The organism is Methanosarcina sp. DH1 (assembly GCF_020804205.1).
In the GTDB taxonomy this organism is placed as follows: Archaea; Halobacteriota; Methanosarcinia; order Methanosarcinales; family Methanosarcinaceae; genus Methanosarcina; species Methanosarcina vacuolata.
Window position 1 is genome coordinate 115343 of sequence record NZ_WJBJ01000021.1, and the last position, 96254, is coordinate 211596.

The window sequence follows — 96254 nt, forward strand, 5'->3', positions numbered from 1 at the left end:
TCAGCAAAAAATAATCCAGACGGACAAAATAATCAAAATTATTTGGGAGAATATATATCCCATTAATCAGTATAAGGAGAACGTCCAGGCGGAAAAGCTCGGGAATATAATAAATCCGTGAGGAGATCCGCAATATCAAAATTTACCTATTCATTTGCTCTATAAAAATTGCTTTTACTCAGGAAAATGTGATCTCATGGCATATAAAGTATTGAAAAAGGAAGAAATCGCTCCGTCGGTGCACAGGATGGTAATAGATGCTCCTGACGTAGCAAAGGCTGCAAAAGCCGGACAGTTCATAATCCTCAGAATTGATGAAAAGGGAGAAAGGGTACCCCTTACTATTGCCGACTTTGACAGCGAGAAAGGCACAGTATCCATAATATTTCAGGAGATGGGCAAAACTACAAAACAGCTTGCAAAGCTTTCTGCAGGCGAGTTTCTTGAGGACGTCGTCGGACCTCTTGGCACTCCTTCCGATGTAAGGAAACTTGGCACTGTTATCCTTGTAGGTGGAGGGGTAGGAGTTGCCCCGGCTTATCCCCAGGCAAAGGCTTATAGAAAAGCTGGAAACAAGGTAATTTCCATTATAGGAGCCCGAAACAAGGACCTCCTCATCCTTGAAGAGGAAATGAAGGATGCCAGTTCCGAACTGTATATCGCAACCGATGACGGATCAAAAGGACACCACGGATTTGTTACTGATATAATGAAACAGATTCTGGATAGCGGGGAAGAGGTTGCAAGAGTTGTAATTATTGGGCCCCCGATAATGATGAAAGTAGGAGCAGGGGTAGCTTCTCCCTATGATGTTGAAATCCTGGTAAGCCTTAACTCCATTATGGTAGACGGGACAGGTATGTGCGGCGGCTGCAGGGTTACAGTTGACGGAAAAACCAGATTTACCTGCGTTGATGGGCCTGAATTTGATGCACGGAAAGTTGATTTTATTCAACTCATGAACAGGCTTGCAATGTACCGCGGCGAAGAGACAAAAGCTGTGGAAAAATACGAAGAAGAATGCAGGTGTGGACTGCACTGAAAAGGAGGGGATAAAAAATGCAAGAACTAAACGGAGAAAAAACTGCAAAAGTAAAGAAAGAAAGGACCCCTATGCCAGAACAGCCTGCGGAAGAGCGCAGGAAGAACTTTAATGAGGTAGCTCTTGGCTACACAAAAGAAGACGCTCTTGCCGAAGCCTCCCGCTGTCTCTCCTGCAAGGAACCGAAATGCGTTGAAGGCTGTCCTGTGAATGTGGATATTCCAGGCTTTATCAAGCTCGTCTGCGAGGAAGACTTTGCAGGGGCAATAGAGAAGATTAAAGGCACAAATGCCCTTCCTGCCATCTGCGGCCGTGTTTGCCCCCAGGAAACTCAGTGCGAAGCTCTCTGCGTACTCGGAAAGAAGGGGCAGCCAGTTGCTATCGGAAGGCTCGAACGCTTCTGCGCTGATTATGAGCGCCAGCAGGGGGTAAAGGTCCCTGAAATTCCAGAGCCTACAGGAAAGAAAGTAGCTGTTGTAGGTTCAGGGCCTTCGGGTCTCACTGCCGCAGCAGACCTTGCAAAGCTGGGCCACAAAGTCACAGTCTTTGAATCCCTTCACAAAGCCGGCGGAGTTCTGAGTTACGGCATTCCAGAGTTCAGGCTGCCAAAGGAAATTGTTCGGCAGGAAGTCGAGTACATTGAGCAGCTTGGGGTAGAGTTCAAGCCCAACTATATCATCGGCAGGATCAAGACCTTAGACGAGCTCTGTGACGAATTCGATGCGGTTTTCCTGGGCACTGGTGCAGGTCTACCGAGCTTTATGGGAATTCCAGGCGAAAACTTCAACGGCGTTTATTCTGCAAACGAGTTCCTGACCCGTGTAAACCTCATGAAAGCTTATGACCCTGAATATGATACCAGAGTCAGGCTTGGAAAGCACGTAGTGGTTGTCGGAGGCGGAAATGTGGCAATGGATGCCGCTCGTTCAGCCCTCCGCCTGGGCGCTGAAGAAGTTAGCATAGTCTATCGCCGTGGGGAAGAAGAGATGCCAGCCCGCAGGGAAGAAATCGAGCACGCTAAAGAAGAAGGCATAACCTTCAGGCTCCTTACAAACCCTGTCCGCATCCTCGGCGACGAGAAGTTCAATGCTACTGCAGTCGAATGCATTAAAATGGAACTGGGCGAACCTGACAAGTCCGGCAGAAGAAGCCCTGTCCCTGTAGAAGGTTCGGAATTCACTATTCCTGCCGAAGTTGTTGTTATCGCCATAGGCACATCTCCGAACCCCATGATTTTCAAAGGGTCGGAAGGCCTGGATCAGAGCAAAAGGGGCACTGTCGTTGCAGACGAAGAAACCGGTGCAACCTCAAAGTGCGGAGTCTTTGCAGGCGGAGATGTTGTCACAGGCGCAGCAACCGTTATCAGCGCAATGGGCGCTGGCAAGAAAGCTGCAAAGGCAATTGATGAGTATCTGAAAGAACAGTGAAACCAGAATTTCCTGGTTTCTTTTTTAGTTTAAAGAGAGCGTTGCAAAAGTCAAAACCGTTCTACAATGGGATATATTGGAACGTTGATTTTAAATATAGCCTGATTTTGACAGTTAAATAAAAATATTGCTCTTTGTTTTGTGTTGTTGGATACAATGTAAATCACAAAAAAGGAGCCTTCCTGCAATTCCTAACAAGAATATATGTGTTCTTATCTGACCTATTCTTGTTGTCCACTACTTTTATGAAAAGCTTAATTTCTGTTATATTTTTGGCAAATATAAAAGCAAGGGTCTTGATTTCAATAGTTTACTGATCGGCTTTTTAAGCTACAAGCTTACCGAGAATTTTAGCATCAAAGAAGCTGGCAAATGGTTGAATCAGAAAGAAATTCTGGATATCGATGTTGTATCCTGAAAGAATCATTAAAGTTTAAAATTCCTGTTCAACAACTCAGGGAGATGACCCTATTTTTAGCGGATCAGCAATCACAGCACCGATTAACAGCCCCGTTGAGATCGCTACAAAGGTCAGAGCTACCTGGATCAGACTGGCAATGGAAGAAGAATAGTTCTGTCCCACTAATGCGGCTAAGCTGATAAGCCCAAGTGCTCCTGGAACCAGGACCCAGAATGCAGGTATTATAGACACATAATACGGTGTTCTAAGTTTGGATCGCTCCAGAAAAGTTCCTAGCATTGTCATAATGATGGAACCTGTGAAAGCTCCAAAAAGTCCACCCAAAAGATAATTTCCTGCTTGCTGCCCAAGAAAAGTGGCTAACAATACAATTAAAACCCCTAACATGTCCTTGTTTCTTATGCACATCAGAAGGTACATCCCAAGGGTGAAAATAAGAACTCCAATATAGGGAGCCCACCAATACAAAGGAGTTGAAGTGTTGGCTATTATGTAATCTTCGGGCAAACCTACAACCTGGAGGCCTACTATCACTCCAAATAAGAGAAGTAGCAGTATTACAACTCCCTGAACCAGACGAGATGCACCAGATACCAGATTGTTTGCTGCCAGTTCGAACATTCCCGTAGACAGAACTGCTCCGGGAATGAAGTAAGCAAGTGCAGGGACCATTATGGTTAGAGACCCGTTTATAATTCCCTGTTTAATGCCGAGAAAAAAGATCGTGGAAACAAAAAAGGCCGTTAGAACAGGCAGAATCAGAGTAAGTCTTTTTTTATCCCCGGAATAAGCCAGTATAAGCCCTGCTACGGCTCCTAATGCTCCACAAAAAAATAACCCATTAAAGGTTGGTAGAAAGAGCATTCCCAGGCCTGTGGAAAACAGTGCGTAACCTAAAATATTTTTAATATAATTATGTTGGCGTTTAACATTTATTATTTCGTTAATACGCCTTATCCCCTGTTCAGGCGTTATTTCAGCATTTTCTGCCTGGTTGATCAACTCATATAATCTTGAAACCTGGTCTAAAGGGAGTACTCCGGGTTTCTGCAGGGCGACTTCCAGAGCCTTTGAATCGCCATCTGCAATTTTTATGATTAAAAAAGTAGGTAAACTAATAACTTCCTCAGCTTTGAAACCATAAGCCTGGCATATTTTTTTCAAAATTGACTCTATGGACATTACTGCAATTCCTGCAGTAGTCAGAGCTCTGGAGAGTTCGGTGAGGAATTTCAAAAGTTGATTAGGTGACTTTTCCTCATCTGAAATATTTAAAGAGCTTATATGAGATAAATCAGTACGTGGAACCATTTTATCAATTCATGAATTTATTCACTTTGAATTTTCGGTGCGTAGCGCATTCTTCGCTTCTTCGCTGAGCCATGAGAAAGATCCGAATGGCCTCTTCTATACAGATGGTTTTGCTTGTATGCCAGTTGCCCCAGTATCACTTGAAGTGCAAATTAAACATTGGGCGTTGTGACTGAATTAGTATTTTAGACATTTAATGTTTTAATGCTACCGATTTTTAATCTAACGTGAATATATTAGATTTTTATGCAGAAGGTAAAAGCAAATGTAGAAGTATTCAGAGACCAAAAAACGACGTCATTCAATTTTAACCAAACGCCCTGGAGTAAAATTACTTGAATCTCTCCCAAAAACACTATCTGTCAAAATATTGATTTACAACAAATATTGCAGAATGTGGGATTCACTTCCATCTCATATATTATATATTTCTAATTTGGAACTTGATTTTTCATATCCACACCTGCTCATTTTTTTAAGAATATCTTTTAACCAGTAGTCTATATTTCGGGATTCAATCCTGAAATAACTATAAAACTCCGACTGAATTGGAATGAAAATAACAGGTTTTAACAGGGTTTTTTGTGATTTGGGACGAAAAGTGTTCAGATTATTCAGAGAATCTGTAAGGCAACTATCTTGGCTCTTCGTTATTTTGTGTGGATCTTCTCATAATGTACTCATAAAAACCAATGCGGTCTTGAATTGAAAATCATCTTATCCACCGGAAATTACAAAGAGCCACTATCTTTTTCAGTTGTGGACTTTTGCTTAGTTTTGGAGGGTTCAGATTAAATTATTGTGAAATGTATATAAGAAAAGTTATATCCAAGTCTCGCGTTTACGAATCCTATGAAAAAAATGTTTTCCAATAAAGTCCTCATTATTGGCTATGGATCAGTTTCACAATGCACTCTACCCCTTTTAATGGATAAACTCGATGTCCCGCTAGAAAACATTACCTTGATTGATTTTGAAGACAAATCAAAAGCCCTAAAAAAATATACAAATCAGGGATTAAGATTTGTCTGTGAAAAAATTACCCCGAAAAATTTGAATCAGGTTTTGTCACAATATATGGAGAATGAAGGCCTGATCATTGATCTTTCATGGAATATCGATGCCAATGACATCATTAAGTGGTGCCATGATCACAATGTATTGTACGTTAACACGTCTGTTGAAGTATGGGATCCTGCTGAGAAATTTTTGACTCAAAGTCTATTGGAAAAATCTCTTTATTTAAGGCAAATGAGATTGCTTGAACTTTCCCGTGATTGGAAAGATTCGCCTACTGCTGTTGTTGACCATGGCGCAAATCCTGGCCTGATAACTCACTTCGTAAAGCAAGGCTTGCTGGATATTGCCGCCCGTACCTGTGCTGATAAGAAAGTCTCTCCCGAGGATGAACAGGAAATTTCCCTCCTTGCAAAGAACAGGGACTTTGCCCGCCTGGCTCAGAAACTGGGAATTAAAGTGATCCATTGTAGCGAGCGTGATACTCAAGTCGCAAACCGGGCAAAGGAAGTTAATGAATTTGTAGGAACGTGGAGCATTGAAGGATTGAGGGAAGAAGGAACTGCTCCGGTTGAAATAGCCTGGGGAACTCATGAGAGCAAATTGCCACCCATGGCGCATATACCTCCTTACGGACCGAAAAATGTTATTCTCTTGCCTCAGATGGGCATTAATACCTGGGTCAGGTCATGGATACCGGACGAAGAAATTGTAGGTATGGCGATCCGTCATGGCGAATCATATGGCCTTTCAAAACTGTTAACTGTTTGGGAAGATGAAAAAGTGATCTATCGGCCTACCGTACATTATGCTTATATGCCCTGTCATGATACTCTTTCTTCTCTCTGCGAATTGAGAGGCCGGAATTATGAGCTTCAACCGAAACTTCGGATTATGACAAATGAAATCACATCTGGAGAGGATATCATGGGTGCACTCCTGATGGGCCATTCTTATAATTCCTGGTGGACTGGAAGCGCATTGAGCATTGAAGAGACCAGATCTCTTGCTCCCGGTCAGAATGCTACTACTCTTCAGGTAGCAGCAGGTATTGTTGCAGCTATACTCTGGATGCTTGAAAATCCGCGAGAAGGCATTAAAACACCTGAGGACTTGCCTCATGACTTTGTCCTGGATATTGCCAGACCGTACCTTGGAAATTTTATTTCCACACCATCGGATTGGACACCGCTTAAAAATCGCAAAATATTTTTCAAAGAAAGTCCAGCAGTAAAACCCAACCCCGATACATGGCAATTTGAAAATTTTCAATTTGTAAATTAATCATTCTTACTTCTTTATCGAAAATTATTGGTACCTTTCGAAACTTGCTTTGGAAAAGTACAATTAATTTTTTAATTTTCTTTCTTTTTTATGGTTTGCATATTAATTAGATATTAAGTTATTTGTTTCCAGATATCTGTTTTACTTATTCTAAACTATATGGTATGTCGATAAAAAATGTATATTTTTTCATGGGTCTAGGTTAAGGAGTTTTCTTACCTGAAAACTATCGATTTTGCATTCGAAGCCATCCTTAAACTTTGGCCTTTTTGTATGAAATCGATACCATGTTCCAGCTCACAACTCATTGGAATATATTACAAACGTCGAGATTTCAAGTTTGAACAGCGTTGAATTTCTTATCAAATTCGAAGAAATTATGTTTGTATTAGAAACTGAATCAAGGGAAGCATAAAATATTATCTGAGCATATTGAGGTTATTTAATATTAATTTATATACATATTAACTCAGAGTCTATCCGGAAAGTCATTAACGCGTGTTGAAAAGTCACAATAAGTCTATAATATCAGAGTATCCGTTCCGGTTTTGCATATTACATATTGTAAAAGTTATAGCAGGTAACCACTTTTCGGATGGCTCTAAGTTCACATAATCCAAATCAAATTAACTGTAAGATAGCATGTTTATTTAAGTCTAGATCTGAGTGGTTGAAATGGACAATATAGAAAAAAAAGATCTTCAAGGAGCTAATTTTATAAAGACTAAGCTTGAAGGAGCCGACTTTATAGAAGCTAATCTTGAAAAGGCAAATTTTATAGGTTCTAATCTACAAGGAGCTAACTTTAAAGGAGCTAATCTTAAAGAGGCTAATCTTCAGGCAACGGAACTTCAAGGAGTTAATTTTCAAGAGGCTAATCTTCATAGAGCTAAACTTCAAGTGGCTACACTTTATGGAGCTGACCTGCAAAGGGCTAACCTTCAAGAAGCCAATCTTCAAGGAGCTAACCTCCAAAGAGCTGACCTCCAGGATGTTAACCTTCAAGAAGCAAACCTTCAGAGAACAGATCTTGTAGAAGCAAATCTTGAAAGGGCTAAAGTTCAGGGGGCTATATTTTGTGAAGCTGATCTTCAAGAAGCTAATCTTCAGGGAGCTGACCTGCAAGGAACTGACCTTCAGGGGGCTGACCTTGAAAAAGCTAATCTTCAAGGAGCCAACCTTAAAGAAACTAATCTTATAAGAGCTGATCTTGAAAAAGCTAACCTCCAGGAAGCTGACCTGCAAAAAGCGGACCTTGAAGAGGCTAACCTTCAAAGAACTAACCTTCAAGGGGCTAATCTTCAAGAAGCTAATCTCCAAAGAACTGACCTCAGAAAAGCTAATCTTCAAAGGGCTCATCTTGGAAAGGCTAACTTTGAAAAAGCTAAACTTAAAGGGGCTAACCTTAAAAAGGCTGAATGTGAAGAAACAAATCTGGAAGACGCAAAACTTAAAGAAGCTATCCTTCAAGGAGCTAACTTTGTAAAAGCTAAACTTATAAGTGCTAAACTACAAAAAGCTAACCTTAAAGGGACTAACTTCCAGGGAGCTAATCTTATAAATGCTAAACTTGGGGGCGCTAACCTTCAAAGAGCTAACCTGAAGGGGGCTAATTTTACTGGAGCTGACCTCCAAAGAGTTAATTTCAGAAAAGCTAATCTTCAGGGGGCTAAATTTAAGGAGGCAAATCTAGAAGGGGCTCAGCATTTATTAGTTGACCAGCTTTCTAATGTAAAAACACTTTATAATGCAAAATTAGATGAAAAACTTTTCATACAATTAAAAGAGAAATATCCTGCCCTGTTTGAAAAATCTGATTAAGAGCTTGTCCAGAAAGTGTTATGGCGTACTGCAATTCTTACAATATGAATATTAAGAACTGGGAAGATACTTGATGCCATATATCTTTTGTACTTATCAAATATCATCTTGATTTTTTATACCGTTTCTTATTTTTTTATGCAGTTTCTTATTTTTCGCATAGTTTGTTATACCTGACTTCCACTTTTTTACCTAACCTTCACGTTTTTACCCAACTTCTGCTTTTTTACCTAACTTCTGCTTTTTTACCTAACCTTCATGTTTTTACCTAACTCCGCATTTTTAGGCGCATATATGCTTTTCTATATCTCCGAGAGATCAGATGATTGCGATTTAGAAATATTTACATTGCATGTGATGTGCTTAAGTTTAAGTACGTGTATCGATGTCAAGCGACATTTATGTGCTTAAAAATGTGGAACTAAGGTGACAAGGACTCTAAATGGCAATCTTTACCAAAAATTTTACTTTTCAAAAGTTTCTCAAAATATAAACTATCACTGGATAGCTACATTGATCAGGATTCAGAGCAATTCAAGTTTAAAGGAGGGGGGTTTATAGCACATTTTGAATACATTAGAACAGTGAAGCCAGGTGATACTTTTAGAGACTGGCTTATAGAGATCCTTAGGGATAGAATTCATAATAAGGGTTGTGAAGTTCGAATATTTAAACTCAGTCATGCATCGCATAGGATCTGTAAATATGAATTCAAAGGGGAAAAACTCACTGTTATAGCCAAATTTTTTGCAATACCTACGGGCGTGATCAAAAAATACGATAGTTGCAGTTTAATGAAGAAAGAGTATAAGGATCTTAAAAAAGCCCGAAAAATAATTGGTGTCCCGGAACCTATTGCAATAAATAAAGATTTTAATTGCGTTCTGGTCAGTAAATATGTATCTGGAAAAACTTTATTCTGGTACTTCAAGCACAGGAGAGAGCTTAAGGAAAAGTTAGAACTTATAGCAGATATGCTTCTAAAGCTTCACGAAAATACGCAGACATATTATGATAAAGAAAATGAATTTTCAAAATTTCATTATGTTTTGAATCACCTCAAAATCAACCGGCGTATGAAAAAAGAATATAGACTCTTGCTTGGAAAATGGTGGCACAGTTCTTTCCTGGACATAAAAAACGGTTGTATGATTCATAATGATTCCACTCCTGTAAACTTTATATTCCGGGAGGGAAAGTCATTTTTACTGGACTTCGAGCTTTCATCCCGACACGGACATTTCGCATGTGATCTAGGGATACTTTGTGCTGAACTTAAGTATTATTTTGTGCAGAAGGGATCGAGCCAGGGGGCAGAGCCTTACATTCACCATTTTCTGAGACGTTACAGCAAAAATGAAAAGGAATTCTACAAAATAACTAAAATTATTCCATTTTATATGGCTTATGGCTTGTTGAGAATTGCAATGTTTAAGTCTAATACGAGCTACAGAGATTATCCTCTGAGGGAAGCAAAGAAATGTCTGGAAGCAATAGAGAAAATTTGAGGGTATATCTCCAGGTTCTTTACCCTTAGTCCACTGTCTCTTGATGTCTGTCTTTGTTTGTATCAGAGACACATCTAAACGAGTTGCTAGAAATCCCATCGTTTTAACAAGAATGTAACCAGGCATTCAAACCAAAGAATACGGGCAGTCAATAAACTTATTTTGTGACATGCACTGATCAGTAAAAAAGAGATTAAATGCAAAAATGCATCTGCAAGTGAATGTATAATTACTTATTCAAACTATGCAATTACTTATTCAAATTATATGATTACTTATTCAAACTACACAATTACTTATTCAAACTATTCAATTATTCAAAGTATACAATTACTTATTCAAAGTATGCAATTACTTATTCAAACTGAATAATTACTTATTCAAAGTATACAATTACTTATTCAAACTCGATATTACGGGATTTACTGACATTTAACTTTTTGAAATATTAATCATGGATGTGGATGGGGTTATGCATATCTCCAGGCATCCCGGATGTGCATTGCGTTCATCCCGAGACTTTGAGGTGGATAAATATCGTTTTCTGGAGTGTCGCCGATAGAGAGCACTTCCCATGGCTCAAGCCCGAGGCCGTCGAGAGCCATCTTAAAGAGCCGGGTATCAGGTTTCTTTATACGGTGGTCCGAAGACATAATTGTAAAATTAAAGCGATCATACAGACCCAGAAAACGCAGTTCCTGTTCTGTAAAAACTCTCTGGGCATTGGAAACAATGCATTTCGGGACATTTCTGTATTTTTCAAGCAGCCGCAGGCTCTGAGGGTAGGCTTCAAGTTTTTTTATAGACGCAGTTCTGAAGACCTTTGCTGTCTCAATTCCAAGCCAATAGGGATCGATTTCTTTAAAGGCGTTTTCGGCACAAATTTCCGCAAAAATCTCTTCTATACGAATGTCCGGGTGCTGCTGGCCTGAATTGCCTAGTCTGCCTATGATTTTCCATCGGTATTCTTCCCTGAGCCTTTCGGGCTCTATCCTCACTCCCTGGTAAAGCAGCCATCTGCTAACTCTTTCGTTTGTCTCTCGACTTCTTTCGTCAGTTTTGATGTCAATAAGAGTTTTGTAACAATCAAAGATTAAGCCTTTGATTTTTCCGTTTTGAAGCATGGTTTTCCTCCTTTTATTTTAGACTTTATTATAAATTTCTGTTTTCTATAGGATGTTTGATTAATCTTGATACTATCTTTTAAGTATATAGGTATTTTGGAAATACTATTATTATACGTAAATATCAATATATAGTTTTCTATTTCTCTATAGTCTATTTTTATACTTCGAAACCTAAAGCAGAAATGGTAGGGATTTAAGTTGGCTTGTTGGTTTGAAGTTCCCAAACCCCTATTAACACCTGAGAGACAAGCTATGGTATATCATATTTCATGACTGAGCTTTTCTATTCCTCCGGTTTCAATATCATGTTCTGGGTTTTATGTGGATTTTTGAATCTCATATTAAAAAAGTTACAATAATTAAAAAAATTTAAAAAAATAAAAAATAAAAAATTAAAAATATTTAAAAAATGGAATGTAGCAGATTTTTAAAAGTGATATTAAATTGGTTCTGTCTACAAATTGAGATTAAGTTTAACAAGAGAAGTAAATTCACCTTTTTTTCCTGGATTTGAGGGCCATCTTTCTACTTGAGTTTTCAGTAACTGGCCCATGATCATTGAACTTTTAAATTCCCATTGGTTCATATGACTCTTAGATATAACCTGACGCTATCACATTTTCTTTCACATCTATCGCGAAGCATAATTTTCCAATATAAACCTGTGTTTAAGTTCGTTTTTTACATGCACTACAAAACATAGAAGAACTGGCTCCCCCCGCACAGGTCCCTTATTCGTAAATCATTATTGAATCAAGCCTTGCAGTACCTATCTTTGTCCAGTATCTACATACAGGACAGTATTGAGTTTCGCTGTCTTGACTCATTTTCAGTATTGAATGGCATTCGGGACAAAATTTTAGACTTTTCATAAATAAACCTCCTTGGTAAATGGACATTTATCTGAATGAACCTTAAACAAAGGATTTTAGAGTTCTGTAGAAACCTTAATAATTCAGGCAAGACTGCAAAGTCAAAGTATTCTTATATGTGCTGCTGGGTTGGATTTCCTTCAGTTACTGTTCTTATTAAATTTATGAGCTACAGGGGAAGAGATGCCTGCAGCCCATAGAGATCTGGTTGAAGGTACTGGAAACCTTTCAGGTTATACATAGAATGGATTTATTATATATTTTTTGGATATATTCAATATAGTAGTAAACTATACTAATTAGTTTAAAAGTAAGTGTTCCTTATCATAAAGAATTTTCCTTAAAGTTAAGCTCAAGCACATTCGGCGTTATGAACGGCGTCTTTCTTTAGACTTTACTTTAAAAAGTTGAATGTTTAATGCTATTGATTTCTCCGTTCAACCGTTTAAGTCTATCAAATACAAGCTACAGAAATTACCTTTTAAGAAAAAAGGAGATATTTTGGAGCAATAAATTGGAAAAAAGAACAGAATAATGAATTTTAAATGCTATATCCTTTCGCATATCCTCTGAATAACCACATTTTACCCTCTATTAATTGCTTTCAAGCACTCACGTGCTTCTTTGATTAGATAGTTCCTGTGGCTGCCTCGATGAATGCGTGCTGAACGAAGTAAACCTATGCTCATGAAAAAAGGCAAAACTCTGGTTATGTAGATAAAGTCCTTTTCATCATTGCTATATTCCCTGAGGAAGTTTCCTATGTATGGTTCGGCTTTCCAGCTTCCTCCTTTATACCATTCGAACTCGTTCTTAAGTTCTGCAGTGAGAATTCCCAGGTCTCTTACAGGATGGGCATGTGACCAGGAGCTTTCAAAATCAATTGCATAAGGTTTACCTTTACAAAATATATAATTGGAGGGAGTGACATCCCTGTGAACCATACAGCCGCATTCCCTGTCGAGCCACGAACTGTACCACCATTCTCCAAGCAGTTTATTAAAAGTCTTTCTAGTATCAGGGTTCAGTTTCAGATGGCCCAGGACCTCATGATAATTTTTGAATTCGTTTTCTTTATTGTAAGAGGACTTTGTATTATCATGAAGCTGGCGAAGCATATGTGCAACCGCAGTAAGCCGTTCATTGAGTTTTTCTTCATGTTTTATGTACCAGCCCAAAGATTTACCTGGTATATACTCGGTCACAAGCGCACAGTTATATTTTTTATTGACTGCAAGCGGTTTTGCAACATTTATTATTGAAGCGGCTCTCTCAAGGTTCCTATATTCCTTCATCATGCCTTTATAAGCGTTATAATTTTTCAGTTGTCCTGTAGGTTCAGAAAAAAACTTTGCCACTACACTATAATGTTGGCCCTTGAAATGATACCTGCAGACAGTATGAGAAGAATTTGATTTAAAAACATCAACCAAACAATGCTTATTCTTAAGCCGATCTGTTACAACTTTCTCAACAAGCCAGTCTCTGAAAGGATTTCCAGGGCTTAAAGTATTTACATATTGATATGCCACCTTATACCCACCACTTTAAAAAGATATTTATCAATATAACTTTAGTCAACAGCTACATATTTCGTTTTAAAAATTATACTATTGATGAAAGAACAGATAGTGACTTTGATTCTATATACTTGTATTGGATACTATTAAATTGAATTTATTTATTACTACTGGTGACTATCTATAAGAATCTAATATCCTCTCGAATGTAGGCTAACTGATTGGAGACTAAAACACTTGTAGCAGCTTCAAATACTACATGTAGTGACTTCGAATCTGAATATTGGGGTATTACGAATTTGATAATAATGAGATTAAAGTAACTTAACATCTAAAAAATTGATATAGTTTCCAGAATTTTGTGATTTTTGGAATTACGTTCATCATTGGATTTGGGGATCAAATCAATTTCAGTTCCATATCAATAATACATTCCTGAATATGTAAAAATAAGTGAATAATTAGTTACAAGGAGAATAGGTCTGAAGACTCATAAATTATGCAGCTATAGTAATAGCATCCATTATTCATGGTATCCAGGCAAAAAAGGAGGATGTAATTATTGTATATTTAAAACATCTTTACTTTTTTAAAGCTCTTCAGGAGAAGGAACAGGATACTTCTCAAGCACTGTACCTCATATTTTTCTAACTTTATTTTGCTTAATTATATACTTTATTTTGCTTAATTATATACTTTATTTTGTTTAATTATATTATACTATCAACAACTTTCTCTTTTTCCCCTCTAGAAAAAACTCTGTAAACTTGCAGATACCAACGCTTGCAATCGGATTCTGGTGCATCAATTTCAATCAAATTGTAGCACTGAGACATTTTTCCACGAACTTTGGAAGAACAGACAGTTCCCGCACTGATTACAAGCATGTCATTCAATCTCCAGACCCAGGGGATGTGCCAGTGCCCGCAGAGCACAAGGTTGACACCTGAGCGGTCGAGGAGTTCCAGAACGTCTCCTGCATCTACAAGTACATTATTTCCCCGACCAGTTCTGGGGATCGGAATAAGGTGGTGGTGAAGGGCAAAAACTTTGAAACCGTTTACTGAAAAAGTATTCTCTATCCAGTTGTAATTTTCTCTTCCAATATGTCCTTCGTCAAGTTCCGGCTGGGAAGAATCAAGCCCTACTACAGTGACCTCTCCAAAGTGCCCGGAAGTCGATCTGGTTTTGAAAAGATCCTCAAAAAAGAGGTAACCGGCATTTCTGGAGTCATGGTTTCCTGGAACTATCACCTTGTTTTCGCATTCAATCCTGTCGATGAATTTCTTTGCCCCATTATACTCGGCTGCAAGCCCGTTTTCCGTCAGGTCTCCGGTGATTACTACAATATCTGGAGAACTCCTGTTTATGTTTTCAAGCATGGAATTTGCAATATCAGGCATATAATATGCCTCTGAGAAATGAATGTCTGAAATATGTACTATTCTTTTAATTTCTATTCCTCTGTCTTACTCATTCGCGTTTCAACGTTGAGAATAATAATTAATGAAATTATATATAGTTATTCGATTTAGACAATATACAAAAAAGAAAAAAGGTAATTAATAAAATAAGTATATTTTCTATATATAATTAAATTTTTTAGTCGAGTGAATTTTTCTTTGATATTCTATTTTTTTGGCTGACCTTTGTTCCGAAATAACCTGCGAGAAAACAGAAGTTAATATTCTGGGAATTGAGACTCAAAGCGCAAGTGAAGGTCTGGAAGACATTAACTTATTGAATCATGGCCATAAAAAAGAAAATGAAGAGATTTGAGCACTGGCTCACTGTAAAATAAGTAACATGGGATAATTAATTCAATTCTTGTGAAGGCATATTTTTCTTGTCTGTTCGTATATTTTCTGGTCTGTTCAGTTCTGTTCATAGGTTCGGGTCTGTTCATAGGTTTTGTTCCCACGTTACTAATCAATGATACACATCTTTTGTATATATAGTTTTGTTCTTTCTATATTAAGATCTCACTAAATATTAGTTTCAATATCAAAAAACAATATTTTTTATTTTTCTATTTTCCTTCTGGAGTTCCTGGGAAACGTTATCATCCAATGATATTTTTTTTGCAAAAATCACATAAAAATCCTGTGTTTCTCATCAGCTTGTTTTTTGTTCTCTTCATTAGTATGCAAAATAAATAGTCTGCTCCATATCATTTTCTTTCTCCAGATCAGGACTTCCTGTTTATATGTACATGAGGACTGAAAAACTTCTGGTTTCCGGAATATAAAAAATTTTGAATCAAATGTCATGAGCGTTTTATCCCAAAATTATTCCGTTTAAATCTTGTATTTCAGTTATATGTCGTGCACAAATGATTCACCATTTTACTTCAACTTCAAATTTGGTTCATTTTACATGGTTATTCTATAGTATCAAAAGGGAATTGGAATTAACTCAAATTTAATTTTTTGAGTCGCCTGCTGTTGTATCGTATATCAACTTTCAAATAGTTTTGAATCTACGAAAGCATTTCAGGATACAACGGTTAGGATTCCAAAGGTTTAGGATTCCTGAAAATTGATTTTTCAAAGGGCAATATCTCTTATTGTGTAAGGTCTTACTCGCTGGATCGTAAACCAAAATTATTTAATATTTATAAAGTAATTTACATTATAACCTTCGTATATTTAGAAAACAGAAGGATTAAAAACATTCAATTAAAGCGGTTACTCGCCTCACTAAACGGATTTTACAATATTATACAGAAATAAAATCTAATTTTATATAAAAATAAAATGCACTTTTAAGGGAAAGCTAAATTCGGTGATATTTTAAGAAATAATACGTTACACAATGCGTCATTTCAAAGTATTTTTAAAGCCATGCGTTTTCCCTAAAATTTAAAGAAGGTAAAAAATTGTATTATTGGAGGAGTAAGATTGAATAAACAATGTTTATCAAGTTTTGCTGCAATTCTTATTGCGCTTCTCATAATTGCTCCTGGCATTGCAGGAGCGGCCCCTAAGATTGGTTGTACTGCACCGGGTTATGAGAATGTCACGGTCTGTCAAGCTAAAGATATACTCGAAAATAAACATGTATTCCTTCTGGATGTTCGTACTCCAGCAGAATTTAACTATTCTCACATTGAAGGAGCGACATTAATACCATTAAAAAATGTGCCGAAGCATGATTCTGTAAGTTTGCCAGACGACCAGTTACTGCCTAATCGGCTGAAAGAACTGCCAGAAAACAAAAACACAAAGATAGTTGTCTATTGCCTTAGCGGGGGACGAAGTGCCGCCGCAAGCCAAATGATAGCAGATGCCGGTTACAAAAACGTATATAACGTTCAAGGCGGTCTCAAAGCATGGGTAAATGCGGGATATCCAGTTGTAATTGATCCTGTAAAATGGTTCGCTAGTTATCCTCCTAATTAAGTTTAAGGAAATAATATAGGCATATTATTGGCTTTTGTAGAAATCCTGTAGGTTATGAATTTCCAAATACTTATAAACAGAAGTACGAAAGTTAGATTTCAGTGATTGAATAAAGGATTTCTACAGAACTTGATTTTTATACTTATGACTTAGCTGTTGAAGTAATAACTCAATAATATTAAACTTCCATCTGTCCAGATGTCAGTATAAAAAAGAATTAAACGCACGTAAATCTTTGAAAGAATCTGTTTTTGAGCATCCAGGTTGTTCATATCTTTAATTCATACCTTGATTTTTACTTTCAATAGAGTTTTATTTAGTATGTATAGCAATATCTTTAAATGAAAGTAAGTAATTGCTTACTTACATGGAAGATACAGAACAAAGAATCTTAGACGCAGCTTTGAGAGTGTTCGCCAGTGAAGGATACACGGGTGCGACTACACGAAAAATCGCTGAAGAGGCAAACGTTGCCGAGGTAACTTTGTTCCGAAAATTCAAGTCAAAAGAAAACCTGCTGAAAGAGGTGTTAATCAGTAACCGAACTGTTTTTTCATCGCTGGAGGAGTTATTCCATATATTCCAGAACGAAAAAGATGCAGACCTTGAGACAGAGCTTCGGATTTTAGGGAAAAATATTGCAAAAGCTATGAAAGATAAAAAGAAGGATAGCAAACGCCGGATGTTTATGTTTATGCTATTTGAAGAAGGAAGACGGAGGCCTGAAGTCTCTGAAGCTCTATTATCGTTTCTTCAACTGAATATCAAGCCTTTGAGCGAATACTTTGATTTGCAAATAAAAAACGGAAAAATGCGGACTATAAATTCCAGGTCCGCAGCAATAACTTTTGTCAGTTATTTTGTTTATACATCTTTACTAAGAGAAGTATTTGGTGACAGTTTGTTGGGTGATTATAATGAGGAAATTGAACGGTTTATTGACATATTCACTAAAGGTATCCTGAAGGATGAAGAAAACTGAAAAACAGGTGAGTAAATGGAACCGATTATTGAGGTCAAAAATCTTGTCAAAGTCTTTCATTCACGAGGGAGGAAAATAACCGCAGTGAACGATGTCAGCTTCGATGTATTCAAAGGAGAAATTTTCGGTATGATAGGACCAAATGGAGCTGGCAAATCAACTACGTTTTCCATGCTTACCACGTTAATAAAGCCCACAAGTGGCAGTATAAGAGTTGCTGGCTTTGATGTTGAAAAACAGGACTACAAAATAAGACCGCTTATAGGCATAGTTCCACAGAAGCTCAGCCTTTACCCACTCCTTACAGCCAGAGAAAACCTGGAACTCATGGGGAACCTTTACAATGTTCCTAAACAGGTCATGGAAGAAAAAATCGATTACTATCTGAAGCTTGTAGGGCTCGAAGCTAGTGCTGACCGCTTTACTGGAGGCTTTTCTGGTGGTATGAAACAGCGCTTATCAGTAATCGCCGCAGTGTTGCACGACCCTCAGATTCTATTCTGGGATGAACCTTCAACCGGTCTTGACCCCCAGACAAGAAATGTGATCTGGAAACTCGCCAGGAAATTCAACGAAGAAGGGAAAACTCTGGTTTTTACAACTCATTACATGGAAGAGGCGGACAATCTATGTGATAGGGTTGCTGTAATGGACTCCGGCAAAATGGTAGCTCTTGATAACCCCGAACGTTTAAAAGAAACTACAGGGAGTACAAATCTGGAAGAAGTGTTTGTACACTTTACAGGAGAAGAGGTACGTGATTAAATGACAATAAAAACTGAGCTAAGGGATTCATTAATAGTAGCGAAAAAATAATTCAAAATACTTTCCCGAAAAAAGGCGCTCATAATTCCTCTGGTTTTATTCCCTATAATCATGATAGTCTTTTTTGGCTATGGTATGGGTGGAACAGTCAAAAATGCTCCCATCCTTATAGTCAATGATGATACAGGCAGAGTCTCAAATTCCCTTGTTCAGGAAATCGGAAGCTATACTGGCAAATACGATGGAAATCCAATGTTTTCGGTGACCTACACTAAGGATATGTCGCAATCAGAGGCTGAGAGTAAAATAGACGCTGGAATGTATAAAGGCGTTCTGCTTATTCCTCCTGATTATAGTGATAGCATAGTCAAAAATGAGAGTACAAACTTGACGCTTCTGACTGACACATCAGACACTACCACAAGTAGCACAATTATCAACTTTATGAAACAGTTGCTGGCGAAAACAGGGTCAGTCTCTTTAAACATTCCCAATGTTTACGGTAATCTGGAATATCTGGACTTCCTCATACCAGGTGTTATAGCTCTTACAGTGTTTATGGGTTCTGTAGCAACCACGGGTTCTGCAATTGCAGGAGAAAAAGAAGATGGTACACTTATTCGTATGCTGATGACGCCTATTAGTAAGAGATCTGTAATTCTCGGGAAGACGATATATCAGCTAATATTGCAATTAGGCAGAGCAGTTATCTTGATACTTGCAGCATATATTCTATTGGGATTCAATATGAATGGTAGCTGGCTTCTGATTTCACTGGTGCTTATTGTTTTCACTCTCGGTGGCGTAGGGATGGGGATAGTCATGTCTTCAAGAGTAGAAGATATGGAATCTTTCTTTCAATTAAACATGCTGGTTACTATGCCATCCATGTTTGTCACAGGTGTGTTTTTTCCCTTGAGTTCGGTTCCTGACTGGATGCGTTATATAGCTTATTGCTTGCCTCTGACTTATGCAATCGATGCTATGCGTACTATTATGATCAAGGGTCAGGGTTTGAACGCTATATCTAACGATTTGATGATACTCTCTTTGTTTGCAGTTGTTACTTTTACTTTAGGTGTCCATCTATTCAGGAGGGAAGCATAAAATGAAAAAAATGATAATAATCTCTCTTCTATTGACTGCTATGATATCATGCGCAGCAGGCGCTTCTAATACCTCGAATAATTATAATATTCCCCAAAGCTTTGATCTTGGGAAAAATTACTATACTGTATATGGTAGCCCTGATCTTAACGCTAATATTATTGGGAGTAATGAGTTTGATAGAGATCAAACGGCTACTTTGAATATTAATGTGATGAACAAAGGCAAATTATTAGGATTCAAGAATGATAAAACTCCTTATGATTCAGATGAAATCTATGCTGCCCAAACCGAAATGAAACTTGAAAGCGGTATAGTGGACGCTACAAACGTAGTAGTCTCTCTTTCAACAGATCCAGACAGTCCGATTGAGGTCAAGTCAGTTAGCCAGGAAATCGGCTCCATAAAAAGCGGAGAAAATTCACTGGCACCAGCGAAATTTGATATAAAAATCGATAAAAAAGCAAGGGCTGGGGAATACAACCTTTACCTGAATCTTTCCTACGATTACCAGAAAAACGTGCAAATTATGAATCCGGATGTAACCGCTCAGACCTATGACGCGAATCGCTGGTATGGAATAATGGATCAGAATCTGACATTAAAGATTAAGGTGAATGATCAGGCTGATTTTGAGATTGTAAACACTACAGGCAGTCTTTCTCCAGGTGGGGAGAATATGATTGATATAACTATTAAAAACACAGGTGAAGAAGAGGCAAAAAACGTTAAAGCGATAATTAATCCAGCTGATCCTCTGAGCACAACCGATAGTGCGGCATTCCTATCCACTATAGCACCTGGCAGCACGGCTGTTGCAAAGATTAAAATTAAAGCAGATAGCGAAGCTGTGCCCAAAGAATATGGAATTGACACTGTATTAAAATACGAAACTCCAGAAGGTGACATTAAGTATACCGACATCCTTCAGGCTCCGGTAGAAGTCAAGGAAGCTGGATTCTTCGAGAAACTTTTTGGATGGATTTAATAAAAGATAGTCCTCAGGACTACTCTTACAATTTGAGTGAATTGTTTTAAACTCCAGTTGAGGGTTTTTGCTTAGTTCTTCACTTGATTGAACACACAAGAACTCCAACTTTCTTATTTTTAATTTTAATTCTGTATTGCAGAATATCAAAAACTGCCAAAATTGCCTGAACCAAAATTGTCTGAACCAAAATTGCCTGAAACTAGAGGAAACTGGCTCTTCGTCACTCTCTATGGATAAATATAATTTTCACTTCAAGACCCATTGGTTTTTATGAGAATATTATGAGAATATCCACACAAACCAACGAAAAGCCTAAAAACTTTTCAAGTAAAATCTAGCTATTTTTTAGATAAAAAGGAGGATTGGCAGGCCGATAAGGAGGATCTTGTGGAGTGTTTATTATTTACATTTGGGGAAATTAAAGGAGGAAATAAAGGAGGAAAATTTCTTTGTGTAACAGTAGATCAGTCGACCCGCCAGATTTACATAGGACAAATAGTATAAAAAACTATTGATAATTATTATTCAGTAACTATCTTACTGATTACTTCATATCTAATGCTATGGTTACTGCCAATTATTGAGCTATTTTAATGTTGCAGGAATTAATTTTTGCAGTCTCAGAGGTTCCTATTTGTTAGTCGTATAAAGTAATTATTAATCGTGTAGAGTAATTGTTAATCGTATACAGTAATTGTTAATCCTATACAGTAATAAATTTTTTATACTCTGCCCTACTAAGTTCATTATTCACATCATTCAAAGTTTTCCGTATTTTGGGTTAGGAGGATAATTTACGGTCAATCAAGATCCATTTTTGACTCGTTCGATTGAAACTGACGAATCCGCAGTTGTTTCGCTTCCTTTCAGGCTGACAGTCTCAGGCATCCTTTTTGCTGTGATTTTACTCCTCTCCTTCGGTTATCTTTATGATTTTCTGGACGAAGCAAAGGAAAAAACAGCTCTGGATGAGATTTCAAGGCTTACGGCTGCTGCCGAACAGCTCTCCTTGCGTGGGGAAGGAAGTGAAGTTTCCCTGGAGCTCAGGCTGCCTGAAGGCGTAAGTGTGGATTTTGGGGCTCTTCCTGGCAGGCAGGACAAATGGCCTGCGGATGCTAACGATTACTGCGTCCACACAGGAGAGAAAAACACTTTCTATTATTCGTGTGCCTCTTTCTCAAACCCTGAACTTAACGGTCCCGTATTCCTTGGTTCAGGCAGGCACAGGCTCTCGCTCTCAACAAAACTCGAACCAAAATTCGGAAGGCTATTCGTGATTATTTCCGAGAATATCACTCTTAATAAAATTTAATATATAGGAGAAGATCTGCTGTGAGGGATTTTGCTCGCGATGACTCTGCATGGGCCGATTTCTTGATTTCAAAAGCGGCTCTAATTCTTGCAAGCGTTATCCTTTTTGCGGCACTTTTTAATTTGATTGCAAGTTTCAAGGGGCTTGAAACCCAGGAAAAGCTTGATTTTCTTGCTCTGGGCTTTAAAACTGCAGTAGATGAGGTCGGATCAGGCAATTCAGGATCAGATGATTCAGGATCGGGCAATTCCCAGGCCGAAAATCAACAGGGATTTCAGGAGAAATTTCAGAGCGGGTCTCAAGATGAATTTCGTGAATCTTCCTATTGTTTCAGTGAACAGGAAATTTTTAGGGATTTGCCTTTTGCGGGAGATATAAAAGTACGGATTTCTGGAGAATATGTCTGTCTGGAAGCCCAGTCCGGAGAACGGAGTTTCAGGGCTGTAAAGCCCTTCGCCTTCAGGGTTTTACCTTTTAACGAATCTATACTGCACGAAAAACTCAGTGAGGAATTTGGAGCTCCAGGCAACGAGGAAACTCCTCTTACAGCCGATTATTCTGAAATTAGGGCTTTTCTCCAGGTATTGGGGGCCGAAGAAGCAGTCCTGAACCCGGATGAAAATATTTCATTAAAGAAAGAATTCATTTATACGAAAGATGAGGAGGGGGTCTCTGCTTTTGGCTGTGTCCTTGTTTATCAATGACTCCCTGTTTACCGGTAATCTTCTCGAAGTTATACTCAAAAAGCGGCTCACAGCTACAGCTCGGCTCGAAGCTGCCTTAAAACCTGTGAAAAAAACATGTGCGTTAATGTCCAGGGACGAAAGTGGGGTGCTTGAACCTCATACCGATCTACTCTCCGTAGCCCTTGCAGTGATAGGTTTTATGGTTTTCGCAGCCCTGATGTCACAGACCTACCTCGGATACGAAGACCGTTCATTTGCTCTTGAAAATTACGAGATCGCATCTTTTATTGCTGAAAACCTGGCAGATTCTCCTGCTCTGGAAGCGGAAAGCACAGGCTTGCTTTCGGCAGCTTCACTTGACACATTTTCGGGCCCGAATGGAGCTAACGAAAGAGAAAGGCTTTTTGCAGCTTTTTCCAGGAATTACCGATTTCTGGTTGAAGTCCGGACAGGAGACGGCCAGTGGCACTGGCAGATCAAACCAGATGATGCCGAGCCTGATGCTTTTGCCGACGGCCTGGAAAAAGTTGCAGCCTCTGTGCCCGTTGTTATCGAACTGAATCCTGCCGAATCGGTCCCCGGAACCCTTACTGTGGTGATTTATAAGACAGAATGGAACTGAAAAAGGGAGTCAGCAAATGAGAAAAGCTGGAGAGAAGTTAGAAAAATTGCATCGAAATTAAAGAGCCGGAGATAAGTTAAAAAATTACATCGAAATTAAAAAGCCATATAAAAATTTGAAAAGGTACATGGAAATTGAAGAATCGAATGGAAGGTCGAAAAAACGCGTGAAAACTCAAAAAGCTGGATGGAAATTAGAGTGAACCTGAAAATGAGAAATCTGGCATGAAAATGAGAGAAATTGCATGAAAATGAGAGAAATTACATGAAAGAGAAGATAACCGGAGAGCCCATAAAGAGAAGCGGGGAATTAAGAATAAGAGAGCAGAATAAAGTAAGATATCCAATAGTTCCTGAAATCCCCTGGCAATTCCCAAAGAAAAAAGGCAAGATGACTGCGGAATGTTCAGGTTATTTCACGGTTTTTGATGCCCTTTTTTTGCTTGTCCTGATTTCACTTGCAGGTATCTTGCTAATACCTTCCATGCAGGCAGAAAAACAATATTATGCAGCCGGATATGTCACTTCTTCGGAACTTGACGTTTATCTGCTTGAGTCACTGCTTTCCTGTAAACTTGAGAATTTCGAATACGAGATTTCCCCTCTTGGAGCTCTTAATATATCAATACCTGAAAACTCAGTTGTGGAAAATTCTTCTCACGCCCTCTTCGGGAAAGAGCAGAAACACAGGACGTTTGCTGACCTGGTTGCGGAATATCTTTCCCTTTCCCTTGCGATCTCGAATAATGACTCTTTAGTTTTCCTGAATCCTCTTGCTGCAGACTATTCTTCCAGAAACAAGGAGTTCATTTCAGCATATATAGATCAGAAAGCCGCGGGAAGGTTTTCCTACAGGTTTGAGGCTTACTGGCATCCTGTGGAAGCTTTTCCTGTACAAAGCGAGCTTATTATTGGTGAAGAACCTCCTGCAAATGCAATCCGACAAAGTACAAAGCTTTCCATGCCCCTTTATTCCAACCCTCCTTCAAAAGCTGTTCTGCTTGCTTCTGTTAATGACTCAGTACTTGAAGCTTCTCTGAACTCTTCAGATGAAGAAGCCAGCAAGATACTCTTCCAGGCTTTTAATGATTCACTTGACGCAGCAGCCCTCGAAGGTGCAGAGGTACTTACCGAGCTGCTCTTTCCATCGGATTATTTTGGGGCGGGGTTTGGGGAAGAAAATGATGAATCTTTCCAGACCCTTATCTATGGAGTTTCTGAAAATCCTGTAGAGAGAAAGTCCGGAGAAGAAGCTTTTGCGGTATATTTTTTGGATTTACTTGAAGCCGGGTTCCCAATTAATTCCGAGGCTTTTTCTGAAAATGCATCAACAGCCGAGTTATCTTTACTTGAAGGCATGACGACAGAGTATATAAAAAGTGAAATCCGGAGCGAGCTTGAAGGTGAATTCTCAGATGAGGTCAACGAAACGGTTTATTCCGTTCTTGAAGCTGAAAACCTTTCCGAAGCCCGAGCCCTTCGCGATGCGCATGTCGAGTCTGTTTATAGGCAGATAAATCCGGGTGGGGCGCGAATAGTTTTGAGCTTCTGGAACTCTAATTCATGAACCTGGATATAGAATCTGAATATATACTCAGATAAAATGTGCTTATGGAAAGCGTTTACCACTGAAACTTCTCGATCTGAACGGAGACAGACGCTTCCCTGCCCAACACAAAATATATATGTTATGGTGCGTTCTCTAGTGATGTTTTTACCGAAAAACTTACGCTTTTCCAGGAATTCCTGAAAAGCCACGCAGCAGTTTGCTGTGGCGGATTAAATCTCCCGATCGATGTGTTGGTCCGTTATAGTCGGTAAAGATATAACTTCAGCCCGAAGGGTCCTCTTCAGGGCATCGATCAATTGATATCAGGAGAATTATTATGGCAAAAATGCATACCAAAAGAAAAGGCAAGTCTGCTTCCACCAGGCCAATCAGAACCGAGCCGCCTGAGTGGTGCAAGATCAGCGCAGAAGAAGTTACTACAATCACTCTTGACCTCTGGAAACAGGGTGTCTCTACTTCCGAAATCGGGATGACTTTAAGGGACCGTTACGGGGTTCCTGATGCCAAGCTTGTCACAGGTAAGAAGATCACAGCCATTCTTAAGGAGAACAATGCTCTTCCAAACGTTCCGGAAGACCTTACCAATCTGATTGTGAAAGCCCTGAGGCTCAGGAAGCACCTTTCTGTTAACAAGAAAGACGTCCACAACAAGCGTGCCCTTAACCTTACTGAATCCAAGATCAGAAGGCTTGTTAAGTACTACCAGCAGGAAAAGGTACTTCCGAGAGACTGGTTCTACAAACCTGAAACTGCAGAAATGATGATTACCAGGTAAAAACCTGGAAATCTTTCTCTGGTCGGTTTTGCCTCTCTGGCAAACCGCACCGCTATTTTAAAATCTACTTTTACTTTTTTCTCTGACCTTATTCTTTCGGACTACTTTTGAAATTGTTATATACCCAGTCTTGAGAGAATTCCTTACTTGCTGCTGGTTTTTACAGGTTATGTACAAGTGCTACTTCAGGGCTTCCAGGAACCACACAGCGCATACCTGCAATCTCCCCGATAATTACAGGCAAGCCATACACTTCCTCGATCACCTTAGGTGTAATTACCTCGGCGCCCCCTTGCGCGTGGACTTTCCCCCCCTTCATGAAAATAAACCGGTCTGCGTACCTGAGGGCCTGGTTAAGGTCGTGCATTGTCATTATGGCTGCAATTCTGTGCTCAAGGACAATCTGCCTGATAATGGCCAGAATCTCAACCTGATTTTTCATATCAAGGCTGCTTGTAGGTTCGTCAAGGAGGAGGACTTTTGGCTCCTGTACGAGTGAACGTGCAATTGCAACCTTCTGGAGCTCCCCGCCGCTCATTTCATCGATATATGAAAGGCGGAGTTTTTCCATGGAAAGTAACTTGAAGACAGAATCGACTATTTGAAGGTCTTTTACGGTAACGTCCCACTTGATATGGGGCCGCCTTCCAAGCAGGACTGCATCAAAAGCTGTCAGCCTTCCGGTTTCTACCCGCTGGGGGACATACCCAACAAGGCGCGCGATCTCCATTGTTCCAAGGTCAAAAATGTTATTTCCATCAAGATGAACTGTTCCTCCTTTTGGGCGGAGAATTTTGTTAAGACATTTTAAAAGTGTAGTCTTACCAACCCCATTGGGCCCAAGGATTGCTACAATTTCTCCTTCCTCGATGGAAAAAGCTATTTCATGGAGAATTTTACGGTTGCGATACAAAAATTCAAGTTCCTCTACTGAAAGTATCATCGTTTGTACCCCTTAAGAAGTAAGTATATGAAAACCGGTGCTCCCATGAAAGCAGTAAGAATAGATACGGGAAGCACATATGGTGATATTATGAGCCTTGCCGCAGTGTCTGATGCCAGAAGCAGGATTCCTCCAAACAGAGTAGAGCCAGGTATCAGGTAACGCTGGTCATCCCCTATGACCCTTCTGACCATATGAGGACAGACCAGCCCTATAAACCCTATAACCCCAAGAAATGCAACAATCACTGCAGAAACCAGGGCTGCGATTACCATGCCTACTAACCTTGTCCTTTCCACATTGACACCGAGACCCTTTGCGGTCTCATCGCCTGCATCTATGGCATTGTAGTTCCAGCAATTGGCAACGAAAAATATAACTGCAAGCAGCACAACGCCAGCCATTATCTCAAGTTCCGTCCAGGTTACTCTTCCGACATCGCCAAAAGTCCAGAAAACGACTGCTGCAAGCTGGGTATCGTCAGCAAAGTACTGGAGGAATGCCGTGCCTGCGGTAAAGAGGGAAGAAAGCGCAACTCCTGCAAGTACCATTACCTCGGGCGAAGCCCCCCTTATACTCGAGATTAGCAGGATCACTCCTGTCGCAAGAAGGCAAAAGAAAAGAGCTACCGTTGTTGTCAGGTAAGGGTTGTTGATTGTCACAGCATTTGCAACTGTGGACTGCATTTTTCCGGTGCCGAGGACCACAACAGACACTGCAGCTCCGAAAGCACCGGCATTTGAAATTCCAAGCGTGAAAGGAGATGCAATGGGATTACGCAGTATAGACTGCATTGCAACCCCTGCAACCGAGAGCCCGGCTCCTGCAACTATTGCAGCCAGAGCTTGAGGGAGCCGGATGTTCCAGATAATTAAATCCCATTTTGTAGAAACGCTGTGTCCCGTTATGGTTTGCAGCACTTCATTAGGTGGTATTGTCACTTCTCCTACCGAGATCGAGTAAATAAGCATAATGAAGAGGAACAGAAGCCCCCCCATTAGCCAGAAGTATTTTCTGCGTATGTACACAAGATAATCTTCTGGAACTGCTCCTTTGGCAAAATGCACCTTTTTATACCCTCCATCTTATTGCAGAATTTGTTTAAAGCCCATATTGCTGTAATTTCCGTTCAGATCTGAAAATACAGGTTTACCAACGAAGAAAGTGTATATTTCGTCAGCTTTTGCTTCCGGATCGATATCTTCAAACCTGTCCGGGTAGAGCACTTTTCCGATAAAATAAGCGTCTGCAAGTACGGACTCATAGTTGGTGCTGTAGAAATTATAAGGGATTACTCCATAGACTTTTTTATTTTTCACAGCCGAGAGTCCTGCAAGGGATGTATCATTCTTCAGTTCTCCAATTGCACCTTCGTTACCAAGCTGCAGGGTACCAACATCGACAAATATATACTCGGGATCCCAGTCTATGAGTGCCTCCTTAGCAATATCCGCATGCTCTGTGCCCATTCCGGCTGCGACATTCTTTGCATTCACCCAGAGGAACGGCGCGTAAGCAGGTTCTGTAGCGATTATTCCATGAGCTCCAGCCATACCGACCCCGCCAATATAGGCAGTTTTTCTTTCAGATTCCGGAATGTCGGCAGTCCTGTTTTCAAGATCCTGCATCGTAGCATTGATATAATTGATTACTTCCTCTGCTCTTTCCTGTTTGCCTACTGCCTTACCCATTATCCTCAGAGAGCTGTACACTTCGGCTTTCTGTGTCTCATTATTCAAAGACCCGTAAGGGAATGAGACCACAGGGATACCGGTTTTGTCCTGAAGGACTTCGGCTTCAGTGGCAGTAGGTGCTGCTGCCTGTCCAATCATACTGGCTTTCAGGATAACCTGAGGGTTAACTTCAATGATTTTCTCAGGGTCGTCTTTACCCCTGGCCTCTCCAATCAGAGGATAGTTTTTGAGCTGGGGATTCGCATATACATAAGGGCGACCATCGTTTTTGTTTTCCTTTTTTTCCATGCTGTCAACCCCTACTACGTCATCTTGAGCCTGCAGGTATACGAGGTAACGCAGGCATCCGGCTCCTGAGCAAACAACCCTGGTGACATTTTCAGGTATGGTGACTTCCCTGCCAAACCCATCCGTGAGTGTAAACGCTCCAGATTCTGCTGCCTTGTCGGCACCTGAAACTCCGGAAGCTTCTGCTGAAGCCGATCCGTTCTGATCCTTATCAGATGAGGACTTATCTGCACATCCTGAAGCCACTACCAGGGCAGCAATGAGCAATCCTATAAAAATAATTTTATATATGTTATTACTATAATTAAACTTCATGTTACATCCCTTTATGATCAAAGAGTAAAAGTATTACATAAAATTAACGAAATTCTCTTAATTTAATATCCAATCTAACTAATTTTTTGAAAATAATGAGCTATTGTGATTTTTTAAGCCAGATAAGTATAAACTTATGGTGTAACTTTAACCGACTTGCTTTTAACTATTAAAAATGAAAAACTATGATGCTGGCTGTTTTTTGGCAGAACAATTACTTTAAAATGTTAACTCCGTGAAAAATTAATTCAATGAAATCAGAACTAAAGAGTAGACTAAAATTAAAAAAATAAGATAAAAATACAACAAAATAAAATAAAAAATCAAAGTTGCGCTGGCGCACCCCGCTGCAAGCAACGGGGTATGTTCGCGCCACCGCTCGAAATTCCGTCAAAGGAAATAGTAACCCTAAACGGTTTAGTTTGAGCAGAAGTTAACAACCGAAAAATGGAATTGATAATTATATAGTCATCAACGGTTACCGGGGAAGTTTCCATCCCCGCAGCAAGCTAGCGGGGTATTCGACTGAAATAATTTAGCAATATCTAAAAATTGTATAAAGTAATTTTTGAGCAGACTCCGATACTAAAAATTACTTCATGTAATCTTTCGAAACTATCGATTGGTAAAACGAATTTTTTATACCTCAATCATAGTGGAATCGATTTGAACCCAAGGTTGTCGTACTGTCCATTAAGTTCAGAGAATACAGGTTTACCAAGGAAGAAGGTATAAATTTCGTCGGCTTTTGCTTCCGGATCGATATCTTCAAACCTGTCCGGATAGAGCACTTTTCCTACAAAATAAGCGTTTGCAAGCACAGACTCATAATTGGTGCTGTAGTAGTTGTATGGAATCACTCCATAGACCTTTTTATTCTTTACAGCCGAGAGTCCTGAGAGAGACGTATCATTCTTAAGCTCTCCAATTGCTCCTTCGTTACCAACCTGGAGAGTGCCGATATCGATAAATATGTACTCTGGGTCCCAGTCTACAAGTGCTTCTTTGGCAATATCCGCATGCTCTGCACCCATTCCGGCTGCAACATTATTTGCATTCACCCAGAGGAATGGTGGATAAGCAGGTTCCGTTGAGATTATCCCATGGGCTCCAGCCATACTCACACCACCAATATAGGCAGTCTTTCTTTCGGATTCCGGAATGTCGGCAGTCCTGTTTTCCAGGTCTTGCATCGTAGCATTGATATAATTGATTACTTCCTCTGCTCTTTCCTGTTTGCCTACTACCTGACCCATTATCCGGAGTGAATTGTACATTTCGGCTTTCTGCTCCTCGTTCTTTAAAGAGCCGTAAGGGAACATGACAACAGGAATGCCAGTTTTATTCTGAAGCGTATCGGCATCAGCCCCATTGGTTGCTGCCGACTGGCCGCTTGTTCCGGTTTTCAGAACGACCTGGGGGCTGATGGCAATTATCTTTTCAGGATCATCTTTGCCTCTGAATTCTCCAATAAGGGGATAATCTTTGAGCTGCGGGTTTGCAAGAGCATAGGGACGACCTTCAAACGCGCTTTCCTCTTTCTCTAAGCTATCAACTCCTACTACATCGTCCTGAGCCTGCAGGTATACAAGATAACGCAGGCATCCGGCTCCCGAGCAAACAACCCGTTCCACACTTTCAGGTATGGTAACTTCCCTGCCAAATCCGTCCGTGAGTGTCAACTCTCCAGATTCTGCTGCCTTATCAGCGTCCGAAACTCCTGAAGTTTCTGATGGAGACGATCCATTATCACTAGATGTGGATTTGTTCGCGCACCCTGAAGTCACTATAAGGGCAGCAATGAGTATTCCAATTAAAATAACTTTAGATACTTTGTTACTATAATTAAATTTCATGTTACTTTCCTCTAAGTTCAGAAAGTAAAAGTATTACATAAAATTAACTAAATTTTCTTAATTGTTATTAAATTTCAATAAATCCACTAAAATGATGAGTTATTGTGACATTCAAAGCAGAGTGACATTTAAAGCAGCGTGACATTTAAAGCAGCTGAAGATAAACTTACGATGTAACCTGAACCAGCTTTCTTTTAATGAATGAAAATAAGAACTGTGATAGTGGCTGTTTTCTGGGGAATTAACACCTGCAAAAGGTTAGCCCCGTTAAAACTGATAAGGTAAAACGGAGCTAAAAATAGGATAAAACTAAAAATTAACACAAAAACTATTTTTATATTTGTTTTTATATTTATTATTTAATAATTGTCTTGGAAATTTAGTTATTAGTAACATATTTCCTCTGAATCGCCATATGTTGATGAGAAGCTATCAAAAATTATGCTCAATAATTAAATTGTCATGACAATAGCTTATTATTTTACGATTTCCAGGCTCATATCTATCCATCTTGATTTATGGATAAGGGAGCCCATAGAGATGACATCTACTCCTGTTTTTGCATAACTTTCAAGGTTTTCCTGGGAAATTCCTCCGGATGCCTCCACAATAACTGAGTCTCTAAGCCCTTTTCTGTTAAGTGTTTGGAGGGTTTTTTGGATAGCTTCAGGCTTCATATTGTCCAGCATTATGATATCAACTCCCAGCTCTGCAGCGAGCACAGCGTTTTCTACAGACTCTACCTCGACTTCTATTTTCCGGGTGAAGCTGGTTTTTTTTGCGGCCTCAATTGCGGCTTCTATTCCCATTAGTTTGACATGGTTATCCTTAATCATAACCGAGTCAGAGAGGTTAAACCTGTGAGTGTCTCCTCCGCCCGCAGCTACAGCCAGCTTTTCGAACTTTCTTAAACCGGGAGTGGTTTTTCTGGTGCAGGCTACTCTTGTAGTCACGGAATACTTCCTTACCGTATCCACGCATGCCCGGGTAAGAGTGGCAATCCCGCTAAGGTGCCCGAGGAAATTAAGGGCCAATCTCTCTGCCCTGAGAATGGATACTGCTCCTCCCTTTACCCTGAAAATGATCTCCCCTTCTTTTAGGCGATCACCGTCTTTAAGAGTGGTTTCAGCCTGAATTCCAAGATAGCAAAAAATTGATTCGGCTTCTTTAATCCCCGCAACAGTACAGTCTTCCTTTGTGAAAATAATAGCTTCTGCAGGTTTGTCAGGTACAATGGTGCAAGAGACATCATCGTATCCCAGATCTTCTTCTATAAAGCTTTCAACCTCTTTGATAAGCATGATTTTTACCCTGCTATTTTATGTTGGACGGATTTATAAGAGGTACGGGCGTTTTGATTTTTCCTCCCATTAATCTTACTAATCTCACTAATCTTACTAATCTCACTAATCTCAATAGTCTCAATAATCTCAACAGAAGGCTTTAAAAGAAGGAAAGAAATAGAGTAACCCGGCCCTCAGGCTTTTAAAGCCGGGTACTAAAATCTAAAGATCAAGGTTTATTGATCATTTACAGGAGCCTGAAATGCTGAAAATAGGAGTTATTGGTTGCGGATTTATTGGTGGACAGATTTGCAAGGCTATTGACAAAGGAGTTATTAACGCGGAGTTGTATGCTATCTCCGACTCTTCTAAGAGCAAAGTTCTGGAACTTACAGCCTCCCTGAAAAGGTACAGTCCTGCTTCAATGACGATTGAGGAACTACTGCAAAATGTAGACTTTGTTATAGAAAGTGCCTCTCAAAAAGCTGTCAGGTTAATAGTACCGCAAGCTCTTGAAGCTGGGCGTGATGTCATGGTTATGAGTGTAGGCGCTTTTGCGGACGAAGAACTCAGAGAAAGGCTCTTCAAACTTGCAGAGCAGAATAACTGCAAACTTTATTTCCCTTCAGGCGCCGTTGCTGGTATCGATGGAATAAACTCTGCCTCAGCCGCGGAAATATCATCAGTTACCCTTACTACCAGAAAACCGCCTATGGGCCTTGTAGGGGCTCCCCATGTTGAAGCTCTGGGAATCAAGCTTGAAACAATCGAAAAAGAAACCCTGCTTTTTGAAGGGACTGCCTCGGAAGCAGTTAAAGCCTTTCCAGCAAATGTCAATGTTGCAGCCACAATAAGCCTGGCAGGCATAGGTTTTGAACGGACAAAAGTAAGAGTAATCGCTGACCCTACTCTGTCCAGAAATGTACATGAGATAACTGTAGAAGGCGAATTCGGGAAACTTTCCACAAGAGTCGAAAACCTTCCCTCCCCGGAAAATCCGAAAACCAGTTACCTTGCAGCCCTTTCTGCAATTTCCACCCTGAAAAAGATCCTGAGCCCGGTCCAGATCGGAACCTGAATTAATAACGAAACACTTAAAGTTAGTATACTGCACTATTTTACTCACACAGTAAATAATGCAATATCTTACTGGTTCATTAAGCGAAAGAGCAGAGATTTTTACTTCTAAATTAGTCCACTTGAGCGCAAGCGTGGTGCCTCCTAACGATACCAGCCAGGTCGTCCGACCAGGTCGTTTTCGCTCAAGCCTTTTTTGAAAAGGCTCGTGAGCAAGCAGTTTTTTCAAAAGGGTTACAAGAATCAGGTGCAACTCGGAAGCTCACAAATATTATTCACAAATATTATATAGTGCGGGAGAGTTAAGCACGTAAGCTCTCAGGAGCAAATGGCATGTGTGCAAAAAGAGCGCACGGAATGGAATTTTCGTCGTTGCACTTCTTTTTACGTTCATTCGCCTGTTAAAACCTTATATTTGAACTGGTTATTTTAAGCTTGATCTTCAATCTCATATCCGGATCCCTATTTCCGGACTTTATTCCAAAAACTTATGGTGGTCCCATGCAGCAAGCAGAGCTAATAAAAAGGATCAAAGAACTCAAAATAAAACGAAATGCAGTTATTCTTGCTCATTACTATTCCCGTCCTGAGGTTCAGGATATTGCAGATTTTGTAGGAGACTCACTTGGCCTTAGCCAGGAGGCTGTCCGCCAGACTGCTGATGTCATTGTTTTTTGCGGTGTCCATTTTATGGGAGAAAGCGCTGCAATTCTCTGTCCTGATAAAACGGTCCTCCTCCCCGAAATTGATGCCACCTGCCCTATGGCAGAAATGGTGGATATTGAAGGTCTCAGGAGAGAAAAAGAAAAACATCCTGATGCAGTGGTGGTCTGCTATGTTAATAGCTCGGCTGCCATTAAAGCCGAGTCTTACATCTGCTGTACGTCTGCAAATGCCGTAGAGGTGGTAAACTCCCTGGAAGCTGACGAGGTTATTTTTGTGCCTGATAAAAACCTGGCTGCCTATGTAGAAGCCAGGACTGACAAAAAAATTATTCCATGGGAGGGGCACTGTCCAACGCACCACCAGATCCTGAGAGAGGATGTCCTCAAAATGAAGGAAAAACATCCTGAAGCTAAGTTTATTGCACATCCCGAATGCCGCCCCGAAGTTCTGGATCTTGCAGACCATATAGCAAGCACGAGAGGGATGATAATGTATGCAAAAAACTCTCCTGCAAAAGAGTTCATTATAGGTACGGAATGCGGACTCCTTCATGGGCTACATAAGGCAGCTCCCGAAAAGAAACACTACTGCATATCGGAATTTGCCTGTTGCCCGAGCATGAAAATGGTTAATCTTGAAAAAGTCCTGGTCTCTCTTGAAAAAGTCCAGCACATAGTCACTGTCCCGTACGATGTGAGGATCAAAGCAAAAGAAGCACTTGATCGAATGCTCGCGGTAAAAATTCGATAAACATCAGGTGTTTTAAACTTGCATGTGAGATTCACTTAATTTTAATGATATGAAAAATAGTAAGAAGCAGGTGAGAAGAGAATCTCACATACTTCATTTCTCACATACTTCATTTCTCACATACTTCATTTCTCACATATTTCATCTAACGTACATTTTTCTCAGATCTTTTTCTTAAATATGCCATATCCAACAAGCAGCATGAAAAGCGGTAAGGAAATTGCCATAAGTATCCTGGCTGCTCCCATTGGATTCTTTATCATACTGCTCTCATTTCCTGCACTTCCGTAAAGAACTGCTCTTCCTTCGGTTCCCAGGTTTCTAAGGGTTTCCTGTATTTTTCCTGCCCCACTGATTTTCATTATATTTTGCCCGGTATATTCCGTAATTGCAAAGAAGGAATATCCAGGAGTTTCCGATTTAAAGTAAATATAATTCTCGTCTTCTCCAACTTTTTCCGTGTAAAGTGGCTGCCAGTTATTATCATATCTTTGAAGAACTACCTGAGCCTCACTTATATTATTATCTTTGATCCATGCCTTCTCAACTTTGAACTCCACAAACCCACTTTTAATGGAAGTAGGCAGCCCTGCTCCACGATCTCCTACCCAGATATTTACATACTTATATGCTGTGCCTTCAGGAGAGGTCGGGACAAGGGTAGATCTGTTTTTAAGTTCTTCTACAACTGTTGTTGTTTTTCTGAACGTCTTTTTCGGGTCAAATTCAATCTTTACGATGCATGTAACATTTTTTGCAAAATTGAATTGGACAGGATAACCACTTATGATACTCTCGGTGGCAAGTTCCCTAACAGCAATATTGTTCGCGGGCTCACTGGAAACAAGAGTCATACCCGAATTGCTAGAAGAATTTGAGTCATCATTTCCGGTATCGGAACTCTCGTTATCTGCACTGGAACTTTCATTATCTGCACTTATAGTATCCGAACTTTCGGTACCTGAACTTTCATTATCTGAACTTGTGTTATCCGAGGTTTGAGTATCCGAACTTGTATCTGAGCTTACGGTATCCGAGTTTTTGGTGTCTGAGTTCCCAGTATCCGAGCTTGTATCTGAGCTTACGGTATCCGAGTTTTTGGTGCCTGAATTTCCACTATCTGAACTTTCGCCTGAGTTTGCGTCACCGGAGTCTGAATTTCCTGTATCTGAACTTTTATTATCTGAAACTGAATCTCCTGTATCCGAACTTTCATTATCGGATCCAGGGTCTGAACTTTCATTATCTGATCCAGGGTCTAAACTTCCATTATCTGAACTTTCATTATCTGATCCAGGGTCTAAACTTCCATTATCTGAACTTTCATTATCTGATCCAGGGTCTAAACTTCCGTTATCAGATCCAGGGTCTAAACTTCCATTATCAGATCCGGAGTCTGAACCTCCATCATTCGGATCAGTGCTTGAATTTCCATTATCTGATCCAGAATCTGAACTTCCATTATCAGATCCAGAGTCTGAACTTCCATTATCAGATCCAGAGTCTGAACTTCCATTATCAGATCCAGAATCTGAACTTCCATTATCGGATACAGAGTCTGAATCCCCTTTGTCTGTGTTTGAGTCTCCGGTATCCGTGTCTGAACTTCCACTGTCTGAGACTGAATCTCCTGAATCTGAACTTCCACTGTCTGAGACTGAATCTCCTGAATCTGAACTTCCACTGTCTGAGACTGAATCTCCTGTATCTGAACTTCCACTATCTGAGACTGAGCTTTCGTTGTCCCCCAGAGCATGTACCATGCCGGGAGCCATTCCGAGGATTATTAGCATTATCAACATTATATAAAATAGTGAATTACAAAAACCGGCTTTCATTTTTTATTTGCCTCCACCCACACGTCTGTAAGCAGAAATGTCTGGTATGCAAGTAAGTTATTGACAAGTAACCATGTAATTTATAGAAACAATATCCAAGGATTTACTTTACAGTTTGTCTCAAAACTCGACTCATTTCTACAATTGGATAATTAAATTATTGACTTTAAATTCATATCGAAAAATATTCTGAAATTCATGTATGCATTTGCCTTGAAGTATAGCACATTATTCTATTTGTAGAATTAAATGTAGTTTTGAGGCAGCTTGTTTCGTAGATTTTTCCCATAAGTTGTTAGTTTAAAGTTGTTAGTTTAAAGTTGTTAGTTTAAAGTTGTTAGTTTAAAGTTGTTAGTTTAAAGTTGTTAGTTTAAAGTTGTTAGTTTAAAGTTGTTAGTCTAAAGTTGTTAGTCTCAGACATTCTTTGTTCAAAGCCAATGTTTTGAACTTAGTAATGGCAGAAGCAAAACATGATTTAAAGGTCAGGAATCACATTGATTACATCTGCCTGTTATTTTGAGGCTGACTAATACTTACTAGCTATCAAAGGGAAGAACAGCAAGAAATAAACTTTGTTTTACTTAATATTATCCTTTCGATAAATATACTCCTAAAATTATGTGACATATCATATGGATTCCATCCCAAAATCAATTTTATTCCCAAATTAATCGGAAATTCGGAACTAATTTCCACGATAAAAAACTCGATTGTTTATTCTGAATACGGATTAAGAGAAGTAATTTTGAGTTTTGGGCCCAGTTCAGTACAATTTGATTCTTCCTATTGAGAAGAGATCAATCAGATCAGACGCCTTGAACCGAAATCGCTGTGCTGCAACCGTTGCGTCGATTTATCACAAACCTTTGCGCCGGTTTATCACGCCGGATAGGGTTTGGGAGCAAGAGTTCCAAACTCAAATGTTACCAGGGGTTTTTACTTAAGCCTTTTTTCAACAGGGTCGCAGTTAAGCCTTTTATTAAAAAAGTCATAACCACTTCCGCCGCGTAACCCAAAACAAAACATGAATAAATCATTCCTCTGAGCGAACGAAGTGAGCAAAAAGGGCACTATCCTTCCGAGAAGGGGCTCGGGTGACGGAACTCGGGCGAGAAAATCCGATACCTTTAATACTTTATAATACTGCTTTGTTGTGATGTCTGCAGGCGTACGCACATATCTGGAGATTATGAGATACGAAAACTGCTTCATGGCAAGTTTTGCAGCCGTAATCGGAACATTGATAGCTTTTAATATCCTGACCTCTAATGCTTCCAGTTCTTATAGCCCTGAAAAATTTCCTTTCTTTTTATCAGGCCTTGTATTCCTGGTCGTATTTTTGATTTCAGGCGCAGGAAATACCATTAATGACTATTTTGATGTCAGGATAGACTCAATCAATCGCCCTGATAGGCCTATTCCATCAGGCAGGATGAATTTAAAAGAAGCCCTTTATTTCTCTTATGTCCTGTTTGCCCTCGGGACACTTCTGGCTTTCTCAATCAACCCAATTTGCGGGGTTATTGCCTTATTTAATTCGCTAATGTTAATTTTCTACGCAAAAACCCTCAAAGGTACCCCTCTTTTTGGAAACCTGAGTATAGGCTACCTTACCGGCTCTACTTTTTTATTTGGAGCCTCGGTTTTTGGACTTGAAGGACTTAAAGCCCTTTTTGTGCTATTCCTGCTTGCAGCCCTTGCGATTACTGCCCGGGAAATTGTAAAGGATATTGAGGATATGGAGGGCGATAAAATGGAAGGGGCAGATACTTTACCTCTTCGGGTCGGAGCAAAAAAAGCAAGCTACCTTGCAGTGCTTATAGGGTTTCTGGCCGTAGTTTTTAGCCCTCTTCCTTACCTTCTGTCGGTACTTGGCCTGCGTTATCTTTACCTTGTCCTTCTGGCAGACCTTGGGTTTCTTGCAGCTATCTACCAGCTTCTTGCTTGCAACAATCCTACCAAATCTTCTAAAATGTTCAAGATCGCAATGTTCTTTGCGCTCATTGCTTTTATTGCCGGGGTATAAATTTTTCCGGATCAAACTTTTCCCGGATAATACTTTTCCCGGATCAAACTTTTCTCAGCATACAGGGCATTTTCCTGCAACAAGTTCCATGGAGAAGGCCTGTATATTCTCAAGCTCTTTTTCCATTACCTCAGCCACTTCCTTTTCTACCTCGCTCGCAGATCCCTTCTTCATAACGAGCTGGGCAGTTGCAATCTGAGGCTGGTCGATTGGAGTTCCAATTTCACTCAAAAGCCAGACATAAACTTCGGAGATATCAGGCACCTCACTGTAGATCCGCGCTGCAATCCTGTGGGAAAGAAGATTGTAAACCTTTCCTGTATGGCTTACAGGATTTTTACCTGCGGCAGCTTCACTGCTAACAGGACGATTTAGCGGGATTATTCCGTTTACGCGGTTTCCACGCCCTACCTGCCCACCATCTGCATCTTCCGCAGAAGTGCCGGTTACCGTAGTATAAATTCCCAGCAGCCCCCTACCCGGAATGTCCAGAGTATTAAGGGAAACTGTTGGTTTCAGACACATGCAGCCCTCAAATTCAGCCCTTGCTTTTTCTGCAAACCCGGCAGTAAATTCCTCAATCCGGTCGTGCAACTCAATTTTCTTCTTAAAGTACGCTTCTTCCGATTCAATAAACCTATCCACAAGCGGCATTGCAACAGTCAGGTGCATATCTTCCCTGTGTCTGAGCCCCATAACTTTTACGTCTTCTCCTGATTCCGGATATTCCTTTTTGAACTTTCTTGAGTTCAGGAATCTCTCGCATTCGAAAACAAGTTTCTCAGTGGGGCTTAGAGGAGCATATCCAACTGCTGCAGAAGTGTCATTTGCCCCGAGGATCTCTTTTCCCCTGCTAAAGATGTCCGTAAGTTCTGCAGAACCTCTTTTTAGCTCGATCTGGTAAATGAGATTTTCAGGGTCGACAAAGCGGAGATTATCCTGGAGCCATTGCTGCGCCGTACTGACCGCAAGCTCGGGAACATCGATTTCTACCCCCTGCGCTTCAAAAGTAGCCCTGTCCCCGATGATAAGTCTCATAGGGCTTACAACTCTGCCTCCTCCCAATTTTCCTTCCACTTCCCCTGCAACGAGCATGCCTTTGTCTATATTGTAGTGCAGGATACTCCCGAAAGTCTCAAGGTACTTCTGGCTCAACTTTACCGAAATTTGTTCCATTATGGCATCACATATATAGTCCGGATGCCCCAGCCCTTTTCTTTCAACAACTTCAACTCTCTGGCGGTAAACTTCAGATGCTTTTAATTCGTCTATAACTATATTTCTCAAACTCTTTCCCCCCAAACGAACATGATATCCTTTGAACAAGATGCACAACCAATGAAAGTGCTTGCAGATGGCAGCATTTTCATGCTAATCTTAAAAAGGTACAGTTCCTTTAAATGCAATTTCCCTGAATTCAGTTTCTCTAAAGGCATTTTCTTTAAAGGTACGATTTCTTTAAAGGTACGATTTCTTTAAAGGTACGATTTCTTTAAAGGTACGATTTCTTTAAAGGTACGATTTCTTTAAAGGTACGATTTCTTTAAAGGTACGATTTCTTAAAAAGTACGATATCTTAAAAAGTACGGTTTCCTTAAGGCATAATTCCTTTAAGGCTTGATAAAATTGGCATCTACTATTCCTCACTAAGGCTCAATAGCTCGATAATACAGGTCTGAAGTTAATTCCCCGGATTAAACCTCAAGACTGTTATCGGACTAAATTTCAAGCCTCTGATCTGAGCATATTTCAACCTTCTTATCTGACTAAGTACCCAGATTTTCATTATTATCCGGGCTTTGATTTCGATAATTATCAAGCATTGAGTATCAAAGTTATTAGATAAATTCTATTTCTCCCGATGGTCCTTCTTTGTTTTTGCCTCGGTTTTCGTACTCTGGTTCATTTTCGTTTTCCGGAAGATGCTTCAGGTACTCCTGTATCATCATGGGAAAAACGTTTGCAGGTACAAAGCGGACTCCAAGCTGTTCGGCCCACTTTTCAATCCCGTAATCGCTTGCAATTACGGCGGCATCAAGCTCCTTGGCAAGGATAAGAACATCAATATCAGGAGCACTATCGAGAATTCCATATCTCAAAGCAGCTCGATATTTGTTCCGGAATTTGCCAATGATCCCTCCAATTACTTCCCTCTCAACCTCTTCCTTATACTCTTTTTTCTTGTTTTGCGGATTTTCCATAAAGAGGCATTCAGTAGCTGCCTCCCATATCGCGTCCTCAGCTACTCCCATTCCCCGGTTAATTCTTTCCCGCATATAGGCAACATATTCATGAAAGATCTGAGAAGTTACGCTAACTCTATACCGGTCAGGAGATTTTTTTACAAGCCAGGTATCTATTTTAGCCACGACCTCCCTGTCACAGCCGTTGCGACTTGCAAATTCGTACATCTCTTTATATACTGACGGATAGGGCACGTAGCAACTTATCCCGAAATGCAGACGAGCATCGGCTATCAGGTCAAGAATCGCTTTCATCCCCTCGCAAAGGGACGCATAGCCCATAACCTCACGCGTCTGCAGGTCCGTTAATGCTGTAGTATCCAGCACAAATCTCTGCTTGAGCATTTTTTCGAACCCTTTTAAGTAATTTTATCGTCTTATGTATTCTTTATCGTTTTGTATTCTTTATCGTTTTGTATTCTTTATCGTTTTATGTATTGATCAAAGATGAATAAAATTCTTTGTTTTATTCCCTTATTTTCTTCCGTTTTAGTTTATTAAATTAGTAACTTCCTTTTTGTTTTCTTGAGAATTCCCATTAATTCTAATTCTTATTCTGTTTGCTTAATAACCCCCACTCTGTTTGCTTGATAATTTTAATTCTGTTTGCTTAATAATCTCCACTCTGTTTGCTTGATTATTTTAATTCTGTTTGCTGATAATTTTAATTCTGTTTACTTCGCAACTTATTGCGATTAATAGCTACTTTCATTCAGATTAAGTACTATATTTTTATTTTTCTTCTGGTTTTATATTCCACCTTTTATTCTGGAAGCCACTTGTTTTTTGATCAAAATCAATAACTGTATATAGTTTCAAGCCCTATATTTATATAGGGAAGTTTAAAACCAGAGACTAGAAAGCGGTTTAAAACACATTTTTGTGAAGTGTCTTCTAATGTTGTTTCGATTCAAATGCAGAAAATATTTCCGAGACGACATTATCAAAAACATGTTTCTGTGAATTTATATTGTTTGCTTTCCCATCTCTGGACCGATCTTCTCGAGGTTGACATGCTAGCAAGCCAATGCCAGCAGGTAAAACACAGCTCAACGGTGTGAAAGACTGAGCCGGATTGGACACCTAAAGCCCGATTCGGTATGAGTATGGGTAATAAGCTGAAACTGGGGAATATGATTTGAGTGCAAACACGGAGACATTGAAACCTTGTGTAGGCTCAGCACAGGGTTTGGTGAGAAATCCTCTTGACACAGGAGGCGACACAATGAAGGAGCATTGCAATATTTGTGGTCGGGAACTGATGGAAGATGTACTGGTTGTGGACACCAGCCTGGATATGAAACCAATAAAATTCAAAGAAGTTCACGGAGAAAAGTCCGATCTAATATGCATTGAGTGTGCAATTGATTCGATTGAGAATCCACCTTTCGTATGTTCGAGATGCGGCCAGCCAATCGAATTTAATGAAAAGTTCTATGTATTTAAGGAGGCAACCACAAAACCGGGTGGCCCCAAAGTTGACTTTAAAGAAACATGTCTTGAGGACAAATATGTCTGCAGCACATGTTTTAGTGAGATAATGAACCCCGTGGGTGAAGAAAAAAAGATTTAAATGGAAAACCTTTCTATAAACTTCATTCACTCTTTTTAAATTTTGAATCCTTTGACAAGGATCGGGTTTCAGTTCCTGGAAAATCTCGCCAAGATAATACAGAACTGATTCTTCAGTTCTGTCACCCGCTTTTTCTAATTTTTTTTGTTTCTATTGTCTTTCTTCTCAATTTGTTTAGAACTTCCTGCCTAGAACTTCTTGCTCAAAAAAGTGATCTGGACATTTTTTAAGAAACTTATCCATAAATGTGTGAACTTTAATTTTACAAAGCATAAATATTAATCTTATAAAAATAGATAATATTGACCTACTAAGCACAATCTGATATACAAAATTTGATTAACTGAATGACTGCTTTCGACAGGTCTAAAGCTCGATTAATTTGTTCAGTTGACCTGTTCATAACTTCGGGGGTAATTGATTGAACGGAAGCAATGTGATCGAAATCCAAGACATGACATGGGGAGAAGTAGTAGAAAGCTCTAAAAAGCCGGTTATTGTAATGTTCTACAGCCCGACCTGCCCTTATTGCAAAGCTATGGAACCTTATTTTATGAACTATGCAAAGGAATTCCAGAATTCAGCTATTTTTGCCCGCATAAACATTGAAACAAGTCCCTGGACTGCGGAAAAATACGGAGTTCAGGGCACGCCTACGTTTAAGTTCTTCTGTCACGGAAGGCCTGTATGGGAACAGGTAGGCCAGATTTATCCTTCCATACTGAAAACTGCAGTTGAAGATATGATTCATTACGGAGAAGAGTGCATAAGAAAAAGTACTCCAGTTGGTCAGGACATTACAGGATACGCTTGAATCAACCTAACTGAAGTATTCAACCTAACTGAAGGATTAAGAGTATTTTTTCAATCTTTTGAGCTCTCAAGTAAAGCTCTCAAGCTTTTGCATTTTTCAGTCACAATTTATTTCAGATATTTTTCTCGTATAATTTCGTATTTACAAGCCCGTACTCATCAAAAGCTGTCCTGAAGCTTGTAAGAATGCTGAGGGTTGTGCCAAGCAGGGTTGAAACATATTGTGCTATCATGATGGTAATTTGATACTTAATGGCAACTAGAGGGCTTGCTCCCCCAAGAATCTGTCCGGTCATCATCCCTGGCAAAGTGACGATCCCCACGGACGCGATGTTTGCTAAAGTGGGTTTTACTGCAGCTCTTAAACTTTTTCGCAGGTATGGGAGAACAGCCTCATACATGCCCGCCCCAAGAGATAAGCTGTATAGATAGCGGTTCTCATTTCGCTTGATATCGCTATAAAAGTCACCTATTCCTACCACATTTCCTCGAAGCGAATTTCCAAGAAACATACCCGCTATAGGAATCAGGTAGCGTGCTTCAAGAAGATTCTCCAGATTAATAACGAATTTATTGAAATATAATAGAACTGCCAGGCTTGAAAAGGCAATTGCTAAAATGATAGGCGCAAAGAGTTTTTTTACATTAAGATCCACACTTTTTATTGCCGTATAGGACGCAAAGAAGATCATTATCCCTACCCAGGCCAGGTTTAAAAGTCCATTATTCAGGTTAAAAATAAAGTTCAGAAAAATGCCTGCTAAAAAGAGCTGGATTGACATCCTGAAGACAGCTTCCAGAGTGCTTTTTTCGAGTTCAAGCCGGATTTTCCAGCTTATGAAAATCGGAATTGCAAGTAAGAAAAAACAGAAAATTAACGAGGTGTAGCTAATATCATAAATTGGCATTTTTTCAGTCTTCCGGGGTTTTGTTTTTGTTTATTGGTTCGTTTACTGTTTTGTTTATTGTTTTATTTACTGGTTTGTTTACTGCTTTATTTACTGTTTTGTTTACTGTTTTATTTACTGGTTTGGTTACTGTTTTATTTACTGTTTTGTTTACTGTTTTGTTTACTGGTTTGTTTGAATATGATCCTGGAAGTTTCTCAGGACCTGGTTTCAAGATTTATTGTTTCCATCCAGTCGCGTTCCCATTCCCTATCATGGGAGACGATCAGAAGAGTCCAGTCTTCTCGGGCAAGGAAATAATCTGCAATCTTCTTTTTTAATTTCGCGTCAAGAGCGGAAGTGACTTCGTCAAGCAGGTATATGTTCCTGTTCAGGAGAAGAGCAATGAGGATTCCTATTCGCTGCTTTTCTCCACCCGAAAGCTCTTGGAAATCCTTCTCAAGGACATCGTCTTCCAGTTCTAGCTCCCGCATAAAAATCCTCAGTTTTTCATTGTCTAGTTTTTCTTTATTTGCCCTGTAAGAAAAGATATCGTCTAAGAGGCTTTTGACCTTTCCTTCCCCAAGGTCAGTATTCTGTACTACATAAGCAATTTCCTTTCGAGCCTCCCAGCAGGTTTTTGAATCGATTACCCGGTTCTTGAAATAGATGGTGCCTTCCGAAGGCTTTGTAAAACCAAGCAGTATTTTTAAGAGGGTGGTTTTTCCTGTTCCGGACTTTCCCCGCAGGAGAATTTTTTGTTTTTTCTTTACGGTCAAGTTAAAACCTGAGAGTATCTTTCTGTTCTCAAAAGAAACCCCGATGTTTTCGTATTTAATCAGTTCATTATTTAATGGTTCAGCAGACATGTTCTTAAGACCTTACCATGAAGGTATTAATATTACCTGATTATATTCTAGCCTGATTCTTTCAGTTATTAATCTGATATAAAATGTGTAATGATTCAGAGTCTTAGATTTTCAGGCAAGATTGTATTCTAGATCGATGGTCTAGAGTATTGTACGTGAACGTTAAAACTGAATCAATAAAGAGAAAGTTTATCATATACTATGTGTTTTCAGGTAATTCAATATCAGCTCAAAAATAATCTAGAATTAATAATTATTAAAGAGATAATTCTCAAAGAGATAATTCTCAAAAAGATAGTTTTCAAAGAAATAATTCTCAAAGATATGGTCTATCATACCTTTTCATGAGGGAAATCGAATGGATTGTAATACTCCAAACAAAAAACTTTCGACCCCAATCAAAGCCGCAAAGATCAACCCCGACATGAGTGTTGATGATCTTGTCAGGGAATACAGAGGCTGTGCCTTTGGAGCAGGCAGGCTGGCTGAGGCCGTAGAAATCTATTATGAGATGCTTGCTTCCGAAAAAACTACGAAATTTTTCGGGCTTGCAGGTGCCATGACTCCTGCAGGCATGAGAAACATTGTTGCGGATTTAATACGAGACGGCTACATCGACGTGCTTGTCACGACCGGAGCTAATATGGTGCACGACACTGTTGAAGCTCTGGGACTTCACCATTATAAAGGCACAGACTGTGCAAATGATATCCAGTTAAAGAATGAATGCATTGACAGGATTTACGATGTTTATCTTCCTGACCAGCACTTTACAGATCTTGAGGACTTTTTACAGAGTGTTTATGCCGGACTTCCTCAGGAAAAACTCTCGATCCGGCAGGTGCTTACTGAGATCGGAAAAAACCTTGATGATGATTCCTCTATCCTGAAAACCGCAGCAGAGATGGGAGTGCCTGTATATTGCCCTGCTCTTCAGGACTCAGTCATAGGGCTTCAGGCCTGGCTATATAAGGAAGGAAACCCTCTACATGTTGATGCATTTGCTGATATGCACGAATTTATAGAGACCTGCTATGCGGCTGAGAGTGCAGGTGCCCTGCTCATTGGTGGAGGGGTTCCCAAAAATTATATCCTGCAATCCATGCTTGTGACTCCAAAGTCCTTTGACTACGCTATCCAGTTAACAATGGACCACCCTGAGACTGGCGGCTTGAGCGGGGCAACCCTTGATGAAGCCCAGTCCTGGGGAAAAGTAGGGGAAAACGCAAAAGCCGTAACCGTGTATGCAGATGCAACTATTACTCTCCCGCTTATGGTTGCAGCTGTGCGTACACGCCTTTCAAAGAGGTGATTTCATGGAAAAGAAAAGCTGTATGATCCTTGCCCTTGATGTTTCCGACAGGGAAGAAGCTCTTAAAATTGCAGAAGATGTCTCGGAATTCGTGGACGCTATAAAGGTAGGCTATCCTCTAATACTTGCTACCGGGCTTGGAATCATCAGGGAGCTTGCAGAGTTTGCTCCTATAATAGCCGATTTCAAGGTTGCCGATATTCCAAATACCAACCGCCTTATCTGCGAGCAGGTCTTTGAGGCAGGAGCAGAGGCAGTCATTGCCCAGGGCTTTACAGGCCGAGACAGCCTTGATGCCTGCATTGAGGTCGCTTCCGAGTACAGGAAAGACGTGTTTGTGGTAAGTGAAATGAGCCACCCGGGAGGAGCCGAATTTCTCCAGCCTGTCGGAGAAGCAATCACAAGAATGGCAGCCGAAGCAGGAGCTTTTGGCCTTGTTGCACCCGCGACCAGACCGGAAAGAGTTAAGGCGATTAGAAAAATTATCGGCGATAAACTTACCATAATTTCCCCTGGAGTTGGCGCTCAGGGAGGAAAAGCATCTGATGTTATTGCCGCAGGTGCAGACTGGGTAATTGTAGGAAGAGCCATTTACAAAGCAGAATCCCCGAGAGAAGCTGCCCGCAAGATTGCTGCCGAGATCGAGGCCGAAATCAAGGGAGAAAACTAAAAAACTTTTTTTAAGACATATTTTGTATCTTCATATTTTGTCTTTTCATATTTTGTATCTTCATATTTTTTTATTTTTTTCTGAAAGATATTTCTTATATTAACCCAATGTATTATCTGAACATCAATTGAGTGCCTGTGATGAAAAAGTTCGCTGATTTCATGATGAGCCCTATGAGTTCTGAGGCACGAAAATTGAGTACCTCATGAATTAAATACTAAGAATGCCATTTACTTAGTATGTTCAAACTAGTGGATGCTGAAAACTTCCTAAGGTCTGAAGAGCTTTCAGAATGTAATCGGGAAATTTTGAGTAAGTATTTCAGATATTTGAGGCATGAAGGGAATAGTGAAAGAACAGCTTTAAACCATATGGAAAATATGATATGGATAGCGAAGGCTCTTCATGAATGTGATTTGGGGAAACTTACAGAGGATGACCTTTATCTCTTTTTTGATGCTTTAGAAAACTATACTTACAAAGATAGGGCAGGAAAGGTAAAGAAATATTCTGATCCGACAAAGGAGACTCGAAAAGTATCTTTCAAGAAGTTCTTAAAATGGAACAAAAATTACGAGCTTCACGAAAAAATAAAATGTAAGAGACTCAAAGGAAAGAAGCTTCCTGAAGACATCAAGTGTAAAGAAGATATTGTAAAAATGATTGAAGCAGGCAGCAATAGTCGGGACAGAGCCATTATAGCTTGTTTTTATGAGTCTGGCGCCAGAAGAGGGGAACAACTGTCTGTTAAGCTCAAAAACGTAGAGTTTGATGAGCATGGGGCTGTGATTACCTTCCCAGAAGGTAAGACCGGAGCTAGGAGGGTTAGACTGGTTTTCTCTGCTCCATACCTACGGGAATGGATAGATGATCACCCTAGAAAGGATGACAGAGATGCACCTTTATGGTGCACATTGGACAAAAAAGCTGGCCTTATGTCAGCTACCGGGCTTGTTAATGTATTCAATCGATGTGGGGAAAAAGCAGGAATAGAGAAAAAAGTCAATCCTCATTCCTTCCGCCACGATAGAGCAACTCACCTAGCTGCAAATTTTACAGAACAACAGCTCAAGATGTATTTAGGTTGGTCTCCTACATCGACCCAACCAGCTACATACGTTCATTTGAGTGGAAAAAATATGGACGACGCTGTTTTGAAAATGTATGGCATTAAAACAAATGAAGATGATACTGAATTCTTGAAGCCTGGAGTGTGTCCCAGATGCCATGAGCTAACTCCTGTAAATGCAAGGTTCTGTCTTAAATGTGGATTGCCTTTATCTAGAGAAGCTACAACAACGGTAGAATCCATAAAAGAAGATTATATGCAATTTGCGGACTTCGAAGAACTTAGAAAAATGAAGGCTGCATATGAACAGGGGCTTGAAGAAATCTCCAAGTTTAAGGAGGAGATGTTTAAAGCCAAAAAATGATTCATATAAAGTTCTGATGGGATTGTTATTTCATATAATTCCCATTTTTTTTCTGCATTTTTCGTAATAATCATCATAAAGGTGCTCTAACTTATCGAGTTCAATATCCAATTGTTTTATATTAAATATGTCAAATGAAGTAATCTCATTTATCTTAGATACAAATTCTCGTTCTTCGTAGATGTCACTACCGTCCATAACGTCTCGCCGATAAAAGTGGTCGAAAACTTTGTCGAAGCTTATACTTACGTTTTGATACTGATTGACTATTATAGTATGTATTTTAGTGGGCAAGTCTGCCGGAAATTCTTCCATTAGCTTTTCAAATATTTTATCAGGCATTTTGTTCAATCCTTCCTGATTCTGTAGGGAATCTTTAGGAAGTTTCTTCTCCCTTTCTGAGAGGATTTCATCCGACATCTTCATAGATAGCTCTTTTACAATTATTTGGATCTGCTTGTGGGAGTTTTTCTCTTCTAACGGGAAATTTATTTCTTCCAACATTTCTTGGAATTTTTCTTCTGATATTGTGCTATTCTGAAAGCTCTGTGGAGAATTTTGATAAATATCTAAATTCACTGAATCTTTTATGTACTCTTCATCAACAACCGACCAAATGCCAGGAATTTTCTGAATCCTTTTCATACATTCAGGATAAGCCTCGTGAATCAATTCCTCGATCTGTCTTTCGATCTTTCGTTTCATAAAGTCTCCGTCCGCCTGGTAAAATCTGGAAGCTCTGGCGTGTAATGTCTTAATTTCAGTATCCAGACATTTCGCGAAAAAAGAAGAAGATAATGATAATTGAACAAACGCTTTTTTTGCATGAATTGAACCTGCAGTAAAGTTAAACTTCTTGATGACTATATTAACAGATTTTTCATATTTGTTCAATCGTATCTCAGGGAAAAGAGACATGATATTCTTCAAATTTTCTATTTTTGTTATATCCCACTTGTTCTCAAAACCATCCCTTGGAGGTTTAATTTTTTCTATACAATTATCGTCTTCTAATCCATTCAAGTGGTTATCGATGTTCTTCTTATTTCTTATCCCATATTTTTCTCTTAAATGTGTTTTTAAATCTGTTGCTGATACAGCGTCATTTTTACTGAGAATATACGAAATAATTTCAGATTTTACTTCTCCTATGGGTAGACGATCTCCTGGACTTCTATCTTCTTTTTTTTCTACTTGTACCATCTGTAAATGCATATGCTTAGGTGTATAAGTTCTTTGCTTCTACCTCTTGATAACATGGTGTATGACTTGTTTTTCATACCCCTAGGTATTACCTCATCTAAGGATATTTTTTTACAATCTCAAAACATATGTGTAGAATAGAGGAAAGACAATGTTAATCTTTAGAAATAGAAAATTGCAGCAGGTCAGAGGTTCATTTTTTGTTCTTTTGCCCCCAGAATGGATCAGAAGCAACTTAATGAAAAAAAGTGATTCTGTGAAAATTGTACTGCTTGATGATGGAAACCTTAAGATTTGCCCGGTTCCTGCCACCCGCCAAGATGAAGGAACCGGAGTACCGACCACAACTTAAACGGAAGTGTCCAGCTATGAAAAATATGATCCTAAGTAATATATCATTTTTGGAATGGACAAAGCTGGTGAGTACTCAGCACCCTGACATATTGGAGCATATGAGGAAGAGTACTGATCCATTTGATCGAGCTATTGCAAAACGAATAATGCAAACTGCAGGAATGGAGAAGAATGATAAAAGCAACTAAGGAAAAGGCCAGAAGGAAAGCACGCAGTAAATAACACTCATAAAACAACCATAATAGAAAAGTGTAGTAAACAGACAAGCTTCAGAGTCTGGACAACTTTGAGAAGCCTGCCTGCAAGTGCCATGCTCTTTATTTGTAAGCACCATTAAAAATCTGAAGTTGTCATATCCATAAGCACAACTTCATGTATAAATAGTGCTTCTTTGTATAAAAAGCTTTTTTGGTCTACTGCATGCGTTTGTCTGTTTTCTCTTTTTCAAAACCATGATTTCCGAAAAGGTGATTGAAAAATGGATAACTTCCCAGTAATAATGACAACAGCACAGATGATAAGCGACTCAGAAAACAGACTCAGATTCATGCTTGATCATAATAAACTGCTTCCTAAAGAAGAGCAGCAGGACGAAGAAAGAATCAAAGATATATCAGAAGTAATGGGAGAGTATCTCGAAACTAGAGCTCCTGACTTCTCAGAAGAGGCTGCAACTGAACTTATGCACACAATACCTGTGCCTGGAAATAAAAGAGATAAATTCAGTGCAGCTCTCGACTTCGCAAAAACATATCTTTCAAGATTCACGTACAGTCAAATAGATGCATTCATAACTGTAGATATTTACGACTACTTCAAAATTTCAGCAGCAGAGGGTAAACTCATTTCAACAAAAATGAAGTCAATCTGCTCAGAAAATAGACAGGTAAAGAGCAAGTCAAACTTTAGCGCAACACCTAAAGACGAAAAAGAGTTTCCGCAAAACGTTAACAGCGAACCTGAAGACGATTGGGAATCATACGTGCTTCCAAATGCTGATAAGGGAGAGTACTCAATAAACTCAAACGGAATATTCAGAACAGAAACTGTAATGAGTCCAGATGGTGATGAGTCTGAGAAACTAATAACAGTTTGCAGAACACCTTTTGTACTCTGCGGAGTTAGCAAGTCTCTTACTGGTGACGAGTCTTACTATAAGATCAGGTATTCAGACAACTACGGTAACATTCAGGAATACTGGTCAAGCCCAAGTGTTCTTATGTCTAAACAGGATCTCAAGAAGGAATTCCTGCTTAAGAATATCAACTGCCCTGAGTCCGGAAACATCCTTAATGAAACTGTAGACTACGTGAGTAACTCAATCAGGGACATGGCCCAGTTCTTCAAGAAAGAGTTCTCTGCAAAACAGTGTGGATGGACTGAAGACAAGACCATGTTTGTTCTTGGAAACAGGGTTGTTACAAAGGACGGAACAGCACCAATGCTTAATATTGGAGACTCTACTGGATTTGAAGCCCTTGAGCAGAGAGGAACACTAGAAGGGTGGGTAAAAGGTACAAGAGGAATCTTTAACCACGAAATAATAAGGTTCAGAGCTTACGATACAATGTCAGCAATGACAAACTATGTCATTGGTCTCGAATCACACGTAACAGACATGTACGGTAACACTTCAGTAGGTAAAACCTTCTCAACACAAGTATGCCTAACAATGGCTGGAAGAATGGATAAGCTTACATTAAGTCCTAAGAGTACAAGGAATGGAATGTTCGTAACTGTAAGAGATTACTCAGACTTGCCTTTCCTAATTGACGAAACCACTGGTGAAGAAGACAAGATTAAAGATGTTGTCTACCAGATTACAGGTGGAATTGCCAAGATGAAAAGCACTCAGGATGGACACAGGGATGGCGGAGAAATATACCGCACCACCTGCATGACAACTGGTGAAAACATGCTCAGAGACAGTCTTGATAACGCTGGTCAGATGTACAGAGTAATTGAGCTTAAAGCTGACATCCCTGTAATGAAAACCAGAGAAGTAGAACTCATTAAGAAGGAAACTTCAGAGAACTGCGGGCATGTTGTTGACCTGTTCCTTGCAAAAGTGTTTGAAAAGAAGAACAACAAGACTCTCTGTGCAATGTACGAGACCTGTCTTGGAGAACTTCCAGAAGCAGTAGATAATGTACAGGGAAGATCAAAATCAATCTTTGCAGGAATCATGGTTGCAGGGAAGATCCTTGAAGAAGTGTTTGCAGAGATTGGAATTGACGCAATGGATGCCAAAGAGATAGTTAACAAGTACTTTGTGCTTTGTGTTAAGGAAAGACCTGTTGAAATGGAATGGGTTAGGGCACTCAGACTTGTAAACGATTGGGTAAACATTGAGTACAGGAACTTTGCAATCTGCCCTGCATCTGGCACAGTCACCAATGAAGGAAACAAGAGATGTGGATACATTGACGAGAAATACATAGACATTGTTGGGTCTGCACTTACTCTGAAACTCAAAGAAAACGGTATGAAGCCAACCAAGATAAAGGAAGATTGGATTGCAAACAATGTAATTGCCCCTAAAGACAAGAGAGGAAACCTGTCCTTCAAGAGGAATGGTTCTGCTGTCGGAGGAGTCAGGATATACATTAGCAAGATGAATGATGTTCTTGGCCTTGACTTCAAAGAAGGTGGAATTGAGGACACACCCCAGACAGAAAGTGTCAAAAAGGTTATGAAGACAGTTAGATTCCTTACAGAAATGCAGGGTTCAGCCAGTGTAGACCTGATAAAGCAGATAATCAATGATACAAGCGAAGAAATTGACAGTACTCTGTGTATGCTTGCAAAGAATGGAGATATCGAGAAGCTTAATAGCACAACATTCAAGATTGTCTAAAAACAATCTAACCTTCTTTTTTTTCGACTTTTACCTAATCAACATCATAGGAGTTGCGCCACTCCTGTTGTTGAAAAACCACTCCTTTTTTCAAGTTCATGACCTAAAACTGAAAAGGTCATGAAATCCAATTTCAAAATCATGACCTTAGTAATAGGTATCAGTAGGAAACATTGTAATACATTTTTAGCAAGTAGGTCATGTTTTTAAAATAACGAATTTTCGATATCTTAAAAGATTCTTTAGTGTTTGGGTCATGAAAGTCATGGAATTTTTGAAACATATAGAGAGATATTTGAGGGGGAGAAAAACAAAATTATTTGTGTATAGAATATTTTTTTTTCTGAGATTACGTAGCGTATATTATTTCTATATTTCATGACTTTCATGACCTTAGTGTATATAGATACTGTTTATGGCTAAAATAATTTCATGACCGTTTCATGACCCAGTGACAACTGATGCTGAATCAATTTCATGACCTATTCATGACCCAAACAAGAGTGCCTTATGGTGAAGGAGTTGCGTAATAAAAGCCAAAAGCTGTAATATAAGAGCTGAATAAAAGCTGGAACAGTGGTTGTATAGAGGCTAAATCACTAAGCACATAACCATTTTATTAAATTAAACTGATATTTATAAAATACTGTTAATGGATAAGTTTAGAGCACTATGGGAGATCATTCAACGGGCTTCGCCCTACTTGCGCTCCGGCTATGCACTGGCACAGGAGTTGCGGAATACCAATTTGCACAAGTTTGCATCCACGAATTCCAAGTTGACCGCGAAAGTTAACTTGACATTCCCAAGTCAGCATTACCTTCCCACCGCAGGAGTGGCGTTAAATTCCTGGGGGCGCGGGGGAGAATAACCAACATCTTTAGGGTGTGACTTAATTAGAAGCTCTGTATTGAGTTTAAATCGCTTGGTTGGGTTGACGAAATTAAAGAACTCTTCTTGTAGGGCTTTAGAATAAGCCTCATGCCATTTCGTAGGGACTCTTTCAGGAACTCATGTTCTGTGCAGAAGTTTCTAAGGATCTTATGGAGTAATTGTCAGGCCCTGTCAGATGCAGGTAAAGTTCTGTAATGGGCAGTCTCTGCTGAGTGAAAAATGCAGGAAACGTTCCACAGATGTTGTAATTGCAGTGTTTTGTGCCGAAACGTGCCGTATCAGTGCCAGGAGGTGCGTTACACATCTGATTCTGATGCATGAAACTTCATTCAAGATAAGGGAAGCATTGTGTTTTCATAAGCAGTTGCTGTAATTTCATCATTGGCTGCCGTGTTTTCATCATGGATTACTGTAATTTCGTCAGGAGTTATGGTTGTTTTCGTCAGTAATTATGACTGTTCCATCTAAATAATAGCGAAGTATAGTGAGGCAACTCTTTAAACTGAATTGTTCGCGTATAAATGGCGAGAGCATCGGTTATTTTAACTCACTTTTCCTTATAAAAATACTCCAGTTATCCAGTAATTCCAGGGATAAAAAGGCTTGCAGTTTCCCTACTTTCCACTGATTATATTTTTATACATTGGGCATTATAATTAATAGTTATATGCCTAGAAAAACGAAGCTAACTCCTGAACTCATTGATATTTGTGTTGAAAATATCAAGCTTGGGATGCCTTACACTGCTTGCTCAAAAGCAATAGGAATATCATATCAAACCTGGTGTAATTGGGTGAACCTTGGAAAAGACGGAAAAATGCCCTATTCTCAATGGTATATCAAGATCCAGGAAGCAGAGGCAGCCCTAATGAAAGAATGTTTAGACAGTGTTAAACTATCTATGAAACTTGGGGATGTGAAGTCTGCAATGTTTTTACTGGAAAAGCGGTTCTCTGATGATGGTTATGGAAAAACCTCTCAGGTTAACGTCAACGCTCAGAATCAGAACCTCAACCTCAATGTCAATTCTTCCGCCACGACTGAGGGCAGAGCCAAGATAAGAGCCGAAATCCTGGCAAAGCTCGCACCCAAGAGCAGGTTAATTGAGATCCAGGAATCCTAACAGGCGAGTTAAAACGATGACTCTTAAACCATCATTAGAGGACTACAGAGAGATAGGAGCAGAATTAAGCTTCCTATGTTACAGGCTCACAAAGCTTTCATGTAGATTAGGGAATGAGACAGGAATCACGAAGAAACCTTACAGGCTTGCGAGAGAGGCAGACCAGCTTTTAAGTAAGTGCAAATCAGAAGCAGAGGAATTAATGTTCCTTCATTATCCAGAGCTCGGAAGGGAAGGAATAAAGGTCTTTTACGGTGAGATCAAACTCCCGCCAGACCTGCAGTATAAGGCCCCTGAGAACTCCCAGGAGAGTTAAGCACTCTCCTTTCTCTCCCTATATGCGATCTGCTTGCACCTTGAAGAACAGTATTTAGAATCTTTCCGCTTTGATGTGAAGGACTCAGAACAGATTAAACAGGTATGCGCTTTTTCTATGTTATGGTTATTTGGCTCTGTTACACTTGTGTTACTCTCCCGCTTATCCTGTTCTGTTACTTGTATGTTACTGTTACCACTAAGAAGGGTGACAAATTCTCTTAACTTTCCCTCCAGGTTTTTCGCCATGTATGGGAGAGCAGCACGGAGGTTTGAGTTTTGGCGCCTCTCACCTATAAGATCAGGTATTTCTGGCATAGGATTATCTATAACGTAAATTTCAGGCATTAGTTTATCTAAGAGACTGTTAACCGCTTCCATGTTTTTCGTTATATTTGGTTCATTGCCTGTCTTACAAGCACTCACATATAATTCAAGGGTTGCCTGTCTCAGTTCTTCATTTGTAGTTAAAGGTTTATGTACTGCTGCTTCCCATGAGTTTTTAACAATCTCGTAAGCCTGTACTCTGTCGAGAATACTATAAAATAATTCCTTCTGTATGAGGTCTAGATATAAAGTCATTGTTACCCCAGTGTTACTTTTAGTAGTAACATATACGTAACACTATATAATTGTTAACTGTCTAAAGTGCTATTTTTTTTATACAAAAATTGTAGTCAGTATCCACAACGCACAAAAATTTAGAAATACCGCTTTCCGTTTGAAGTTTGGCCTATTACTCTGTTTGTTGCACTTGTAGTAGACATGTTGCATCTTGCAGGGACAATGTTTTCGCAACGACTAATTCGGAGCTCCGTACCTGCCTGTTTTCCTGGAGAAGATAATGTTCGCAAAGTATTTGACTCAGGAACTTTGAGGAGAGGATTTTCGAAACTGATTGAACTTTGGAGCCACTCCCTCCCCCTTCACAGCTACAGAGAGCGCAGGAGAATAGAAGATTTGTCTTTTCTACATTCTCTCATCACTGCATATAGAGATCAACACAGAGCCGCTGAATATGTCGCATGTTGCACACAGACTCCCTGATCTCTCAGAGATGAGACTGGGCTTATTATTAGCCTGCCTGCAAGGCGTTCAGTGCATGGCTGGACAAATCCACATTGCCTTTATTAAAAGCTTCTTGTAAAGGCTTAGATAAGGTGTAAGTTCACAGATGAAATCAAGAGATTAGATCATAAGAGAAAATGGAGAAGCAGTAAGAAAATATGTTTATTCGGGGATGTGTACAATTACTGTGAGTTCCTGGCCCTCTAATTCCTTGCCCACAGAAGACAGGCGCCCATTATTCCCAAAAACGCCAGTAAATACACGGTCATCAGGCGTAACCATAAGGTTATTTCGTTCCTTGTGTCCGACTATAATAGTTACTTCCTTGTTTGCGTATGCTGTTTTTTTAGGCATAGGGTATCCCTTAGAATCCACTTTGAAATATTCTACTTCATCATGTCTATTAGGGATCAGCACCATACTGCACATTATTTTCATGGGTACAGTATTAGACGGTCTATTAGATTCTCCAGTCATATTCTTTATATAGTAGACTTAAACTTTATAAACTTTATGACGCCAAAAGGGAAGTAATCGACTTATTTTCTTTCTTTCGCAGGTGCGTTCTCTTCCCCTCGTACAGAGAAAGGAGATCATTTAGATCACCCCGTGCCTTGCAAGAATCTGCTTTCCTATCTGCCATTGTTGTGCTATCCTGCAAGCTTCCTCATTTGTCAGGTTGAAAGGCTCAAGAATTAAGTAAGCCTCGGATATTGTTGTTGCTCTTTCGAGTGCTTTCTGAATTTTCTGCCATTTTGTTGCTCTTCCTTTTCTCTGAATCATTCTACTACTCCTTTTATCTTATCTGGTCTTTCTTATTCAATACTAAAATTGGGCTTAAAGTATATATGGTTTATGACTAAGAAACTGATTTAATCTACCATAACCCTATATTCCAAATGCTTCCTTTGTCTCCTATTTATGTTTTGACCTATGCTCTACTCAAAGGAATAAAGTTTATATACTTTAAGCCCAATTACTTTATTGTAGTAACATAAAAGGAGCGCAACAAATGAGAATTCAAGACCTTAAAATTGGGATGGCTGTCAGATACGAAAACCAGAAATGGAAAGGTACTATTGTTGGAATCGGTAGAGAAGAAATAGAGGTTATTTTTGAAGGGGACGGAGCACTTGAATACATCGACCCAATGTTTCTGAGGCCTTTCTAATCAGGCCTTTTGATCCTTTTTATGTTGTGCTCGGGAAAAGGTGAATGAATATGAGAAGAACTGTTTATGAGATGATTTTCGCAAGACTTCAGCAGATGGGAATTATTGACGAATCCGGAAAAACACAGGCTGACTATATGAAGTTTGTAAGCTCCGGTTTAATGTCTCTAAATGTGGATAAGCTCACATATGATACAATCGCACTGGCACACAACGGGAAGCAAAACGGGGATGTAATGGCTGACCCTGATATGGAAGTAAGAATTTATCCTGATCTAAAAATGGCTGAAGCTCTCACATTTAGAAATGATTACATGGGGATCTATCAAGAAGTATATCCAGAGACTGGGAAATATTATCCAAAACTCAAGAAAGAGCTTAATGAGTTTCTGAACAACTGGCTCAAAACTATGATTGAGATTCAAAGGTATCAATTAGCAGTATAAGAGGGGAATGAGCCGGATAATCCTGGCAAAAATCCCTTTAGGATGATTGATATTTCAGAAGGGAAAGACACAAACCTTTGATTTTTCCTTGAATTTTTGAGGCAGGATATACACGCTTTTCATGGATCATTCTGAAAAACGAGCATTATCGCCATATTTGATAAAAGTAGTTAGAGTTTATATTGATTCTGGTTTTCAATAACTGACATCCCAACCTGATTCTGCTCAAAGCAAAATCAGAACTTCTAAATATGGAGACAAGGTCATAATGTGCATATTCATTTTCAAATGAATACTATTTATAGTATATTAATCCAATTTATAATAAATCCAGGGTATATAAAGAAATATTTATGCTAGCGTTTTGGAATTAAAATCAGGTAGAAATTGATCATAGAAAATGCGCCCTCGTACAACGTCTTTGACAATGGAAATGTACTTATTAAGAGGATCAATGATTTCATCAAGTTAAAAACAACAAAGTTTGTGTAAATATGAATAAATTGAAAATTAACACTTTATCTCGCTTTGGATTCTATTTCAAAAAAGGTGGTGTACATACCGCCCGTACAATGATGCTGGAAGATCTAAAACTCTTACTATCATATGTTAACAGTCCAGATGCTTCTAAAACTGATTATCTCAGGGCCATCGAGGAAGACAACTGCTTAGGTAAGCGCTCTGGAAGAACCAAAAAGCTAACAGCGGAACACCTTGTAGAACTATATTCACTCGACCCATCAATTACTATTTTTCGAGCTATGAAGTATTTCTGGGAGCGAGATACTGATGGTCAACCCCTTCTGGCTTTAATATGTGCATACTCACGGGATGCGCTTCTTAGGATGAGTGCTCCTTTCATTATGCAGTATAAGGAAGGAGAAATAGTCAATCGTGAAACCTTGGAAGTATATATTGAAAAAAAATTTCCTGATCGCTTCAGCAAAGCGACTCTGAAATCGCTGGCTCAGAACCTTAATTCCACATGGACAAAATCCGGTCATCTTATAGGAAGAGCAAAGAAGGTACGCTCAAGAGCCAATGCAACTCCAGGATCTGTTTCTTACGCTCTATTTCTTGGATATCTAACTGGAGTTCGAGGAGAAGAGCTATTCAGGACAGAGTATGCCTGTCTTCTTGATTGCTCCATAGACCGTTCCATCGAGCTGGCTGAAGAAGCCTCTCGTCGTGGATGGATCGTTTTCAAGCGGATAGGAGATGTTATGGAAGTTTTATTCCCAAATCTTCTTACAGAACAGGAAAGGGAGTGGATTCGTGAGCAAAATTAAGCGACTTGTACAATCATACCGAAGTTATATCGCAATTCCATGGAGGAGAGATGCGGCTGCAGCTCAGCGTGTCATCTTCTGTGTTTATAACGAAAGTGATGAACTCCGCCTAAGGGCAGGAATTGATGAATTTCAAATTGCTACCCGTGATTTCGGTCATGGATGGGCTTTGTTTGATCTAACAGACACGTTTGCCGATTGGCTTGCTAAACAACGTTATGCAAAAAAATACTTTCAGCAGCCCCATCTTCTCAATGGACTGATGCATCGATATCTTGCCTATATCAAGCAGGAGTTTGAGAAGTTCCTTGAGGTTAATTCGGTCACCGAAGAATCAGTAGTAGCTTTAATGGGTGTTGGTTCACTTTTCGATTTTTTAAAGGTAAAAGATGTGGTAGAAGAGCTAGCTCCACTTGTTGAAGGTAGGCTGTTGGTTTTCTTCCCAGGGAGCTACGAAAACAACAATTACCGTCTACTCGATGGGTATGACGGGTGGAACTATCTTGCAGTGCCAATTACTGCAGACAGAGGAGTTTAAAAAAAGGAATCGTTAGAGTTTTCCAATAATATTTCGTGTTAAAAATTTTAGTTTTTCTATTCCCATCATTAAATTATTGAACAAGTAAAGAGTTTATGGAAGTCCTCAGAGGCATTTTAGATGAAAAATAGAGAAATATACCAGAAAGATCCGGCCAGTATAAAGCTTGTAAACGAGGGTGTAGCTTACGTAAATGACGATAAGACTCTCCAGGCGATGAAGGTTCTTCGTTACGAGCTGGATACCTTTGTTTGTGACGGACAATATCAGAAGGGCTTGGAACACATTCTGGAAACTTACCTCCGAAATATCAGTGAAGCGCAGCAACCAGGAGTTTGGGTCAGTGGCTTCTATGGATCAGGAAAGTCTCACCTGGTGAAAATGCTTCGCTCTCTGTGGGTAGATGTGACCTTTGATGATGGAGCTACTGCACGCAGCATCGCCAGTCTCCCAAAGAACATAAATGACCTGCTAAGAGAACTCAGTACCCAGGCAAAGCGGTACGGTGGACTTCATGCAGCTTCCGGTACGTTGGGAGCAGGTTCAAGTGAGAGCGTCCGACTGGCACTTCTCCGCATCATCTTTAAGTCGGTTGATCTTCCAGAGCAGTATCCAGTGGCCCGTTTTGTGATGTGGTTGAAGAACGAAGAGATCTATGAGACTGTACGTGGCTATGTGGAGCAAAATGGGTACGATTGGGATGAGGAACTGGACAATTTATATGTGGCTGAAGGTCTTCATGCTGCACTCATCCAAGCCAAGCCCAATTTATTTGCATCAACTGAGACCTGCGCAGAAATTCTCAAGAATCTTTTTCCTTATGTCAAGGACATCAGTAGCGACGATATGATCAAAGCTATCCGTCAAGCTCTGACAAATGAGGGGAAGTTCCCGCTTACTCTTATTGTACTTGACGAGGTTCAGCAGTATATAGGCGAAAGCAGTCAGCGTTCTATGGATGTCCAGGAAGCTGTGGAAGCCTGCTGTAAGAACATTGGTGGCAAGCTCCTGTTCATCGGGACTGGGCAAACAGCAGTAACCGGAACGTCAAACCTGAAAAAGCTGGAAGGCAGGTTTACAGTTCGTGTTGAGCTTTCAGATTCCGATGTAGACGCTGTCATCCGCAAGGTTATTTTGGCTAAAAAACCCCAAGCCATTTCTACTATTGAGCAGGTGATGCAAACCAATCTGGGAGAAATCTCCAGGCATCTTGCAGGAACGACTATTGGGCACCGACAGGAGGATATTCAATATTTTTCCCAGGACTATCCAATCCTTCCGGTTCGCCGCCGTTTCTGGGAAAACACCTTGAGAGTGCTCGACCAAACAGGTACGGATAGCCAGCTTCGTAACCAGCTCAGCATGGCCCATAAAGTAATTCAGACCAAGCTCGATGATCCTCTGGGACACGTTGTCACGGCAGATTATCTCTATTTTGATTCTGCAGATAAATTGCTTCAATCTCGTGTTATCCCCAGGAAGGTGCATGAGAAAACAATGAGCTGGATTAAGGGCTCCGAAGATGAACGGCTTATGGCCAGGGCCTGTGGCCTAGTGTTCCTTATCAATAGGCTTGCCGGAAGTAATAACGAAATTGGAATCAAGGTGACTGTTGACACTCTTGCAGATTTGATGGTGGAAGATCTATCTCAGGGTAGCAGTTACTTGAGGAGTAAGCTCCCAAGTCTTCTGGACAACTGCGAGCTGCTAATGAGAGTAGGAGATGAGTATCGTATCCAGACCGAGGAAAGTGCCGCCTGGAACGATGAATTCTTCAGTCAGCGGAATCAACTAGCTAATGAAGCTCATCGCATCGATACTGAACGCGATGATCGTATTCGCCGCAAGTTCGGTGATACTGTAAAAAAGATTTCTCTAAAACAGGGTGTCTCTAAGGTCTCACGTGACGTTTATTCAATCTTTGATGCACAGTTGCCTTCGGACAGTAACAAGAAAATCTGTGTCTGGATCCGAGATGGTTGGAGTATAGATGAAAAATCTATTAGAGTGGATGCGTTGCAAGCTGGAAACCAATCTCCAACTGTTTTTGTTTTCATCCCTAAACGTTCAGCTGATGATTTGCGTCACCATCTCATCGATTACAAGGCTGCCAGTGCTACTTTAGATAAGAAGGGTGTACCCAATACGCCCGAAGGAACCGAAGCTCGTGCTGCTATGGAAACAACAAAGCAGAGCGCTGAAGGTCAGATTAACGAATTGCTGAATGAAGCTTTTTCTGGAGCCCGTGTATTTCAGGCGGGTGGAAACGAAATTCTTGGAAATAACTTGCAGGATATGATACTTGAAGCTGCTGGAAACTCTCTCCAGCGACTGTACCCCCAGTTCCATGTCGCTGATCATAATGGGTGGGAAAAAGTATACTCCAATGCCAAAAAAGGTTCTCCTGATGCCCTCAAAGCAGTAGGTTATGAAGGTGAACCAGCTACAAACCCGGTATGCAAAAATATTCTGGGATTTATTGCAGGGGGCAAGAAAGGTTCAGAGATCCGCAGCCATTTTGAAAATGAAAATTTCGGATGGTCTGGAGATGCCATAGATGGTGGACTCCAGGTGCTTCTAGTAGCAGGTCTCATACGGGCACAGGACGAACACAGGCAAAGTATTGATCCCAAGGAACTGGAACGAAAAGCCATAGGCAAAGTTATGTTCAAAGTAGAATCTTCCACGGTAACAACTCCACAGAGGCTTCAGGTACGCAAACTCCTTCAAAAGCTGGGTTGCCAGTTCAAACAAGGAGAAGAACTAGCAGTTATACCTGAATTTCTTCAGAAAATGAAGGGATTAGCCCATCGTGCTGGAGGTGAAGCTCCTAAGCCGGAGCTGCCAAATATCTCATCATTGGAAGAAATTCGCCTAGAAGTCGGAAACGAACAACTTCTTTCTCTCTATAATCGTAAAGATGAACTCACACAGGCTATCGATTATTGGAACAATTTGGCTGAGCGTATAGAGGGGCGCTGGCCTTCCTGGACAAGTCTTCAGGAATTACTTAGGCATGCAGGAGAAATGAAAGCTGTACAGGAAGCACGCCAGCAGGCTGAAACCATCGAACATCAACGCCTGTTACTGACTGACCCAGACCTGATTCAACCTCTTGTTAAGTCTCTTGAAGATGTTTTACGCAAGGAGCTGACGGCTCAACAAAAGCGTTATGTCGATGAACTGGAAAAACAGAAACAACAACTGGAAGCAGATTCCTCATGGAAGGAACTTTCAAAAGATGAACGCGAGCAAGTGCTCATTAAGTGTGACATTACAGATGTCCCGGAAATTACTGTTGGTACACATGATGAACTTTTGAAGGCACTGAAAAAGTATCCGATTAATTCATGGAGCGACCGGATTGATGCCCTGAGCAACCGTTTTTCCAAAGCACGGGAACTGGCAGCCAAATCCCTTGAACCGAAAACCCAGACAATCGATCTCCCACGCCGCACCTTCAAAACAGAAGATGATATTGATGCCTGGGTTCAGGACGTAAAAGAACAGATTAAGACAGCCCTGAGTAAGGGCCCAGTTGTAATTAGGTAATTAATTCGGAGGATTTGAGAATGAAGCCTCTTGAAAAAACATTGAGAAATAAACTCGAAAAAACGGTGAAGGAAGCCAGGGATACTGCTGAGGCAGCGACTCGGACATCATTGGAACAGCTTGGCGTTGGTGAAGCTTCTCCTTTTGCCTACCTTTCTGAAGATCAGAAAGAACTTCGCCGTAAACTCCGTGCTCATGGCCGACAGCTTGGGGATCAGCGTAAACCTGAAACCGGAACTCAGGAAATCGACCGACTCGTCGAAGAAGTAGCATACGAACACTGGCACCGTATGTTATTTGCCCGTTTTCTTGCAGAGAATAATCTGCTCATGTATCCAGATCCAGTTGATCCTGTTGCTGTGACTCTCGAAGAATGTGAAGACATGGCGTTCGATGAAGGTGCAAAGAATGGCTGGGAAGTAGCTTCCCGTTACGCTGCCCGAATGCTACCACAGATCTTCAGACCCGATTCACCTGTATTTCAGCTCATATTGCCACCAGAACATCAGCAGAAGCTTGAAAAATTATTAGCAGATTTGCCTTCAGAGGTATTCACTGCTTCCGACTCCCTTGGCTGGGTTTACCAGTTTTGGCAAGCTAAGAAAAAAGAAGAAGTTAATGACTCCGAGGTGAAAATTGGCGCTAGGGAACTGCCTGCTGTCACACAGCTCTTCACAGAGTCTTATATGGTTAACTTCCTTTTAGATAATTCGCTAGGAGCGTGGTGGGCAGCACATCGATTGACCGAGGAGGATCTTAAAACTGTAGCCAGTGAAGAAGAACTTCGAGAAAGAGCATCACTTCCAGGTGTGCCGTTAGAATATCTTCGTTTCATTAAAACTGATGACGGTGTATGGACACCAGCTGCTGGAACTTTTGACGGTTGGCCAGAACATCTGAGCGAACTTAAGACTCTCGATCCCTGCGGTGGATCTGGACATTTTCTTACAGCCGCTTTCCTTATGCTAGTGCCAATGCGCATGGAAATGGAAGGACTTACTGCAAGGGAAGCAGTAGATGCAGTTTTGTGCGATAATCTGCATGGTCTGGAAATTGACAGACGCTGCGTGGAGCTAGCAGCCTTTGCTGTTGCTTTTACTGCTTGGCGTTATCCCAATGCTGGTGGGTATCGAATTTTGCCAGAAATACAAATTGCCTGTTCAGGGCTATCTATAAGCGCAAAAAAAGAAGACTGGCTGACACTTGCTGGTGATGATGCAAATCTGAAGGTTGCTTTGGATACACTGTATGAGCAGTTTATTCAAGCTCCGGTTCTGGGTAGCCTGATAACTCCTGGAATAAGTTTTTCTAAGGGCAATTTGATTGGAGTAGAGTGGGAAGATATTGCACCACTCCTGGCAAGAGTCCTTTCCAATGAGAAAGATGAAGAAAAAATAGAAATGGGCGTGGTTGCTCAAGGACTCTCGAAAGCAACCATTTTAATGGCTGAAAAGTATCACTGGATTATTACTAATGTACCATATAAGAAGACAGCAGAAATGGTTTCTTTGGTTAAAGATCACTTTGAGAAATACTATCCAGAAGGAAAGACTGCATTAGAAACTGCATTTTTAGACCGCTGTCTTAAATATTGCACCAAGGGTGGTAATGTCTCTGTTGTTCTTCCTCAGAATTGGCTCTTCCTCACTACTTACAGAAAGTTTCGAGAGAAACTTCTTAGAAACTACAATTGGAATCTTATTGCTCGTTTAGGATCTGGAGCCTTTGAAACGATCTCAGGTGAAGTGGTTAAGGCCATACTCATTAGCATCAGCCGAGATGATAGTATTGCCTCCGTAATTTCCGGAATCGATGCTGCTGAACCCTATCAGCCCTTAGAAAAGGCAGAAAAATTGCGGTATGGGGAGATCAAGAGAATAGTACAAGCAAAGCAGCTTAAGAATCCAGATGCTAGGCTGATTTTTGAAGAATCTGCTGAAATACCACTTCTTGAAAAATATGCAAAAGGATTGCAGGGTATTTCTCCCGCTGATTTACCTCATTATGGTCGAAATTTTTGGGAGCTAAATAAGATTTCAGATGAATGGCACTTTTGGCAGAGTACAATTTCATCTATTGCATACTATGGTGGTAAAAGTCTTCTGTTGTGGATGAATGATGATTTTAGAGCTGCGCTAAATAATGGAACTGCATATTTAAGAGGAAAAGAGGCATGGGGTAAGTACGGTGTATTGATTAAGCAAATTGGCTCGCTTCCATGTGCTATTTATTCTGGGGAGAAGTTTGATACCAACTGTGCTGTTATCTTACCGATAGATCAATCTTATTTATTGCCAATTTGGTGCTTTTGCTCTTCTAAGGAGTACAGTGAGAGTATTCGTTCAATTGATCAGAAGTTAAATGTCACAAACGCTACCCTTGTTAAAGTTCCCTTTGACCTTGAATATTGGATTAAAGACGCTACTGAAAAATACCCTGAAGGCTTGCCTAAACCTTATTCTGAAGATCCGACCCAATGGATTTTCCACGGGCATCCAAAAAAAAGTGACGAATCCTTACAAGTTGCTGTGGCCCGTCTACTTGGCTATCGATGGCCCGCTGAGCAAGACCCTGAGATGGAACTCTCCGATGAAGCGCGAGATTGGGTGAAAAAATGCGACGAGTTGATTTCCTATGCTGATGAAGATGGCATCGTTTGCATACCTCCAGTTAGGGGAGAAGCCTCTGCAGCCGATCAGCTCCTTAACCTACTGGCTGCTGCATATGGTGATTCATGGAACAATGACAAGCTCTCAGAATTGCTAAAACAAGCAGATCATGCGGGTAAACCATTGGAAACCTGGCTGCGTGAGAAATTCTTTACTCAACATTGCAAGATTTTCCAACATCGGCCATTTATTTGGCATATATGGGACGGCCTGAGAGACGGTTTTGCAGCTTTAGTTAACTATCATAAATTGGATAAAAAGCTGCTTGAGACACTGATTTACACTTATTTAGGAGATTGGATCAGCCGCCAGAAGCAGGATAAAGCAAATGGTGTTGATGGTTCACAGGAAAAGCTTGATGCAGCTGAGAGCCTGAAGAAAAAACTTGAACTTATCCTTGAGGGTGAAGCTCCTTACGATATTTTTGTCCGCTGGAAACCCATTGAAAAGCAGCCTGTTGGTTGGGATCCCGACCTCAATGATGGAGTACGTCTCAACATCCGACCATTCATGAGTGTACCTGATGTGAGCAAGAAAGGTGCAGGTGTTCTCCGGGACAAGCCTAATATCAACTGGAACAAGGATAGGGGAACAGATGTTGGATCAGCTCCTTGGTATAACCTTGGTCTTGAATATGGAGGCAAAAAAGGTGACCGCATCAATGATCACAATCTGAGCCTGAAACAAAAGAAGGAGGCAAGGGTGGCTGCAAAATGATTAAATCCGTAAATAATTACCCTATTTCTCAACTTTTCGATATTGAAGCTAATGTTGTATATACCGTTCCTCGGTACCAGCGGGAATATACATGGGGGAAATGGGAATGGGAAAAACTCTTTGATGACATCCTTGAAAATGACAATGGTTACTTCCTCGGTTCCATCATTTGTATCAATCAAAGTACTGACGCTCTCTCAGTTCAGCAGCTTGAAGTAGTGGACGGTCAGCAGCGGATGACTACTCTGTCGTTGCTTTTTGCTGCCATTTACTCATGCCTGAAGTCACATAAGGATCTGCTTACTGAGGATCAACAAACAGACTTACTCAATCTAAAAAGAAAGCTGGTTCTCAAGAAGGACGCAGACCAGATACGTGTGATGCCTCAGGTTCAGAACCATAACAAAGAGGATTATCTTTCTGTTCTAAATGAAGCTGGAGTCGTCAAATCCTTTAATATTCCTCCCAATGCTGGAAACCGGAGGATCTTCAAGGCTTATCGGTATTTCCAGGAGAGAATAAATGCTCTCGCTGGCCACTCAGAGGAAGAACTGGCAGCTATTATGGGATTTGGGGAAAGAGTAAGTCTGGCAACATTGGTAAAAATTGAAGTAGAAAGTCACTCGGACGCTTATATACTGTTTGAATCGTTGAATAACAGAGGTGTGCCACTAACACCTATTGATCTCATTAAAAATAAGTTATTAGCTAAATTGGAGCAGATAGATCCTGGACACATTGACCAGCATTTCAATAACTGGAACTATCTTTTGAATTACCTGGGAGACGATTATACAGTTCAGGAACGGTTTTTCAGACAGTACTACAATGCATTCAATAACGAATTCAAGCCAATTATCAAAGATGTCCAGAATGCTTCAGTAGCTACACGTTCAAACCTCATTAAGATTTATGAAAAACTAATCGTGAATGATGCAAACGGCTTTTTTGAAGAGATTCTGCAGGCTGGTAAATGTTATTCTTTTATACTTAATCCAAAACAGGAAGAATTGTATGCTTCTCTTTCCAGGCCATTAAAAGACCTTGAACGCATCCAGGGTGCTCCTTCGTATCTATTTCTTTTATTCGTTTTGCTCAAAAAGGAACGCTACCTTCTTGACGAAATGCACCTAAACAAAATTATCCAATTGCTTGTCCGTTTCTTTGTGAGAAGGAACCTTACAGACACTCCTCCTACAAGAGATCTAACCCGCCTCTTCATGAATCTTATTAACAAAATAGATGGGCTGAAAGGCGATGAAATTGTTAGGATAGTTGAAAAGGAGCTTGTAGCTGTTTCCGCTAATGATGAGGTATTTCGTAGACTTCTTGAAGGGCCGGTTTATTCAGAAAACTCCGAAGCTGTTCGTTTCATCCTTTGCGCATTGGAAGAAAAAGCCAAGACACGAGAGAGCATGGTGGATCTTTGGGCAATGGAAGGAAAAAGATACGTTTGGACTATAGAACACATATTCCCCCAAGGTGAAAACATTCCTCAGCCGTGGATAGATATGATTGCTGAGGGGAATAAAATAAGAGCTAAAGAGTTGCAGGCAAAATATGTCGATCGTCTCGGAAATCTGACCATTTCAGGGTATAATAGCAATCTAGGGAACAAAAGTTTTGAAGAAAAAAGAGACAGGAAAGATAAACAAGGGCGCTATATTGGATACCTAAACAGCCTCTATCTGAATGAAGATCTCGTGAAAACTGACAAATGGAACATCGAAAGCATCGATTCAAGAACTTCCAGGCTCGTTGAAGAGACGCTAAACCTTTTTGCCCTGAAGGAGAAGGAATAAATGCGTTTCATAGAACATTTTATCAAAAAAATTCGTCAGGCTGCAGTTTACAATTCGGATGTGCAGGTAGCTCCTGCCTGCATTTTATGGCCGGACAGCGACAGGCAATGGGAGGCTGTAATTTCTAACCTGCAGAATGAGCTGCCTGAGCTCTTTGTCCTTGGTGACTACGATCCAGAAAAACGATCAGGGCCGGCGATCTGGCTGCGCTGTGTAGTTGCAGGTAAAGTTGATGATGTTGATCTGCCGAGTGACAGGACACCTATTTTCTACCTTCCGGGCTTCAGCCGCCAGGACTTACGGGCTGTGGAAAGCTGTCCTGACCAGCTAAAGCCTCTGGTTTCACTCCAGTACCTTGGAGTGATCTGGTCGCAGGTCAATGCCAAGGATTGGACTATCCTCGCTTTCCTCAAATCTGACCAGGGGGGCATGGGCCTGGATGTCGCTCTGGACAACGACACCAAGAATGCCATGCAAATGGCTCTTTGCCCTCTGCTGGATGAAGAGATAGAGCTCCTCAAAGGTAAACGGCTAGACAAGGACTACTTTAATACTCTACTTACTGGGGGCGACCCTGTCCGTGACTTGCTTCAATGGCTTGATCATGGGGATACCTTCCGTGCTGAACATGACGAAAACGAATGGAAAGCTTTCGTGGAACTTTGCAAGTCTCAGTTCTCTTTTGATCCGGAAAAAGATGGAGTTATTGTTGGAGCGACAAAACTGGCTTGTCATGAAGGATCCTGGAATCCTGTTTGGGATAGATACCGAGAAGCTCCAAAACGATATCCTAGTATCCCTGCCCAAATACGCAAATGCAAACCACCCAATGGGACAATCCAATGGCACCTAGGGGGAGGCAAATTTGATGGCTGGCCACAGTGGAATGAAACCCAGGAGAATAAGCTTCGCACAGATTTGAGTGCTCTAGAGAGCATGCCATCTCATGAAGCCCGTAAAAAGCTTACAGAACTTGAAACCCAGCATAAGTCAAGACGCAGTATGGTATGGGCGGAGTTGGGTGAAGCTCCTCTTGCACGTGCTATGGAACACCTTTCTGTTCTTGCCTCTACCACGACTACCGCTCTGGCTGCAGGTTCCGTTGATGACCTCATGGCTGGTTACACGAATGCCGGTTGGAGAGCTGACGATGCCGTGATGAAGGCTCTTGCATGTGTGGAAAATGAAGAAGACTTTGAGGCGATCAAAAAAGCAATTCAGTCTATTTATATCACTTGGGCTGAAGAATCCGCCAGATACCTGCAGAAGATTGTGGAAAAATCAGGGTATCCGGGTGGTAGTGCATCCATCTGCAAAACACTTCAGTACAAAGATGGAGAATGCGTCCTGTTTGTAGACGGACTTCGATTTGATACCGCTAAAAGGCTTGTGGAAATGCTTGCTTCAAGAGAATATAAGGTAGAAGAAAAAACAGTGTGGTCAGCTCTTCCCAGCATTACAGCGACGGGTAAACCTGCAGTGACCCCTGTGAGAGATAAGATAAAAGGTGAAGATTCCAGCACTGACTTTGAGCCCGTTGTTGCTGAAACTGGTCAGTCCCTTAAAGGTGGTTACCATCTGAAAAAGTTGCTAATTGATGGAGGATGGGAGATTTTAGAACGCTCATCGAGTGGCAATGTAAATGGTCGTGCCTGGTGTGAATTCGGCAACATTGACCACGACGGTCATGACAGGGGATGGAAACTCTCCAAGCATCTTGAGAGCACGTTGAGCGAGATTCAGGACAGGGTAATTCGTCTTCTTAAAGCTGGGTGGAAGAGTGTCCATATAGTCACTGATCATGGATGGCTTCTATTGCCAGGTGGATTGCCGAAAACCGATTTATCAAGTGTGTTGGCAGATAGCAAATGGGGTCGCTGTTCCTCTATTAAACCCGGCGCCAATACAAGTGAGCGACTCTATCCGTGGTACTGGAACACAAATCAGTATTTTGCGTTAGCAGATGGTATTAGTTGTTTCCGTAATGGTATGGAATATGCTCATGGTGGTTTGAGCCTCCAAGAGTGCCTAACACTGGAACTAAACGTTTCGTCTGGAATCTCGAAGGTTTCAGCTGTTTCCGTGGAACTTACGGATATAGTTTGGAAGGGGCTGAGGTGTACCATTGCTGTTGATGGAGAATTCTCCGGTTTATCACTTGATATTCGCACTCAACCAGGAGATCCATTTTCCAGTGTGGTTGTGAAAGTAAACCCGTTGAAAGATAACGGAACAGCTTCTGTAGTTGTTGAAAATGAAGAATTGGAAGGGGTCAGTGCAACTATCGTTCTGCTTAATTCTAATGGTCAGCTTGTGGCCCAAACTGATACAGTCATCGGTGGAGGTAAAGAATGAGTGAATTGGATCAGATAGACAGGCTGGCTGCCTCGTCTCTTGATGGATATCTGGTCAGGAAAGATCTTGTTCGGACTTTCAGTCGTCAATTTCCAGTACCTACCTACGTTGTAGAGTTCCTTCTGGGACGTTACTGCGCAAGTATAGATAATGATGAGATAGAGGAAGGACTTGAAATCGTCCAGCGGCAGTTAAATTCTCGCACCGTAAAGGCAGGAGAAGAAGAACTTTTTAAATCCAGAGCAAGGGAAAACGGTGAAGTGAAGATTATAGATCTCATTACTGCCCGCCTTGATGCTAAAACAGACTCCTATGTAGCAACATTACCTAGCCTTCAGTTAACAGATGTTAGAATCAGCTCTGAACTGGTAAATGAGCACGAAAGAATGTTGACTGGAGGGTTCTACGCTGAAATTTCTCTCAATTATGATGCAGCCATTGCCCAGGAAAGCAAGGGACGACCTTTTGGAATTGAAAGCCTTAGGGAGATCCAGCTATCTAAGAGAGATGTACTGAATGTTATGGCAGAGGCCAGGAAAAAATTTACTACCGAAGAATGGAAGGCTTTTCTACTTCGAAGTATAGGCATCGAACCAACTACTCTTTCTGAAAGAGTAAAGAACGCATTCCTTCTAAGGATGGTGCCTTTCGTAGAACGCAACTATAATCTTGTGGAGTTAGGGCCTCGCGGTACCGGAAAAAGTCATCTCTTCCAGCAGATTTCACCTTATGCTCATCTAATCTCCGGCGGAAAAGCTACAGTAGCAAGGATGTTTGTAAATAACTCCACCGGTCAGCGTGGACTTGTCTGTCAGTATGATGTAGTTTGCTTTGATGAAATTTCTGGCATCAGCTTCGATCAGAAGGATGGTGTCAATATCATGAAAGGATACATGGAATCCGGTGAGTTCAGCCGGGGCAAAGAGAGTATCCGTGCCGATGGAAGCATGGTCTTGGTAGGTAATTTTGAGGTAGATGTTGAGCATCAACAACGTGTTAGCCATCTCTTCGGCCCCATGCCTCCGGAAATCCGAGATGACACTGCTTTCATGGATCGTATTCATGCTTATCTTCCAGGGTGGGATGTTCCCAAGATCAACAAAGAATTACTCACTGATCACTTTGGCCTAGTCAGTGATTTCCTTTCGGAGTGCTGGAGTCAGCTTCGCAATCAGAGCCGAGTTTCTCTGCTCCAGAACCGTGTTTTTTACGGAGGTGCGCTCAGCGGCCGGGATACAAACGCGGTAAACAAGACTGTTAGCGGGCTTTTGAAACTGCTCTATCCCGGAGATACCACAGAAATTCCAGAGGAGGAACTTGAATGGGCTGTCCGGATTGCTATGGAAGCAAGACGCCGTGTTAAGGAACAACAAAAGAGAATCGGTGCAGCAGAGTTTCGGAATACCCATTTCAGCTATGTTATGGGAGAAGATGGAATAGAAAAGTTCGTCTCTACACCTGAGCTTCAGAGTGAAAACAGCATCGGAGGAGATCCTTTGGAACCCGGACAGGTTTGGGCCATTAGCCCTGGCAGTATAGACGAACATCCTGGACTATACCGTATCGAAGTAAATGAAGGCCCTGGATCAGGTGTGAAAATTCTAAATAAACCGGTTCCACAGGCTTTCCGTGAGAGTGTGAACTATGCTGAACAGAATCTCTATTCTAGGTTTATGCAACTTGTAGGAGACAAAGATCCTCGCCATCATGAATTTACAGTCCAGTTACGAGCTTTTGATGTCTCAAAGTCTGGAGCAAAGCTCGGAATGCCCTCTTTAGTTGCCCTCTGTACTTCATTATTAAGGAGGAGTGTTCGTGGTGGTTTGATCATAGTTGGCGAAATTGCTTTGGGTGGTTCCATTGAGCCTATTCATAATCCCGTGACTATTGCAGAAATTGCTGTTGAAAAAGGTGCAACTGCCCTTCTTATGCCCGTTTCTTGTCGCCGTCAGCTTTTCGACCTATCTGATGATATGGCAACTAAGATTGATATTCAGTTTTACTCGGACGTTCGAGATGCTTTAGTCAAAGCTATGGTTGACTGATTTGAGGTAAATTATATGTCTAAAGATAAAAGAAAAGATGGAGATTCCTCTGAACAATTCGTGCTCATTTGAACAATTCGTGCTCATTAATACCTAAGGGAAGAGATCTTAATTGCCGCAACTAAGGTTTTTGAGGAGATACGATCTAACTTTTCCCGTTGGATTTCTTCTTCTATAACTTGCCAACTAAGGATTAAATTTCAAGAAGTATGGCTGAAAATACAGCCATTATTTGGCTTTTTGGGTGTACTTTTAAACGTAAAGCACGGATTCTGATCTGCGCTCATCTATGTTTATCCTTGGTTTATTGATAATATAGGGGGATCGATACACATTTTTTGTACTATCCAATTTTTCGCGATCATGGTCTCTTTAATTTGGAGTTCAGATACTCCTTTAAAACTACGGCGTTATTAAAATCTTCATTTTTTGCGGCGTAGAGTAGGGTCAGGTCAGTTTCTTTCGCTTTATCTATGAGTTTCTGTACATACTCTTCTTTTAGCTCCAGTTCTTCAAGATAGCATTTCCTGAACTCTTCCCATTTCTCAGGATTATGTGAAAACAGTTTTCTAAGCTCGTCCCTAGGAGCTATCTCCTTTAACCACAGATCAATCCTGACTTCATCTTTTCGAAGCCCCCTAGGCCAAAGCCTATCGACAAGTACCCTGAATCCGTCCTGGTCTGATGGCTGTTCATAAATCCTTTTCAGTCGAATCAACTACTTCCCCCCCCTTTTAATTATTTAAACATTTTCTGAGTTCATTTAGTCATTTACTCATTTTTGACTTTCTGGATGGGCTCTAAGAGAAACATCAGCTTCTTGAGTTTCAAAAACTGGATTTGTGCTTTTCAACCAATTTCTCATATACTTCCAACGTTTTTTCCGCTATGGTTTTCCAGTTGTATTTCTGTTTAAGAAGATCGTTCCCTTTTTCTCCCATCCTGTTACGACCAAGCCCTTCAAGGATATAATTTAGACCCCAGGCAATAGAAGAGGGTTCTTTATAAGCAATAATACCTGTTTTGAAGTTTTCCACAAGGGCGACTGCATCACTTGCGACTATCGGTTTACTTGCATCCCAGGCTTCAAGTACGACAATTCCGAAAGGCTCGTTCCTACTAGGAATGCAGACAAGGTCACAGGCATTAAACCAGTCTATCACAGTATTATCCGGGGCATACCCAAGAAAGTTACAGGAATTACCGATCCCAAGTTTATGAGCTTGATACTCACAATGGGCGCGCATTTCTCCTTCTCCTATGAGTACAAACTGTGCATTCTTTTTCTTCAGAACCCTTGCCGCAGCTTCTATTAGCAGGTCAGGCCCTTTCTGATATGCCATCCTTCCAGTAAAAAGCACAACTGGAAGACACGGATGAATGCCATAATGCTTTTTTATATTCCCTGGATCGACTTCTCTTTTAATCTTTCCCACATTTATGCCGTTAGGAATTTTCCAGAGTTTGTAATCGGGAATTTTGTAAATTTGCTGAATTTCTTTTTTTAATATTGTCGAAGTAATGATCACATCGGAGCATTCGTACCCTCCGAGCCATTCCCTATGCGAGATTTCCTTTGCCTCCCACCAGTCTCCATAACGATTTCCATTACGTCCCCATTCAGTGCTGTGAAAAGTCAGAACAAAGGGCAGCCCGAACTCGGCTTTTATTCTGCAGAGAACATTTACAGGATGCCAGTCGTGCCCATGCAAGACGTCAAATTCACCTGCTTTCTCTCTTACATTCAGGAACCGATTGTACATATTTTCGCACATCAGGTTCATCTGTTCCACTATCCCCCCAATTTGATCACAGGTAACTCTGTGATAGTGGACGCCAGTAATTATCTCATCATTATTTTCGTGGCCCCGTGTAAAAAGGTGAACTTCGTGTCCCTCAGCTGCAAGAGCTTCTGAAAGTTCGGATACATGGGGGGCAATTCCCCCAACACGTATGGAATACAAACTTTCCCAGGAAAACATTCCTATTCTAATTTTTTTCATAGGTTCACTTATCCCTTTTTGTCAAGGTGAGGGTCAAGGAACTAAATCCCAAACAGAATACTGTGTGCCTGGCGGAGTTTAATCCTGGTTCCCAGGTGAAGACAAATTCCTTAACTGTTCCATCAGGCCGAGAAGGTTAGCCTCACCCCATAACTCGACAATCTTACCATCTTTAATACGGAAGATCTCTATACCAGTCATAGTTATTGGTTTTCCTGTGATCGGCAGACCCATAAAATCGCCTTTATGTATACCATGGGCTGTGAAGCGAGCAGCCACATTATCTCCTTCGGCAATCATATCTTCTATTGTAACATTAAGATGCTCGAAGGCTGCTCTGCATGAGGTGATTACTTCTTTTATTCCATTTATTCCTGAAGATACAGGAAGAGGAACATGAAGAGTGAAATCAGATGATAGCAGTTCATTGGCAATATTTAGATTTCCTTTAGAGGGCCCTTCCTCAAAGAATCGACGGACTATTGCTTTATTCTCTTCTGTAGACATATTTCTCCTCTATTGTTTTATTTATCCTGTTCGTGTGATTAAATCTTACAGCAAACGTGTGGATTCAGTTTGCCTCGGGACTTTAACAACAAGTACTCTAAAGACTCCATCTCCAGGATTCAAAAGGCGATGAGGAACTTTTGCAGGACTTTCAATTAACGTATCCCTGCTGACCTCCTGTTGTTCATCCCCAATCTCAACTACGCCTTTTCCCTCCAGAATATAGAAAAAGACATCTGTTGGAGTGATATGCTTTTTTAAAGCTTCTCCTGGCTTGAGTTCTATGTGTACTGCTTGGGCATGTTCTGTATCATAAAGAGTCCGAACGCTTACATTGTGAGGATTTGGTTTTTCAGGTGAAGACTTCATCTCAATAACTTTCATATTGTTCCCTCTTTTTAACCATAATTTTATGTTATCCTGTATATTTTTACAAATTATGCTAGTGTTGCATCAATGTTTGTTGACGCAACACCAGTTTCTTCCTGAAGCTCATGCTTGATTCAGAAGCACTTTCATATCCGCTTCAACGGTTGTGTTTGGCCTGATATTGAAATTATCAACCAGCACTTTAAGAACGTTTGGAGATACACAAGCCGGAAGTGTTGGGCCTAGGGTGATGTTCTTTACTCCAAGACTCAAAAGAGCAAGCAGAACAAGCACGGCTTTTTGCTCATACCATGCTATGTTGTAGGAAACAGGGAGATCATTTATGTCCTTGAGACCGAAAGCCTCTGCAAGTTTCTGAGCTATTACTACAAGCGAGTAACAGTCGTTGCACTGCCCGGCGTCGAGAACTCTCGGGATTCCTCCTATATCTCCAAGATCCAGTTTGTTATAGCGGTATTTGGCACAGCCAGCTGTCAGAATTACTGTGTCTTTTGGCAGGGCTTTTGCAAAATCTGTGTAGTAAGCTCTTTCCTTATGTCTGCCGTCACAGCCTGCCATAACTATGAACCTGCTGATTGCTCCACTTTTTACGGCATCTACGATCTTATCTGCAACAGAAAGGGCTGCATCATGTGCGAAACCTCCAACTATTGTTCCACTTTCCAGTTGCTCGGGAGGCTTGCTCATTTTTGCCTGTTCTATAAGGGGATTAAAGTCCTTTGTGCCATCTTCTTTTTCGTATATGTGGGTAAGCCCTTCAAAACCCACGACTCCTGTAGTGTAGATCCTGTTTCTGTATGATTCCCTTGGTGGGATTATGCAGTTTGTTGTTAGCAGGATGGGGCCGTTGAATTTTTCGAACTCTTCGTTCTGTCTCCACCAGGCATTTCCGTAATTGCCTACGAAATTGTCATATTTCTTAAAGGCAGGATAAGAGTTTGCAGGCAGCATCTCACCGTGGGTATAAACATCGATTCCTGTGCCTTTCGCTTGTTCAAGGAGCTGTTCGAGATCTCGAAGGTCATGCCCACTGATAAGTATTCCAGGCCTATCTCTTACACCTATGTTAACTACTGTTGGTTCAGGGTTTCCATATGTTTCTGTATTTGCTTTGTCAAGCAGGGCGAGGACAGCTACACCTTTCTGTCCACACTCCAGGACAAGACCGATTAGAGCTTCCACTCCTAAGCTGTCGTCTGTTGTTGCAACCAGTCCTTTTTCTATAAACTCAAAGCTTGCTTCATCTTTATATCCCAGAATATAGGCATGGTGTGCATAAGCGGCCATTCCCTTCATCCCGTAGGTAAGAAGTTCTCTAAGGGATCGGATATCTTCATCTGCAGTTGAGTGAACAGCAACATCCAAATTTCCTATGTTTTCAGGGGTAACTGTAGCCACTGCAGGCAGGTCTTTTTCGGCATCTATTATTCCCGAAGGAAGCTTTGCCTTAATGTTGTCTCTGAGCTCAAATCCTTTCTTTATAAAGGATTCAATTTCCTCCTTGTCAAAATTAGTGTTAGTAAGAGTGGCAAAGAAGCCGTCGAGAATAAAACGATCTGTTGCTTCTTCATTCAGACCTGCAGCCCTTGCTTTAAGATTATAAAAAGAGATGCTTTTGAGAACATAGATTAATCTGTCCTGAAGATCTGCAACTTCTCCTTTCTTGCCACACACTCCATTTTTCGTACAACCTATTGACTTAAAAGTTTCTTGACATTGATTACAAAACATACTTTATCACCTTTAAAACTGTTATTCAGTTTACTCCCAGTTTTTTCATCCTATCATATATAACGATTCAGTTTCTTAATCATTGAGGTGTAGTGTAATATAGTTGTAGAATGTATCTGTAAAAAATACAATAGGGAACTATTTTCTATACGATAGTGGCTCATATATAGGAGACAGTTTCGATATGGGTACTTTAATAATAAAAATTCAATTTCACAAGCTAGAGCTTGGATTTTGTTTTCTAGGCTGCAAACAGTAGAGATTTTTCTTTTTGTTGACACTTCATTCCGTCTTCAACAGTTTCCCTTATGACATTCGATCTTGTGCAGGATAGTAGCCCCGGGTAAAGGATATTTCTCCGAGCAGTCGGTACAGGGATAGAAATTCCACGTTTCGGGTTCGGATTACAAATAGCAATCTATAAGGAAAATCGAATCATTAACAATTTTTATATACATCCATAATAATGCCTTTTCAACAAGTGACCTTATATGAGTGAGAAAAAAATAGATGAGTCTTTACTCAAAAGTAAAGGATTTCTGCCTCAGAGGCAGGAAAACATGGTTTCAATGCGGGTTAGAGCTACTAGTGGCAGGATTGACGCAGAAAAGCTGCGTGCAATTGCTGATGCTGCCGAGAAATACGGACATGGATATATCCACATAACTTCAAGGCAGGGAATTGAGATTCCTTTTGTCAAACTCGAAGAGGCTGAAGAAGCAAGTTCTGAACTTGAGAAGCAGGGAGTTTTGAGAGGCTCGTCTGGAAAGCGAGTAAGAGCAGTAGTTGCCTGCCAGGGAAATGAGGTTTGCAGGTTTGGGTTGATCGACTGCCAGCAAATAGCAAACAGGATAACTGAAAAATATGTAGGAGAAACTGTTCCCAAAAAACTCAAGATTGCAGTAACTGGCTGTCCATCGGCTTGCGTAAAACCCCAGGATACCGATTTTGGAGTAATGGGTACGACAAAACCACAACTTATCTCAGAAAACTGTGTTGGCTGCAAGCGCTGTGAAAAAGCATGTAAAATGGAAGCAATAAAGGTTCTCGATGATAAAGCCAGCATAGATAGGGAAAAGTGCATCCTTTGCGGGTTATGTATAGCAGCCTGCAGGAAAGATGCGCTGAGGGCGGAAAAAACCGGATGCACAATCTTTGTCGGAGGTAAGCTGGGAAGGAAGCCTGGGCACGGGACAAAGCTTCTTGAGCTTGCTGACGAGGGGCAGCTATTTTCGATTCTAGAAAAAACCTTTGAGTATTACAGGAGAGAAGGCCTTGACGGAGAAAGGTTAGGAGATCTCTTTGACAGGCTGGGATTTGAAAAATACAGGAAAGAAGTTCTTCCCTGAAATTTCTGAGGTTTTTCCGGTAGCACTGATGAACTCATAATACTCCACCAGAGTATTGACTTTGATTCTGTAAATATTAAATTATTTTCAATGTATGTCGAGAATTTCAGTCATTATTTGACTTTTTGGGTATACTCTGAACCATAAATTAACCTACATATGTATTAAAATAATTAGATGTTTGAGGCACTCAATTTCCGTTTCTTATGAGTTCTGAGGCACAAAAATTGTCCCATCTCTATCAGGATAAAAGCTAAATCATAAAGCTAAATCATGTGCAGAAGAAATAGATCCTAAATCCCCGAATTATTAAAAAAGATCAAAACATGCGTAATTATATACTAAAACTTCATAGCTATTTATGGGGATTTGCTCACCCCGTTACATCCCACATTCCAGGTCGGGAGAAGGTCTTTCGAGATCGTTATTCTCCATGACCAGCCTTTAATCTCCATTTAAAAACGGATACATTTTCTCACTACTGGCATCCACTTTTGAATTTTGGTATCATCTCTTTCTGATTATTATCAGGTTATAATCATTATTCTAAATAATTTTTTATATTTATTCATTCTTTCTTTTTCTCCGTGATCTTCGTTTTTTCACTTTCTCCACTTTTCCTTTCATTTTCATTTTTCATCTGACTATTCAGGCAAGAAAGTGTTTAAAGGAAGCGTTTTTAATTCAGCAGGAGAAATTACTGGGATAGGTGAACTATATATGAAAATCGCAGTATGCGGAAAAGGAGGAAGCGGAAAAAGTACGATTTCGGCGCTCCTGGCAAAGGAAATGGCAAAAACTAAAAACGTGCTTGTACTCGACATTGACGAGTCCAATTACGGGCTGCACAGCCAGCTAGGAATGGTAGCTCCTAAGGATCTTATGGAATATTTTGGAGGAAAAACCGGCTTTAAGGAAAAACAAAGGGCTGCTCCCAAAAAAACGCAGTTCCTGGGGCTTGCAGCCAGTGGGAGTACTTCAGGTCAGCCAGCTCAACAGAAGTCCCGCTTTTTTGATAAGAGGTGGAGCTTTTCCGACCTCCCGCCGGAATTTGTGGAAGAAAAGGACGGAGTCAAGCTGATGGCAGTTGGCAAAATTCACAATTTCGGAGAGGGCTGTGCCTGTCCAATGGGAGTTCTGACAAGGGAATTTCTTGAAAACCTTGACCTTGGAAAAGATGATCTTGTAATCGTGGATACCGAAGCCGGCACTGAACACTTCGGGCGTGGGGTTGACAAGGACTTTGACCTGATCCTTGTTGTTGTTGATCCTTCTTACGAGTCTCTAAGGCTTTCAAAGAAATTTGATGAATTTGGCGCACAATGCGGCTGCAAGGTTTATTTCGTGCTTAATAAGGTTGAACCGGACATAAGGGAAGAGATGCTAGCGTCGGTAAATTGCACGAATGTAGTGGCTGAAATCCCGGAAAGAAGAGAAATATTTAAGACGTCACTTAAGGGCAAAGAACTTAATTTAGAGCTAGATGAAATCAAGAAGCTTGCAGAGTTTCTGAGGAAAAATTAAATTGTTTATTCATAAGCTGGACAGTGAGCAAACTGTTACCAGCTTTTAACTATTACCAGCTTTTAACTGTTGCCAGCTTTTAAATCTATTTTTATGTTCTCTCAAAAACTGTAACTTCCATTGTTTCTTATTTTTTTCTGCAATTTGAGATCGTACAGGAAGAGAACTTCAGGGCACTTATCCGAAAGTATATTATTGATCGTGTTATTTGAATAATGCAAAAGTTTTACCTGGTTTCGGACAGCAGGTATGGTTTGTTAAACTGTCCTTATGAAACTTCAGATTTGCTGTCACCAATCGAGTAAATCACTTAAATTTGCTGATATGAATCAATAAGAATATATTTAATCTGTTATCAGAACTATATTTTTTCCTGTTTAAATACTGGAGACAATAATTATGACAATGCGTGAGTACATGCTTGGAAACGTGGCAATTGCCCGCGGGCTTCTTGAAGGTGGCGTGCAGGTTATTGCAGGCTATCCCGGAACTCCGTCGTCGGAGATTATAGATACGCTTGCAGCCCGAAAAGACCGGGATTACCATATTGAATGGTCGGTTAACGAAAAGGTGGCAATGGAGGTTGCAGTCGGAGCTGCCTGGACAGGAGTTCGTTCTGTAGTGACAATGAAACATGTCGGGCTAAATGTTGCAGCCGATCCCTTTATGACTCTAGCGTACGCAGGGACAAAGGGCGGGCTGATTGCAATCGTTGCTGATGACCCATCGTGCCACTCATCCCAGAACGAGCAGGATACGCGGCGTTATGCCCATTTTGCCCTTGTGCCCTGTTTTGATCCCTCAACCCCCCAGGAAGCAAAGGACATGCTACCCTATGCCTTTGAATTTTCCGAAAAGTTTGAAGTTCCTGTGATCTTCAGGCCCACAACCCGGATTTCGCACGGAAAGTCAGATATTGAGCTTGGAGATATACCTGTCGAAAAACCGGCTCCTAATTTTGAAAAACTTCTGGACCGCTGGGTCATGCTTCCAAAGAACGCACGCCCACGCCATACTCATATCCTTTCTATCCAGCAGTCCATTGAGGACGCCCTTGCCGAATCTCCCTGGAACTCCCTTGAGCTTAAACCAGATGCAAAATTCGGAGTAATAGGGGCAGGCATTGCCTCAGCGTATGCAAAAGAAGCACTTGTGGAGCTTGGACTTGAAGTTTCTTACCTTAAAATCGGAGCGTATCCAGTTCCGAGAAAACTAATTCTTGAGCTGCTTGAAACCGTAGACACCGTACTGGTGTTTGAGGAACTTGAGCCTATCGTAGAAGAACAGGTAAAGATGATTGCACAGGAAGCAGGGATTGAGGTTTCAGTGCTTGGGAAAACTAATGGTTTTGTACCAAGAGAAGGAGAACTGGATGTAAGTGCCTTCCTTGAGGCCCTTAAGAAAACCTTCGACCTTGAGACTGAAGCTGAAACATCAGGCACATCTCTTGAACTTGCTCCTCGCCCGCCTGCTCTCTGTGCAGGCTGTTCTCACAGGGCGACTTTTTACTCAATGAAAAAGGTCTTTGGAAAAGATGCAATTTACCCCAGCGATATCGGTTGTTACACCCTCGGAATTCAGAGCGGGACTGTTGAGACAACACTCTGCATGGGCTCAAGTATCAGCGTTGCTTCAGGGCTTTACCATGCAGGAGAAAAGCGGCCGATCTGCTGTTCCATAGGAGACTCGACCTTTTTCCATTCAGGCATGAACTCGCTCCTGAACGCAATTGTCAATAAAGCAAATATCACGGTTACTATTCTGGACAACCGTATTACAGCCATGACCGGACACCAGCCAAATCCAGGCGTCGGGTATACGGCAACAGGAGAGCAAACCGTACAGGTTTCACTTGAAGAGCTCTGCAAAGCAATGGGTGCAGAATTTGTATCGGTTGTCGATCCTTATAAACTTGAAGAGATCCAGGAAGCTTTTAAGGCAGCAAAAGAATTTGAAGGCGTAGCTGTGGTTATTGCCAGGCAACCCTGCGTGATTTCAGGAAAAAGGGCAGGTATACGTCGGGCCCCCTATGTTGTTGATCCTGAAAAATGCGAAGGCTGCAAGCAGTGTGTTAAGTTCGGATGCCCTGCAATTGAGTTTGACGAGCAAAATAAATGTGCTTTAATTACGGCCCTTTGCAGTGGGTGCGGGGTCTGTGCCCAGATCTGCAAGTTTGATGCGATTCAGGAGGTGAAACGATGAGCCAGGCTGAACAAAAGAAATTAGATCTCCTTATTACAGGAGTAGGAGGACAGGGTGCAATTCTTGCTTCTGACATTATAGGAAAAGCCGCAGTTATTGCAGGAATGCCTATCCGGGCTGCGGAAACTCACGGCATGGCCCAGCGTGGAGGTTCGGTTGTAAACCATATTCGGGTTGGAAATGACTATGGGTCCATGATCCCGAAAAAAGGTGCAGACCTTCTGCTTGCCCTTGAGCCTATGGAAGCAGTCAGGTACCTGGATTTCCTGAAGGACGGCGGAATTATTATAATGAATACGCAACCCATAATTCCTGTAACTATTACCTCAGGCCTTACGAAATATCCGGAAGTCTCAGACATTCTTGATTTTCTTTCGGAAAAATACATAGTCAAAGCCTTTAATGCAGATGACCTGGCTTACGAAGCAGGGAACAGGCTTGCAATGAATGTCGTGATGGTGGGAGCAGTCTCAGGCTATCTGCCGATTCCTAAAGAAATCCTGCTTGAAAGTGTTAAAGCCCTTGTGCCGCAGAAAACAATTGAAGTGAATCTCAGGGCTTTTGAAGCGGGAAGACAAAAAGTAGAGGAAAGTTAAATCTTTCCTTTTACTCTTTTTCAGTGAAGACTTTTTACTTCTTGCAGTGAAAAAATTGCTTATTATCCTATTTTAGTCACTAAGACAAGTGTGTAAATTTCACAAATACTCATTGTAAATCTTTTTAATTCTCTATAGATTCCAATAAGCTACTAATGCTAATAGCTCTGTACATTTCTATTCAGAGCTTGAAGGATCACTCATTAAATTATATGCACAAACAGAATATATCTATCTAGAATTTTCGAAATACTTGTTAATTAATTCGGAAACCGGAGAAGTAATTTACACTATTTAAGAATTAAAGTTTAGTAGAAAACTTTTTTATACTATTACGTTATTTGTATCTTAAACTATAACATTCTTTTAAGGTACTTGCAATACCTAAGCAGGTATCTTATCATTTAGAAAGGAAATATCATTGGTGGAAGGTGTTACTATGTTACTAAGTAGTATCTCATCTAGTATTGTCTCAAGCGCCGCTGCATCGAGCGCGGTAACTATGATCACGACTCCAGGACTTCCTCAGTATGGAGCTGCAATAGTTGTTGGATTAATAGCTCTTCTCTCTCTAAAAGAGGTATTTTCAGCATCTGAGAAGTGGAACAAATATCTGAACAATTCCTTTAATATGGCAATTATTCCTTTGTTCTTCAGCTTTGTGGCAATTGTGGCTTTTAATGTTGCAGCGATTATTTTTGTCTGATTATAGCTATTAAATAATATTATATTATTTTTTATCTTTTTTTAGATATCAGCAATTAAATTTTTTATTTTTTGTATCTTTTTTATCAAAAAACCTGTTTTATCTCATATTTCTATTTTTGATACTTTTGTATAATTAAAAATCACAAAAGTATAATTATTATAGTCATCCATTAACAAAACGATCAAATATCAAGGGATTATTATCCCAAATTGGCAGGGTTCGAAATGTGCATTTTATGTTTAATCCAAATAATTTTTATGCGTCTTCGGTTAAGTGAGGAATAGTGATAATTGCACCGATTTCCTCAACAGTCATCAAATAGTTGAATAAGTTCTAAGCTGGACCAGGGTATCTATTTCACGTAAATAGGCCAAAATATAAGATGGCTCCTAATGCAAAATCGATAGCTTTCAGGCAAGAAAATTCCTTAACCAATGACCAATAAAATAATTTCTGTGTCTATTCAGCTCTCCATAATCAATACCAACTCTAATTTTCCAGTGCGCCAGTTTTCCTATAAAATTAAAATATTAAAAATATAGGGAGTATTATAATCTTCAACGTCGGAAGATTAATTTCCACCATATAAATAAATTTGATTTCAAATATACAGCAAATTCGCAACACTGCCAACAACTGAATACTTATAATGATTTTAAGAACGTTTCAGAATACTGTCCAGCCACTCAGATAATGGGGTAAAATCCCAAAAAGGAAAACATTGACCAGGCCGTGCAGAACAACAACAAAGGGCAGACTTTTTGTCTTGTAGAAAGCAAAGCCCATGAAAAGTCCTACAAAACCTGTATATAATACTTCATGGAAGGTACCATATCCCGAGTGCATGAGACCGAATAGAAGCCCTGCAATTAACACTGCTTCTTTCACACCGAGTGCATCTTCGAGCCTTGTCTGGAGGATTGACCTGAAAATAAGTTCTTCAACTAAACCCACGAAGAACACCATTATAAAAGTGAGTATAAGCAGGTTTACAATAGAAAGTTCCTTAATAAGGTAGCCTGGATGGATGGTCAGGTATTCTCCAAGCCCAAGCAGAAAGCCCAGTGGAATTGAAAGAATAATATAAACCGGAAGATTCTTTGCAGTAATCCCTATATTCTCAAAAGAAGAACGTTGATTAATTACTATAAGTGCCAGGGGAACTAATAGAGGGCCATAGACAAAAACGAAAGTATAAAGGGTGGTATTAAAAAATACAGGCATGGAAAGATTTACCAATCTAAGGATAGGGAGAAGCATTAGAGCCTGATAAATTCTGTATACTTTGAGGTTCTTTATGATTATATCGGAAAGAGATAATGCAATTAAAACTCCGATATGTATCCAGATAGCGATTTGCATTTTACCTGCAAAGATTAGGAGTTCTGCCAGGCCTATGAATACAATAGGTATTGCAGTAAAGAGCCTGATTCTTTCTGCCTCGAATTCTTCCAGATTTATGTCTTCAATCCCTAATTTTTTCCAGGTTTTATGTGGATAGAGCTCTTCTGGAGGACTTTCGATCAGTTCTTGTTCTTTTGAAGCCATGTGTCGATATATTAAAATAATCAGAGCTGCTGCTCCAATTCCTGCAAAAGCGTAAATAATATCGACATATTGTCCCATTTTCTGGAAAGGCCCTGAATTCTCATCGGATAAGACAAATGTGGAAAAGCCTGGTTCTTCCGTATTGTTGGAAGGTATCAGTTTCAAAACAGGCCCTGTCTGTGAGGATGAGGAATTATTTAAGTCACTACAACATGCAGGAGAAACTGCCAGTAAAGCCAGACTCAGCACTGAAATAATTATTAGAAAATTCAGCTTTTTCTGATTCGTATGAATAATTCTTTTTTTCATTGGAACTCCTTCTTTCACTCAGGGCTAACTTACTCTATTTGTGCAAACCTGCCTGATATTCCACAACCTCTTATTGTGAATAATATATAAAGTTTTGTTTATAGTTTTTTATTTTTGATTAAAAGTTTTATTCCTTAAGCTCATATGGAAAAATCAAATTACATGTTCCATTCATCCTGGAGAAACTGTCCAATTATTACTGCCAATAAGAGACTAACCCCTTCTTTTTTAATTTAAAGGTCTTATAATACTTTCTTTTCGTAATATTTGACTCTGAAATTGAATTGTCGGATATCCTTAAAGGATTGGATATGCTTTGGATGTTGCACAGTTTGATTTTTCAACAGCTTTTCAATAGGATCGGTAGATAGTTGCATTTCTGAGTTAATTTTCCAAGAACATTTTTCATCCATTTCCATCAGTAAATGCGGAGAATGAAAAAGAGGACAAGATGAACTTGAATTAGTCATAACTGATGAGAAAACCTAGAATTGGGTCATGGATGCCTGCAGACTGATATAAAATCAAGTATTTCTAATGATCTCGTTTCTATAGTTATTTTCTTGTTTTCTGAAATTTATCATATTATGTCCAGCTGCAGGATACTTTTATAACATACAATTCAATGATAATAATATTATATTAGTTCTGTTAACTGAGTACTTTTTATTTTCACTATATTTCTTTTTATTAACGTACAGTTATATTAACTCACTAACTTTATATATAATCAACTAATTTAGTATATTTATTAAATAAGATTATATGATTTATATAATCGTTCCGTATAGTTTCCAAGTAGAGTAGTTAAATTTGTATTCCTCTGCCAATACAAACAAGATTCTATCGTATTGATAAGACATCTTTGTTTCACATTATGTATTACTGGGCTAAATATAAAATTATTATGGGGTATATAATATATTTATATTATTATATGTTAATCATTTTAAATTATATTCTAAATGATAGTCATTATCCGCAAGGATCAAAATTCCATGATGCTTAAAACAATTTGCAAAATTTGTTGTGGGATATGTATGAAAGTGGCTTTAAAAAAGGGGTAATAATAAATGAGTAATGAGCTGCAGATGGGCAACAGCTCGCAGGGTATAACTCAAAACAAAAATCTGCGCGCTAAAGACATGGTTCCCCCAAATGTAACCGTGATTCTTCCCATCTATAATGAGGAGGTTTCAATAGGTAGCATGGTTTTACAGAAGCAGGAACTAGCTGATAGAGCAATTGTTGTGGACAATTCGTTAAAGAGTTGTCGATATAATGACCAATTGCTTGAAATAAGCACATACTTCTTAACCTCACTGCATGGTTCGTTTGAAAATTCAGAACTAAAAATAACAAATTAACTTTTTGATCTGGTGCTTTCATGAAATTAGTAGTAATGATTCCTGCTTACAATGAAGAAAAATCAATTGCCTCGGTTATAAAAGAAATTCCCCGCAACTGCTGTGAAGAGGTTGAAGTTCTGGTTATTAACGATGGCTCTGTCGACAGAACTGCACAAGAAGCTAAAAAGGCAGGTGCAGATAAAATTATCAGTTTCAAGAGAAACAAAGGTCTTGCTCCTGCCTTCAAGGCGGGCCTTCAGCAAGCTATTGAAATGGGTGCCGATATAATAGTAAACACCGATGGAGATGGGCAATACAATGGAGGAGAAATCCCTAAACTAATAGAGCCCATTCTTGCAGGTAGATCCGATTTTGTCCTGGGTTCCCGTACAAAAGGCCATATTGAGTACATGCCAATCCAGAAAAAAATTGGAAATCAAATTGCAACCTTCATCACCAGAATGGTCTCAGGTTTCCCTGTTTCTGATGCCCAGTCCGGTTTCAGAGCCTTTTCCAGAGACTGTGCCTTGCGCCTGAATGTCATGGCTGATTACACCTATGTCCAAGAAACCCTTATCCAGGCCTCACACTATGGGCTTGTGATTGAAGAAGTCCCCATAGAATTCAGAAGAAGGGATGGTCATTCCCGCCTTATTTCAAGTATATGGAAATATGCCAAGAGAGCAGGGGGTACAATTGCAAGGGGTTACAGTGATTTCCATCCTCTTGAGACCTTTTTTGGAATCGGTATTTTCTTTATTTTTGTAGGCCTGATTTTTGGGAGTAGAGTACTATTAGGATATTTTGAAACAGGAGTAGTGTCAGGGAATTTGCCTTCAGCTGTGCTAACAGTTTTGTTAATACTCATTGGAGTCTCCACAATGACTCTTGGAATTATAGCTGATACCCTGAGAACTCAGAGGATGGTCCAGGATGAGATTTTGTATAGATTGAAGAAACTGGAATATGAAAATAAGACTTAATTTATTATCACAGTTGTTGGTTTTTATGGTTGATAATATAAATGCTGGTGTTATTGGAATGGGAAAGATGGGTATTCTACATACGGGAATACTCAATAGTTTGAATGGTGTCAATGTAAAAGGAGTTGCAGAAAAACAGGATCTTATTTTGAAACCAATAAGGCAACTATTACCTTCTATTGGCACATATAATGATTATTTAGATATGATTAAAAAGGAAAATCTCGACCTGATATATATTACAACCCCAACATCATTCCATGCAAACATTGCGTTAGATTGCTTAGATCATGGTATTCCCTTTTTTGTTGAAAAACCTCTGGGTATTTCAGTTGATGATTGTAAACCTTTGATAGAAGCTGTCCGGAAAAAACCAGTAATAAATATGATTGGTTATTCAAAGCGTTTTGTGGATACCTTTACAAAAGCAAAGGAAATCATCGACAGTGGAATTCTTGGTGAGCTTATTTATTTTAATTCTAGTATGTATGTTTCTCAGTTATTCTCAAAGGGAAAAGGTTGGAGATATAAGAAAGAAGCAAGTGGAGGAGGAGTTTTAAGTACTCTAGCTGCTCATCTTGTAGACCTACTTGTCTGGTTTTTTGGTGAGGTCTCTCTCGTTGAGGGTCACACAAAATCCTATTACTCAAAAGATGTGGAGGATTTTGTTCACGCTTATCTTCTCTTTGAAGGAGGACTGGGCGGATATATGGATACATCGTGGAGCGTCAGAAACCACAGGCTTCCTGAAATAAAAATAGAGGTTCATGGTGAAAAAGGAATGCTTGTAGTTACTGATGATTATGTAAAAATATATACTGATCAGGAAGCAAGATGGAAAAACTATTATAAACAGGATCTTTACGCAGGGGTTGAGTTTGACCTTGGGGGTCCTGAATACACCAGAGAAGATAGACATATGATAGAATCAGTAAAGCAGAAGCAGGATACAGGACTCGACATACTTGAGGGATTCAAAGTTCAGAAAGTTGTGGACGGAATATATAAATCAGCATCAACTAACTCTGCAGTAGAGGGTGATGAACTATGAGTATCGATCCAATCATTCTGGGCCACAACCAGTTCGTAGGTGTGGATCATTTTTCTCAGGACCGTGCAAGAGACAGAGTGCAGCTTTTTAGCGACAATGAGAAAATTCTCAATGTAGTAAGGGATTTCTATGAGCTTGGTGGAACTGGAATGATGCTTTCCACGCATCCTAGAACGAAGTCGATACTGGAAACTATTGGCTCGGATCCGGTTTTGTCAAAGAACCTGAACATGTATCCTCTAATTCCTTACGCTCAGGGTTATGTAAGAAAAGCTAATGAGATGGGCGTTATCGGAATGCTTAAAGATATCCTTGAACCTGCCAGCACTTCTACAAAACTCAAGATTCTGTTTAAAGGCGGAATGAATGTTTTGAACCAGGATTTTTTTAATATGCTTTCGACATTTATTGACGTAGAAATGCTTCCTTTTAATGAATTCAATGTAAAAGCGGTTTTCTTACATAACGTTCTGACAGACCTTGCTCTTTCCATGAATTCGCAGAAGATATTTGAATTCTTTATTGATCATATTAAAGAAAACTACAACGCAATTCCAGCCTTCGGGACAATGAATTTCGCAAGGCTTGTGGAGAGTTTTGACGCGTGGGGCATAGAAAAGCCTCTTGTTATGACTTCCTTCAATAAAGCAGGCTTCCAGATGAATCCTTCTCGAGAAGAATGTGAGAGGTGCCTGCGTGAATACGATGTGGATGTACTGGCCATGAGTACGCTTGCAGCAGGATATCTAAAACCAAAAGAGGCTTATGAGTATCTGTTTTCATTACCCAACATTAAGTCGGCAGTTGTAGGTGTATCCTCAAAGGAACATGCAGAAGAAACCTTTGGTATCATAAAAGGGTACTTAAAATAATAACTCTGCGAATGGGCTTAAATATGTTTGATAAAGTTAAGGTATACATGGTTGGGGCATTACCTCCATTAACTTGGAATAGTTCATATTCTTTGGAGTTAAGTAGGGCTTTAGCTCAGTATATAGATCTTGAGTTTTTATCATTTAAAAAACTTTATCGTTATTATATCCTGTTAAGGATGTTGAAGGCAAAATTTTTACTATTTCAGATGATAATGAAAAATTCAAGATCAAAAAGTATATAACTTGTTATAGTCCCTTCGGCTGGGTTCATGCAGGTATTTTATAAGCTTAAAGTGTTATGTAGATTGTAGGCGATTCACTATGAAAATATTGGTTGATATTGTACATCCAGCTGATGTCCATGTTATCAAAAATTTTATCTGGGGAATGGAAAAAAGAGGGCACAAGATTCTTGTAACTGCAAGACAGAAAGACGTTGCAATCAATCTTCTCGATGCTTACAAGATAAAGTATACAACTATAAGTGAAGCTAAAAAAGGTTTGTTAAACCTTGGTACGGAATTGATTACTAGAGACTTAAAGTTGCTCAATATTGCAAGAAAATTTAATCCGGACATGTTAATTGGGCAAACGTATCCTTCTGTTACGCACGTTGCTTGGCTCTTGAACAAGAAGAGTATTGTGTTTACTGACACGGAGCATGCAAAGCTTGTTAATTATGCCTCTTTTCCTTTTGCATCTTGTATCTGTACTCCTAAATGTTATACTAAAGAATGGGGCAAGAAGCATGTTCGATACGACAGTTATCAGGAACTTGCATATCTGCATCCCAATTATTTCATACCCAATCCAGGAGTTCTTGAGGAAATTGGGTTGAACGAAGATGATACTTTTATCGTTATGCGTTTTGTTGCTTGGGCTGCCGGTCATGATGTCGGACATAGTGGTCTTACTATGGAAGACAAAAGGAATGCTGTGAAAGCTTTTGAGAAGTATGGTCGAGTTCTTATTACTTCTGAAAGTCCATTGCCCCCTGAATTTGAAAAATATCGAATTACTGTCCCTCCGGAAAAAATTCATAATTTGTTATATTATGCGACTCTTCTTTACGGTGAAAGTGCAACAATGGCTTCCGAGTGCGCTGTACTAGGAACGCATGCAATCTTCTGCGATTATGCAGGTAGAGGATATACTGATGAAGAGGAAGAAAAATACGATCTTGTCTATAACTTTAAAGATGAAAGGACAATGGGTAAGGAATCTTTAAAAAAAGCGCTTGAATTGCTGAATAGTTCCGATCTAAGGCAAAAAGGAAAGAAAAAAGGAGAACTCTTGTTGCGGGACAAGATTGACGTAACAGCATTTATGGTGAATTTTATAGAAAATCAATTAAAAATTTAATTATTTTAAGATAGATATTATGAATATTTTACTGTTTCCAACGTAGTATCAACGGTGATTTTTATGAATATACTAATAATATCCCCTTTTAGAATTTATCCTATATATTCTGGTTTTTCAACTCGGGTTTATAATTTGACTAAACAACTTTCTAATTTTAATTCTATTTTTTTGTTTTATATTGATTATTATAAAAAGTACCCGGCTCCAGATAACTGCAATTTTCTCCCAAATGTAAAAAAATGTTCTTTTAAAGTACCAACTAAATTTATGCAGCTCTTAGATCCGTACTTGATTTTGAAAGGTATTGATGTAATAAAAAAAGAGAAAATTGATTTAGTTATTGCTGAAGGTATATGGGCAGGACTTCATGCAATGATTTTTCGAGCTCTAACAAAAGTTCCATATTGTCTTACTGAACATAACGTAGAATATGTACGATGGAAGCGTATGGGAATGAAGTATCCTGGTTTATTGCGGGTATTCGAAAGATATTGCTGTAAGTTTTCAGATAAGGTATTTTGCATGTCTGATGATGATCGGAAACAAATAAATAAGCTTGGAGTGGAGCTCAAAAAAACTGTTGTTATCCCAAACGGATATGATCCTACGATTTTTTACCCTAACAATAAGAACAAAAAGGCAGTCCGAGAAGAAATAAATGTAAATGATGAGACACCCCTTATTCTATTTTCTGGAAATTTTAGTTATAAGCCAAATCTTCAAGCAGTAAGTATAATTCATGATACATTGGTTGATAAAGTATTGAACAAAATTCCAAATGCAAAATTTTTAATAGTTGGCTCTCATCCACCCCTTCAATATAAACATAAAGGAATTATATTTACCGGTTTTGTTGATAAAATTGAAGATTACATAAATGCTTCAGATATTGTGATCGCTCCTTTAGTAAGTGGTGGTGGAACCAAACTAAAAATTATAGAAGCAATATCGTGCGGCAAAGTTGTCATAACCACAGATATTGGTGCAGAAGGACTGGTTGGAGGAAAAACAAATAATTTTTTAGTAATTACAGATGATTGGAGTCAATTTGCTAATGAAATAGTATCTATTTTAAAATCTCCTATTAATAATAAAGTACCAGAGGAATTTACAGAAAAGTTTTCTTGGAACAGAATTATTAAAAAAATAAATAATGAAATATGTGGAATCTAAAAGATATTAGTCAATTTAGACTTTTATTAGTTTAATATGTAACAATATTTATCAAATATTATGTTACACATGATATACTAGTTGGTTGGATTATATGATAAATTCTATCAAAGAATTAGTTCCATATTTAATAGTACTTACGCTAATTATATGTGGATATATTTTTACAAAAATAGATAAAAACAATATCCGTTCAATAGACGGCGGTTTTGCATTTGTTGGATTTTTATTTGGAATTTTTATGTTGTTCATGAATCTATTATATGTTAGTATAGACTTATTATCACTGAGTCCTATTATAGCAATTACATCAGTATTATATTTAAAATATCGAAACCGTCTTTTAAGTTCTAACCTAGATTTTAATTTTGACCTCGGACAAAAAAATGATATAATCATTCAGGTTATTTATTGCGTTTGCTTTATCTTGGCATTAGTGATATATTCGCAATCAGAACCATATTATCGTCCACCTTCCTTTTTTATTTTCATTTCACTAGCTACAGCACTATTGGGCTTGGAAATAGTATCCGTAAAACTGAGTGTGAAACGTGTATATATGATAATTACAAATATTCTAATTCTCTCATTTATGCTCAGATACACGGGTTATTTTATTTCTCCGTATCCAGTAGGGTCTGATTCTTGGATGCATACAGAGTATATAAAAAATTTTTTAAAGTATCATTATATAATGGTCACTCCTGGCATATATGAGGTAAATAACCATTATACAAGATTTCCATTGTCTCATTTACTTTCGTGTATTTTTATATTAATTGGAAATGTGACTGTGAAACAATCTTGGTTTATCTGTGGAATAGCCCTTTTACTAAGTACGTTGTTCATATTTCTTATTGTTAAAAAGATAACTAATAATGAGAGGCTTGCATTGCTTTCAATGTTATTTATTAATTTTACTGACTGCAATTTGGAATGGGGAATTCAGATTATAGCAATGAGTTTTGGACTTGCAATCTATTCAATTATACTTTATTTATTATTTGAAAAAAGTACTAAAAATAGACAAATATATAGTTGTTTATTAGTTTTATATGCTTTTGTCATAATTTGGTCACATACCATTTCTGCATTTATTTCTCTAGTAGTAATACTTATGTTCTTTATTACACCTTTCATTTACAATAACATATATAATGAGAATAAATATTCATATTCACAAATACCTTTTACACTTTTTGCTTTATTTATTGTGTTGTTGGTTTATCACTGGATGAATTCAGGATATCCTTTTTTTGATATGTCCATTGAAAAGCTCGTCGTTTCACTGAATTCAGAAGCTGGCTTTTTGGATAATATATCATATTCAAACATTGTAGATAGGCCGGAAGCACTATTTGACTCGATAGGATTCCTTATTCAATTAATGTTTGGTATTATTGGAACATTATATTTCATGTCTAAAAAACATATAAACAAATATATGACTTTATTAATATTTATTTCATTAGCATTATATGGTGTTAGATATGGATTTCCGATACTTGGTATGAGAGATGTTATACCAGATAGATGGTCTGCATTTGCTTGTATTTCTTTCATTCCATTGGTAACTGTTGGATTTTTGTTGATAGCAAATATATTTCAAAGTAAAAATAAACAAATTTGTTTCATATTAATTGTTTTATTAACTTCTTCTTTCTTTATGACGTCAAACAACGTTTCAAATATCGATTCTCCTATATTTTCAAAAGAAACTGCTCAAAAAGATATTTGGACTTCTTCTGAGATGACACTTATAACAAATATAAATAATTTATATAATGGATTGATTATTACTGACTTACAAACAGGACTCAGACCATATAGAACATATTTAACAAGGAAAAATGTATCATATTATGATTTAAATCCAGGAAATAAATATAAGTTAAACAATGTAAATGATAGCGCAGTTCTGATTTGGAGATCATCTAACTTAAACAGACCTGTGCTAGTAAATATACACGGTAAAAGAACATTAATGTTGCTTGGAGTAAATTTTCAGAATAATCTCGATTCTGAATTCAATTGTATATATGATACGAAAGGTGCAAAAGCATATTTCCAAGAGTAAGAAAAAGCTCATCTTAAAACCAATTTTATTCTCAAAAATCAGTAAAGTTTCTTATTTTCCATGATCTGTGAAGCTAATTGATTATTCAGAACATGGACTCATAGAAGAAACTTTGAGTTTTGGGACGAGCTATTACAAAAAATGTGTTACTTCAGTACGTCAATAGTGGTTATAATATTCAGATACAGCTATCTGCGTTAATATTAGCGCCGCGAATTTATAGAAATATTGTATAGTTATAGTAACTCGTATAAAGGGTAATATGCAGCTTTACTTTATAGCTGCATTTTCATAAAACAAACGTAGGCTGAGAGGGTAGTTTTTGTAACTTACAGCATTGTCTGGCTTGAATAGACTACCACCCTCCACTCCTACGGCTCTCCGGCAATTTAACATGTTACAGCTATTTGGTTCTCGGCCTATAAATTAGTGTTGTGGGGCTCAGAGAAGTGTATTTGAATGTAGGAATTGATGTTGCTAAGAATGTGCATGAAGCCTGTATACTGACTGAAAGTGGAGAACAAATTGGAAACTTTATTCGAATTAAGAATTCAAAAAGCAGCATTCAGAAGTTCAGGGAAAGTATAGAATCAGCTTCAAGAGAATTAAATTTGATTCCAAGGATTGGAATGGAAGCAACAGGAATATACTGGTATTCAGTATATTTTGAACTTTCAAGAGATTATGAAATTCATCTTTACAATCCTTCTCAGATAAGGGGGTTTGCTGCTGTTAATATTAGGGGATCAAAAACAGATCAAATCGATGCAAAAACGATTGCTAGAATGCTTCAGTTTGGAGAATCACCAAAGGTTTGTTATGGGGATAAAACTAGAATAGAATTGAAAGAATATTGCAGATTCCGTTTCAAACTGAAATCAAAACTGTCTGATTTAAAGAAGCGTTTCGTGCGTAATGTGCATCTTATTTTCCCGGGATATGATCAGGTATTTTCCAGTGTATTTACCAAAACATCGATAGCAATCCTCAAAGAAGCACCAAGACCTTTGGATATGCTTGAAATGGGAGAAGAAAAACTCTTTGAACTGATGAAAACAGCAAGTCGAAATTATTATAGTCCTGATAAAACAAGGGAACTGTTAAGCAAGGCAAAGGATTCGATCCCTCCTGAATTCATTGAAGGGGTCTTATTGTTCGAACTGGAATCCCTACTTAAGCTGATTGAATACATGGAAGATCAGATCAAAGAAATAGAAATAAGAATTTTAGCGATATGGGAAACAGTGAAGAATAAGCATTTTATTCAGACGATTCCTGGAATCAGCAATTTAATGGCGGCAATTATCTGGGCTGAACTTGGAGACATTGAGAATTTCAGACATCCTGATCAAATAGTTGCCTTTGCGGGATATGATCCAAAGGTAAAAAGGTCTGGAAAAAAAGAAGTGATTTCAGGACCTAACAAAAGAGGATCAAAACTGCTAAGATGGGTTTTAGGAAGAGCTGTTGTACAAGCAAAGATGTCAAATCCTGTGATTGGGACATATTTCAACAAGAAAATCAGCGAAGGAAAGCATTACAATACTGCAATGTGTGCATCAGCCAAGAAACTTATCAGGATAATATGGGCTGTGGAAAAAATAAAAAGCCATTCCAAGTTTCAGATTAAAAAGAAATAGGGTTAATATGAAGTTTTATGAATAGCCGTAGGCATCGACGTTTCAGAGTAGTGATTAAGGAGTGGAGTATAAAAAACCATTTATAACATGTCTATTCAGCCACTGATAAAAAAGTATGTTTTGGAGCAAAATGCTTCAATTCTCAGGCTAATAACGGCGCTCCCTTGAGCGCCGTTAGAATAGCCTCCATAACATTCATTTCATTCTTTTTAATCGATGATATGTATGCCCTAATTCTGCAGTATGCGACCGCTCCTTCTATACTTCAGAAAGTTCCCGAAATTTTCTGTTGTAGCTTCACCATCCTGATATCCCGCTCTGCTTGATTGTTATCAAACGAAACTCTCAGGTAATTAAGAAACTTAAGAATCGGTTCCTT

General features: G+C 39.7%; 77 protein-coding genes and 2 pseudogenes. 51 read left to right on the plus strand and 28 right to left on the minus strand.

What is annotated here, in order from left to right; genetic code table 11:
- The first annotated feature begins 196 nt into the window (after positions 1 to 196).
- The 3 genes and pseudogenes from FXW07_RS11760 to FXW07_RS11770 all read left to right on the plus strand — a co-directional run.
- A complete protein-coding gene (locus FXW07_RS11760; RefSeq protein ID WP_229395601.1) occupies positions 197 to 1042 on the plus strand; it encodes a sulfide/dihydroorotate dehydrogenase-like FAD/NAD-binding protein in 846 nt (281 codons plus the stop codon).
- 17 nt (positions 1043 to 1059) lie between these two features.
- Positions 1060 to 2469: an NADPH-dependent glutamate synthase gene (gene gltA, locus FXW07_RS11765; protein ID WP_229395602.1), complete on the plus strand. Its 1410-nt coding sequence runs from the start codon at positions 1060 to 1062 to the stop codon at positions 2467 to 2469.
- 151 nt (positions 2470 to 2620) lie between these two features.
- Positions 2621 to 2872: pseudogene (locus FXW07_RS11770) on the plus strand (IS1634 family transposase); the annotation flags it as partial.
- 51 nt (positions 2873 to 2923) lie between these two features.
- Here the strand turns inward: FXW07_RS11770 and FXW07_RS11775 are convergent.
- Positions 2924 to 4201, minus strand: coding sequence for a threonine/serine exporter family protein (locus FXW07_RS11775; RefSeq protein ID WP_229395603.1), 1278 nt, complete (start codon positions 4199 to 4201; stop codon positions 2924 to 2926).
- An 852-nt stretch (positions 4202 to 5053) separates the two neighbouring features.
- On the opposite strand from FXW07_RS11775, the gene FXW07_RS11780 reads away from it, so the two are divergent.
- The 3 genes from FXW07_RS11780 (at position 5054) to FXW07_RS11790 (ending at position 9831) form a co-directional block, all read left to right on the plus strand.
- Positions 5054 to 6502, plus strand: a complete 1449-nt coding sequence (locus tag FXW07_RS11780; protein WP_229395604.1) for a saccharopine dehydrogenase NADP-binding domain-containing protein — start codon at positions 5054 to 5056, stop codon at positions 6500 to 6502.
- Positions 6503 to 7177: 675 nt separating this feature from the next.
- Positions 7178 to 8323: a pentapeptide repeat-containing protein gene (locus FXW07_RS11785; RefSeq protein WP_229395605.1), complete on the plus strand. Its 1146-nt coding sequence runs from the start codon at positions 7178 to 7180 to the stop codon at positions 8321 to 8323.
- A 584-nt stretch (positions 8324 to 8907) separates the two neighbouring features.
- Positions 8908 to 9831, plus strand: a complete 924-nt coding sequence (locus tag FXW07_RS11790) for a phosphotransferase (protein WP_346655650.1) — start codon at positions 8908 to 8910, stop codon at positions 9829 to 9831.
- A 470-nt stretch (positions 9832 to 10301) separates the two neighbouring features.
- Here the strand turns inward: FXW07_RS11790 and FXW07_RS11795 are convergent, their stop codons facing one another.
- The 3 genes from FXW07_RS11795 to FXW07_RS11805 form a co-directional block, all read right to left on the minus strand.
- Positions 10302 to 10955 (minus strand): HAD family hydrolase, encoded by a 654-nt coding sequence (locus FXW07_RS11795; protein WP_048153821.1) that lies wholly within the window; start codon positions 10953 to 10955, stop codon positions 10302 to 10304.
- Between the two features lie 1459 nt (positions 10956 to 12414).
- Positions 12415 to 13362, minus strand: a complete 948-nt coding sequence (locus tag FXW07_RS11800) for a phosphotransferase (RefSeq protein ID WP_229395606.1) — start codon at positions 13360 to 13362, stop codon at positions 12415 to 12417.
- 698 nt (positions 13363 to 14060) lie between these two features.
- Positions 14061 to 14786, minus strand: a complete 726-nt coding sequence (locus tag FXW07_RS11805; protein WP_346655654.1) for a metallophosphoesterase — start codon at positions 14784 to 14786, stop codon at positions 14061 to 14063.
- Between the two features lie 1464 nt (positions 14787 to 16250).
- Between FXW07_RS11805 and FXW07_RS11810 the strand changes: the two genes are divergently transcribed.
- The 10 genes from FXW07_RS11810 (at position 16251) to FXW07_RS11855 (ending at position 25560) form a co-directional block, all read left to right on the plus strand.
- The gene (locus FXW07_RS11810) at positions 16251 to 16751 is read left to right on the plus strand and encodes a rhodanese-like domain-containing protein (protein ID WP_229395608.1); all 501 of its coding nucleotides are present in this window, start codon (positions 16251 to 16253) and stop codon (positions 16749 to 16751) included.
- Between the two features lie 367 nt (positions 16752 to 17118).
- The gene (locus FXW07_RS11815) at positions 17119 to 17733 is read left to right on the plus strand and encodes a TetR/AcrR family transcriptional regulator (protein WP_229395609.1); all 615 of its coding nucleotides are present in this window, start codon (positions 17119 to 17121) and stop codon (positions 17731 to 17733) included.
- A 15-nt stretch (positions 17734 to 17748) separates the two neighbouring features.
- Entirely contained in the window at positions 17749 to 18498 is a 750-nt protein-coding gene (locus tag FXW07_RS11820; protein WP_048153830.1) for an ABC transporter ATP-binding protein, read from the plus strand.
- Positions 18499 to 18555: 57 nt separating this feature from the next.
- Complete coding sequence (locus FXW07_RS11825; protein WP_346655655.1) at positions 18556 to 19605, plus strand: ABC transporter permease; 1050 nt, start codon at positions 18556 to 18558, stop codon at positions 19603 to 19605.
- A 1-nt stretch (position 19606) separates the two neighbouring features.
- Positions 19607 to 20593 carry a hypothetical protein gene (locus tag FXW07_RS11830; protein WP_229395611.1) on the plus strand — a complete coding sequence of 329 codons (987 nt, stop codon included), beginning with the start codon at positions 19607 to 19609 and terminating at the stop codon, positions 20591 to 20593.
- 820 nt (positions 20594 to 21413) lie between these two features.
- Positions 21414 to 21908, plus strand: a complete 495-nt coding sequence (locus FXW07_RS11835; RefSeq protein ID WP_229395612.1) for a hypothetical protein — start codon at positions 21414 to 21416, stop codon at positions 21906 to 21908.
- A 20-nt stretch (positions 21909 to 21928) separates the two neighbouring features.
- Positions 21929 to 22612 carry a hypothetical protein gene (locus tag FXW07_RS11840; RefSeq protein ID WP_229395613.1) on the plus strand — a complete coding sequence of 228 codons (684 nt, stop codon included), beginning with the start codon at positions 21929 to 21931 and terminating at the stop codon, positions 22610 to 22612.
- Entirely contained in the window at positions 22593 to 23216 is a 624-nt protein-coding gene (locus tag FXW07_RS11845) for a hypothetical protein (RefSeq protein ID WP_229395664.1), read from the plus strand. Before FXW07_RS11840 ends, FXW07_RS11845 begins: the two co-directional genes overlap by 20 nt.
- 264 nt (positions 23217 to 23480) lie before the next feature.
- Positions 23481 to 24782, plus strand: a complete 1302-nt coding sequence (locus tag FXW07_RS11850) for a hypothetical protein (RefSeq protein ID WP_229395614.1) — start codon at positions 23481 to 23483, stop codon at positions 24780 to 24782.
- Between the two features lie 319 nt (positions 24783 to 25101).
- Positions 25102 to 25560: a 30S ribosomal protein S15 gene (locus tag FXW07_RS11855; protein WP_048118374.1), complete on the plus strand. Its 459-nt coding sequence runs from the start codon at positions 25102 to 25104 to the stop codon at positions 25558 to 25560.
- 160 nt (positions 25561 to 25720) lie between these two features.
- Here the strand turns inward: FXW07_RS11855 and FXW07_RS11860 are convergent, their stop codons facing one another.
- The 5 genes from FXW07_RS11860 to nadC form a co-directional block, all read right to left on the minus strand.
- Positions 25721 to 26503 carry an ABC transporter ATP-binding protein gene (locus FXW07_RS11860; protein WP_229395615.1) on the minus strand — a complete coding sequence of 261 codons (783 nt, stop codon included), beginning with the start codon at positions 26501 to 26503 and terminating at the stop codon, positions 25721 to 25723.
- Positions 26500 to 27570 carry an iron ABC transporter permease gene (locus tag FXW07_RS11865; RefSeq protein WP_048118380.1) on the minus strand — a complete coding sequence of 357 codons (1071 nt, stop codon included), beginning with the start codon at positions 27568 to 27570 and terminating at the stop codon, positions 26500 to 26502. The genes FXW07_RS11860 and FXW07_RS11865 overlap by 4 nt, the downstream gene beginning before the upstream one ends.
- 18 nt (positions 27571 to 27588) lie before the next feature.
- Positions 27589 to 28800 (minus strand): iron ABC transporter substrate-binding protein, encoded by a 1212-nt coding sequence (locus tag FXW07_RS11870; protein ID WP_229395616.1) that lies wholly within the window; start codon positions 28798 to 28800, stop codon positions 27589 to 27591.
- Positions 28801 to 29450: 650 nt separating this feature from the next.
- Positions 29451 to 30656 (minus strand): iron ABC transporter substrate-binding protein, encoded by a 1206-nt coding sequence (locus FXW07_RS11875; RefSeq protein WP_229395617.1) that lies wholly within the window; start codon positions 30654 to 30656, stop codon positions 29451 to 29453.
- A 476-nt stretch (positions 30657 to 31132) separates the two neighbouring features.
- Complete coding sequence (nadC, locus tag FXW07_RS11880) at positions 31133 to 31957, minus strand: carboxylating nicotinate-nucleotide diphosphorylase (RefSeq protein WP_229395618.1); 825 nt, start codon at positions 31955 to 31957, stop codon at positions 31133 to 31135.
- A 244-nt stretch (positions 31958 to 32201) separates the two neighbouring features.
- Here nadC and FXW07_RS11885 point away from each other — a divergent pair, with 244 nt between their 5' ends.
- Together FXW07_RS11885 and nadA are read left to right on the plus strand one after the other, a co-directional pair.
- Entirely contained in the window at positions 32202 to 33017 is an 816-nt protein-coding gene (locus tag FXW07_RS11885) for an aspartate dehydrogenase (RefSeq protein ID WP_229395619.1), read from the plus strand.
- Positions 33018 to 33517: 500 nt separating this feature from the next.
- The gene (gene nadA, locus FXW07_RS11890; protein WP_229395620.1) at positions 33518 to 34432 is read left to right on the plus strand and encodes a quinolinate synthase NadA; all 915 of its coding nucleotides are present in this window, start codon (positions 33518 to 33520) and stop codon (positions 34430 to 34432) included.
- A 161-nt stretch (positions 34433 to 34593) separates the two neighbouring features.
- Here nadA and FXW07_RS11895 read toward each other — a convergent pair whose 3' ends face one another.
- Positions 34594 to 36225 (minus strand): PGF-pre-PGF domain-containing protein, encoded by a 1632-nt coding sequence (locus FXW07_RS11895; RefSeq protein ID WP_229395621.1) that lies wholly within the window; start codon positions 36223 to 36225, stop codon positions 34594 to 34596.
- A gap of 1201 nt (positions 36226 to 37426) precedes the next feature.
- On the opposite strand from FXW07_RS11895, the gene FXW07_RS11900 reads away from it, so the two are divergent.
- Entirely contained in the window at positions 37427 to 38296 is an 870-nt protein-coding gene (locus FXW07_RS11900) for a geranylgeranylglycerol-phosphate geranylgeranyltransferase (protein ID WP_229395622.1), read from the plus strand.
- A 54-nt stretch (positions 38297 to 38350) separates the two neighbouring features.
- Here the strand turns inward: FXW07_RS11900 and FXW07_RS11905 are convergent, their stop codons facing one another.
- Together FXW07_RS11905 and FXW07_RS11910 are read right to left on the minus strand one after the other, a co-directional pair.
- Entirely contained in the window at positions 38351 to 39583 is a 1233-nt protein-coding gene (locus FXW07_RS11905; RefSeq protein ID WP_229395623.1) for a methionine adenosyltransferase, read from the minus strand.
- Between the two features lie 551 nt (positions 39584 to 40134).
- The gene (locus tag FXW07_RS11910; protein WP_229395624.1) at positions 40135 to 40884 is read right to left on the minus strand and encodes an RNA ligase partner protein; all 750 of its coding nucleotides are present in this window, start codon (positions 40882 to 40884) and stop codon (positions 40135 to 40137) included.
- A gap of 793 nt (positions 40885 to 41677) precedes the next feature.
- On the opposite strand from FXW07_RS11910, the gene FXW07_RS11915 reads away from it, so the two are divergent.
- Together FXW07_RS11915 and FXW07_RS11920 are read left to right on the plus strand one after the other, a co-directional pair.
- Positions 41678 to 42112: a hypothetical protein gene (locus FXW07_RS11915; RefSeq protein WP_198146790.1), complete on the plus strand. Its 435-nt coding sequence runs from the start codon at positions 41678 to 41680 to the stop codon at positions 42110 to 42112.
- A gap of 421 nt (positions 42113 to 42533) precedes the next feature.
- Complete coding sequence (locus FXW07_RS11920) at positions 42534 to 42926, plus strand: thioredoxin family protein (protein ID WP_048118400.1); 393 nt, start codon at positions 42534 to 42536, stop codon at positions 42924 to 42926.
- Positions 42927 to 43038: 112 nt separating this feature from the next.
- Here the strand turns inward: FXW07_RS11920 and FXW07_RS11925 are convergent, their stop codons facing one another.
- Genes FXW07_RS11925 through FXW07_RS11935 form a run of 3 tightly spaced genes read right to left on the minus strand, consistent with a single transcriptional unit; the run spans position 43039 to position 44681 of the window.
- Complete coding sequence (locus tag FXW07_RS11925; RefSeq protein ID WP_229395625.1) at positions 43039 to 43833, minus strand: ABC transporter permease; 795 nt, start codon at positions 43831 to 43833, stop codon at positions 43039 to 43041.
- Positions 43834 to 43837: 4 nt separating this feature from the next.
- Positions 43838 to 44047 carry a hypothetical protein gene (locus FXW07_RS11930; protein WP_229395626.1) on the minus strand — a complete coding sequence of 70 codons (210 nt, stop codon included), beginning with the start codon at positions 44045 to 44047 and terminating at the stop codon, positions 43838 to 43840.
- Positions 44031 to 44681 carry an ATP-binding cassette domain-containing protein gene (locus FXW07_RS11935; protein WP_229395627.1) on the minus strand — a complete coding sequence of 217 codons (651 nt, stop codon included), beginning with the start codon at positions 44679 to 44681 and terminating at the stop codon, positions 44031 to 44033. Before FXW07_RS11935 ends, FXW07_RS11930 begins: the two co-directional genes overlap by 17 nt.
- Positions 44682 to 45039: 358 nt before the next feature.
- Between FXW07_RS11935 and FXW07_RS11940 the strand changes: the two genes are divergently transcribed.
- The 3 genes from FXW07_RS11940 to FXW07_RS11950 all read left to right on the plus strand — a co-directional run bounded on the left by FXW07_RS11940 (position 45040) and on the right by FXW07_RS11950 (position 48096).
- Positions 45040 to 45993, plus strand: a complete 954-nt coding sequence (locus FXW07_RS11940) for a deoxyhypusine synthase (protein ID WP_229395628.1) — start codon at positions 45040 to 45042, stop codon at positions 45991 to 45993.
- A 4-nt stretch (positions 45994 to 45997) separates the two neighbouring features.
- Entirely contained in the window at positions 45998 to 46663 is a 666-nt protein-coding gene (gene pyrF, locus FXW07_RS11945; RefSeq protein ID WP_229395629.1) for an orotidine-5'-phosphate decarboxylase, read from the plus strand.
- Between the two features lie 251 nt (positions 46664 to 46914).
- Positions 46915 to 48096: a tyrosine-type recombinase/integrase gene (locus tag FXW07_RS11950; protein WP_197078825.1), complete on the plus strand. Its 1182-nt coding sequence runs from the start codon at positions 46915 to 46917 to the stop codon at positions 48094 to 48096.
- 30 nt (positions 48097 to 48126) lie between these two features.
- Here the strand turns inward: FXW07_RS11950 and FXW07_RS11955 are convergent, their stop codons facing one another.
- Complete coding sequence (locus FXW07_RS11955; RefSeq protein WP_156150957.1) at positions 48127 to 49299, minus strand: hypothetical protein; 1173 nt, start codon at positions 49297 to 49299, stop codon at positions 48127 to 48129.
- Positions 49300 to 49667: 368 nt separating this feature from the next.
- Here FXW07_RS11955 and FXW07_RS11960 point away from each other — a divergent pair, with 368 nt between their 5' ends.
- Both FXW07_RS11960 and FXW07_RS11965 read left to right on the plus strand, forming a co-directional pair.
- Entirely contained in the window at positions 49668 to 49841 is a 174-nt protein-coding gene (locus tag FXW07_RS11960; RefSeq protein WP_156150958.1) for a hypothetical protein, read from the plus strand.
- A gap of 290 nt (positions 49842 to 50131) precedes the next feature.
- The gene (locus tag FXW07_RS11965; protein WP_048153861.1) at positions 50132 to 52510 is read left to right on the plus strand and encodes a DUF927 domain-containing protein; all 2379 of its coding nucleotides are present in this window, start codon (positions 50132 to 50134) and stop codon (positions 52508 to 52510) included.
- Positions 52511 to 53513: 1003 nt separating this feature from the next.
- On the opposite strand, the gene FXW07_RS11970 is transcribed toward FXW07_RS11965, so the two are convergent.
- Positions 53514 to 53723, minus strand: coding sequence for a hypothetical protein (locus FXW07_RS11970; RefSeq protein ID WP_048153863.1), 210 nt, complete (start codon positions 53721 to 53723; stop codon positions 53514 to 53516).
- A gap of 348 nt (positions 53724 to 54071) precedes the next feature.
- Here FXW07_RS11970 and FXW07_RS11975 point away from each other — a divergent pair, with 348 nt between their 5' ends.
- Together FXW07_RS11975 and FXW07_RS11980 are read left to right on the plus strand one after the other, a co-directional pair.
- Complete coding sequence (locus tag FXW07_RS11975) at positions 54072 to 54527, plus strand: hypothetical protein (RefSeq protein WP_229395630.1); 456 nt, start codon at positions 54072 to 54074, stop codon at positions 54525 to 54527.
- Between the two features lie 16 nt (positions 54528 to 54543).
- Entirely contained in the window at positions 54544 to 54843 is a 300-nt protein-coding gene (locus tag FXW07_RS11980; protein ID WP_229395631.1) for a hypothetical protein, read from the plus strand.
- Here the strand turns inward: FXW07_RS11980 and FXW07_RS11985 are convergent.
- The 4 genes from FXW07_RS11985 to FXW07_RS12000 all read right to left on the minus strand — a co-directional run bounded on the left by FXW07_RS11985 (position 54840) and on the right by FXW07_RS12000 (position 56693).
- Complete coding sequence (locus FXW07_RS11985; protein WP_229395632.1) at positions 54840 to 55424, minus strand: hypothetical protein; 585 nt, start codon at positions 55422 to 55424, stop codon at positions 54840 to 54842. The two genes, FXW07_RS11980 and FXW07_RS11985, sit on opposite strands and share 4 nt — an antisense overlap.
- A gap of 119 nt (positions 55425 to 55543) precedes the next feature.
- Positions 55544 to 55696 (minus strand): hypothetical protein, encoded by a 153-nt coding sequence (locus FXW07_RS11990; RefSeq protein WP_229395633.1) that lies wholly within the window; start codon positions 55694 to 55696, stop codon positions 55544 to 55546.
- 376 nt (positions 55697 to 56072) lie between these two features.
- Positions 56073 to 56387 (minus strand): hypothetical protein, encoded by a 315-nt coding sequence (locus FXW07_RS11995; protein ID WP_229395634.1) that lies wholly within the window; start codon positions 56385 to 56387, stop codon positions 56073 to 56075.
- 120 nt (positions 56388 to 56507) lie between these two features.
- The gene (locus tag FXW07_RS12000; protein WP_229395635.1) at positions 56508 to 56693 is read right to left on the minus strand and encodes a hypothetical protein; all 186 of its coding nucleotides are present in this window, start codon (positions 56691 to 56693) and stop codon (positions 56508 to 56510) included.
- 229 nt (positions 56694 to 56922) lie between these two features.
- On the opposite strand from FXW07_RS12000, the gene FXW07_RS12005 reads away from it, so the two are divergent.
- The 9 genes from FXW07_RS12005 to brxL all read left to right on the plus strand — a co-directional run bounded on the left by FXW07_RS12005 (position 56923) and on the right by brxL (position 72494).
- Complete coding sequence (locus FXW07_RS12005; RefSeq protein ID WP_229395636.1) at positions 56923 to 57081, plus strand: hypothetical protein; 159 nt, start codon at positions 56923 to 56925, stop codon at positions 57079 to 57081.
- A gap of 50 nt (positions 57082 to 57131) precedes the next feature.
- A complete protein-coding gene (locus tag FXW07_RS12010) occupies positions 57132 to 57527 on the plus strand; it encodes a DUF1249 domain-containing protein (RefSeq protein ID WP_229395637.1) in 396 nt (131 codons plus the stop codon).
- Positions 57528 to 58021: 494 nt separating this feature from the next.
- On the plus strand, positions 58022 to 58816 hold the full coding sequence (locus FXW07_RS12015; RefSeq protein WP_229395638.1) for a hypothetical protein: 795 nt from the start codon (positions 58022 to 58024) through the stop codon (positions 58814 to 58816).
- Complete coding sequence (locus FXW07_RS12020) at positions 58803 to 59354, plus strand: BREX protein BrxB domain-containing protein (protein WP_229395639.1); 552 nt, start codon at positions 58803 to 58805, stop codon at positions 59352 to 59354. The genes FXW07_RS12015 and FXW07_RS12020 overlap by 14 nt, the downstream gene beginning before the upstream one ends.
- Positions 59355 to 59474: 120 nt before the next feature.
- On the plus strand, positions 59475 to 62906 hold the full coding sequence (gene brxC / locus FXW07_RS12025; protein WP_229395640.1) for a BREX system P-loop protein BrxC: 3432 nt from the start codon (positions 59475 to 59477) through the stop codon (positions 62904 to 62906).
- 20 nt (positions 62907 to 62926) lie between these two features.
- Positions 62927 to 66292, plus strand: a complete 3366-nt coding sequence (locus tag FXW07_RS12030; protein WP_229395641.1) for an N-6 DNA methylase — start codon at positions 62927 to 62929, stop codon at positions 66290 to 66292.
- Positions 66289 to 68094, plus strand: a complete 1806-nt coding sequence (locus tag FXW07_RS12035) for a DUF262 domain-containing protein (protein ID WP_229395642.1) — start codon at positions 66289 to 66291, stop codon at positions 68092 to 68094. Before FXW07_RS12030 ends, FXW07_RS12035 begins: the two co-directional genes overlap by 4 nt.
- Positions 68095 to 70449 carry a BREX-1 system phosphatase PglZ type B gene (pglZ, locus tag FXW07_RS12040; RefSeq protein ID WP_229395643.1) on the plus strand — a complete coding sequence of 785 codons (2355 nt, stop codon included), beginning with the start codon at positions 68095 to 68097 and terminating at the stop codon, positions 70447 to 70449. It abuts the gene before it with no gap.
- On the plus strand, positions 70446 to 72494 hold the full coding sequence (gene brxL, locus FXW07_RS12045; protein ID WP_229395644.1) for a protease Lon-related BREX system protein BrxL: 2049 nt from the start codon (positions 70446 to 70448) through the stop codon (positions 72492 to 72494). Before pglZ ends, brxL begins: the two co-directional genes overlap by 4 nt.
- 361 nt (positions 72495 to 72855) lie before the next feature.
- On the opposite strand, the gene FXW07_RS12050 is transcribed toward brxL, so the two are convergent.
- From FXW07_RS12050 to hcp, 5 genes are all read right to left on the minus strand, one after another.
- On the minus strand, positions 72856 to 73212 hold the full coding sequence (locus tag FXW07_RS12050) for a DUF488 family protein (protein ID WP_048118469.1): 357 nt from the start codon (positions 73210 to 73212) through the stop codon (positions 72856 to 72858).
- A gap of 109 nt (positions 73213 to 73321) precedes the next feature.
- Entirely contained in the window at positions 73322 to 74497 is a 1176-nt protein-coding gene (locus FXW07_RS12055; RefSeq protein WP_048118471.1) for a glycosyltransferase family 4 protein, read from the minus strand.
- A gap of 78 nt (positions 74498 to 74575) precedes the next feature.
- Positions 74576 to 75004 carry an ester cyclase gene (locus FXW07_RS12060; RefSeq protein ID WP_048118473.1) on the minus strand — a complete coding sequence of 143 codons (429 nt, stop codon included), beginning with the start codon at positions 75002 to 75004 and terminating at the stop codon, positions 74576 to 74578.
- Between the two features lie 45 nt (positions 75005 to 75049).
- Positions 75050 to 75388 carry a cupin domain-containing protein gene (locus tag FXW07_RS12065; RefSeq protein WP_048118475.1) on the minus strand — a complete coding sequence of 113 codons (339 nt, stop codon included), beginning with the start codon at positions 75386 to 75388 and terminating at the stop codon, positions 75050 to 75052.
- A gap of 108 nt (positions 75389 to 75496) precedes the next feature.
- Entirely contained in the window at positions 75497 to 77125 is a 1629-nt protein-coding gene (gene hcp, locus FXW07_RS12070) for a hydroxylamine reductase (protein ID WP_048118478.1), read from the minus strand.
- 491 nt (positions 77126 to 77616) lie between these two features.
- Here hcp and FXW07_RS12075 point away from each other — a divergent pair, with 491 nt between their 5' ends.
- The 5 genes from FXW07_RS12075 to FXW07_RS12095 all read left to right on the plus strand — a co-directional run bounded on the left by FXW07_RS12075 (position 77617) and on the right by FXW07_RS12095 (position 83502).
- Positions 77617 to 78474 (plus strand): 4Fe-4S binding protein, encoded by an 858-nt coding sequence (locus FXW07_RS12075; RefSeq protein WP_048118481.1) that lies wholly within the window; start codon positions 77617 to 77619, stop codon positions 78472 to 78474.
- A gap of 720 nt (positions 78475 to 79194) precedes the next feature.
- Entirely contained in the window at positions 79195 to 79998 is an 804-nt protein-coding gene (locus FXW07_RS12080; RefSeq protein ID WP_229395645.1) for a zeta toxin family protein, read from the plus strand.
- Between the two features lie 399 nt (positions 79999 to 80397).
- Positions 80398 to 82200 carry an indolepyruvate ferredoxin oxidoreductase subunit alpha gene (iorA, locus tag FXW07_RS12085; protein WP_229395646.1) on the plus strand — a complete coding sequence of 601 codons (1803 nt, stop codon included), beginning with the start codon at positions 80398 to 80400 and terminating at the stop codon, positions 82198 to 82200.
- A complete protein-coding gene (locus FXW07_RS12090; protein ID WP_229395647.1) occupies positions 82197 to 82796 on the plus strand; it encodes an indolepyruvate oxidoreductase subunit beta in 600 nt (199 codons plus the stop codon). Before iorA ends, FXW07_RS12090 begins: the two co-directional genes overlap by 4 nt.
- A gap of 439 nt (positions 82797 to 83235) precedes the next feature.
- Positions 83236 to 83502: a hypothetical protein gene (locus FXW07_RS12095; protein WP_048123681.1), complete on the plus strand. Its 267-nt coding sequence runs from the start codon at positions 83236 to 83238 to the stop codon at positions 83500 to 83502.
- A gap of 669 nt (positions 83503 to 84171) precedes the next feature.
- Here FXW07_RS12095 and FXW07_RS12100 read toward each other — a convergent pair.
- Positions 84172 to 85362: a type II CAAX endopeptidase family protein gene (locus tag FXW07_RS12100; RefSeq protein WP_229395648.1), complete on the minus strand. Its 1191-nt coding sequence runs from the start codon at positions 85360 to 85362 to the stop codon at positions 84172 to 84174.
- 1073 nt (positions 85363 to 86435) lie between these two features.
- On the opposite strand from FXW07_RS12100, the gene FXW07_RS12105 reads away from it, so the two are divergent.
- The 9 genes from FXW07_RS12105 to FXW07_RS12145 all read left to right on the plus strand — a co-directional run bounded on the left by FXW07_RS12105 (position 86436) and on the right by FXW07_RS12145 (position 95875).
- Positions 86436 to 86729: a glycosyltransferase gene (locus FXW07_RS12105; RefSeq protein ID WP_229395649.1), complete on the plus strand. Its 294-nt coding sequence runs from the start codon at positions 86436 to 86438 to the stop codon at positions 86727 to 86729.
- A gap of 20 nt (positions 86730 to 86749) precedes the next feature.
- Positions 86750 to 87694 carry a glycosyltransferase family 2 protein gene (locus FXW07_RS12110; RefSeq protein ID WP_229395650.1) on the plus strand — a complete coding sequence of 315 codons (945 nt, stop codon included), beginning with the start codon at positions 86750 to 86752 and terminating at the stop codon, positions 87692 to 87694.
- Positions 87678 to 88745, plus strand: coding sequence for a Gfo/Idh/MocA family oxidoreductase (locus FXW07_RS12115; protein WP_229395651.1), 1068 nt, complete (start codon positions 87678 to 87680; stop codon positions 88743 to 88745). The genes FXW07_RS12110 and FXW07_RS12115 overlap by 17 nt, the downstream gene beginning before the upstream one ends.
- Positions 88742 to 89617, plus strand: a complete 876-nt coding sequence (locus FXW07_RS12120; RefSeq protein WP_229395652.1) for a hypothetical protein — start codon at positions 88742 to 88744, stop codon at positions 89615 to 89617. The genes FXW07_RS12115 and FXW07_RS12120 overlap by 4 nt, the downstream gene beginning before the upstream one ends.
- Positions 89618 to 89640: 23 nt before the next feature.
- A complete protein-coding gene (locus FXW07_RS12125) occupies positions 89641 to 89862 on the plus strand; it encodes a hypothetical protein (protein WP_229395653.1) in 222 nt (73 codons plus the stop codon).
- 79 nt (positions 89863 to 89941) lie between these two features.
- Positions 89942 to 90982, plus strand: coding sequence for a DUF354 domain-containing protein (locus FXW07_RS12130; RefSeq protein ID WP_229395654.1), 1041 nt, complete (start codon positions 89942 to 89944; stop codon positions 90980 to 90982).
- Between the two features lie 63 nt (positions 90983 to 91045).
- The gene (locus tag FXW07_RS12135; RefSeq protein ID WP_229395655.1) at positions 91046 to 92158 is read left to right on the plus strand and encodes a glycosyltransferase family 4 protein; all 1113 of its coding nucleotides are present in this window, start codon (positions 91046 to 91048) and stop codon (positions 92156 to 92158) included.
- Positions 92159 to 92852: 694 nt separating this feature from the next.
- The gene (locus FXW07_RS12140; RefSeq protein ID WP_229395656.1) at positions 92853 to 94235 is read left to right on the plus strand and encodes a hypothetical protein; all 1383 of its coding nucleotides are present in this window, start codon (positions 92853 to 92855) and stop codon (positions 94233 to 94235) included.
- Between the two features lie 455 nt (positions 94236 to 94690).
- On the plus strand, positions 94691 to 95875 hold the full coding sequence (locus tag FXW07_RS12145; RefSeq protein WP_229395657.1) for an IS110 family transposase: 1185 nt from the start codon (positions 94691 to 94693) through the stop codon (positions 95873 to 95875).
- Positions 95876 to 96017: 142 nt separating this feature from the next.
- Here FXW07_RS12145 and FXW07_RS12150 read toward each other — a convergent pair.
- Positions 96018 to 96254 (minus strand): annotated as a pseudogene (locus FXW07_RS12150) (transposase); the annotation flags it as partial.

Coding starts and splice junctions, on each gene's coding strand:
- FXW07_RS11760 (WP_229395601.1), top strand. CDS start 197: ATGGCATATAAAGTATTGAAAAAGGAAGAAATCGCTCCGTCGGTGCAC.
- gltA (WP_229395602.1), top strand. CDS start 1,060: ATGCAAGAACTAAACGGAGAAAAAACTGCAAAAGTAAAGAAAGAAAGG.
- FXW07_RS11775 (WP_229395603.1), bottom strand. CDS start 4,201: ATGGTTCCACGTACTGATTTATCTCATATAAGCTCTTTAAATATTTCA.
- FXW07_RS11780 (WP_229395604.1), top strand. CDS start 5,054: ATGAAAAAAATGTTTTCCAATAAAGTCCTCATTATTGGCTATGGATCA.
- FXW07_RS11785 (WP_229395605.1), top strand. CDS start 7,178: ATGGACAATATAGAAAAAAAAGATCTTCAAGGAGCTAATTTTATAAAG.
- FXW07_RS11795 (WP_048153821.1), bottom strand. CDS start 10,955: ATGCTTCAAAACGGAAAAATCAAAGGCTTAATCTTTGATTGTTACAAA.
- FXW07_RS11815 (WP_229395609.1), top strand. CDS start 17,119: ATGGAAGATACAGAACAAAGAATCTTAGACGCAGCTTTGAGAGTGTTC.
- FXW07_RS11820 (WP_048153830.1), top strand. CDS start 17,749: ATGGAACCGATTATTGAGGTCAAAAATCTTGTCAAAGTCTTTCATTCA.
- FXW07_RS11830 (WP_229395611.1), top strand. CDS start 19,607: ATGAAAAAAATGATAATAATCTCTCTTCTATTGACTGCTATGATATCA.
- FXW07_RS11850 (WP_229395614.1), top strand. CDS start 23,481: ATGAAAGAGAAGATAACCGGAGAGCCCATAAAGAGAAGCGGGGAATTA.
- FXW07_RS11855 (WP_048118374.1), top strand. CDS start 25,102: ATGGCAAAAATGCATACCAAAAGAAAAGGCAAGTCTGCTTCCACCAGG.
- FXW07_RS11860 (WP_229395615.1), bottom strand. CDS start 26,503: ATGATACTTTCAGTAGAGGAACTTGAATTTTTGTATCGCAACCGTAAA.
- FXW07_RS11870 (WP_229395616.1), bottom strand. CDS start 28,800: ATGAAGTTTAATTATAGTAATAACATATATAAAATTATTTTTATAGGA.
- FXW07_RS11875 (WP_229395617.1), bottom strand. CDS start 30,656: ATGAAATTTAATTATAGTAACAAAGTATCTAAAGTTATTTTAATTGGA.
- nadC (WP_229395618.1), bottom strand. CDS start 31,957: ATGCTTATCAAAGAGGTTGAAAGCTTTATAGAAGAAGATCTGGGATAC.
- FXW07_RS11885 (WP_229395619.1), top strand. CDS start 32,202: ATGCTGAAAATAGGAGTTATTGGTTGCGGATTTATTGGTGGACAGATT.
- nadA (WP_229395620.1), top strand. CDS start 33,518: ATGCAGCAAGCAGAGCTAATAAAAAGGATCAAAGAACTCAAAATAAAA.
- FXW07_RS11895 (WP_229395621.1), bottom strand. CDS start 36,225: ATGCTAATAATCCTCGGAATGGCTCCCGGCATGGTACATGCTCTGGGG.
- FXW07_RS11900 (WP_229395622.1), top strand. CDS start 37,427: ATGTCTGCAGGCGTACGCACATATCTGGAGATTATGAGATACGAAAAC.
- FXW07_RS11910 (WP_229395624.1), bottom strand. CDS start 40,884: ATGCTCAAGCAGAGATTTGTGCTGGATACTACAGCATTAACGGACCTG.
- FXW07_RS11925 (WP_229395625.1), bottom strand. CDS start 43,833: ATGCCAATTTATGATATTAGCTACACCTCGTTAATTTTCTGTTTTTTC.
- FXW07_RS11935 (WP_229395627.1), bottom strand. CDS start 44,681: ATGTCTGCTGAACCATTAAATAATGAACTGATTAAATACGAAAACATC.
- FXW07_RS11940 (WP_229395628.1), top strand. CDS start 45,040: ATGGATTGTAATACTCCAAACAAAAAACTTTCGACCCCAATCAAAGCC.
- pyrF (WP_229395629.1), top strand. CDS start 45,998: ATGGAAAAGAAAAGCTGTATGATCCTTGCCCTTGATGTTTCCGACAGG.
- FXW07_RS11955 (WP_156150957.1), bottom strand. CDS start 49,299: ATGGTACAAGTAGAAAAAAAAGAAGATAGAAGTCCAGGAGATCGTCTA.
- FXW07_RS11960 (WP_156150958.1), top strand. CDS start 49,668: ATGAAAAATATGATCCTAAGTAATATATCATTTTTGGAATGGACAAAG.
- FXW07_RS11965 (WP_048153861.1), top strand. CDS start 50,132: ATGGATAACTTCCCAGTAATAATGACAACAGCACAGATGATAAGCGAC.
- FXW07_RS11970 (WP_048153863.1), bottom strand. CDS start 53,723: ATGCATCAGAATCAGATGTGTAACGCACCTCCTGGCACTGATACGGCA.
- FXW07_RS11975 (WP_229395630.1), top strand. CDS start 54,072: ATGCCTAGAAAAACGAAGCTAACTCCTGAACTCATTGATATTTGTGTT.
- FXW07_RS11980 (WP_229395631.1), top strand. CDS start 54,544: ATGACTCTTAAACCATCATTAGAGGACTACAGAGAGATAGGAGCAGAA.
- FXW07_RS11985 (WP_229395632.1), bottom strand. CDS start 55,424: ATGACTTTATATCTAGACCTCATACAGAAGGAATTATTTTATAGTATT.
- FXW07_RS11995 (WP_229395634.1), bottom strand. CDS start 56,387: ATGACTGGAGAATCTAATAGACCGTCTAATACTGTACCCATGAAAATA.
- FXW07_RS12000 (WP_229395635.1), bottom strand. CDS start 56,693: ATGATTCAGAGAAAAGGAAGAGCAACAAAATGGCAGAAAATTCAGAAA.
- FXW07_RS12005 (WP_229395636.1), top strand. CDS start 56,923: ATGAGAATTCAAGACCTTAAAATTGGGATGGCTGTCAGATACGAAAAC.
- FXW07_RS12010 (WP_229395637.1), top strand. CDS start 57,132: ATGAGAAGAACTGTTTATGAGATGATTTTCGCAAGACTTCAGCAGATG.
- FXW07_RS12015 (WP_229395638.1), top strand. CDS start 58,022: ATGAATAAATTGAAAATTAACACTTTATCTCGCTTTGGATTCTATTTC.
- brxC (WP_229395640.1), top strand. CDS start 59,475: ATGAAAAATAGAGAAATATACCAGAAAGATCCGGCCAGTATAAAGCTT.
- FXW07_RS12030 (WP_229395641.1), top strand. CDS start 62,927: ATGAAGCCTCTTGAAAAAACATTGAGAAATAAACTCGAAAAAACGGTG.
- FXW07_RS12035 (WP_229395642.1), top strand. CDS start 66,289: ATGATTAAATCCGTAAATAATTACCCTATTTCTCAACTTTTCGATATT.
- pglZ (WP_229395643.1), top strand. CDS start 68,095: ATGCGTTTCATAGAACATTTTATCAAAAAAATTCGTCAGGCTGCAGTT.
- brxL (WP_229395644.1), top strand. CDS start 70,446: ATGAGTGAATTGGATCAGATAGACAGGCTGGCTGCCTCGTCTCTTGAT.
- FXW07_RS12055 (WP_048118471.1), bottom strand. CDS start 74,497: ATGAAAAAAATTAGAATAGGAATGTTTTCCTGGGAAAGTTTGTATTCC.
- FXW07_RS12060 (WP_048118473.1), bottom strand. CDS start 75,004: ATGTCTACAGAAGAGAATAAAGCAATAGTCCGTCGATTCTTTGAGGAA.
- FXW07_RS12065 (WP_048118475.1), bottom strand. CDS start 75,388: ATGAAAGTTATTGAGATGAAGTCTTCACCTGAAAAACCAAATCCTCAC.
- hcp (WP_048118478.1), bottom strand. CDS start 77,125: ATGTTTTGTAATCAATGTCAAGAAACTTTTAAGTCAATAGGTTGTACG.
- FXW07_RS12075 (WP_048118481.1), top strand. CDS start 77,617: ATGAGTGAGAAAAAAATAGATGAGTCTTTACTCAAAAGTAAAGGATTT.
- FXW07_RS12080 (WP_229395645.1), top strand. CDS start 79,195: ATGAAAATCGCAGTATGCGGAAAAGGAGGAAGCGGAAAAAGTACGATT.
- iorA (WP_229395646.1), top strand. CDS start 80,398: ATGACAATGCGTGAGTACATGCTTGGAAACGTGGCAATTGCCCGCGGG.
- FXW07_RS12090 (WP_229395647.1), top strand. CDS start 82,197: ATGAGCCAGGCTGAACAAAAGAAATTAGATCTCCTTATTACAGGAGTA.
- FXW07_RS12095 (WP_048123681.1), top strand. CDS start 83,236: ATGTTACTAAGTAGTATCTCATCTAGTATTGTCTCAAGCGCCGCTGCA.
- FXW07_RS12100 (WP_229395648.1), bottom strand. CDS start 85,362: ATGAAAAAAAGAATTATTCATACGAATCAGAAAAAGCTGAATTTTCTA.
- FXW07_RS12105 (WP_229395649.1), top strand. CDS start 86,436: ATGAGTAATGAGCTGCAGATGGGCAACAGCTCGCAGGGTATAACTCAA.
- FXW07_RS12110 (WP_229395650.1), top strand. CDS start 86,750: ATGAAATTAGTAGTAATGATTCCTGCTTACAATGAAGAAAAATCAATT.
- FXW07_RS12115 (WP_229395651.1), top strand. CDS start 87,678: ATGAAAATAAGACTTAATTTATTATCACAGTTGTTGGTTTTTATGGTT.
- FXW07_RS12120 (WP_229395652.1), top strand. CDS start 88,742: ATGAGTATCGATCCAATCATTCTGGGCCACAACCAGTTCGTAGGTGTG.
- FXW07_RS12125 (WP_229395653.1), top strand. CDS start 89,641: ATGTTTGATAAAGTTAAGGTATACATGGTTGGGGCATTACCTCCATTA.
- FXW07_RS12130 (WP_229395654.1), top strand. CDS start 89,942: ATGAAAATATTGGTTGATATTGTACATCCAGCTGATGTCCATGTTATC.
- FXW07_RS12135 (WP_229395655.1), top strand. CDS start 91,046: ATGAATATACTAATAATATCCCCTTTTAGAATTTATCCTATATATTCT.
- FXW07_RS12140 (WP_229395656.1), top strand. CDS start 92,853: ATGGTCACTCCTGGCATATATGAGGTAAATAACCATTATACAAGATTT.